This is a genomic window from Ramlibacter sp. bp-362, assembly GCF_054956735.1.
On sequence record NZ_JBUDXE010000012.1, the window covers coordinates 1 to 107,570 of the forward strand.

The 107,570-nt window shown below is 70.4% G+C and carries 111 protein-coding genes and 2 tRNA genes (1 of these 113 running past the window's edge); 51 read left to right on the forward strand and 62 right to left on the reverse strand.

Annotation, left to right across the window (positions count from 1 at the left end; translation table 11 throughout):
• Positions 1-154: 154 nt before the first annotated feature.
• The 5 genes from ACY0MJ_RS16680 to ACY0MJ_RS16700 all read right to left on the reverse strand — a co-directional run bounded on the left by ACY0MJ_RS16680 (position 155) and on the right by ACY0MJ_RS16700 (position 4,537).
• A complete protein-coding gene (locus ACY0MJ_RS16680) occupies positions 155-1,153 on the reverse strand; it encodes a tripartite tricarboxylate transporter substrate binding protein (RefSeq protein ID WP_462639659.1) in 999 nt (332 codons plus the stop codon).
• An 18-nt stretch (positions 1,154-1,171) separates the two neighbouring features.
• Complete coding sequence (locus ACY0MJ_RS16685) at positions 1,172-1,900, reverse strand: SDR family NAD(P)-dependent oxidoreductase (RefSeq protein ID WP_462639660.1); 729 nt, start codon at positions 1,898-1,900, stop codon at positions 1,172-1,174.
• 72 nt (positions 1,901-1,972) lie between these two features.
• The gene (pcaF, locus tag ACY0MJ_RS16690) at positions 1,973-3,178 is read right to left on the reverse strand and encodes a 3-oxoadipyl-CoA thiolase (protein WP_462639661.1); all 1,206 of its coding nucleotides are present in this window, start codon (positions 3,176-3,178) and stop codon (positions 1,973-1,975) included.
• Positions 3,179-3,194: 16 nt separating this feature from the next.
• Positions 3,195-3,836, reverse strand: coding sequence for a 3-oxoacid CoA-transferase subunit B (locus ACY0MJ_RS16695; protein WP_462639662.1), 642 nt, complete (start codon positions 3,834-3,836; stop codon positions 3,195-3,197).
• A complete protein-coding gene (locus ACY0MJ_RS16700) occupies positions 3,836-4,537 on the reverse strand; it encodes a 3-oxoacid CoA-transferase subunit A (RefSeq protein ID WP_462639663.1) in 702 nt (233 codons plus the stop codon). Before ACY0MJ_RS16700 ends, ACY0MJ_RS16695 begins: the two co-directional genes overlap by 1 nt.
• A gap of 71 nt (positions 4,538-4,608) precedes the next feature.
• Here ACY0MJ_RS16700 and ACY0MJ_RS16705 point away from each other — a divergent pair, with 71 nt between their 5' ends.
• Positions 4,609-5,412: an IclR family transcriptional regulator domain-containing protein gene (locus ACY0MJ_RS16705; RefSeq protein ID WP_462639664.1), complete on the forward strand. Its 804-nt coding sequence runs from the start codon at positions 4,609-4,611 to the stop codon at positions 5,410-5,412.
• Positions 5,413-5,460: 48 nt separating this feature from the next.
• On the opposite strand, the gene ACY0MJ_RS16710 is transcribed toward ACY0MJ_RS16705, so the two are convergent.
• From ACY0MJ_RS16710 to ACY0MJ_RS16720, 3 genes are read right to left on the reverse strand one after another with little or no spacing between them, the layout of a single operon-like run.
• Positions 5,461-7,017, reverse strand: coding sequence for an MFS transporter (locus ACY0MJ_RS16710; RefSeq protein ID WP_462639665.1), 1,557 nt, complete (start codon positions 7,015-7,017; stop codon positions 5,461-5,463).
• 57 nt (positions 7,018-7,074) lie between these two features.
• Positions 7,075-9,099, reverse strand: a complete 2,025-nt coding sequence (locus ACY0MJ_RS16715) for a TRAP transporter permease (RefSeq protein WP_462639666.1) — start codon at positions 9,097-9,099, stop codon at positions 7,075-7,077.
• Positions 9,100-9,106: 7 nt separating this feature from the next.
• A complete protein-coding gene (locus ACY0MJ_RS16720) occupies positions 9,107-10,066 on the reverse strand; it encodes a TAXI family TRAP transporter solute-binding subunit (RefSeq protein WP_462639667.1) in 960 nt (319 codons plus the stop codon).
• 143 nt (positions 10,067-10,209) lie between these two features.
• Between ACY0MJ_RS16720 and ACY0MJ_RS16725 the strand changes: the two genes are divergently transcribed.
• Positions 10,210-10,641 (forward strand): DUF1841 family protein, encoded by a 432-nt coding sequence (locus ACY0MJ_RS16725; RefSeq protein WP_462639668.1) that lies wholly within the window; start codon positions 10,210-10,212, stop codon positions 10,639-10,641.
• A gap of 30 nt (positions 10,642-10,671) precedes the next feature.
• On the opposite strand, the gene ACY0MJ_RS16730 is transcribed toward ACY0MJ_RS16725, so the two are convergent.
• Complete coding sequence (locus tag ACY0MJ_RS16730) at positions 10,672-11,361, reverse strand: c-type cytochrome (RefSeq protein WP_462639669.1); 690 nt, start codon at positions 11,359-11,361, stop codon at positions 10,672-10,674.
• 91 nt (positions 11,362-11,452) lie between these two features.
• On the opposite strand from ACY0MJ_RS16730, the gene ACY0MJ_RS16735 reads away from it, so the two are divergent.
• Genes ACY0MJ_RS16735 through ACY0MJ_RS16745 form a run of 3 tightly spaced genes read left to right on the forward strand, consistent with a single transcriptional unit; the run spans position 11,453 to position 14,099 of the window.
• The gene (locus ACY0MJ_RS16735) at positions 11,453-12,295 is read left to right on the forward strand and encodes an AAA family ATPase (RefSeq protein ID WP_462639670.1); all 843 of its coding nucleotides are present in this window, start codon (positions 11,453-11,455) and stop codon (positions 12,293-12,295) included.
• Between the two features lie 7 nt (positions 12,296-12,302).
• Positions 12,303-12,899, forward strand: coding sequence for a GNAT family N-acetyltransferase (locus ACY0MJ_RS16740; protein ID WP_462639671.1), 597 nt, complete (start codon positions 12,303-12,305; stop codon positions 12,897-12,899).
• Between the two features lie 9 nt (positions 12,900-12,908).
• Positions 12,909-14,099 (forward strand): vWA domain-containing protein, encoded by a 1,191-nt coding sequence (locus ACY0MJ_RS16745; RefSeq protein ID WP_462639672.1) that lies wholly within the window; start codon positions 12,909-12,911, stop codon positions 14,097-14,099.
• A 6-nt stretch (positions 14,100-14,105) separates the two neighbouring features.
• On the opposite strand, the gene ACY0MJ_RS16750 is transcribed toward ACY0MJ_RS16745, so the two are convergent.
• Both ACY0MJ_RS16750 and ACY0MJ_RS16755 read right to left on the reverse strand, forming a co-directional pair.
• Positions 14,106-14,180 (reverse strand) — tRNA-Arg (locus ACY0MJ_RS16750).
• Between the two features lie 35 nt (positions 14,181-14,215).
• Entirely contained in the window at positions 14,216-14,422 is a 207-nt protein-coding gene (locus ACY0MJ_RS16755; protein ID WP_462639673.1) for a hypothetical protein, read from the reverse strand.
• Positions 14,423-14,658: 236 nt separating this feature from the next.
• Between ACY0MJ_RS16755 and ACY0MJ_RS16760 the strand changes: the two genes are divergently transcribed.
• A complete protein-coding gene (locus ACY0MJ_RS16760) occupies positions 14,659-14,886 on the forward strand; it encodes a hypothetical protein (RefSeq protein WP_462639674.1) in 228 nt (75 codons plus the stop codon).
• A 37-nt stretch (positions 14,887-14,923) separates the two neighbouring features.
• Here the strand turns inward: ACY0MJ_RS16760 and ACY0MJ_RS16765 are convergent, their stop codons facing one another.
• Positions 14,924-16,528: an ABC transporter permease gene (locus ACY0MJ_RS16765; RefSeq protein WP_462639675.1), complete on the reverse strand. Its 1,605-nt coding sequence runs from the start codon at positions 16,526-16,528 to the stop codon at positions 14,924-14,926.
• A 72-nt stretch (positions 16,529-16,600) separates the two neighbouring features.
• Between ACY0MJ_RS16765 and ACY0MJ_RS16770 the strand changes: the two genes are divergently transcribed.
• The gene (locus ACY0MJ_RS16770) at positions 16,601-17,707 is read left to right on the forward strand and encodes an ABC transporter ATP-binding protein (RefSeq protein ID WP_462639676.1); all 1,107 of its coding nucleotides are present in this window, start codon (positions 16,601-16,603) and stop codon (positions 17,705-17,707) included.
• Positions 17,708-17,794: 87 nt separating this feature from the next.
• Here the strand turns inward: ACY0MJ_RS16770 and ACY0MJ_RS16775 are convergent, their stop codons facing one another.
• From ACY0MJ_RS16775 to ACY0MJ_RS16830, 12 genes are all read right to left on the reverse strand, one after another.
• A complete protein-coding gene (locus ACY0MJ_RS16775; protein ID WP_462639677.1) occupies positions 17,795-18,598 on the reverse strand; it encodes a lysophospholipid acyltransferase family protein in 804 nt (267 codons plus the stop codon).
• Positions 18,595-19,899: a dihydroorotase gene (locus tag ACY0MJ_RS16780; protein ID WP_462639678.1), complete on the reverse strand. Its 1,305-nt coding sequence runs from the start codon at positions 19,897-19,899 to the stop codon at positions 18,595-18,597. The genes ACY0MJ_RS16775 and ACY0MJ_RS16780 overlap by 4 nt, the downstream gene beginning before the upstream one ends.
• Entirely contained in the window at positions 19,896-20,867 is a 972-nt protein-coding gene (locus ACY0MJ_RS16785; protein ID WP_462639679.1) for an aspartate carbamoyltransferase catalytic subunit, read from the reverse strand. Before ACY0MJ_RS16785 ends, ACY0MJ_RS16780 begins: the two co-directional genes overlap by 4 nt.
• A gap of 2 nt (positions 20,868-20,869) precedes the next feature.
• The gene (pyrR, locus tag ACY0MJ_RS16790) at positions 20,870-21,394 is read right to left on the reverse strand and encodes a bifunctional pyr operon transcriptional regulator/uracil phosphoribosyltransferase PyrR (protein ID WP_462639680.1); all 525 of its coding nucleotides are present in this window, start codon (positions 21,392-21,394) and stop codon (positions 20,870-20,872) included.
• 159 nt (positions 21,395-21,553) lie between these two features.
• Positions 21,554-21,970, reverse strand: a complete 417-nt coding sequence (ruvX, locus tag ACY0MJ_RS16795; protein WP_462639681.1) for a Holliday junction resolvase RuvX — start codon at positions 21,968-21,970, stop codon at positions 21,554-21,556.
• Positions 21,967-22,566, reverse strand: a complete 600-nt coding sequence (locus tag ACY0MJ_RS16800) for a YqgE/AlgH family protein (protein ID WP_462639682.1) — start codon at positions 22,564-22,566, stop codon at positions 21,967-21,969. The genes ruvX and ACY0MJ_RS16800 overlap by 4 nt, the downstream gene beginning before the upstream one ends.
• Positions 22,567-22,596: 30 nt before the next feature.
• The gene (locus tag ACY0MJ_RS16805) at positions 22,597-28,590 is read right to left on the reverse strand and encodes an Hpt domain-containing protein (protein ID WP_462639683.1); all 5,994 of its coding nucleotides are present in this window, start codon (positions 28,588-28,590) and stop codon (positions 22,597-22,599) included.
• Between the two features lie 11 nt (positions 28,591-28,601).
• Positions 28,602-30,854, reverse strand: coding sequence for a methyl-accepting chemotaxis protein (locus ACY0MJ_RS16810; protein WP_462639684.1), 2,253 nt, complete (start codon positions 30,852-30,854; stop codon positions 28,602-28,604).
• A 19-nt stretch (positions 30,855-30,873) separates the two neighbouring features.
• Positions 30,874-31,404, reverse strand: coding sequence for a chemotaxis protein CheW (locus tag ACY0MJ_RS16815; RefSeq protein WP_462639685.1), 531 nt, complete (start codon positions 31,402-31,404; stop codon positions 30,874-30,876).
• A 22-nt stretch (positions 31,405-31,426) separates the two neighbouring features.
• Positions 31,427-31,792 (reverse strand): response regulator transcription factor, encoded by a 366-nt coding sequence (locus ACY0MJ_RS16820; RefSeq protein WP_462639686.1) that lies wholly within the window; start codon positions 31,790-31,792, stop codon positions 31,427-31,429.
• Between the two features lie 15 nt (positions 31,793-31,807).
• On the reverse strand, positions 31,808-32,188 hold the full coding sequence (locus ACY0MJ_RS16825) for a response regulator (RefSeq protein WP_462639687.1): 381 nt from the start codon (positions 32,186-32,188) through the stop codon (positions 31,808-31,810).
• Between the two features lie 78 nt (positions 32,189-32,266).
• The gene (locus tag ACY0MJ_RS16830) at positions 32,267-32,440 is read right to left on the reverse strand and encodes a rubredoxin (protein ID WP_168108841.1); all 174 of its coding nucleotides are present in this window, start codon (positions 32,438-32,440) and stop codon (positions 32,267-32,269) included.
• Between the two features lie 93 nt (positions 32,441-32,533).
• Here ACY0MJ_RS16830 and thiD point away from each other — a divergent pair, with 93 nt between their 5' ends.
• Positions 32,534-33,457, forward strand: coding sequence for a bifunctional hydroxymethylpyrimidine kinase/phosphomethylpyrimidine kinase (gene thiD / locus ACY0MJ_RS16835; protein ID WP_462639688.1), 924 nt, complete (start codon positions 32,534-32,536; stop codon positions 33,455-33,457).
• A complete protein-coding gene (gene hemL, locus ACY0MJ_RS16840) occupies positions 33,441-34,745 on the forward strand; it encodes a glutamate-1-semialdehyde 2,1-aminomutase (protein WP_462639689.1) in 1,305 nt (434 codons plus the stop codon). The genes thiD and hemL overlap by 17 nt, the downstream gene beginning before the upstream one ends.
• Before the next feature lie 117 nt (positions 34,746-34,862).
• On the opposite strand, the gene purH is transcribed toward hemL, so the two are convergent.
• From purH to dusB, 3 genes are read right to left on the reverse strand one after another with little or no spacing between them, the layout of a single operon-like run.
• The gene (gene purH / locus ACY0MJ_RS16845; RefSeq protein WP_462639690.1) at positions 34,863-36,434 is read right to left on the reverse strand and encodes a bifunctional phosphoribosylaminoimidazolecarboxamide formyltransferase/IMP cyclohydrolase; all 1,572 of its coding nucleotides are present in this window, start codon (positions 36,432-36,434) and stop codon (positions 34,863-34,865) included.
• Complete coding sequence (locus tag ACY0MJ_RS16850) at positions 36,431-36,667, reverse strand: Fis family transcriptional regulator (protein ID WP_462639691.1); 237 nt, start codon at positions 36,665-36,667, stop codon at positions 36,431-36,433. Before ACY0MJ_RS16850 ends, purH begins: the two co-directional genes overlap by 4 nt.
• Positions 36,664-37,704 carry a tRNA dihydrouridine synthase DusB gene (gene dusB / locus ACY0MJ_RS16855; RefSeq protein WP_462639692.1) on the reverse strand — a complete coding sequence of 347 codons (1,041 nt, stop codon included), beginning with the start codon at positions 37,702-37,704 and terminating at the stop codon, positions 36,664-36,666. The genes ACY0MJ_RS16850 and dusB overlap by 4 nt, the downstream gene beginning before the upstream one ends.
• A gap of 116 nt (positions 37,705-37,820) precedes the next feature.
• On the opposite strand from dusB, the gene ACY0MJ_RS16860 reads away from it, so the two are divergent.
• On the forward strand, positions 37,821-38,291 hold the full coding sequence (locus ACY0MJ_RS16860; protein ID WP_462639693.1) for a YqaA family protein: 471 nt from the start codon (positions 37,821-37,823) through the stop codon (positions 38,289-38,291).
• On the opposite strand, the gene ACY0MJ_RS16865 is transcribed toward ACY0MJ_RS16860, so the two are convergent.
• The 4 genes from ACY0MJ_RS16865 to ychF all read right to left on the reverse strand — a co-directional run bounded on the left by ACY0MJ_RS16865 (position 38,246) and on the right by ychF (position 40,964).
• A complete protein-coding gene (locus ACY0MJ_RS16865; RefSeq protein ID WP_462639694.1) occupies positions 38,246-38,431 on the reverse strand; it encodes a hypothetical protein in 186 nt (61 codons plus the stop codon). The genes ACY0MJ_RS16860 and ACY0MJ_RS16865 overlap by 46 nt on opposite strands.
• A gap of 22 nt (positions 38,432-38,453) precedes the next feature.
• Positions 38,454-38,948 (reverse strand): hypothetical protein, encoded by a 495-nt coding sequence (locus tag ACY0MJ_RS16870; protein WP_462639695.1) that lies wholly within the window; start codon positions 38,946-38,948, stop codon positions 38,454-38,456.
• A gap of 94 nt (positions 38,949-39,042) precedes the next feature.
• Complete coding sequence (locus tag ACY0MJ_RS16875) at positions 39,043-39,666, reverse strand: hypothetical protein (protein ID WP_462639696.1); 624 nt, start codon at positions 39,664-39,666, stop codon at positions 39,043-39,045.
• Between the two features lie 203 nt (positions 39,667-39,869).
• A complete protein-coding gene (gene ychF / locus ACY0MJ_RS16880) occupies positions 39,870-40,964 on the reverse strand; it encodes a redox-regulated ATPase YchF (RefSeq protein WP_462639697.1) in 1,095 nt (364 codons plus the stop codon).
• A 31-nt stretch (positions 40,965-40,995) separates the two neighbouring features.
• On the opposite strand from ychF, the gene ACY0MJ_RS16885 reads away from it, so the two are divergent.
• Positions 40,996-42,792 carry a 7TM diverse intracellular signaling domain-containing protein gene (locus ACY0MJ_RS16885; RefSeq protein WP_462639698.1) on the forward strand — a complete coding sequence of 599 codons (1,797 nt, stop codon included), beginning with the start codon at positions 40,996-40,998 and terminating at the stop codon, positions 42,790-42,792.
• Here ACY0MJ_RS16885 and ACY0MJ_RS16890 read toward each other — a convergent pair.
• Positions 42,789-43,652, reverse strand: a complete 864-nt coding sequence (locus ACY0MJ_RS16890) for an MOSC domain-containing protein (protein WP_462639699.1) — start codon at positions 43,650-43,652, stop codon at positions 42,789-42,791. The genes ACY0MJ_RS16885 and ACY0MJ_RS16890 overlap by 4 nt on opposite strands.
• Positions 43,653-43,688: 36 nt before the next feature.
• Between ACY0MJ_RS16890 and ACY0MJ_RS16895 the strand changes: the two genes are divergently transcribed.
• From ACY0MJ_RS16895 to ACY0MJ_RS16910, 4 genes are read left to right on the forward strand one after another with little or no spacing between them, the layout of a single operon-like run.
• Positions 43,689-44,816, forward strand: coding sequence for an FAD-dependent monooxygenase (locus tag ACY0MJ_RS16895; RefSeq protein ID WP_462639700.1), 1,128 nt, complete (start codon positions 43,689-43,691; stop codon positions 44,814-44,816).
• The gene (locus ACY0MJ_RS16900) at positions 44,813-45,604 is read left to right on the forward strand and encodes a DsbC family protein (RefSeq protein ID WP_462639701.1); all 792 of its coding nucleotides are present in this window, start codon (positions 44,813-44,815) and stop codon (positions 45,602-45,604) included. Before ACY0MJ_RS16895 ends, ACY0MJ_RS16900 begins: the two co-directional genes overlap by 4 nt.
• Positions 45,601-47,355, forward strand: a complete 1,755-nt coding sequence (locus ACY0MJ_RS16905) for a M61 family metallopeptidase (protein ID WP_462639702.1) — start codon at positions 45,601-45,603, stop codon at positions 47,353-47,355. Before ACY0MJ_RS16900 ends, ACY0MJ_RS16905 begins: the two co-directional genes overlap by 4 nt.
• Positions 47,340-48,506 (forward strand): DUF3108 domain-containing protein, encoded by a 1,167-nt coding sequence (locus ACY0MJ_RS16910; RefSeq protein WP_462639703.1) that lies wholly within the window; start codon positions 47,340-47,342, stop codon positions 48,504-48,506. Before ACY0MJ_RS16905 ends, ACY0MJ_RS16910 begins: the two co-directional genes overlap by 16 nt.
• Positions 48,507-48,643: 137 nt before the next feature.
• Here ACY0MJ_RS16910 and paaK read toward each other — a convergent pair whose 3' ends face one another.
• Genes paaK through ACY0MJ_RS16925 form a run of 3 tightly spaced genes read right to left on the reverse strand, consistent with a single transcriptional unit; the run spans position 48,644 to position 51,185 of the window.
• Positions 48,644-49,939, reverse strand: coding sequence for a phenylacetate--CoA ligase PaaK (gene paaK, locus ACY0MJ_RS16915; RefSeq protein WP_462639704.1), 1,296 nt, complete (start codon positions 49,937-49,939; stop codon positions 48,644-48,646).
• Positions 49,936-50,385, reverse strand: a complete 450-nt coding sequence (gene paaI, locus ACY0MJ_RS16920; RefSeq protein WP_462639705.1) for a hydroxyphenylacetyl-CoA thioesterase PaaI — start codon at positions 50,383-50,385, stop codon at positions 49,936-49,938. The genes paaK and paaI overlap by 4 nt, the downstream gene beginning before the upstream one ends.
• Positions 50,382-51,185: an enoyl-CoA hydratase-related protein gene (locus ACY0MJ_RS16925; protein ID WP_462639706.1), complete on the reverse strand. Its 804-nt coding sequence runs from the start codon at positions 51,183-51,185 to the stop codon at positions 50,382-50,384. The genes paaI and ACY0MJ_RS16925 overlap by 4 nt, the downstream gene beginning before the upstream one ends.
• Positions 51,186-51,283: 98 nt before the next feature.
• Between ACY0MJ_RS16925 and ACY0MJ_RS16930 the strand changes: the two genes are divergently transcribed.
• The 4 genes from ACY0MJ_RS16930 (at position 51,284) to miaB (ending at position 54,073) form a co-directional block, all read left to right on the forward strand.
• Complete coding sequence (locus ACY0MJ_RS16930) at positions 51,284-52,063, forward strand: enoyl-CoA hydratase (RefSeq protein ID WP_462639707.1); 780 nt, start codon at positions 51,284-51,286, stop codon at positions 52,061-52,063.
• Positions 52,064-52,172: 109 nt separating this feature from the next.
• A tRNA-Met gene (locus ACY0MJ_RS16935) sits at positions 52,173-52,249 on the forward strand.
• Positions 52,250-52,331: 82 nt separating this feature from the next.
• A complete protein-coding gene (locus tag ACY0MJ_RS16940) occupies positions 52,332-52,739 on the forward strand; it encodes a hypothetical protein (protein WP_462639708.1) in 408 nt (135 codons plus the stop codon).
• An 8-nt stretch (positions 52,740-52,747) separates the two neighbouring features.
• Positions 52,748-54,073, forward strand: coding sequence for a tRNA (N6-isopentenyl adenosine(37)-C2)-methylthiotransferase MiaB (gene miaB, locus ACY0MJ_RS16945; RefSeq protein WP_462639709.1), 1,326 nt, complete (start codon positions 52,748-52,750; stop codon positions 54,071-54,073).
• A gap of 13 nt (positions 54,074-54,086) precedes the next feature.
• Here the strand turns inward: miaB and ffh are convergent, their stop codons facing one another.
• Complete coding sequence (ffh, locus tag ACY0MJ_RS16950) at positions 54,087-55,451, reverse strand: signal recognition particle protein (protein WP_462639710.1); 1,365 nt, start codon at positions 55,449-55,451, stop codon at positions 54,087-54,089.
• A gap of 76 nt (positions 55,452-55,527) precedes the next feature.
• On the opposite strand from ffh, the gene ACY0MJ_RS16955 reads away from it, so the two are divergent.
• From ACY0MJ_RS16955 to ACY0MJ_RS16995, 9 genes are all read left to right on the forward strand, one after another.
• Positions 55,528-56,325: a cytochrome C assembly family protein gene (locus tag ACY0MJ_RS16955; protein WP_462639711.1), complete on the forward strand. Its 798-nt coding sequence runs from the start codon at positions 55,528-55,530 to the stop codon at positions 56,323-56,325.
• Positions 56,322-56,546 (forward strand): PP0621 family protein, encoded by a 225-nt coding sequence (locus ACY0MJ_RS16960; RefSeq protein WP_462639712.1) that lies wholly within the window; start codon positions 56,322-56,324, stop codon positions 56,544-56,546. The genes ACY0MJ_RS16955 and ACY0MJ_RS16960 overlap by 4 nt, the downstream gene beginning before the upstream one ends.
• 5 nt (positions 56,547-56,551) lie before the next feature.
• Positions 56,552-58,270: a two-component system sensor histidine kinase NtrB gene (locus ACY0MJ_RS16965; protein WP_462639713.1), complete on the forward strand. Its 1,719-nt coding sequence runs from the start codon at positions 56,552-56,554 to the stop codon at positions 58,268-58,270.
• On the forward strand, positions 58,270-59,727 hold the full coding sequence (locus ACY0MJ_RS16970; RefSeq protein ID WP_462639714.1) for a sigma-54-dependent transcriptional regulator: 1,458 nt from the start codon (positions 58,270-58,272) through the stop codon (positions 59,725-59,727). The genes ACY0MJ_RS16965 and ACY0MJ_RS16970 overlap by 1 nt, the downstream gene beginning before the upstream one ends.
• A complete protein-coding gene (gene ampD, locus ACY0MJ_RS16975; protein WP_462639715.1) occupies positions 59,702-60,295 on the forward strand; it encodes a 1,6-anhydro-N-acetylmuramyl-L-alanine amidase AmpD in 594 nt (197 codons plus the stop codon). The genes ACY0MJ_RS16970 and ampD overlap by 26 nt, the downstream gene beginning before the upstream one ends.
• Before the next feature lie 252 nt (positions 60,296-60,547).
• Entirely contained in the window at positions 60,548-63,469 is a 2,922-nt protein-coding gene (locus tag ACY0MJ_RS16980; RefSeq protein WP_462639716.1) for a ribonucleoside-diphosphate reductase subunit alpha, read from the forward strand.
• Between the two features lie 149 nt (positions 63,470-63,618).
• Complete coding sequence (locus ACY0MJ_RS16985) at positions 63,619-64,839, forward strand: ribonucleotide-diphosphate reductase subunit beta (protein ID WP_462639717.1); 1,221 nt, start codon at positions 63,619-63,621, stop codon at positions 64,837-64,839.
• Positions 64,840-65,027: 188 nt separating this feature from the next.
• The gene (locus ACY0MJ_RS16990; RefSeq protein ID WP_462639718.1) at positions 65,028-65,555 is read left to right on the forward strand and encodes a histone H1-like DNA-binding protein; all 528 of its coding nucleotides are present in this window, start codon (positions 65,028-65,030) and stop codon (positions 65,553-65,555) included.
• A 91-nt stretch (positions 65,556-65,646) separates the two neighbouring features.
• A complete protein-coding gene (locus ACY0MJ_RS16995; RefSeq protein WP_462639719.1) occupies positions 65,647-66,231 on the forward strand; it encodes an alpha-ketoglutarate-dependent dioxygenase AlkB in 585 nt (194 codons plus the stop codon).
• 95 nt (positions 66,232-66,326) lie between these two features.
• Here the strand turns inward: ACY0MJ_RS16995 and ACY0MJ_RS17000 are convergent, their stop codons facing one another.
• The 3 genes from ACY0MJ_RS17000 to ACY0MJ_RS17010 are packed head-to-tail and all read right to left on the reverse strand — an operon-like array spanning position 66,327 to position 68,829.
• A complete protein-coding gene (locus ACY0MJ_RS17000) occupies positions 66,327-66,977 on the reverse strand; it encodes a hypothetical protein (RefSeq protein WP_462639720.1) in 651 nt (216 codons plus the stop codon).
• Entirely contained in the window at positions 66,974-68,023 is a 1,050-nt protein-coding gene (locus ACY0MJ_RS17005; RefSeq protein ID WP_462639721.1) for an MlaD family protein, read from the reverse strand. The genes ACY0MJ_RS17000 and ACY0MJ_RS17005 overlap by 4 nt, the downstream gene beginning before the upstream one ends.
• 2 nt (positions 68,024-68,025) lie before the next feature.
• Entirely contained in the window at positions 68,026-68,829 is an 804-nt protein-coding gene (locus tag ACY0MJ_RS17010) for an MlaE family ABC transporter permease (protein ID WP_462639722.1), read from the reverse strand.
• Positions 68,830-68,916: 87 nt separating this feature from the next.
• On the opposite strand from ACY0MJ_RS17010, the gene gorA reads away from it, so the two are divergent.
• Together gorA and ACY0MJ_RS17020 are read left to right on the forward strand one after the other, a co-directional pair.
• On the forward strand, positions 68,917-70,287 hold the full coding sequence (gene gorA, locus ACY0MJ_RS17015) for a glutathione-disulfide reductase (RefSeq protein ID WP_462639723.1): 1,371 nt from the start codon (positions 68,917-68,919) through the stop codon (positions 70,285-70,287).
• A gap of 214 nt (positions 70,288-70,501) precedes the next feature.
• A complete protein-coding gene (locus ACY0MJ_RS17020; RefSeq protein WP_462639724.1) occupies positions 70,502-72,073 on the forward strand; it encodes a FecR family protein in 1,572 nt (523 codons plus the stop codon).
• Here ACY0MJ_RS17020 and ACY0MJ_RS17025 read toward each other — a convergent pair.
• On the reverse strand, positions 72,066-72,323 hold the full coding sequence (locus ACY0MJ_RS17025; RefSeq protein WP_462639725.1) for a hypothetical protein: 258 nt from the start codon (positions 72,321-72,323) through the stop codon (positions 72,066-72,068). The genes ACY0MJ_RS17020 and ACY0MJ_RS17025 overlap by 8 nt on opposite strands.
• 175 nt (positions 72,324-72,498) lie before the next feature.
• On the opposite strand from ACY0MJ_RS17025, the gene ACY0MJ_RS17030 reads away from it, so the two are divergent.
• Entirely contained in the window at positions 72,499-73,992 is a 1,494-nt protein-coding gene (locus ACY0MJ_RS17030) for an AMP nucleosidase (RefSeq protein WP_462639726.1), read from the forward strand.
• Positions 73,993-74,010: 18 nt separating this feature from the next.
• Here the strand turns inward: ACY0MJ_RS17030 and ACY0MJ_RS17035 are convergent, their stop codons facing one another.
• The 3 genes from ACY0MJ_RS17035 to asd all read right to left on the reverse strand — a co-directional run bounded on the left by ACY0MJ_RS17035 (position 74,011) and on the right by asd (position 76,525).
• Positions 74,011-75,147 carry a hypothetical protein gene (locus ACY0MJ_RS17035; protein WP_462639727.1) on the reverse strand — a complete coding sequence of 379 codons (1,137 nt, stop codon included), beginning with the start codon at positions 75,145-75,147 and terminating at the stop codon, positions 74,011-74,013.
• Positions 75,148-75,247: 100 nt separating this feature from the next.
• Complete coding sequence (locus ACY0MJ_RS17040; RefSeq protein WP_462639728.1) at positions 75,248-75,589, reverse strand: hypothetical protein; 342 nt, start codon at positions 75,587-75,589, stop codon at positions 75,248-75,250.
• Positions 75,590-75,661: 72 nt separating this feature from the next.
• Positions 75,662-76,525: an archaetidylserine decarboxylase gene (asd, locus tag ACY0MJ_RS17045; RefSeq protein ID WP_462639729.1), complete on the reverse strand. Its 864-nt coding sequence runs from the start codon at positions 76,523-76,525 to the stop codon at positions 75,662-75,664.
• An 88-nt stretch (positions 76,526-76,613) separates the two neighbouring features.
• Between asd and ACY0MJ_RS17050 the strand changes: the two genes are divergently transcribed.
• Both ACY0MJ_RS17050 and ACY0MJ_RS17055 read left to right on the forward strand, forming a co-directional pair.
• Entirely contained in the window at positions 76,614-77,540 is a 927-nt protein-coding gene (locus ACY0MJ_RS17050; RefSeq protein ID WP_462639730.1) for an ATP-binding cassette domain-containing protein, read from the forward strand.
• The gene (locus ACY0MJ_RS17055) at positions 77,537-78,340 is read left to right on the forward strand and encodes an ABC transporter permease (RefSeq protein ID WP_462639731.1); all 804 of its coding nucleotides are present in this window, start codon (positions 77,537-77,539) and stop codon (positions 78,338-78,340) included. Before ACY0MJ_RS17050 ends, ACY0MJ_RS17055 begins: the two co-directional genes overlap by 4 nt.
• Here ACY0MJ_RS17055 and ACY0MJ_RS17060 read toward each other — a convergent pair whose 3' ends face one another.
• The gene (locus tag ACY0MJ_RS17060; protein ID WP_462639732.1) at positions 78,341-79,984 is read right to left on the reverse strand and encodes a GMC family oxidoreductase; all 1,644 of its coding nucleotides are present in this window, start codon (positions 79,982-79,984) and stop codon (positions 78,341-78,343) included.
• A gap of 125 nt (positions 79,985-80,109) precedes the next feature.
• Between ACY0MJ_RS17060 and ACY0MJ_RS17065 the strand changes: the two genes are divergently transcribed.
• Together ACY0MJ_RS17065 and ACY0MJ_RS17070 are read left to right on the forward strand one after the other, a co-directional pair.
• Complete coding sequence (locus ACY0MJ_RS17065) at positions 80,110-80,529, forward strand: organic hydroperoxide resistance protein (RefSeq protein ID WP_462639733.1); 420 nt, start codon at positions 80,110-80,112, stop codon at positions 80,527-80,529.
• Positions 80,530-80,552: 23 nt separating this feature from the next.
• The gene (locus tag ACY0MJ_RS17070) at positions 80,553-81,560 is read left to right on the forward strand and encodes a serine/threonine protein kinase (protein ID WP_462639734.1); all 1,008 of its coding nucleotides are present in this window, start codon (positions 80,553-80,555) and stop codon (positions 81,558-81,560) included.
• On the opposite strand, the gene ACY0MJ_RS17075 is transcribed toward ACY0MJ_RS17070, so the two are convergent.
• Positions 81,557-82,432, reverse strand: a complete 876-nt coding sequence (locus ACY0MJ_RS17075) for a fumarylacetoacetate hydrolase family protein (RefSeq protein ID WP_462639735.1) — start codon at positions 82,430-82,432, stop codon at positions 81,557-81,559. The genes ACY0MJ_RS17070 and ACY0MJ_RS17075 overlap by 4 nt on opposite strands.
• Positions 82,433-82,506: 74 nt before the next feature.
• Here ACY0MJ_RS17075 and ACY0MJ_RS17080 point away from each other — a divergent pair, with 74 nt between their 5' ends.
• The 3 genes from ACY0MJ_RS17080 to ACY0MJ_RS17090 are packed head-to-tail and all read left to right on the forward strand — an operon-like array spanning position 82,507 to position 85,164.
• Entirely contained in the window at positions 82,507-83,469 is a 963-nt protein-coding gene (locus ACY0MJ_RS17080; RefSeq protein ID WP_462639736.1) for a tripartite tricarboxylate transporter substrate binding protein, read from the forward strand.
• 22 nt (positions 83,470-83,491) lie between these two features.
• Positions 83,492-84,472 (forward strand): tripartite tricarboxylate transporter substrate binding protein, encoded by a 981-nt coding sequence (locus ACY0MJ_RS17085; RefSeq protein ID WP_462639737.1) that lies wholly within the window; start codon positions 83,492-83,494, stop codon positions 84,470-84,472.
• Entirely contained in the window at positions 84,472-85,164 is a 693-nt protein-coding gene (locus ACY0MJ_RS17090) for a molybdate ABC transporter substrate-binding protein (protein ID WP_462639738.1), read from the forward strand. The genes ACY0MJ_RS17085 and ACY0MJ_RS17090 overlap by 1 nt, the downstream gene beginning before the upstream one ends.
• 3 nt (positions 85,165-85,167) lie before the next feature.
• Here ACY0MJ_RS17090 and htpG read toward each other — a convergent pair whose 3' ends face one another.
• Positions 85,168-87,078 (reverse strand): molecular chaperone HtpG, encoded by a 1,911-nt coding sequence (htpG, locus tag ACY0MJ_RS17095; RefSeq protein ID WP_462639739.1) that lies wholly within the window; start codon positions 87,076-87,078, stop codon positions 85,168-85,170.
• 149 nt (positions 87,079-87,227) lie between these two features.
• On the opposite strand from htpG, the gene ACY0MJ_RS17100 reads away from it, so the two are divergent.
• Positions 87,228-87,428 carry a hypothetical protein gene (locus ACY0MJ_RS17100; protein WP_462639740.1) on the forward strand — a complete coding sequence of 67 codons (201 nt, stop codon included), beginning with the start codon at positions 87,228-87,230 and terminating at the stop codon, positions 87,426-87,428.
• 17 nt (positions 87,429-87,445) lie between these two features.
• Here the strand turns inward: ACY0MJ_RS17100 and ACY0MJ_RS17105 are convergent, their stop codons facing one another.
• The 4 genes from ACY0MJ_RS17105 to ACY0MJ_RS17120 are packed head-to-tail and all read right to left on the reverse strand — an operon-like array spanning position 87,446 to position 90,712.
• Positions 87,446-88,261: an FTR1 family iron permease gene (locus ACY0MJ_RS17105; RefSeq protein WP_462639741.1), complete on the reverse strand. Its 816-nt coding sequence runs from the start codon at positions 88,259-88,261 to the stop codon at positions 87,446-87,448.
• A gap of 11 nt (positions 88,262-88,272) precedes the next feature.
• Complete coding sequence (locus tag ACY0MJ_RS17110; RefSeq protein ID WP_462639742.1) at positions 88,273-88,614, reverse strand: cupredoxin domain-containing protein; 342 nt, start codon at positions 88,612-88,614, stop codon at positions 88,273-88,275.
• Positions 88,615-88,667: 53 nt separating this feature from the next.
• Positions 88,668-90,029 (reverse strand): sensor histidine kinase, encoded by a 1,362-nt coding sequence (locus ACY0MJ_RS17115; RefSeq protein ID WP_462639743.1) that lies wholly within the window; start codon positions 90,027-90,029, stop codon positions 88,668-88,670.
• Positions 90,026-90,712 carry a response regulator transcription factor gene (locus tag ACY0MJ_RS17120; RefSeq protein WP_462639744.1) on the reverse strand — a complete coding sequence of 229 codons (687 nt, stop codon included), beginning with the start codon at positions 90,710-90,712 and terminating at the stop codon, positions 90,026-90,028. The genes ACY0MJ_RS17115 and ACY0MJ_RS17120 overlap by 4 nt, the downstream gene beginning before the upstream one ends.
• 355 nt (positions 90,713-91,067) lie before the next feature.
• Here ACY0MJ_RS17120 and ACY0MJ_RS17125 point away from each other — a divergent pair, with 355 nt between their 5' ends.
• The 5 genes from ACY0MJ_RS17125 (at position 91,068) to ACY0MJ_RS17145 (ending at position 95,779) form a co-directional block, all read left to right on the forward strand.
• Positions 91,068-91,538: a spore coat protein U domain-containing protein gene (locus ACY0MJ_RS17125; RefSeq protein ID WP_462639745.1), complete on the forward strand. Its 471-nt coding sequence runs from the start codon at positions 91,068-91,070 to the stop codon at positions 91,536-91,538.
• Positions 91,539-91,654: 116 nt separating this feature from the next.
• Positions 91,655-92,101, forward strand: a complete 447-nt coding sequence (locus tag ACY0MJ_RS17130) for a spore coat protein U domain-containing protein (protein WP_462639746.1) — start codon at positions 91,655-91,657, stop codon at positions 92,099-92,101.
• Positions 92,102-92,133: 32 nt separating this feature from the next.
• Positions 92,134-92,880 carry a fimbrial biogenesis chaperone gene (locus tag ACY0MJ_RS17135; protein ID WP_462639774.1) on the forward strand — a complete coding sequence of 249 codons (747 nt, stop codon included), beginning with the start codon at positions 92,134-92,136 and terminating at the stop codon, positions 92,878-92,880.
• Between the two features lie 174 nt (positions 92,881-93,054).
• Positions 93,055-95,307 (forward strand): fimbria/pilus outer membrane usher protein, encoded by a 2,253-nt coding sequence (locus ACY0MJ_RS17140; protein ID WP_462639747.1) that lies wholly within the window; start codon positions 93,055-93,057, stop codon positions 95,305-95,307.
• Positions 95,276-95,779 carry a Csu type fimbrial protein gene (locus ACY0MJ_RS17145; protein WP_462639748.1) on the forward strand — a complete coding sequence of 168 codons (504 nt, stop codon included), beginning with the start codon at positions 95,276-95,278 and terminating at the stop codon, positions 95,777-95,779. The genes ACY0MJ_RS17140 and ACY0MJ_RS17145 overlap by 32 nt, the downstream gene beginning before the upstream one ends.
• Before the next feature lie 15 nt (positions 95,780-95,794).
• Here the strand turns inward: ACY0MJ_RS17145 and ACY0MJ_RS17150 are convergent, their stop codons facing one another.
• The 6 genes from ACY0MJ_RS17150 to ACY0MJ_RS17175 all read right to left on the reverse strand — a co-directional run bounded on the left by ACY0MJ_RS17150 (position 95,795) and on the right by ACY0MJ_RS17175 (position 99,674).
• Positions 95,795-96,169, reverse strand: coding sequence for a DUF805 domain-containing protein (locus ACY0MJ_RS17150; protein WP_462639749.1), 375 nt, complete (start codon positions 96,167-96,169; stop codon positions 95,795-95,797).
• Between the two features lie 72 nt (positions 96,170-96,241).
• A complete protein-coding gene (locus ACY0MJ_RS17155) occupies positions 96,242-97,000 on the reverse strand; it encodes a sigma-70 family RNA polymerase sigma factor (protein WP_462639750.1) in 759 nt (252 codons plus the stop codon).
• 7 nt (positions 97,001-97,007) lie between these two features.
• The gene (locus ACY0MJ_RS17160; RefSeq protein ID WP_462639751.1) at positions 97,008-97,523 is read right to left on the reverse strand and encodes an FHIPEP family type III secretion protein; all 516 of its coding nucleotides are present in this window, start codon (positions 97,521-97,523) and stop codon (positions 97,008-97,010) included.
• The gene (locus tag ACY0MJ_RS17165) at positions 97,520-98,611 is read right to left on the reverse strand and encodes an EscU/YscU/HrcU family type III secretion system export apparatus switch protein (protein WP_462639752.1); all 1,092 of its coding nucleotides are present in this window, start codon (positions 98,609-98,611) and stop codon (positions 97,520-97,522) included. Before ACY0MJ_RS17165 ends, ACY0MJ_RS17160 begins: the two co-directional genes overlap by 4 nt.
• Entirely contained in the window at positions 98,611-99,402 is a 792-nt protein-coding gene (locus ACY0MJ_RS17170) for a flagellar biosynthetic protein FliR (protein ID WP_462639753.1), read from the reverse strand. The genes ACY0MJ_RS17165 and ACY0MJ_RS17170 overlap by 1 nt, the downstream gene beginning before the upstream one ends.
• A 5-nt stretch (positions 99,403-99,407) precedes the next feature.
• Entirely contained in the window at positions 99,408-99,674 is a 267-nt protein-coding gene (locus ACY0MJ_RS17175) for a flagellar biosynthetic protein FliQ (RefSeq protein WP_462639754.1), read from the reverse strand.
• A gap of 216 nt (positions 99,675-99,890) precedes the next feature.
• Here ACY0MJ_RS17175 and ACY0MJ_RS17180 point away from each other — a divergent pair, with 216 nt between their 5' ends.
• The 6 genes from ACY0MJ_RS17180 (at position 99,891) to ACY0MJ_RS17205 (ending at position 103,771) form a co-directional block, all read left to right on the forward strand.
• The gene (locus ACY0MJ_RS17180; RefSeq protein WP_462639755.1) at positions 99,891-100,394 is read left to right on the forward strand and encodes a hypothetical protein; all 504 of its coding nucleotides are present in this window, start codon (positions 99,891-99,893) and stop codon (positions 100,392-100,394) included.
• 91 nt (positions 100,395-100,485) lie between these two features.
• Entirely contained in the window at positions 100,486-101,019 is a 534-nt protein-coding gene (locus ACY0MJ_RS17185; protein ID WP_462639756.1) for a glycine zipper 2TM domain-containing protein, read from the forward strand.
• Positions 101,020-101,035: 16 nt separating this feature from the next.
• The gene (locus ACY0MJ_RS17190; RefSeq protein ID WP_462639757.1) at positions 101,036-101,275 is read left to right on the forward strand and encodes a PepSY domain-containing protein; all 240 of its coding nucleotides are present in this window, start codon (positions 101,036-101,038) and stop codon (positions 101,273-101,275) included.
• A 10-nt stretch (positions 101,276-101,285) separates the two neighbouring features.
• The gene (locus tag ACY0MJ_RS17195; protein WP_462639758.1) at positions 101,286-101,957 is read left to right on the forward strand and encodes a response regulator transcription factor; all 672 of its coding nucleotides are present in this window, start codon (positions 101,286-101,288) and stop codon (positions 101,955-101,957) included.
• Positions 101,954-103,288 carry an ATP-binding protein gene (locus ACY0MJ_RS17200; protein ID WP_462639759.1) on the forward strand — a complete coding sequence of 445 codons (1,335 nt, stop codon included), beginning with the start codon at positions 101,954-101,956 and terminating at the stop codon, positions 103,286-103,288. The genes ACY0MJ_RS17195 and ACY0MJ_RS17200 overlap by 4 nt, the downstream gene beginning before the upstream one ends.
• A gap of 171 nt (positions 103,289-103,459) precedes the next feature.
• On the forward strand, positions 103,460-103,771 hold the full coding sequence (locus ACY0MJ_RS17205; RefSeq protein WP_462639760.1) for a hypothetical protein: 312 nt from the start codon (positions 103,460-103,462) through the stop codon (positions 103,769-103,771).
• 59 nt (positions 103,772-103,830) lie between these two features.
• Here the strand turns inward: ACY0MJ_RS17205 and ACY0MJ_RS17210 are convergent, their stop codons facing one another.
• Positions 103,831-104,511, reverse strand: coding sequence for a glutathione S-transferase family protein (locus ACY0MJ_RS17210; protein WP_462639761.1), 681 nt, complete (start codon positions 104,509-104,511; stop codon positions 103,831-103,833).
• 63 nt (positions 104,512-104,574) lie between these two features.
• Here ACY0MJ_RS17210 and ACY0MJ_RS17215 point away from each other — a divergent pair, with 63 nt between their 5' ends.
• On the forward strand, positions 104,575-105,111 hold the full coding sequence (locus ACY0MJ_RS17215; protein WP_462639762.1) for a MarR family winged helix-turn-helix transcriptional regulator: 537 nt from the start codon (positions 104,575-104,577) through the stop codon (positions 105,109-105,111).
• A gap of 7 nt (positions 105,112-105,118) precedes the next feature.
• Here ACY0MJ_RS17215 and ACY0MJ_RS17220 read toward each other — a convergent pair whose 3' ends face one another.
• The 5 genes from ACY0MJ_RS17220 to ACY0MJ_RS17240 form a co-directional block, all read right to left on the reverse strand.
• Positions 105,119-105,613, reverse strand: coding sequence for a hypothetical protein (locus ACY0MJ_RS17220; RefSeq protein ID WP_462639763.1), 495 nt, complete (start codon positions 105,611-105,613; stop codon positions 105,119-105,121).
• A gap of 157 nt (positions 105,614-105,770) precedes the next feature.
• Positions 105,771-106,028, reverse strand: coding sequence for a DUF5985 family protein (locus tag ACY0MJ_RS17225; RefSeq protein ID WP_462639764.1), 258 nt, complete (start codon positions 106,026-106,028; stop codon positions 105,771-105,773).
• Positions 106,029-106,030: 2 nt separating this feature from the next.
• A complete protein-coding gene (locus ACY0MJ_RS17230) occupies positions 106,031-106,291 on the reverse strand; it encodes a DUF5985 family protein (RefSeq protein ID WP_462639765.1) in 261 nt (86 codons plus the stop codon).
• The gene (locus tag ACY0MJ_RS17235) at positions 106,291-106,677 is read right to left on the reverse strand and encodes a hypothetical protein (RefSeq protein ID WP_462639766.1); all 387 of its coding nucleotides are present in this window, start codon (positions 106,675-106,677) and stop codon (positions 106,291-106,293) included. The genes ACY0MJ_RS17230 and ACY0MJ_RS17235 overlap by 1 nt, the downstream gene beginning before the upstream one ends.
• A gap of 124 nt (positions 106,678-106,801) precedes the next feature.
• Positions 106,802-107,570, reverse strand: the 3' portion of a protein-coding gene (locus ACY0MJ_RS17240) for a DUF3014 domain-containing protein (RefSeq protein ID WP_462639767.1). It continues 152 nt past the right edge of the window; 769 of the gene's 921 nt are visible here — the last part of the coding sequence; its start codon lies beyond the right edge, outside the window; its stop codon occupies positions 106,802-106,804.

Sequence of the window (107,570 nt, forward strand, 5' to 3'; positions counted from 1 at the left end):
GACCCTGGGCTGGCGCTTCCCTGTGGACGTCCTTAACGAGAAAATCAATGGCGTTGCGTTGACCGGTTGAGACCACCGGGACCCAGGGCATCTGAAACTGCGCGCGCAGCGCGCAGCTCTGGGTCCCCGCCTGCGCGGGGATGACGGCGTGCGATCAGCCCGCCGTGGCGCCGGACTCCTTCACCACCTTGCCCCACTTCGCCGCTTCGGCGCGGATGAAGTCGGCGAAGGCTTCCGGCTTCTCGCTGTAGGCCTCGGCGCCCTGCTCCGCCAGCTTCTTCTTCACCTCGGGCTGCGCGAGCACCTTCACCAGCGCCGCGTTCAGGCGCGCGACCACGGGCGCGGGCGTGCCGGCCGGGGCGAACATGCCGAACCAGGAGGTCGCCTCGTAGCCGGGCACGCCGGCTTCGGCGATCGTCGGCACGTCCGGCAGCTCCGGCGAACGCTTGGCCGTGGTCACCGCCAGCGGGCGCAGGCGGCCGGCGCGCACGTGCTGGATCGCCGAGGGCATGTTGTCGAACATGATGTCGATCTGGCCGCCGAGCAGGTCGGTCACGGCCGGCGCGCTGCCCTTGTAGGGCACGTGCACCATGTCGACCTTCGCCAGCGCGTTGAACAGCTCGCCCGAGAGGTGGATCGAACTGCCGCTGCCGGACGAACCGAAGTTCACCTTGCCCGGATGCGCCTTCGCGTAGGCGATCAGTTCCTTCACCGTCTTGTACGGCTTGCCGGGGTTGGCCACCAGCAGGTTGGGCACCATGGCGACGCGCGTGAGCGGCGCGAAGTCCTTCACCGGGTCGAAGCCCAGGCGCTTGTACAGGCTCTGGTTGATCGCGTGCGTGCCCACGGTGCCCATGAACAGCGTGTAGCCGTCGGCCGGCGCCTTGGCCGCATAGGCCGCGCCGATGTTGCCGCCGGCGCCGGCGCGGTTGTCCACGATCACGGTCTGGCCCAGCTCGCCGTGCAGCGCCTGGCCGATCACGCGCGCGAGGATGTCCGTGGTGCCGCCGGCCGAGAAGGGCACGACGATGGTGATGGGGCGGGACGGGAAGGCGTCCGCGGCGGCGGCGCCGAGCGGGGCCACGGCCGCGGCAACGGCGAGGGCGAGCCCGCCCAGGGCGAAGCGGCGACGGGAAGCGTGCAGTTGTTTCATCAGAAGTACTCCTTGAGATCAGGTGGGAGCGAGTCCCAGGGTGGTGCCGCCGCAGACGTACAGCACCTGGCCGGTCACGAATCCGTTGTCCGGCGAGAGGAAGAACAGCGTCGCGCGCGCCACGTCCTCGGGCGTGCCCATGCGCTTGACGACGATGCTGTCCAGGATGCGCTGCGTGCGCGGCGCGCCTTCGGGGTTGCTGCGCCGGAACAGCTCGGTGGCGATCGGTCCCGGCGCCACCGCGTTCACGGTGATGCCGTCGCCGCCCAGTTCCATGGCGAGCGTGCGCGTCAGGCCGACGAGGCCGGCCTTGGCGGCGGAATAGGCGATGCGCTCGGTCTTGCCCAGCGCCGCCCGCGAAGCCATGTTGACGATGCGCCCGCGCCCGCAGGCGCGCAGCGAGGGCAGCATGGCCTGCGTCAGGAGCATGGACGCGCGCAGCGTCAGTGCCATGACGTAGTCGAGGTCGGCGACGGTTTGCGTGTCCACGGTGCCGGGGCGCGTGGCGCCGGCGTTGTTGACGAGGGCCGTGACGTTGAACGCACGGGCGATCTCCGCCGCGCGCTCGCGCGTGTCGGCCTCGCTCGTGAGGTCGGCCTGCAGCGAATGGAGGTTCGCGTGGGACCAGTCGGGCAGCTGGTGGTCGAGGTTGACGACCGTGCGGCCCTGTTCCAGCAGCATCTGCGCGATGGCGCGGCCAATGCCGCTGCTGGCCCCGGTGACCAGGGTGGCTTCCTGCTTGTTCATGGGGATGGGAAATCTGCTCCCTCTCCCGCTTGCGGGAGAGGGTTGGGGTGAGGGCTCAGGGGAGAGAAGAAATCAGACGCGCTCGAGGATCACCGCGATCCCCTGACCCACGCCGATGCACATCGTGCACAGCGCGTAGCGGCCGCCGCTCGCGTGCAGCTGGTTGACTGCCGTGGTCGCGAGCCGCGCGCCGGAGGCGCCGAGCGGGTGGCCCAGGGCGATCGCGCCGCCGTTGGGGTTCACGCGCGCGTCGTCGTCCGCGAGGCCCAGCATGCGCAGCACCGCGAGGCCCTGCGCCGCGAAGGCTTCGTTCAGCTCGATCACGTCGATCTGTTCCAGCTTCAGGCCGGTCAGCGCCAGCACCTTCTGCGTCGCCGGCGCCGGGCCGATGCCCATCACGCGCGGCGGCACGCCGGCCACGGCCATGCCGACCACGCGCGCGCGCGGCACGAGGCCGTTCTTCGCCGCCGTCGCCTCGTCGGCGAGCAGCAGCGCGCAGGAGCCGTCGTTGACGCCGCTGGCGTTGCCCGCCGTCACCGTGCCGTCCGGCTTGACCACGCCCTTGAGCTTCGCGAGCGCCTCCAGCGAGGTCTCGCGCGGATGTTCGTCCTTGCTGACGACGATCGCCTCGCCCTTCTTCTGCGGGATGGTCACCGGCGTGATCTCCGCCTCGAAGAAGCCGCGCTGCTGCGCCGCGACGGCCTTGAGCTGCGATGCGAGCGCCATGCGGTCCTGCGCGGCGCGCTCGATGCCGTGTTCGGCCGCGACGTTCTCCGCCGTCTCGGGCATCGAATCGACGCCGTACTGCTCCTTCATCAGCTTGTTGACGAAACGCCAGCCGATGGTGGTGTCGTACACCGCGTTCGCGCGCGAGAAGGCGCTTTCCGCCTTGGGCATCACGAAGGGCGCGCGGCTCATGCTCTCCACGCCGCCGGCGATGACCAGCGTGGCCTCGCCCGCCTTGATCGCACGGGCGGCGGTGCCCACGGCGTCGAGGCCCGAGCCGCACAGGCGGTTGATGGTGGCGCCGGGCACGTCCACCGGCAGGCCGGCCAGCAGCGAGGCCATGTGCGCCACGTTGCGGTTGTCCTCGCCGGCCTGGTTGGCGCAGCCGTACAGCACGTCGCTGACGGCCTGCCAGTCCACCTTGGGGTTGCGCGCCATCAGCGCCTTGATGGGGATGGCGCCCAGGTCGTCGGTGCGCACCGAGGACAGCGCGCCGCCGTAGCGGCCGAAGGGCGTGCGGATCGCGTCGCAGATGAAGGCTTGGCGGGTCATGTCGGTTTCTCCAGGTTCAGGCCGCGATCGGCAGGTTGACGAGGCGTTCCAGTTCCGCGCGGGTGAGCCCCTCGACGGCGTCGACGAGGCGCAGGCCCTGCGGCGTGCATTCGAGCGTGCAGAGGTCGGTGTAGATGCGCTTGACGCAGCCGATGCCGGTCAGCGGATAGGTGCAGCGCTCCACCACCTTGCTCTCGCCCTTCTTGGTCAGCAGGTCCATCATGACCCAGGTCTGCTTGGCGCCGATGGCGAGGTCCATCGCGCCGCCCACGGCCGGGATCGCGCCCGGCTCGCCGGTGCTCCAGTTGGCCAGGTCGCCGCGGGCGGAGACCTGGAAGGCGCCCAGCACGCAGATGTCCAGGTGGCCGCCGCGCATCATCGCGAAGGAGTCGGCGTGGTGGAAGTAGGCGCCGCCGGGCAGCAGCGTGACCGGCTGCTTGCCGGCGTTGATCAGGTCGTAGTCCTCGTCGCCGGCGGCCGGCGCGGGCCCCATGCCCAGGATGCCGTTCTCGCTTTGCAGGATCACCTCGCGGCCGGCCGGGATGTGGTTGGCCACGGCCGTGGGCATGCCGATGCCCAGGTTGACGTAGGCGCCGTCGTGGATGTCCTGCGCGACGCGGGCGGCGAGCTGGTCCTTGGTTCGCTTCTGGTACTGCATCACGCCACCTTCTTGAATCCCGCCGCCTGGGTCGCGACACGCGGAATCTTCACGATCTTGCTGACGTAGATCCCCGGGGTGACCACCGCTTCCGGGTCCAGTTCGCCGAGCTCCTTGATCTCGTACACCGAGGCCACCGTGTGCTTCGCCGCGGCGGCCATCACGGGGCCGAAGTTGCGCGCGGATTTGCGGTACACGAGGTTGCCCCAGCGGTCGCCCGCTTCGGCCTTGATCAGCGCCACGTCGCCGTGGATCGGGTATTCCAGCACGTACTGCCTGCCGCCGATCTCGCGGGTCTCCTTGCCCTTGGCGAGCTCGGTGCCGTAGGCCGTCGGGCAGAAGAACGCGCCGATGCCGGCGCCGGCGGCGCGCATGCGCTCGGCGAGGTTGCCCTGCGGCACCAGCTCCAGCTCCAGCTTGCCGCTGCGATAGAGCTCGTCGAAGACCCAGCTGTCCACCTGGCGCGGGAAGCTGCAGATGATCTTGCGCACGCGGCCGGCCTTCAGCAGCGCGGCCAGGCCGTGGTCCGCGTTGCCGGCGTTGTTGTTGACGACCGTGAGGTCCTTCGCGCCCTGGGCGATCAGGCCTTCGATCAGTTCGCCGGGGATGCCGGCGGTGCCGAAGCCGCCGATCAGGACGGTGGCTCCGTCCTGCACGCCGTACAGCGCCTCCGCGACGGAGGCGGCGATCTTGTTGATCATGAGGATTCCTTGCGGGAAGGGCGAACCGGGATGTTCGCTAATCGAACAAGTGTTCGTATAATGAATTCTACATGCCAAGCGCCCTTGCCCGCCATGCCCCCGCGGAAGACCCCCGGCCGGGGGATGCCTACGTGCAGTCCTTCGCCCGCGGGCTGGAGGTCATCCGCTCCTTCAGCGCGGGCGCGCCGCGCCAGACCCTGTCCGAAGTCGCCATGCGCACGGGGCTCACCCGCGCCGGCGCGCGCCGCATCCTGCTCACGCTGCAGACGCTGGGCTACGTGGAAAGCGACGGCCGCCTGTTCGCGCTGACGCCGCGCATCCTGGACCTGGGCTTCGCCTACCTGTCCTCCATGCCGATGTGGAACGTGGCCGAGCCGGTCATGGAGGCGCTGGTGGAGCAGGTGAAGGAGTCGTGCTCCGCCGGCGTGCTGGAGGGCACGGACATCGTCTACGTGCTGCGCGTGTCCACGCGCAAGATCATGCGCAACAGCCTCGGCGTGGGCTCGCGCCTGCCCGCCTACTGCACCTCGCTCGGACGCATGCTGCTGGCGGGGCTGCCCGACGACGAGGTCGTCGCGCTGCTGGAAGCGAGCCCGCTGGAAGCGCGCACGCGCAACACGCTGACCGGGGTGGATGCGCTGCTGGCGAAGGTGCAGCAGGCGCGCCGGCAAGGCTGGTGCATGGTGAACCAGGAGCTGGAGGAAGGCCTGCTGTCGATCGCGGCGCCGGTGGTGGACCGGGCCGGCAGGACGATCGCGGCGCTGAACATCAGCGGGCAGGTGAACCGCACCCCGCCGCGGCAGATGCAGGCGATGGCGCCGGCGCTGCGGGCGGCGGCGGCGGAGGTGTCGCGCCGGTTGGCGACGGGCCCGTAGGGTGGCGGTGAGCGCAGCGAACCCCACCGATCGTGCCGCGCGCCGAAGCTACGAGAGTTCGCGCTGGCGCGTCTCCACGCAGAAGCTCCCGATCAGGCCCAGGGCCGCCACCGTCGTTCCTGCGGTCACCGCGGCAGCAGCGCCCAGCGCCGGCACCAGCCCCAGCAGCGTGAGCCCCTGCGCCAGCGGCCCGCCGATCTTGGAGCAGGCGGCGATCCAGCCGACGGCGCGACCGCGGGTGGCGGCCGGATAGCTCTCGGCGGCGTAGGGCAGCAGCATGGCGAGGATGGCATTGCTGCCGATCACGAGCAGCGTCGTGCTCGCCAGCCAGGCCGGGCCGCCCCCGCCGCCGCGCTCCACCAACATCATGCCGGCGAGGCCCGCCGCGGCGAGCGCCAGCGCGCCGAGCAGCGCGCCCTTGCTGGTCCAGCGGCCATAGAGCCAGGCGGCGACGAGCACCGTGGGCAGGCTGAGGAAGGCGGACGCGGCGAGCAAGCCGCTGGACCACGCGAGGCTGTGCCCCAGCGACACCAGGTGCGCGGGCAGCCACAGCAGCACGCCGAACTGGATCAGCCCCGACGCGAGCCCGCCGATGCTGAGCGCACCCGTCATGGGCAGCACGGCGCGCGGCCGCGCCGCCGCCGCGGGCAGCGCGCGGGCTTCGGCCGCTTCGCGCAGCACGCTGCCGAAGCGCGCCAGCGTGGCGCGCGCGTCCGCGATGCGGCCGATGCGCAGCAGGAAACGCGGCGACTCGGGGATGAACGCACTGAGCGCGACGAGCAGCAGGCCCGTGGGCAGGTTCAGGAACCACATCGCGCGCCAGCTGAAGACCGGTTCGATCCAGGCCGCGGCCAGGCTGGCCACCAGGTAGCCGCCGGCGGAGCCGACGCCACCCACCAGCACCAGCACCCAGCCGCGCTGGCGCGCGGGCATGGTCTCGGCCAGCAGCGCGTACGTCACCGGCAGCATGCCGCCGGCGGCGGCGCCCATGAGGAAGCACATGCCGATGTTCCACGCCAGCGAGGGCATCGCGCCGCAGATCGAGGTGCCCACGAAGAAGACCGAGGACAGCAGGATGGAGGCACGGCGGCCGAACACGTCCGCCAGCACGCCCCACACGATGGAGCCCAGCACCGTTCCGCACAGCGCGGCGAAGGGCAGCCAGGCGACGGCCAGCGCGTCCAGCCCGTATTCGTCCCGCATGCCGGGCAGCACGAAGCCGAGGCTCGCCGGCTTCATCACGTCGATCACCAGCGCCGCCGTCAGCACCGTCATGAGCCGCCAGTGCGCGCGCCCCAGCGGCGCGTCCTCCGGCACGGCGACGTCGACCTCGCGGCCGCCCAGCACGTGCCGGGGCAGCAGGCCCCAGGCGGCGAGCGCCGCGCCCGCGAGGATGGCCGCCATGCCCCACAGCATGCCGGCGTCCATGGGCATCTCCACGAGGCGGAAGCCGTCGAAGCGCCCCATCCAGTACATGGGCAGGTGCAGCAGCACGCCGGCGGTGACGAGGATGCAGCCCGCGACGAAGGCGGCGAGGTGCCGGCGGTCCTTCAGGGCCGGCAGCGCGCCGCCGGCGGGCGGCGCATCGGGGGAAGCGGGGGACAAGGACGGGATCCGGGACGGCGAAGCCGCCATCTTGCCAGACGGATCCCGCCGCGGCCCCTACGCGGTCTGCGGTTGCGGCCGCAACAGTTGCACCGCCAACACACCCGCCACCAGCACCAGGCCGACGAGGTCGGCCATCCAGCTGGGATAGGCGAGCGCAAAGCCGGCGACGATCAGCAGCACGCGCTCGAGGCGGCTCGTGCGGCGCAGGGCCCAGCCCTGGAAGCCGGCGGCCAGCGCCGCGATGCCGACGGCCGCCGTCAGCGTGACCTCGCCGATCTGCCACCAGTTGGCCTGCGCCAGCGCCTTGGTCGAGCCCATGAGCAGCAGGCCGTAGCCGGCCGGGTCCAGCACGAACATGAAGGGCAGCAGGAAGGCCGGCACCGTGTACTTCCAGCACTGCAGCGTCGTTTTGTACGGATCGCCGCCCGTGATGGCCGCCGCCGCGAAGGGCGACAGCGCCGTCGGGGGCGACACCTCCGAGAGCACCGCGTAGTAGAAGATGAACATGTGGGCCGCGAACTCCGGCACGCCCAGCTTGATCAGCGCCGGCGCGGCGATCACCGCGCAGATGATGTACGAGGCCGTGACCGGCACCGCCAGGCCGATGATCCACACGACCAGCGAGGTGAAGATCGCGGTGAGCAGCAGCGAGCCGCCCGCGTAGTCGATCACGATGGAGCTGAACTTCAGGCCCAGCCCGGTGAGCGTGACGACGCCCACGATGATGCCGGCGCCGGCGCAGGTGGTGGCCACGTTCAGCACGCCGATGGAGCCGCCTTCCATGGCCTGCATGAAGGGCGAGCGCCAGAACTTGCGCAGGAAGCCGCCGCGGAAGCTGTCGTAGGTGATCAGCGCCGTGTCGCTGCGCATGAAGCTGGTGGCGAAGGAGACCACCGTCGCCCAGAACACCGACAGCACGGGCGAGAAGCCCCACAGCATGAAGAAGACGATGGAGACCAGCGACAGGAAGTGGAACCAGTAGCGGCGCGTCAGGTGCCAGACCGTGTCGACCTTCTCGAACACCGTCTCGTGCATGCCGTACTTGCGCGCGTCGATCTCGACCATCAGGAACAGCGCGAAGTAGAACAGGCAGGTGGGGATCACCGCCATCAGCAGCACGTCGAGGTAGGAGATCTTCAGGAACTCGGCGATCAGGAAGGCCGCGGCGCCCAGCACCGGCGGCGAGATGATCGCGCCCAGGCCGCCCGCGGCGAGCAGGCCGCCGGCGGCGTTCTTCTCGTAGCCGACCTTGGCCAGCATGGGGTACGCCACCGAGCCGAGCGTCACGGTCGTCGCGACGCCGGAGCCGGAAGGGCCGCCCAGCAGGAAGGACGCCAGCACCACGGTGCGGCCCGCGCCCGTGGGCTTGCCGCCCATCGCGGAGAAGGAGAAATCCAGGTAGAACTTGCCGGCGCCCGAATACTGCAGGAAGGCGCCGAAGATCGTGAACAGGATGATCAGCGAGGAGGAGACGTCGACGGCGCTGCCGAAGATGCCCTCCAGCGTCATGTACATCACGCCGACCAGCCGGCCGACCTCGTAGCCCTTGTGGGTCCACGGCGCGGGCAGCCACGGCCCGGCCATGGCATAGGCGAGGAAGGCGATGCAGATCGCCGGCATGATCCAGCCGGAGGTGCGGCGCATGCCCTCGAGCACCAGCACGATCAGCGCCACCCCGAAGAAGATGTCCCAGGGCAGCGGCGTCGTGTTGCGGTCCATCAGGTCGTCGCCGCCCTGGATCAGGTAGTACGCGACCGCGATCGCCATGAAGGCGGCGATCCAGTCCCACCACATCACGCGGTGGCGGAAGCGCGCCGCCACCGGGAACACGAGGAACACCAGGAAGAGCACGAAGGCCACGTGGATCGGCCGCAGCGTCTGCGTCGGCACGATCGCGTAGGCCGTGTACAGGTGGAAGGCCGACATGCCGACGGCCACGAGCGTGATGAACGCGCCCAGCCAGCCTTTCAGCTTGTTGGCCGCGCCCTCCTCCTGCTCGATGTACTCCTCGGCCTTCTGCAGCGCCGCCGCGTCGATGTCCGTGCTGAGCTGCGCCCGTCCTGCCTGGTGATCCGTCATGGGCGCGTCAGTTCAGCTTGATGCCGTGCTCGGCGAAGTACTTGACGGCGCCGGGATGCCACGGGATCGGGCTGGCGTCCTTCTTCTGGTTCTCGAGCTTGAAGTTCAGCGCTTCCTTGTGCACGGCGACGATGTCGGCCTTGTGGTCGAACACGGCCTTGACGATGTTGTAGGCCGTCTTCTCGTCCATGCTCTCGTTGGCGACCAGGATGTTCTGCACCGTGGCCTGGTGGTTGTCGGCCTCCATGCCCTTGTAGGTGCCCTTCGGGATCACGTCCTCGACGTACAGGTTGCCGTACTTCTTGTTCATGGCCGGCACCAGGTAGGCGTTGTCGATCATCTTGATCTTGTTGCCCGGGGTGTTGGCCAGGTCGGACACGGCGGCGGTGGGCAGGCCGCCCACCCAGAAGAAGGCGTCGATCTTGCCGTCCTTCATGGCATTGACGGACTCGGCGGCGCCCAGGCGCTCGCGGTCCATGTCCTTGTCCTTGTCCAGGCCGGCGGCTTCGATCAGGCGGAACGCCATGACTTCGGTCGCGCTGCCGGGCGAGCCGGTGGACACGCGCTTGCCCTTGAGGTCGGAGAACTTGTTGATGCCCTTGCCCTCCAGCGTCACCACGTGCATGCGGTTGGGGTACAGGATCATCAGCGTGCGCACCGGGACCTTGTGGCCCTTGAACTTGTCGACGCCCTTGAAGGCGTCCTGCGCGGCGTCGCTCATGCTGAAGGCGACGTAGGGCTTGCCCGTGCCGATCAGCTTGAGGTTGTCGACCGAGCCGCCGGTCACTTCGGCGGTGGCCTCCATGCCGGGCACGTACTTGGACAGCACGGCCGCGAGGCCGCCGCCCATGGGGTAGTAGACGCCGCCGGTGCCGCCGGTGGCGACGGAAATGTTCTGCGCCTGGGCCGCGAACACCAGCGCGAAGCTGGCGAGCAGGCCGAGGAACATGGCTCTGATGAACTTCATGGTTGTGTCTCCGGAAGAAGAAAGCACTCGGGCCGCGCGGGGTGCGCGGGGCCCGGCCATTCTGTCAGCGCGCCGCAGGTGCGTCTCTACAGGATTTCCAGCACTCCGCCGGGGCGGCCGGGTTGGCGTGCTAACCTGCCGCCATGTTCGATCCGTCGCAGGAAGACGTGCGCCGCTTCTTCTGCGGCGTGCATGCCAAGGCGCGCGCCGGCCAGGTGCTCGACGCGCTGGAGACGCTGGCCAGCCAATGGCTGAGGGAACACCCGGAGTACGACGCCGAGCTGGACGACGCCGAGGCCGCCGTCGCGCGCGTCTACGACGGTTCCGACGGCGCGACCAATCCCTTCCTGCACCTGTCCATGCACCTGTCGATCAGCGAGCAGTGCTCGATCGACCAGCCGCGCGGCATCCGCCAGGCGGTGGAACTGCTGGCCGCCCGGCGCAACTCGCTGCACGACGCGCACCACGAGGCCATGGAATGCCTCGGCCAGATGCTGTGGGAAAGCCAGCGCGCCGGCCGCCCGCCGGACGGGCAGGCGTACGTGGAGTGCGTCCAACGCCGCGCGACCAGCTGAAACGACAACGGCCCCGAAGGGCCGTTTGCGTCAGTTGCGATGGAACCTCGGCTCCGGCACCGTCTCCAGCTCGCTGTCCAGCGAGCCGACGTAGTTGGCCAGGGCCTTCAGTTCCGCATTGGAGAACTGCTTGGCGATCGCGCCCATCACGCCGTTGTTGCGGCCGACGGCCTGGTTGTTCTCGGTCTTGTACGACTTCAGCGCGACGAACAGGTAGTCGGCGTGCTGGCCGGCGATCTTCGGGTAGCTGGGATCGATCGGCTTGGAGAAGTTGGCGCCGTGGCAGGAGGCGCAGGCGGCCTTCTGCAGCAGCGCGCCGACCTGCGCGTCCGGTTCGCGGTTCGGCTTGTCGCCGATCGGCTTGCGGTCGTCCTGGCCCAGGTTGGCGTAGTAGTTGGCGATGTCGGAGATGTCCTGCTCGCTCAGGGACTCGGCGATGCTGCGCATCGTCGGGTGCTTGCGGCTGCCCGTCTTGTATTCGTTCAGTGCGGCCGCGATGTACTTCGCGTTCTGGCCCGCGATCTTCGGCACGTGGTAGACCTCGGGGAAGCTCGACTTGTAGCCCACGATGCCGTGGCAGCCGACGCACATCGCCGTCTTGGCCTGCAGCGACTTCGGGCTCGCCGGGGCCGCGGCCTGCGCGGGTGCGGCCTGCGCGTGGGCCAGTCCGGTCACGCAAGCGACAGAGAGGGCGAAAAGCGTGGTCAACAACTTGTTCATTTTGCGCGCACAATCTGACGAAGGTCAGTTTCTTTCGATCAACCTGCGATTATAGGCGGCCCTCCGGGGCGCCCCTGGATCACCCCCACCCATGAAGTTCCAAGGCTCCCAGAACTACGTCGCCACCCAGGACCTGATGCTCGCGGTGAACGCCGCCATCACGCTGAAGCGCCCGCTGCTGGTCAAGGGCGAACCGGGCACCGGCAAGACGATGCTCGCCGAGGAAGTGGCGCAGGCCCTGGGCATGCCGCTGCTGCAATGGCACGTGAAGTCCACGACCAAGGCGCAGCAGGGCCTGTACGAGTACGACGCGGTCAGCCGCCTGCGCGACTCGCAGCTGGGCGACCAGCGCGTGAAGGACATCCACAACTACATCGTCAAGGGCGTGCTGTGGCAGGCCTTCACCGCGCAGGAGCCGGTGGCGTTGCTGATCGACGAGATCGACAAGGCCGACATCGAATTCCCCAACGACCTGCTGCGCGAGCTGGACCGGATGGAGTTCTACGTGTACGAGACACGCGAGCTGGTGCGGGCGGTGCACCGGCCGCTGGTGTTCATCACGTCCAACAACGAGAAGGAGCTGCCCGACGCCTTCCTGCGCCGCTGCTTCTTCCACTACATCAGGTTCCCCGACGCCGACACGATGAAGCAGATCGTGGACGTGCACTTCCCCGGCCTCAAGAAGGAACTGCTCGCCTCCGCGCTCAAGACCTTCTACGACGTGCGCAACCTGCCCGGCCTGAAGAAGAAGCCCAGCACCTCCGAACTGCTGGACTGGCTCAAGCTGCTGGTGGCCGAGGACATCCCGGCCGAGGCGCTGCAAAGCAGGGACGACAAGGTCGCCGTGCCGCCGCTGGTGGGCGCGCTGCTGAAGAACGAGCAGGACGTGACCCTGTTCGAGAAGCTGGTGTTCATGCAGCGGCACAACCGCTGAAGAGGCCATGTGGAAGCCGCAGCCCGTCACCCTGTCTTCGGCTGCCGTGCGGCTGGAGCCGCTCACGCCCGACCACGCGACCGCACTGGAGGCCGCCGCGCGCGACGGCGAACTCTGGAACCTGCGCGTCACCTCCGTGCCGGCGCCGGGCGAGACCGCCGCCTACGTCGCCGCCGCGCTCCAGGGACTCGAGCAGGGCCACATGCTGCCCTTCGCGGTGGTGGACGCCGCCAGCGGCCGCGTCATCGGCAGCACCCGCTACCACGACATCGTGCCGGCGGTGGAGCGCCTGGAGATCGGCTACACGTGGTACGGCAAGTCCTGGCAGCGCACGCACGTCAACACCACCTGCAAGCTGCTGCTGATGCAGCACGCCTTCGAGGTGCTGGGCGCGCAGCTGGTGGGCTGGCGCACCGACAACTACAACTTCGCGAGCCAGCGCGCGATCGAGCGCCTGGGCGCGCGCAGGGACGGCGTGCTGCGCCACCACGCGCTGCGCCGCGACGGCACGGTGCGCGACACCGTCATGTACAGCCTGGCCGCCGGCGAATGGCCGGAGGTGAAGGCGCACCTGCAGTACCAGCTCGCGCGCCCGCGCGGGTGAGGAGGTGGCATGCTGATCGACTTCTTCTACACGCTGCGCAGCGCGAAGCTGCCGGTCTCGGTCAAGGAATACCTGACGCTCGTCGAGGCGCTCAAGGAAGGCGTGGTCGGGCCGCGAAGCGAGGGCGCGTACAGCATCGACGACTTCTACTACCTCGCCCGCACGGCCCTGGTGAAGGACGAGAAGCACTACGACAAGTTCGACCGCGCCTTCGCCGCGTACTTCAAGGGCGTGGAGCTGCTGGCCGACTTCAGCAAGGACATCCCGCTGGAGTGGCTCCGCAAGAACCTGGAGCTGGAGCTCTCGCCCGAGGAGAAGGCGAAGATCGAGAAGATGGGCTGGGACGAGCTCATGGAGACGCTGAAGAAGCGCTTCGAGGAGCAGAAGGAGCGCCACGAGGGCGGCAGCAAGATGATCGGCACCGGCGGCACCTCGCCCTTCGGCGCCTACGGCTTCAACCCGCAGGGCATCCGCATCGGCCAGGACAAGTCGCGCAACAGGAGCGCGGTGAAGGTGTGGGACCAGCGCGCGTACAAGGACTACGACGACACGCAGGAACTGGGCACGCGCAACATCAAGGTGGCGCTGCGGCGGCTGCGCAAGTTCGCGCGCGAGGGGGCCGAGGAGGAACTCGACCTCGAAGACACCATCCGCTCCACCGCCGCCAACGCGGGCTGGCTCGACATCAAGATGGTGCCGGAGCGGCACAACAACGTGAAGGTGCTGCTGCTGATGGACGTCGGCGGCACGATGGACGAGCACATCCACCGCGTCGAGGAGATGTTCTCCGCGGCGAAGGCGGAGTTCAAGCACCTGGAGTTCTACTACTTCCACAACTGCGTCTACGACTTCATGTGGAAGAACAACCGGCGGCGCTTCAGCGAGAAGTTCCCGACCTGGGACATCATCCGCAAGTACAACAAGGACTACAAGCTGGTGTTCGTCGGCGACGCGACGATGAGCCCCTACGAGATCCTGCAGCCGGGCGGCAGCGTCGAGTACAACAACGAGGAAGCCGGCGCCGAGTGGCTGCAGCGCCTGACGAACGCCTTCCCGAAGTTCGTGTGGATCAACCCCGAGCCCCAGGGCGTGTGGCAGTACCGCCAGAGCATCTCGGTGATCCAGCAGCTGATGAACCAGCGGATGTATCCGCTGACGATCAAGGGGCTGGAGGAGGCGATGCGGCTGCTGAGCAAATGAGGCCGCTGGTACCACCGACAGGAATCGAACCTGTATCTAGCGCTTAGGAGGCGCTCGTTCTATCCATTGAACTACGGCGGCGGGGGCCGCCATTGTAGGGCGGCGGCGCGGGGGCTTCAGAAGCGGCCGAGTTCCAGTGCCCGGACGGCGACGAAGCTGCAGACGCCCGCGAGGAAGAGCAGCCAGGGGCCCGGAAGCGCGAAGCGGGGAAACAGCAGCAGGACCGTCAGCCGATGCGACAGTTCGCAGTCGCGGCCTTCGCGCGTGCTGTCGTTCGGCCCGGCAGGGGCGGCGCGGCGGCGGGGCGGGAAGGGCGAATGCATGACTAGCTCGAATGCTGCTTTCTGTATCCAGAGTAGGCAAGGGAATTCCCGGGCTCTGTAGGTGGCGCGCTACACGCGTGGTGAGAGGGCGGACGAACGGGCTGCGGGCGTGAAGCTGCTGCGTCGCACCATTGCCAAGGGTTACAGCTTTGGCGTCCTGCCGACCTCGAACCGTCACGCGCCGCACCTAGGATAGGTGCAACCGGGTTCGCACCACGCGCACGGGAGCCGCCACGATGACCACCGCCGACTACCGCATCGAAAGCACGCAACCCATCGCCGGGCGCTTCTGGCCGGCCGCCGGCTCGATGGAGCTGGCCGTCAACGACCGGGCGCTGGCCGTCAGCATCGCGGCCAAGAGCTTTACCTCCGGCAGCGAGATCCGGGTCGTGCACGTGCCCACGGGCGAGGTGGTCTTCCGCAAGCCGCCGAAACGGTTGCTGGAACAGGCCGACGACCTTTGATCGCTGGGGTTCGGGCGCTTTGCGCCTCACCGCCAGCCTACTTGGAGCGCAGGGCGCGGCTCAGCAGCACCACGGGCACCAAGCCCACCAGCACCAGCGCCAGCGACGGCAGCGCCGCCTCGCCCAGCCGCTCGTCGCGCGCCAGCTGGTAGGCCACCACGGCCAGCGTGTCGCTGTCGAAGGGCCGCAGCACCAGCGTCGCCGGCAGTTCCTTCATCACGTCGACGAACACCAGCAGCGCCGCCGCGGCGGCCGAGCGCTTCAGCAGCGGCCAGTGCACGCGCGCCAGCAGCGCCGCGCCGCCCGTGCCCAGCATGCGCGCCGAATCGTCCAGGCTGCCGGGGATGCGCGCATAGCCGCTCTGCATGGATTGCAGCGCCACCGGGATGAAGCGCACCAGGTAGGCCCAGACGATGCCCAGCGCCGTGGCCGTCATCCAGTAGCCGATGCCGCTGCCCGGCCAGGCCTGCTGCATCCAGCCCACCGGCAACAGCAGCCCCACCACGAGCACGGCGCCCGGCACGGCGTAGCCCAGGCCCGCCAGCCGCATGACGCCGCGCGTCACCGGTCCCGGCGCGCGCCGCTGCCGGTAGGCCAGCAGCAGCGCGGCCCCCACGGCCAGGGCCGCGCTCATCGCGCCCAGGCGCAGGCTGTTGCCGGCCCATTGCAGGAAGCGGTCCCAGGGCAGCACCGACCAGTCCGCCGCCAGCGGCCGCAGCATGAAGGCCACCGGCAGCACGAAGCCGAGCAGGATCGGCGTCCCGCACACGCACCAGGCCGCCAGCCGGGCGCCACCCTGCAGCCGCACCGGCTGCGCCTCGGCGCCGCCGCGGGCGCGCCCGGCCGCGAAGCGCAGCCGCCGCTGCGCCCGCGTTTCCAGCCCCAGGAGCACGGCCACCGCCAGCAGCAGCAGCGTCGCGAGCTGCGCCGCCGCGACGCGGTTGTCCATCGCGAGCCAGGCCTTGTAGATGCCGGTGCTGAAGGTCTGGATGCCGAAGTAGCTGGCGACGCCGAAGTCGGCCAGCGTCTCCATCAGCGCCAGCGCGACGCCGGCCATGATCGCCGGCCGCGCCAGCGGCAGCGCGACACGGCGCACGCGGCTCGCCAGCGGCGAGCCCAGGAGCCGTGCGGCCTCCATCAGTTGCGCCGCCCTTTCGGCCAGCGCGGTGCGCACCAGCAGGTACACGTAGGGATAGAGCGCGAACACGAACACGAACACGGCGCCCGGCAGGCTGCGCACCTCCGGGAACACGCGCCCCTCCAGCCCGAAGGTGCCACGCATCCAGGTCTGCAGCGGCCCGCTGAATTGCAGGAAGTCGGTGTACGCATAGGCGACCACGTAGGCCGGGATGGCCATCGGCAGCAGCAGGGTCCACTCGAAGGTGCGCCGGCCGGGAAAGTCGAACAGGGTGACGGCGGCGGCGCAGGCCGTGCCCACCACGGCGGCGCCGATGGCGACCGCCGCGCACAGCAGCACGCTCGTGAGCGTGTAGTCGGGCAGCACCGTCGCGCCCATCTCGCGCAGGATCTGGCCGCTGGCCGCGTTCCACGACAGCCAGGAGCCGAAGATGGCCAGCACCGGCAGCACGAGCAGGCCGGCGAGCAGCAGCAGGGGGAGGTCCTTCAACCGGCGCAGGAACATGGGCGGGGCGCCGGGGCGCCGCTCTTGGGGTGGATCAACTGAATGAGAATTGTATGCATTTAGAATCTGCTCATGCACATCGAGCTGCGCCAGCTGAGCGTCCGCTATCCCGCACCGCCCCGCGCGGCCGTCGACGGCGTGAGCCTGGGGCTGCGCGCCGGCGAGATCGGCGTGCTGATCGGGCCTTCGGGCTGCGGCAAGACCACGCTCCTGCGCGCCGTCGCCGGCCTGGAGCCCGCGTGCGGCGGCGAGATCCTGGTCTCGGGCCAGCCGGTGGCCGGCCCCGGCCTGCACGTGCCGGCCGAACGCCGCCGCATCGGCATGGTGTTCCAGGACTACGCGCTGTTCCCGCACCTGGACGTGGGCCGCAACGTCGCCTTCGGGCTGGACCGCGGCATGGCGCGTGCCGAACGGCGCGCGCGCGTCGCGGAAGTGCTGGCGCTGGTGGGCCTGGGCGGCAGCGAGCAGCGCATGCCGCACGAACTCTCCGGCGGCCAGCAGCAGCGCGTGGCGCTCGCCCGCGCGCTGGCGCCGCGGCCGCAGGTGCTGCTGCTGGACGAACCCTTCTCCAACCTCGACGTGGACCTGCGCGAGCGGCTGGCGCACGAGGTCCGCGGCATCCTCAAGGCGGCGCAGGCCACTGCCCTGTTCGTCACGCACGACCAGCTGGAGGCCTTCGCCACCGGTGACGTGATCGGCGTGATGCACGAGGGCCGGCTGCACCAGTGGGACGACGCGTACACGCTGTACCACCGCCCGGCCACGCGCTTCGTCGCGGACTTCATCGGCCATGGCGTGTTCACGCCGGCGACGCTCAAGCGCGTGGGCAACCAGGTGGTGGTGCACACGGCCCTGGGCGCGCTGACCGACGGGGCCGAGTGCCCGCTGCCGGACGCCTTCTCCTGGGGCCAGTGCGAGGTGCTGCTGCGCGCCGACGACATCGTGCACGACGACGAGGCGCCGGTGAAGGCGCAGATCCTGCGCAAGGCCTTCCGCGGCTCGGAGTTCCTCTACACGCTGCAGCTGGCCACGGGCGAGACGCTGCTCGCCCACGTGCCCAGCCACCACGACCACCGCATCGGCGAATGGATCGGCATCCGCGCCCAGGTGGACCACGTGGTCACCTTCCAGCGCGAAGCCGGCGCCGCGGCGCCGCCGATGGCTTCGTTCCACGTGTGAATGCCGAATGCGGGCAGCCGGACGCAAAGGTCGCAAAGGATACGCAAAGGTCGCAAAAGAACAGCCAATGAAGGATGAAGGAGTCCTTCAACTTTCCTCTGTCTTTTTTGCGTCCTCTGCGTACCCTTTGCGTCCTCTGCGTCCGGAAGTTTGTTCTCCATCACGCAGCGCATCCACGGCGATTCGCAAGTCGTCCGCCCACGCGCGGCGGTCGCGTCCGTTCGCTTGCTGCGGTTCGCCGAAGCGCACGCGCGCGATGAAGGGCGGGCCCGCCAGCGTGCGCCAGAGGGACGACAGCAGCGTGTCGTCGCCCAGGTAGAGCGGGCCGGGGCTGTCCTCGCCGCTCGCCTGGTCGACGAAGCGCAGCGCCACCGGCTGCACCGGGGCGTTCGCCGAGATCGCCGCCTGGACCAGGTTGGCGTGGAAGGGCAGCAGCGCCTGGCCGTCGCCCGTGGTGCCCTCGGGGAACACGGCGACGATCTCGCCGGCCTTGAGGCTCTCGGCCATGTGGTGCACCACGCGCATCGCGTCGCGCCGCTTCTCGCGTTCGATGTAGAGCGTGCCGCCGCCGGTGGCGAGCGTGCCGATCAGCGGCCAGTGCTTCACGTCGGACTTGGAGACGAAGCGGCAGTGGCGCGCCGCATGCAGCACCAGGATGTCCAGCCAGGAGAGGTGGTTGGCCACCAGCAGCACCGGGCCCTGCGCCGGCGGCCGGCCTTCCACCTGCAGCGGGACGCCCAGGACCGCGAGCATGCGCACCGCCCAGGCCTGCACCGTCGCCTCGCGCCGCTGCTGCGGCCAGCGCGGGAACAGCAGCGTGATGGTCAGCCAGCCGGCGAGCGCATGGAGCAGCGCGCGCAGCAGCCGCCAGGACGCGCGCAGCGCCTTCACGCCGCCGGCCGCGCCTCGTACGCGACCTGGCCGCCGACGATCGTGCAGCGGACCTGGCCGGGCAGCTCGTGCCCGGCGAAGGGCGTGTTGCGGCCCTGGCTGCGCAGCGCTTCGGGCTTCACGACCCAGGCCGCCTGCGGATCGAAGATGCAGACGTCGGCCACGCCGCCATCGAGCAGCTGGCCGGCGCTCGCCTGCAGCGTACCCAGCGCGGGGCCCAGCACGCGGGCCGGCTCGCAGGTCAGAACGGCCAGCGCGCGCACGAGGCCGACGCCGCTTTCCTGCCCCCACTTGAGGGCCAGGCCCAGCAGCAGCTCCAGGCCGGTCGCGCCGGGCTCGGCTTCGGCGAACGGCAGCGTCTTGGCGTCCTCGTCCACCGGCGTGTGGTCGGAGACCAGCGCGTCGATGGTGCCGTCGGCGAGGCCCTCGCGCAACGCGTCGCGGTCGCGCTGCTGGCGCAGCGGCGGCGACAGGCGCATGCGGCTGTCGAAGTAGCCGATGTCCACGTCGGTGAGGTGCAGCGAGTTGATGCTCACGTCGCAGCTCACCTTCAGGCCTTCGGCCTTCGCCTGCCGCACCAGCGCCACGCCGGCGGCGCTGCTGATGCGGCACAGGTGCACGCGGGCGCCGGTGGCGCGCATCAGCTCGAAGATGGTGTGCAGCGCGATCGTCTCGGCGGCGACCGGGATGCCCGACAGGCCCAGGCGCGTGGCGAGCGGGCCGCTGGCGGCGACGCCGGTGCCCAGGTGGATCTCCTGCGGGCGCAGCCACACGGCGTAGCCGTAGGTGGCCGCATATTGCAGCGCGCGCTGCAGCACCTGCGTGTTGGCGATCGGCACCTCGGCCTGGCTGAAGCCGACGCAGCCCGACTCGGTGAGCTCCGCCATCTCCGTCAGCACCTCGCCGGCCAGCCCGCGCGTGAGCGCGCCGAGCGGGAACACGCGCGCCTGGTGCAGCTTCTCGGCGCGGAACTTGAGCATGTCGACGAGGCCGGGCTCGTCGAGCACCGGGTCGGTGTCGGGCGGGCACACGAGGCTCGTCACGCCGCCGGCGACGGCCGCGGCCATCTCGCTTTCCAGCATGCCTTCGTGCTCGTGCCCCGGCTCGCGCAGCCGCGCCGCCAGGTCCACCAGGCCCGGCGCGACGATGCAGCCGGACGCGTCGATCACGCGGTTGGGCGTGAAGCCCTCGGGCGCCTGGCCCACGCCGATCACGCGGCCGGCAGCCAGCGCGACGTCGCAGATCGCGTCGAAATTGCGGGCCGGGTCGATCACCCTGCCCTTGCGCACCAGGATCTTCATGCGGCCTCCCGCGTGTTGCCGGCCACGATGCCCATCACGGCCATGCGCACCGCGATGCCGAAGGTCACCTGCGGCAGGATCACGCTCTGGCGGCCGTCGACCACCTCCGAGTCGATCTCCACGCCGCGGTTGATCGGCCCCGGGTGCATCACGATCGCGTCGGGCTTGGCCAGCGCCAGCCGCTCGGGCGTGAGGCCCCAGCGCTTGAAGTACTCCTGCGAGGACGGCAGCAGCGCGCCGCTCATGCGCTCGTTCTGCAGCCGCAGCATGATCACGACGTCGCAGCCGCGGATGCCCTCCTCCAGCGTGTGGAACACGCGCACGCCCATGGGCGCCATGTCGCCGGGCACCAGGGTCTTGGGGCCGACCACGCGGACCTCGGCGCAGCCCAGCGTGGTGAGCGCGTGGATGTCGGAGCGCGCCACGCGCGAATGCAGCACGTCGCCGACGATCGCCACCGTGAGGTTGGAGAAGTCCTTCTTGTAGTGGCGGATCGTGTACATGTCCAGCAGCCCCTGCGTGGGGTGCGAGTGGCGTCCGTCGCCGGCGTTCACCACGTGCACGTGCGGCGCGACGTGCTGCGCGATCAGGTAGGGCGCGCCCGACTCGCTGTGCCGCACGACGAAGATGTCGGCCGCCATCGCGGAGAGGTTGGCGATGGTGTCGAGCAGCGACTCGCCCTTGGCCGTGGAGGAGCGCGCGATGTCCAGGTTGATCACGTCGGCCGACAGGCGCGTCGCCGCGATCTCGAAGGTGGTGCGGGTGCGTGTGCTGTTCTCGAAGAACAGGTTGAAGACGCTCTTGCCGCGCAGCAGCGGCACCTTCTTGACCTCGCGGTCGCTCACGCTGACGAAGTTGGAGGCGGTGTCGAGGATCTGCACGAGGATCTCGCGCGGCAGCCCCTCGATGGAGAGCAGGTGGATCAGCTCCCCGTTCCGGTTCAATTGCGGGTTCGTTCTGTAGAGCATATTCAGTGCGCGCGCTCGACCTGGAAGCTGAAGCGGCCGTCCTCGCCGCGCGCCAGCGACAGCGACTCGTCGGGCGGCAGCGTGACGCGCGCGGCGGCGTAGTCGGCCTGCACCGGCAGCTCGCGGCCGCCGCGGTCCACGAGCACCGCGAGGCTCACCGAGGCCGGACGGCCGTAGTCGAACAGTTCGTTCAGCACGGCGCGGATGGTGCGGCCCGTGTAGAGCACGTCGTCCAGCAGCACCACATGGGCGCCGTTGACGTCGAAGTCCAGCCGCGTCTGCGCGGTGGCCGCCAGGCCGCGGCTCGCGTAGTCGTCGCGGTGCATGGCCGACGAGATCACGCCGGCCTCGCCGGCGAGGCCCAGGTCCTTCTGCAGGCGTTCGGCCAGCCAGGCGCCGCCGGAGGTCACGCCGACGAGGCGGCCGTCGCTGCCGCGCAGGCCCTGCACGCCGCGCAGCAGCTCGCGGTACAGCGCCTCGGCGTCGAGGAAGAGCGCGCCGGGGTTTCGCGTTTGGTCCGTTGCCATGCTCAATCCAGCAGGAGAACGCAGAGGACGCAAAGGTCACGCAGAGGACGCAGAGAAAACCATGCTGTTGCTTTCATTCTTCAATGACTCCTTTTGCGTCCTCTGCGAAACCTCTGCGCCCTCTGCGTTCTGGCGTCGTTCGGGTGTCCGTCCATTCCCTCAAGGCAGGCTCCTCAGGAATTGTTCCAGGATGACGCAGGCGGCGCCCGCGTCGGCGTCGCGCGCGCCGGAGGCCAGGGCTTCGGTGGTGCTGTAGCGCTCGTCCACCTCGTACACCGGCTTGCCGCAGCGGGCGCGCAGCTGCCGCGCGAACTTCCGCGCGCGGGCCGTATTCTCGTGGCTGGCGCCGTCGGGATGGAAGGGCACGCCCACCACCAGCGCGTCGGGCTGCCACTCCTGGACGCGCGCGGCCGCCTGTGCCAGTCGCTGGTCGGTGGCGTCCGCGCGGATGGTCGGCTGCGCGGTCGCGGTGCGCAGCATGCGGTTGCCCACGGCGACGCCGGTGCGCCTGTGGCCGAAATCGAAAGCGAGGAAGGTCTGGTACTGCGCGGGCACGTCTGGCACTTGCGTGCTCATGCGTGCCCCGCTCCCGGCGAGAGCATCCAGGACTGCAGGCCCAGCAGGCCCAGGGCCTTCTCGTAGCGCTCCTCGATCGGCGTGTCGAAGATCACGCTGGTGTCGGCGCTCACGGTGAGCCAGCTGTTCTCGGCCAGCTCGGATTCCAGCTGGCCCTCGCCCCAGGCAGAGTAGCCCAGCGTGACCAGCAGCCTGCGCGGGCCAGCGCCGGTGGCGATGGCTTCGAGCACGTCCTTGGAGGTGGTCATCTCCAGGCCGCCGGGGATGGTCATGGTGGAGGCATAGACCGACTCGTTCTCGTCCGCGCCCTCGGCGTGCACCGCCTCGTGCAGCACGAAGCCGCGCTCGGTCTGCACCGGGCCGCCCTGCAGCACCGGCGTGCGCGCGAGCTCGTCGCGGCCCAGCGGCAGGTCCACCTTCTCGAAGAGGTTGCGCAGGTTGATGTCGGTCGGCTTGTTGATCACCAGCCCGAGCGCGCCGCGGGGGCTGTGCTCGCACAGGTAGACAACCGAGCGCGCGAACGACGCGTCCTGGAGGCCGGGCATGGCGATCAGGAAGTGATGCGTCAGGTTGATGGAGTCGGCTTCGGTCGCCATGGGGCGATTTTAAGCCGCTCCACCCAGCCGTCAGGCGCTCACCGCCTGCGTGCAGTAGTGCTTCACCAGGCTGAGCAGCTCCTCTTCCGAGTAGGGCTTGCCCAGGTAGTGGTTGACCCCGAGTTCCTTGGCGTGCTCGCGGTGCTTCTCGGCGATGCGCGAGGTGATCATCACGATCGGCAGGTGGGCCAGGCGGGCGTCGCCGCGGATGTTGCGCGCCAGGTCGAAGCCGTCCATGCGCGGCATCTCGATGTCCGACAGCACCACCGAGGGCAGTTCCTCCGCCAGCCGCTCCAGCGCCTGCAGGCCGTCGGCGGCGAGCGCCACGCGGTAGCCTTCGCGCACCAGCAGGCGCTGCGTCACGCGCCGCACGGTGATGGAGTCGTCCACCACCAGCACCAGCGGGACGGCGGGCGCGGACGGCGCCGCGGCCACCGGGGCCGCGGGCTGGCTCGCCTGTTCCAGCACCTCGGGCTGCGCGGCGTCGCTGCTCATCTGGCGGGCCTGCTCGCCGTACACCTGCGCCAGCGCCACCGGGTTGTAGATCAGGACCACGGCGCCCGAGGCCAGCACGGTCATGCCGGCCAGGCCGGGCAGGCGCGCCAGCTGCGGGCCGAGGTTCTTCACCACCACTTCCTGGTTGCCCAGGACTTCGTCGACGTGCACCGCCACGCGCTGCGCGGCGGAGCGGAAGATGACCACGGGCAGCGTCTTGCCTTGCGGCTCGGCGCTGCGGCGCGAGGCCTGCAGCAGCGCGCCGGACCAGAAGAAGGGCAGCGACTCGCCGCCGAACTCGAAGTTGCCCGTGTTGTAGGCGGACTGCACTTCCTTCTGGCTGGCGCGGCGCACCAGTTCCACGAGGTTGGCGGGCACGCCGATGGAGAACTTGCCCGAGCGCACCATCACCACCTGCGTCACCGCGGTGGTGAGCGGCAGCACCAGCTTGAAGCTGGTCCCGCGGCCCGGCTGCGTGGTGGTCTCGATGCGGCCGCCGAGCGCGTTCACCTCGGCGCGGACGACGTCCATGCCGATGCCGCGTCCCGCGAGTTCCGTCACCTGCTGCGCCGTGGAGAACCCGGGCAGGAAGATCAGGTTGCAGGCGTCGGCGTCGGAGATCGCCTGGTCGGGCGCGATCAGGCCGTTCTCGATGGCCTTCTGCCGGATGCGGGCGATGTTCAGGCCGGCGCCGTCGTCCTGGAATTCCACCGAGACGTCGTTGCCTTCCTGGCGCACCTGGATCGCGATGCTGCCGGTGGCTTCCTTGCCGGCCGCGGCGCGCGCTTCCGGCGCCTCGATGCCATGCGCCACGCAGTTGCGCAGCAGGTGCTCGAAGGCGGGCGTCATGCGGTCCAGCACGCCGCGGTCCATCTCGATCGAGCCGCCCACGATGTCCAGCTTGACCTGCTTGGCGCTTTCCTTGGCGGCCAGGCGCACCACGCGGTACAGGCGGTCGGAGATGCCCTCGAACTCCACCATGCGGGTGCGCAGCAGGTCGCGCTGCAGCTCGCGCGTCTGGCGCGCCTGCGCGATCAGGTCGTCCTCGGTCGCTTCCACCACGCGGTGGATGCTCCGCTGCACCGTGGCGACGTCGTTCACCGATTCGGCCATCAGGCGGGTGAGTTCCTGCACGCGCGTGAAGCGGTCGAACTCCAGCGGGTCGAAGCCGGCGGCGCTGTCCTTGGCCTGCGCCATGCGGGACTGCATCTGCGACTCGGCCTGCACCTCGATCTCGCGCAGCTGCGTGCGCAGGCGGTCCAGGTTGCCCGTGAGGTCGCCGAGCGAGCCGCGCAGCTGCTTCAGCTCGGACTCCAGGCGCGAACGGGTGATCATCACCTCGCCGGCCTGCGTGACCAGGCGGTCCAGCAGCTGCGAGCGCACGCGCACGGCCTGGTTGGCGGCCTGGCGCGCCGGCGTGACGGCCGTGGCGGCCGGCATCGCGATGGCGGTGCGCAGCGGGGCGGGCGAGGCCGGGGCCGGTGCGGGGACGTGGACCGAAGGCGCGGCCGGTTGCGGCGCGGGCGCGGCGGGTTGCGGCGTGGCGGGCTGGGCAGGGGCGCCCTGGGTCCCCGCCTGCGCGGGGATGACGGGTGCGACGCCCTGGGTCGCCGCCTGCGCGGGGATGGCGGCGGGGGGCGGATCGGCCGGCGCGAAGCCGCCGGTGGCGCGCAACGTGTCGAAGCGCGCCTGCATGGTGTCGAAGCGCTGCAGCAGCGCGTCGATGTCGGCGGCGGCGATGTTCTCGCTGCCCAGGTATTCGACCTCGGACTCGAGCCGGTGCGCCAGCTCGCCCAGCTGCAGGGCGCCGGCCAGGCGGGCGCTGCCCTTGAGCGTGTGCAGCGCGCGCAGCACCTGGTCGCGCGGCTCGCGCTGTTCCGGCCGCTGCGCCCACTGGCGCAGGGCGCTGCCCAGCTGCGGCATCAGTTCGGCGCCCTCTTCCTCGAAGATCGGGAACAGGTCGGGGTCGATCGCGTCGGCGACGTCGATCTCCTCCTCGCTGTCCACGCGCACCAGCGGCGCGCGTGGGGCGGCCGGCTGCTGCAGGCCGGCGGGCTGGGCGATCGGGCCGTGCGCCACGGGGCGCGGCGGCGTCGCGGGCCTGGCCGGCACGGGATCCGGCGCGGTGAAGTCGAGGTCACCGAAGCCCGAGAGCGGCAGTTCGCTTTCCGGGGTCTCGGTGCGCGGCTCGCCTTCGGCGTCCTTCAGCGCGTGCAGTTCGTCGAGCAGGCGGGCGTCGGCCTCCTTCAGGAAACCGGCGGCGAACTGGTGCAGCAGGCGGCGCACTTCCTCGGCCGCCTCGGTGAAGCAGCGGGCGTGGTCGGCGGTGCCGCAGGCGAGCGTCTGGGTGTGCTGGAGCGCGCCCTCGAGGGCGCGGGCGATGTCGGAGAGGGCCAGGAAGCCGACGGTCGCCGAGCTGCCGGCCAGCGCGTGGGCCCAGCCCACGGTGGAATCCGGCACGCGCTGGTTCATCTCCAGCGTCCATTCGCTGATCTCGGTGGCGAGCCGCCGGGACCATTCGTCCGCCTCGTTGAGATAGACGTTGTACAGCGGGATGCCGATGCGCAGCGTCCCGATCACCTTGACCTGCTCGTCGCGCGGCTGCTGCGCGTCGCCGGCGTCCAGGCCGAAATCGTCCAGCGGCGACATCGGCACTTCGGCGGCATGCGCGCTCGCCGGCGCGGCGGGCGCGGGGCCCGCGACGGCGGACAGGCTGGAGAAATCGATGCCGGCGATCTCGCCGGGCAGGTCGGGCTCCGCCTCGGCGGCCGGCGCGGGCGCCGGCGCGTCGAGGTCCAGGCGCGGCAGGATGGCCGTCGAGACCAGCTCCGGCAGTTCCTCCTCGGGCGCCGCGCTCTGGGCGGGAGCGGCCAGGGGCGGCAGCGTGGCGTCCTTGGGCAGGATCGCCGTGGCGCCGAACTGCGCGAATTCCGGCGGCAGTTCGTCGGCGCTCAGTTCCGCCACTTCGGTGCCGCCGGCTTCGGGCGCTTCGGAGACCTCGGGCAGCGCGGGCGCATCGAGCTCCAGCGTGAAGTCCGCGTCCGGCAGGACCGGCGCGGCTTCGGGTTCGGCCGGCGCCTCGAGCGTGATCTCCTCGGCGGGTGCCGCCTCGGCCTCGCCGTCCAGCGCCATCAGCGCGGACACGATCTCGGCGTCCTGCGCCGGGGCCGCCGCCGCGGGCAGCGCGATCCCGACCAGGCGCGACTCGGTGCGCATGGCGTCGGCCGCGGTGCGGAAGGGCGCGGCGCTCCAGGCGCCTTCGTCATCCGCCGCGATGTCGGCTATCCAGCGGCCGAAGCCCTGCAGGGCCTCGGTGGACAGGGCGCGCAGTTCGTCGCTCGCCGGCTTCTGGTCCGCGAGCCAGGTGTTGAGCACCTGCTCCAGCGACCAGGCGGCCTCGCCGAACTCGTTGAGGCCCACCATGCGCGAGCTGCCCTTCAACGTGTGGAAGGCGCGACGCAGCGTGGTGAGCTCCGCGATGTTCTTCGGCTCCTCGGCGAGCACCTGCAGGGCGGCAAGGCCGTTGGTGACGACCTCGCGGGCTTCCTCCAGGAAGATCTGCCGCAGTTCCTCGTCGCCTTCGTCGTCCTCGGCGGCAGCAGGAGCCGGTGCGGGTGCCGCGGCGGCCGGGGCCGGGGCCGGGGCAGCGGCCGGAGCGGCAGCGGCCGGCGCGAAGTCCAGCGGCGGCAGCTCCATCGCGGGCGCGGCGGCGGCGGGCTGGGCGACCGCGGGGGCGGAAGCCGGCGCCTCGGGCGCGGCCTGCGCCTCCTCGGCGGCGCGGCCCATCAGCGGCCGCAGTTCGCCGTTGGCGTCGTCCCACACGAACAGCTTCTTCGCCAGCGCCGGCTGGTAGTTCAGCATGTCGATCAGGAAGCCGAGCGCGCCGAGGTTGATGCCCAGCTTGTCGAAGGTGCCGGCGGCGCGCGCCTTCTCCTCCTCGACCTCCGTCACGATGATGTTCTCGACCGTGTCGCGCATGCGCAGCACGGCCTGCGCGGCCTGGTCCAGGCCCAGCACGGAGAGCACGCCGCGCATCTGCGCCAGGAAGGCGGGCGCGTCGCGCAGCGGATTCTTGTCGGCGGGATTGCGGAAGAACTGGTCCAGCAGCTTTTCCAGCTCGCCCATGGTGCCGCGCAGTTCGCCCACGACGCTGCCCATGGTCTGCTTGTCGCTGACGCGCCGGTACAGGTCCTCGACCCAGTGCTCCAGCGGCTCGGGCTGGCCGCCCTGCACCACCTTCTTCAGGCGCTCGGCCAGGCGCGCGGTGCGCTCGGCCAGCTGCTGGTCGTTCGGGTCCAGGTCCTGGAAGGCGGCTTCCAGGTACAGCACCGCGGTGGCGACTTCCATCGCCAGTTCCGCGCTCGGCGCGCGGTTGGCGCGCACGACACCGTCGATAGCGCCGCCCAGGGCCTGCGCGAGCGGCGCGGCGGCCGGATAGAGCTTCACCAGCGTGTCGCACACGCCGTGGAACTGGTCGCTCACCCCCTTGACCTTGTGCGCCTCGCCGCCCGACAGCGCCGACCAGGTTTCCTTGGCGGCGGCGATGCGCTTGCGCAGCTGGTTCAGCAGCACCGGGTCGAAGCGGCCGAAGGGGCTGCTCGCGTAGTCGGCGGGCGCGGATTTCGCGAGACCGTAGGCGTCGCGCACGGCGGCGAGCGCCGGCGCTTGCGCGCCCTGCGGGGGCACGGCCTGCGCGCAGAAGAACACGAGGTCCTGCGCCAGGCGATCGGAGATGCTCGCGTCGCCCTTGGCGAGCGACGCGTACTGCAGCAGCACGCGCGAGGCGGCGCGCTTCACGTAGACGTCGGGCGGCAGCAGGCCCAGGGCGATCGCCTCGCAGTAGCCGGCGGCGATCTTCCAGAAGATCTTCGGGTGGCGGCCTTCCTGGCCGGCGGCCAGGCCCAGGCAGATGGCGGCGAGCTCCTGGCCCGCGGCGGGATCGGCCGACTTGACGATGCGCAGCACCGCCTGGTCCATGCGGGCGCGCACGGCGGCGTCGGGCGCCAGCGAGGCCGGTGCGGCCGGGCCGGCGACGTCGTTCCAGCGCCAGTCCATGCCCCACAGGTCCGCGGGGTGCACGCGGTCGGCGCCGCAGAGGTCCTGCACGTCCTTGTACTGCAGGAACAGCGACAGCGGGGACACGGCCTTGCCGCCCAGCATGGCCTCGAGGTATTCGGTCAGCGCGTAGCCCGCGCGCTCCACCTTGGCGGCGGCCGCCTCGGTGCACAGCTCGGGACGCTCGATGAACTTCTGCGCCGCGGCCTCCATGCTGCGCAGCATGTGGGCGGGCGCGCCCAGGCCCACCATCTCCAGCGCGCCGACGGCCTGGTGCATGTGCTGGCGCGCGATGCGCAGCTGCCCGGCGTCGACGGAGGCCATGTCCTGGCCGCGCGCCTGGGCGGCGTCGCGCACGAAGCGGCGCAGCGCCGACGAGGCGGACTCCAGCGACTTGCGCAGTTCCTCCAGGACCCAGGCCAACGGCCCGAGGTCGTTCGTCGCGAGGTCGGGTTCTTGGGCGGCTGCTTGCATGGCCTTGGGGCTTACGCGATCTTGAAGCGCGACACCGACTGGCGCAATTCCTCGGCCATCCGCGTCAGCTCGCGCACCTGTTGCGCGGTGGAGCGGGTGCCTTCACCCGTCTGCTCCGTCACCGCGAAGATGTGCTGGATGTTGCCCGCCACCACGTTGGCCGATTCGGCTTCGCGCGACGCGGACATCGAGATCTGCTCGATCAGCTCGGCGAGGCGGCGCGACACCTGGTCGATCTCGGTCAGCGCGGTGCCCGCGTTGTCGGACAGCTTGGCCCCTTCCACCACGCCCTGCGTCGAGCGCTCCATGGCGGCCACGGCGTCCTGCGTGTCGGTCTGGATGGCCTTCACCAGGGCCGAGATCTGGCGCGTGGCGTCGGCGGAGCGTTCGGCCAGGCGCTGCACTTCTTCCGCCACCACCGAGAAGCCGCGGCCGGCTTCACCGGCGGACGCGGCCTGGATGGCGGCGTTCAGGGCCAGCACGTTCGTCTGTTCGGTGATGTCGGAAATCAGCTCGGTGATTTCGCCGATCTCCTGCGAGGACTCGCCCAGGCGCTTGATCCGCTTGGAGGTTTCCTGGATCTGGTCGCGGATGGCGTTCATGCCGCCGATGGCGTTCTGCACGGCCTGCAGGCCCGACTCGGCGGCCTTCAGCGATTGCCGGGCCACCTGGGCCGACTCCTGCGCCTGGCCGGACACCTGGTTGATGCGCGCGGCCATGTCCAGCACCGACTGGCCGGTCTCGCGGATCTCGCGCAGCTGCTCGGTGGAAGCGGCCAGCAGCTCGGTGGAGGTCGATTCCACCTGCGCCGTCGTCTGCGCCACCTTGGTGGCCGTGTTCTGCACGGCGCCCACCAGCTGGCGCAGCTCCTCCACCGTGTAGTTCACGGAGTCGGCGATGGCGCCGGTGATGTCCTCGGTCACGGTGGCTTCCTGCGTCAGGTCGCCCTCGGCGACCGACTGCAGTTCGTTCATCAGGCGAAGAATGGCGGCCTGGTTGGCGTCGTTGACGCGCTTGGCTTCCTGCTCCTGGCGCTCGGCTTCCAGGCGCATGGATTCGGCGCGTTCCTGGCGGCCGCGGCTGTCCTGCAGCTGCACGTAGGCGAGCCCGATGGCGCAGCCGATGGCGAACAGCGAGGACAGGGCCAGCGCCAGCAGCGCGCCGGCGCCGAGGCCCGTCTGCGCCGACAGCTTGCCCTGCAGGTCCTCCAGCGCGCGGCGCAGCGGCTCGGAGTCCGCGATGATCGAGGACTGCGCCTCGCGCGCGGACACCAGGCCCTGCAGGTTGCCCAGGATGGCGCCTGCCTGCTGGCGGGTCTGCTCGTACAGCTTCAGCAGCGCGTCGAGGCTCTCGCGCGTCTGCGGGTCCTTGGACGCGCCCAGGCGCAGTTCCTGGCTGCCGTCCATCAGGCCCTGCGCGATCTCCTTGAAGGAGTTCAGGTCCTTGCCCAGCAGGAACACGGCTTCCGGCGACACGCCTTCCATGGTCAGGAATTCGTTGGCCGACTTGCCGATCCGCTGCGTCAGCATCACCAGCTGGCCGGCGGCGGAGATCTCGGCCGGCGGGGCGTTCTGCTGCAGCTTGAGCGAGGACACCGTCTCGGCGATCTCCAGCAGGTCGGAGGACTGGCGGTTGATCGTGCGCAGCGCGGTGCCCACCTGCGTCAGGATCTTCTGCTGCGCGAGCACGGTGGCGGCGTTCTTCTCGGCGCGCTGCATCAGGGGGGTGATCTTCTGCAGGTCGGCCTGCAGTTCGGCGCTGACGGGCGTCAGGCGCAGGTTCTCGTCGCCGGCCTGCAGGCCGCGCACGGTCTGCGCCAGCACCTGGGCCGACTCCTTCACGTCCGGGAAGGCCTGCGGGCTGCCGATCAGCGCCTGCGACACCGACTTGGCCAGGCGCTGCGACTGCATCAGCGAGTTGCCGGTGCCGGCCACCTGCTGGGCCACCTTGTCGGCGGTGTTCACCGCGTAGAAGGCCACGCCGCCCAGCACCACCAGCGAGAAGGCCAGCAGCGTGAACAGCGTGCGCTGGTGCGTGGTGGTGGTGCGCCGGCCCAGCAGCGGGACGGAGATCAGCTCGGCCTGGTCGACTTCCTCGGCGATCGAATCGTCGTCGATCGTCGTGTCGTTCTGCGTGCTGCCGGCCTCGATGGTGGCGGTGCTCGGGTCGGGGGCGCCGAGGCTCAGTTCCTGCGTGACGGACGGATCGGCCTCGTCGGAGGGCTTCTTGCCGAACAGGTTCTTCAGGGAGAAAGAGGCGGACATGGTGGTGCCTTCGGGAGGTCTAAGCGCTGATGCTCAGGAATTGCGGTTGTTGCGACAGGGCCTGCAGGTTGATCTCCTGCCAGTACGCGCCGCTGGCATCGGTGTAGCCGCTGCCGAAGTAGCCGGGCGAACCCTCGGGCGCGTCGTTCGAGGAAACGAAGGCATCCGTGTTGCGCAAGCCGGCCAGACGGTCGATCAGCAAGGCGCAGTTGACTTCCAGCAGCGCGTTGAGCGCCACCAGCCGCGACTCGGCGCGGCCCGCGTCGGAGCGCTGGGCCGGCGCCTGGCCGCTCACGTAGCTGGCGAGGTCGACGACGCCGTAGAGGCCGCCGCGCAGGTTGGCCACGCCCAGGAACCAGCCCTGGGTGTACGGGACGGCCTGGGGCGCGGTGTACGGGAAGATCTCGCCGGACTGGGCGAGGGGGAAGAGGTACTTGCCGCCGGCGGCTTCGACGGCGAGCCAGCCCGCCTGCACGCCCTCGGTGCGGGCGGCCTGCAGCCGGCTGGCCAGCCGGCTTTGCAGCTCGCGGAGGGCTTCACGGTTGGCCATGGGAACGTGGGGTGCCCCTCGCTCAGCCCAGGGCCTTGATCTTGGCCATGAGTTCGGCGGCGTCGACCGGCTTGGTGATGTAGTCGCGCGCGCCCTGGCGCATGCCCCACACGCGGTCGGTTTCCTGGTTCTTGCTGGTGCACATGATGATGGGCACGTCGGCGTACTGCGGGTCGCGGCTGATCGCGCGCGTCAGCTGGAAGCCGTTCTGCCCGGGCATCACGACGTCCATCAGGATCAGGTCCGGCTTCTCCTCGCCGAGGCGGCGGAAGGCATCCTCGGCGCTTTCGGCCGTCTTCACGGAGAACCCGTGCTTCTGCAGCAGGTCCGTCATGAACATCAGCTCGGTCTTGGAATCGTCCACCACGAGCACTTTGCGGATGGCCACTTCACTCTCTCCTTCTTATTTCGCGTTGCCGAACTGCTGCACGGTCTGCAGCAGCTGGTCCTTGGTAAAGGGTTTGGTCAGGTAGTCCTGCGAGCCGACCATGCGGCCGCGGGCCTTGTCGAACACGCCGTCCTTGGAGGACAGCATGACGACGGGGACGGACGAGAACTTGGCGTTGCGCTTGATGATGGCGCAGGTCTGGTAGCCGTCCAGCCGCGGCATCAGGATGTCGCAGAAGATCAGGTGGGGCTCGTAGTCGTTGACCTTGGAGAGGGCGTCGAAGCCATCCTCGGCCAGCATCACCTCGTGGCCGCCCTGCTTCAGGAAGATCTCCGCACTGCGCCGGATGGTGTTGCTGTCATCGATCACCAACACCTTCAATCCAGTGGTGCTCACTTGACGCTGCTCCTCATCTTTTACTGCTCAAGGTGCGGCATCCCCTCAAGATGTCCCAACGCCGCGGTCTCGTTCTTCTTAGATCTGGACCATCTCGAAGTCTTCCTTGCGCGCCCCGCATTCGGGGCAGGTCCAGTTCATCGGCACCTGCTCCCACGGCGTTCCGGGGGCGATGCCATGGTCTGGTGCACCGGCGGCTTCGTCATAGATCCACCCGCATATCAGACACATCCAGGTCTTGGTATCGGTCACAGCTTAAAGGCCCTTCGCTTAGAATGCAACGATTGTATCTAGGCCCTTTGCCTACGCTCTGCGCAGCGGCGACGCCGGGAAGATCACGGGCCCATGACTAATTCCACACCTATCGAAACCAAGCCCTCCGAGCCCGAAAGCGAGGACCAGGGGCCGGCCTGCGTGATGGTGTTCAACGCGAGCGACCCGAGCGGCGCCGGCGGCCTGGCCGCCGACGTGACCGCGATCGCATCGGTGGGCGCGCACGCGCTGCCGGTGGTGACCGGCGCCTACGTGCGCGACACCGGCGAGGTGTTCGACCATTTCGCCTTCGACGAGGACGCGGTCGCCGAGCAGGCGCGCACCATCCTCGAGGACGTGCCGGTGCAGGTCATCAAGGTCGGATTCGTCGGCAGCCCCGAGACGCTTTCCACGATCGCCGAGATCGCCGCGGACTACCCGGACGTGCCCGTCGTCGCGTACATGCCGGCCCTGTCCTGGTGGGACGAAGGCCCGACGGACCTGTACGAGGATGCCTTCCGCGAGCTGATGCTGCCGCAGACCACCGTGTTGGTAGGAAACCACAGCACGCTGTGGCGCTGGCTGTTGCCCGAGTGGAACAGCGAGCGCAGCCCCACGGCCCGCGACCTCGCCAAGGCCGCCTCGGAGATGGGCGTGCCCTACACGCTGGTGACCGGCGTGCCGCTGCCGGACCAGTTCGTGGAGAACGTGCTGGCCACCCCGCAGACGGTGCTGGCCAGCGAGAAGTTCGAGCGCTTCGACGCGGTGTTCTCCGGCGCCGGCGACACGCTCTCGGCGGCGCTGGCCGCGCTGGTGGCGGGCGGGGCCGACCTCGCCGCCGCCGCCGGCGAGGCCCTCGCCTATCTCGACCGCTGCCTCGACGGCGGCTTCCGGCCCGGCATGGGCAACGTGGTCCCCGACCGCCTGTTCTGGGCGCAGCCGGAAGGCGCGGAAGGCGAGGACGACGCCGACGCGCCGACCGGCTTCGACCTTCCCGCGCATGACACAAAGCACTGACCGCAACCAGCAACTCTTCGAGCGCGCCCGCGCGCTGATCCCCGGCGGCGTGAACTCGCCGGTGCGCGCCTTCCGCGCCGTGGGCGGCACGCCGCGCTTCGTGCAGCGCGCCCAGGGCGCGTACTTCTGGGACGCCAACGGCGAACGCTGCATCGACTACATCGGCTCCTGGGGCCCGATGATCCTGGGCCACGGCCACCCGCGCGTGCTGGACGCCGTGCAGCGCGCCGCGCAGGAAGGCTTCTCCTTCGGCGCGCCGACCGAGCGCGAGATCGAGCTGGCCGAGGCCATCGCGAGCCACCTGCCCTCGGTGGAGATGGTGCGGCTGGTCAGTTCCGGCACCGAGGCGGCGATGAGCGCGATCCGGCTGGCGCGCGGCGCCACCGGCCGCAACCGCATCATCAAGTTCGAGGGCTGCTACCACGGCCACGCGGACGCGCTGCTGGTGAAGGCGGGCTCCGGCCTCGCCACCTTCGGCCATCCCACCAGCGCCGGCGTGCCGGCCGAGGTGGTGCAGCACACGCTGGTCCTGGAATACAACAACATCGCGCAGCTGGAGGAAGCCTTCGCCACGCACGGCGGCGACCTCGCCTGCGTGATCATCGAGGCGATCGCCGGCAACATGAACTTCGTACGGGCCAGCCTGCCCTTCATGCAGCGCTGCCGCGAGCTGTGCACGCAGCACGGCGCGCTGCTGGTGTTCGACGAGGTGATGACGGGCTTCCGCGTCGCGCTGGGCGGCGCGCAGGCCGTGTACGCACGGGAGCTCCCCGGCTTCGCGCCCGACATGACGGTGCTGGGCAAGGTGATCGGCGGCGGCATGCCGCTGGCGGCCTTCGGCGGGCCGCGCGCGCTGATGGAGCAGCTCGCGCCGCTGGGGCCCGTGTACCAGGCCGGCACGCTGTCGGGCAACCCGGTGGCCACGGCCTGCGGGCTGGCGACGCTGCAGGAGATCGCGAAGCCCGGCTTCTACGAGGCGCTGGCGCGCAAGACGCGCACCCTGGTCGACGGCCTGGCGGCCGCGGCCGCGGAAAGCGGCGTGCCCTTCGCGGCGGACTGCGAGGGCGGCATGTTCGGCTTCTTCCTGCTGCCGCAGCTGCCGCAGAACTACTCGCAGGTCATGCAGAGCGACGCGGCGCGCTTCGGCAAGCTGTTCCACGGCCTGCTCGATCGCGGCGTGTACATCGCGCCGGCGCTGTACGAGGCCGGCTTCGTGAGCGCCGCGCACTCGGACGAGGACATCGCGCGGACGGTGGAGGCGGCAAGGCAGGCATTCCGCGCCCTGTAGTCGGAAGCTGCGAGGCGCATCGGCAATTCAACGCAGAGGGCGCAGAGCTGCGTAACCTCTGCGCCCTCTGCGTCGAAAATGCGTGGAGAGTCACCACGCATCCGGGCCGAGCAGGACTCAGTGCCGGAAGTGCCGCACCCCTGAGAACACCATCGCCACGCCGCGCTCGTCCGCGGCGGCGATCACTTCGCCGTCGCGCATCGAGCCGCCGGGCTGGATGACGCAGGTGGCGCCCGCGTCCACGACAACGTCGAGGCCGTCGCGGAACGGGAAGAAGGCATCGCTTGCCACCGCCGTCCCGGCGAGCGACAGCTTCGCGTGCTGCGCCTTGATGCTGGCGATGCGGGCCGAGTCCAGGCGGCTCATCTGGCCGGCGCCCACGCCCATGGTCATGCCGTCCTTGCAGAAGACGATGGCGTTGGACTTGACGTACTTCGCCACCTTCCACGCGAACAGCAGGTCCTGCAGCTGCTGCTGCGTCGGCTGCTTCTTCGTGACGACCTTCAGCTCGGACAGCGACAGCTCGCGGTTGTCGGCCGTCTGCATCAGCAGGCCCGATCCCACGCGCTTCACGTCCATGAAGTTCTGGCCCTTGTCCCAGGGCCGCTCGCCGCCCGGCGGCAGAGCGATCTTCAGCAGGCGCACGTTGGCCTTGCCGGCGAACGCCTGCAGCGCCTCGGGCGCGAAGTCGGGCGCCATCAGCACCTCGACGAACTGTCTGGCCACCGCCTGCGCCGCGGCGCCGTCGAGCGGGCGGTTGAACGCGATGATGCCGCCGAAGGCGGAGGTGGGGTCGGTCTGGAAGGCCTTGGAATAGGCCTCCAGCGGATCCTTCCCGAGCGCGACGCCGCAGGGATTGGCGTGCTTCACGATCACGCAGGCCGGCGTCTCGAAGCTCTTGACGCATTCCCAGGCCGCATCGGCGTCGGCGATGTTGTTGTACGAGAGCTCCTTGCCCTGCAGCTGCTGCGCCATCACGAGCGAGCCGGGCGCCGGATGCAGGTCGCGGTAGAACGCGGCCTGCTGGTGCGGGTTCTCGCCGTAGCGCAGGTCCTGCAGCTTGACGAAGCGGCCGTTGGACTGCGCCGGGAACATGGAACGCTGGCCATCCTCCTGCAGCGAGGACAGGTAGTCGCTGATCGCCGCGTCGTAGTTGCTCACGCGGTTGAACGCCGCCACGGAAAGCGCGAATTTCGTCTTCTGCGACACCTGGCCCGAGGCCTTCAGTTCGTCGACCACGGGCCGGTACTGCGACGCGTCGGTCAGCACCGCCACGTCCTTCCAGTTCTTGGCGCCGCTGCGGACCATCGCCGGGCCGCCGATGTCGATGTTCTCGATCGCGTCTTCCAGCGTGCAGCCGGGCTTCGCCACCGTCTGCTCGAAGGGATAGAGGTTCACCACCAGGATGTCGATGGCGGAGATGCCGTGGCGCTGCAGCGCGGCGACGTGCTCCGGCAGGTCCCGCCGGCCCAGCAGGCCGCCGTGGATCTTCGGATGCAGCGTCTTCACGCGGCCGTCGAGCATCTCGGGGAAGCCGGTGACCTCGGCCACCTCGGTGACCGGCAGGCCGGAATCGGCCAGCAGCTTCGCGGTGCCGCCGGTGGAGATCAGGCGCACGCCCAGGGCGTGCAGGTCCCGCGCGAGGTCGACGATGCCGGCCTTGTCGGAAACGGAGAGGAGCGCGTTCATTTCAGCAGCTTGTGTTCGATCAATTTCTTGCGCAGCGTGTTGCGGTTCAGCCCCAGCCATTCCGCCGCGCGCGACTGGTTGTTGTCGGCCTTGGCCATCACCACTTCCAGCAGCGGCTTTTCCACGACCTTCACCAGCATCTCGTACATCCCGTCGGGCTCGGTTCCGCGCAGGTCGCGGAAGTAGCCCTCGAGGCTGGCACGGACGCACTCCTCGATGTTCTTCTTGCTCATGTCTCGTTCTCTGCGAGTTCCTCCGCGCGCAGCGCCGCCGGCTCCGGCATGCGGTCCGTGCGGGACGCGAGCGCGTCGAAGAAACGGTGGACGGCGGCCACCTGGCCCGCGCTGTCCTCGATCGCGTTCATCTGCGCGCGGAACGCCTCCCCCTCCGGAAGCGATCGCACGTACCAGCCGATGTGCTTGCGCGCGCTGCGCACGCCGGTGAATTCGCCGTACAGCGCGTAGTGGTCCTCCAGGTGCGCCAGCAGCGCGCGCCGCACTTCCGCCACCAGCGGCGGCGCGAGCCGCGTGCCGGTGGCGAGGAAGTGCGCGATCTCGCGGAAGATCCAGGGCCGGCCCTGGGCCGCGCGCCCGACCATCACGGCATCCGCGCCCGTCGCGGCGAGCACGGCGCGCGCCTTCTCCGGCGAATCGACGTCGCCGTTGGCGACCACCGGGATGCGCACCGCCGCCTTCACCGCGGCGATCGTCTCGTATTCGGCCTCGCCCTTGTAGCCCTGCTCGCGCGTGCGGCCGTGCACCGTCAGCATCGCGATGCCGATCGCCTCGAACGCGCGCGCCAGCACCACGGCGTTGCGGTGCGCCGCCGACCAGCCGGTGCGCATCTTGAGCGTGACGGGCACGCCGTGCGGAGCGCAGGCGGCCACCACGGCCTCGGCGATGGCGACGGCCAGCGGCTCGTCCTGCATCAGCGCCGAGCCGGCCCACTTGTTGCACACCTTCTTGGCCGGGCAGCCCATGTTGATGTCGATGATCTGCGCGCCGCGATCGATGTTGTAGGCAGCCGCCTCGGCCATCATCTGCGCGTCGGTGCCGGCGATCTGCACGGCCACGGGGCCGGGCTCGCCTTCGTGGTTGGCGCGGCGCGAGGTCTTGAGGCTGTTCCACAGGTCCTTGCGCGAGGTCACCATCTCGCTGACCGCGTAGCCGGCGCCGAAGGCGCGGCACAGCTGCCGGAACGGGCGGTCGGTCACGCCCGCCATCGGCGCCACGAAGACGGTGTTCGCGAGCTGGTAGGGACCGATGTGCATGGAAGGAAGGGACGCGGGGCTGCCGAAAAAAGAGGCACGATTGTAGGCCCGGGGCGTTTCAGCGACTGAAACCGGATGGGGGAGGCGCATGCTGCACTGCCGTAACATGCGCGCGCATGCAAGCCTGGCTGGATCCGCTGTTCGCGCTGCTGGCGCTGCCGCAGTACGGGCTGAGCACCCTGTTCGCGGCCGCCTTCGTCTCGGCGACGCTGCTCCCGGTGGGCTCCGAACCGGCGCTGTTCGGCCTGCTGAAGCTCAACCCCGACCTGTTCTGGAGCGCCGTGCTGGTGGCCACCGCCGGCAACACGCTCGGCGGCATGTTCGACTGGTGGCTGGGCTACGGCGCGCACCAGGTGGCGGACAAGTACCGCCATTCGAAGCACCACCTGAAGGCGCTGGACGTGCTGGAGCGCCTCGGCCCGAAGGCCTGCCTGCTGGCCTGGCTGCCCATCGTGGGCGACCCGCTGTGCGCCGTCGCCGGCTGGCTGCGCCTGCCTTTCTGGCCCTGCGCCGGCTACATGCTGGTGGGCAAGTTCCTGCGCTACCTCGTGATGACGTCCGCGCTGCTGTGGGCGTTCCCGCACTGAGCGGCGTCGTCGGCCTCGATGCCGCTCGCGCTCATCGCCACGGCGGCGGACATGGCGATCAGCGCGCCGTACAGCAGCAGCTCGTAGAACTGCAGCGCGCGCCGGCGCAGGCGAAGGAAGAAGCGCTGGGGGTCGGTCATGGCGGGCTCCGGGGATCGGGTGTCACACCGCCGAGGCGTCACCCGTCACGGCGCGACGGAACTCCTCGTCATTCACCAAGGCCGCAACCAGGTTGCGGTAGAGGAGTTCATACCGGTAGACGGCCATCGGAACAGCGTCGAATCCGTTGAATTCTGCTTGCCAGGTCGCCCGGGCGCGCAGTTCCTTGTCATAGACGCCCTTGCCCGATCGCGTGACAACGAACCGGGCCGCGAGCACCGCCTGCGCCGTGCCGCTCGGCACCTGGATCTCGCTTTCGGTCAGCTGCGCCGCGACGCGGATGGCCGAAGCAGGATCGAGCGCGCCCGCTGCCCGAAGATCTGCCGTGAGCGCCTCCTTCAGGTACGAAGCGAAGGAGTTCCCGTACGGCGAGTAGAAGCTGTTGGTGCGGATGCTGATTCTCTGGTCCAGCGAGGCGCTCCGATCGGGAGCCAGGCTGAAGGTGCCCAGCGCCAGAGCTGGCAGACGGGCGGCCCGGATCCTGGAGACGTTCTCCATGCTGGGCCCCGGCGCGCCCAGCGGCACCGAAGCGCATCCGCCCAGGGCGACCAGGGCAGCGGCTGCAAGCACTCGCCTGCGCCGCAGCAGGCGCTCACTTGAAGGCGGCGTCATGGGACAGGTCGCTCAGGGTGACCGACATCACCTGGCGCACCATCGTGCGGACCGCGTCCTGGATGTTGGACGCCTTGTATGCGTTCTCGGGTGCGCCGTGGGCGCCGACCGTCGTGTGAATCGCGTGCCGGGCGCTCTTGACCACGGGCCTGGTCTGCCCCGGAGGCAGGTAGCTGACGGTGCAGACATAGCCATCCGTCACCTGCTGGCCCGCGACGCCCAGCGTGAGCCCGGCGAGGAAGCCCCTTGCCGCGGCGTCATCCGTCAGCGGGACATTGTTCAGGGTGACGCTCAGGACTCCCGCGTCCGGCGCAGGCGTATCGCGGACCTGGGAGAACAGGCCGGCGGACCGGATGCTGTCCTCGATCATCGGCCTGGTCTCCGCCGTGGCGCGCGCGTTCGGCACGCCCTTGGTCTGGAACTCCGCGATCAACTGGACAGGCCTGGGTCGCTCCGGATGCGTGAACCGGGCCGCCGGCACCTCCTTGATGGTGCCGTCCACATAGTGCGTCGCGCACCCGGAAACGAACAGCGCACCCAGCAGCGGCACTGCCATCAGGCAAGCCCTCAACGCCCGCGGCGCGTGGAAGCGGATTTCCAGCATGTCTTGTCCTCCTCGTTGCGTGCTCTGCCATGCAGGACACGTGCGCATCATCTGGGGCAGCCGCGCTGCTGGCCAGTGACAGAGCACACAGGAACGGGGGCAAGTTTCGCGGCAGCGCAAGCCTCGCGCGGAAGCAGTCTGCAGCGAAGAAAGGGGCCCGCGCGACGAACCCCCTGCCGGGGTTCGCTGCGCTCACCACCAGCCTACACGTTGAACAGGAAGTTCATCACGTCGCCATCCTTCACGACGTAATCCTTGCCTTCGCTGCGCATCTTGCCCGCGTCCTTGGCGCCCTGCTCGCCCTGGAAGGCCACGAAATCGTCGAAGGCGATGGTCTGGGCGCGGATGAAGCCGCGTTCGAAGTCGGTGTGGATCACCCCGGCCGCCTGCGGGGCGGTGGCGCCGATGGGGACCGTCCAGGCGCGCACTTCCTTCACGCCGGCGGTGAAGTAGGTCTGCAGCCCCAGCAGCGTGAAGGCCGCGCGGATCAGGCGGTTGAGGCCCGGCTCGTCCTGGCCGATCTCGGCGAGGAACATCTTCCTGTCCTCGTCGCCCATGTCGGCGATCTCGGATTCGATCTTGGCGCAGATGGCCACCACCGGCGCGTTCTGCGTCGCCGCATAGGCGCGCAGCCGGTCCAGGTGCGGGTTGTCCTCGAAACCGCCCTCGTCCACGTTGCCCACGAACATCGCCGGCTTGGCGGTGATCAGGAACAGGGGCCTGAGCAGCGCCTTTTCCTCGTCAGTCAACTGCAAGGTCCGCACCGGACGGCCTTCGTCCAGCGCCGCCTGGACCCTGGGCAGCAGCTGCACCATGCGGGCCGCTTCCTTGTCGTTGCCCGACTTGGCGGCCTTCGCGTAGCGCGCCAGCGTCTTCTCCACCGTGCCCAGGTCCGCGAGGCACAGCTCGGTCTGGATCACCTCGATGTCGGACACCGGGTCCACGCGCCCGGCCACGTGCACGACGTTCGCGTCCTCGAAGCAGCGCACCACGTTCACGACGGCGTCGGTCTCGCGGATGTGCGCCAGGAACTGGTTGCCCAGGCCTTCGCCCTTGCTGGCCCCGGCCACGAGGCCCGCGATGTCGACAAACTCGACAATGGCTGGCACGATGCGTTCGGGCTTGACGATCGCCGCCAGCTGGTCCAGCCGGGGATCGGGCAGTTCCACGACGCCGACGTTCGGCTCGATGGTGCAGAAAGGATAGTTCTCGGCGGCGATGCCCGCCTTGGTCAGGGCGTTGAACAAGGTGGATTTGCCGACGTTCGGCAGGCCCACGATCCCGCACTTCAAACTCATGTCACGGCCCGTTAGCGAAACCCGAAAGTGTATGCCATGGTCCGCGGCCCGGCTGCTGGCGGGCCTGCTGCTCGCCTGCTGGGCCTTCGCCGCCACGGCGCAGGAAATGCCGGCCACGGTCCTGCGCGACGCGGTGGGCGTGATGGACGCCCAGCCGCTCGCGCGCCTGTGGGTGGACCCGCGCGGCGACGCGACGCTGGCCGAGGTCACGCGCAGGCCGGAGAGCGATTTCCAGCCCGTCGCTCCCGGCACGCTGCACCGCCTGCATCGCGACGGCGCGCTGTGGCTGCACCTGCGGCTGCAGCGCGGTCCCTACGAACGCCAGGACTGGCTGCTGAAGCTGCCCATGCCGGTGCTGGACCACGTGACGGTGCACCAGCGCGTCGGCGGCCAGTGGCGCGCCGAGGCGGCCGGCGACACCCTGGCCGTGGCGCGGTGGCCGGAGCGCGGCCGCTATCCCTTCTTCCGCCTCGACCTGCCGCCCGGCGAGCCGCGCGACATCTACGTGCGCATCCAGCACGCCACGCCGGCCGACATCCCGCTGCAGCTCGCCACGACGGCGCGGCACACCGAGCAGCTGCAGCGCGAATACCTGCTGCTGGGCGCGGCCTTCGGCGCGCTGCTGCTGCTGATCGTGGGCTGCCTGGCGAAGAGCTGGGCCTACCGCGACGCGGGCTTCGCCTGGTACGCCGGCTACGCCGCGCTGACCACGCTGGCCGTCGCCTCCTATACCGGCGTCGCCGGGCAGCTGCTGTGGCCGCGCTTCGGGCTGCTGCAGGACGCGCCCACGTCCATGCTCGCCTGCGCCGCCGTCGGCGTCGCCCTGCTGTTCGTGCGCATCACGCTGGCGCTGCGGCGCCGCCTGCCCCGGCTCGACCGGCTGATCCAGGTCCTGGGGCTGGGCGGCGTGGTGCTCGCGCTGGTGCCTGCCTTCACGCCCAAGTCCGTGCACCTGCCGCTGATGGGCGGCTACCTGTGCCTCGCCAGCGCCATCGCGCTGCTGGCGTCGGCCGCGGCCTGGTGGCGCGGTGACACGGTAGGCCGCTGGGTGTTCGCGGCGCAGTTCCCCCTGGTGGCCACGCTGCTGCACACGGTGTTCCGGCAGCTGGGCTGGGCCGACCTGCCGATCGCCTCGCCCTACCTGATCATCCTGGGGCTCGCGTTCGAGGTGCCGCTGCTGCTGGTGGCCCTGTTCATCCGCTCGCGCGACCGGCACAGCGCCGAGGTGCGCGAGCAGGCCCTGACCACGCACGACGCGCTCACCGGCCTGCTGGCGCCGCACCTGTTCCACGACCGGCTGCGACAGGTGGTGGCGCGCTTCCGCCGGCACGACGAGAACGCGGCGGTGATGTACATCGACCTGGTGAACCACGGCCCGATCCGCGAGCACTTCGGCAGCGCCGCGGCCGAACAGAGCCTGCTGCGCAGCGTGATCAAGCTGCGCCGCCTGCTGCGCGACGTGGACACCGTCGCCCGCATCGGCGAGGCGCGCTTCGGCGTCATCCTCGAAGGCGCGGCTTCGCGCGCCTCGGTCACCGAACGGGCCACGCGCCTGATCGCCGCCGGCCTCATGCCCCTGCCGGGCCTCAAGCCGGACGTGACGCTGCAGTTCCACGTGGCCGCGCTCCTGCTGAGCGACCGGCCCATGGAGGCCGAGGAAGTGCAGGCTGCGCTCGCGGCGCAGCTGGAACGCATGTCGCCGCGCACGCGGCGGCCGATCCGCTTCATCCAGCCCGAACAGCCCGTCACCTCGGAGCCGGGCGACTCCTCGATGTTCGTGCCCGACGGCGGCGCGGCGGCCGACCCGGAGCTGGCCGCGACGCCTTAATCGAAGCGGAAGTTGCCCGTCGCGTCCTGCCCCACGCGCAGGGTGCAGTCGATGCCCGCGACGATGATCGCGTTCATCGCGAAGGTGATGGCGCCGCCGACGCGCGGGTCCTTGCGGTAGCCCTGCAGCGTGTCCGTGACCACCGGGTCCACCGCCGCCGTGGCAGGGTCGATGTTGGGCATGGGGCAGCGCCCGCAGGGTTTCACGGGGCGCAGCTGCACCTCGCCTTCGCCGGTGGCGATGGTCAGCAGGTCCAGCCGGTCCTCGTCGTGCGCCTCCACGCCTTCCAGCACGATGTTGGGCCGGAAGCGCTCGATGCCCACGGCCGCGTGGCCGCCCGCCGCGAGCTTCGCGTTCAGCAGGTCCAGCGAGGCGGTGCTGGCCACCAGCAGCGGATAGCCGTCGCTGAACTGGTTCAGGGCCTCGGCCTCGCCCGTCCACTTGCGGCTGGACAGGCGCCGGTGCTCGGGGTCGAAGCGCACCAGCCGCAGCGGCCGGCCCAGGAAATCGGTGAACCACTGGGCCGCGATGTCGCCCATGTCGAAGGCCGGCACCTCGTCGTCCCACACGCGCACCCGCACCGGTTCCTCGACGGTGTCGACCTGCAGGTGCAGCGCGAGCATGCCGGGGGCGCGCAGCACCACCTCGGTCAGCTTCAGCTGCGGGCGGATGAGCGCCATGCGGGGCAGCTCCCGCTGGGTCACGAAGTTGCCTTCGGGGTCCACCACCATCCAGGCGCGGTCGAGGTCCAGGCCGGTTTCGGTCAGGAGGGCCTCGCGCAGTTCCACGCCGGCGCAGGACTTGACCGGATAGACGAAGAGGCGGGCGAGACGGGCGGTCACGTCGGGACTTTGGCTCATGGGCGTGGATTGTGCCCGCCTCCTACAATCCCGCTCATGGCCGCACCTTACGACGTTTGTATCCGCGGCGCGGGCATCGTGGGCCGGACGCTGGCCCTGCTGCTCGCGCGCGACCGCCTGCGCGTCGGCCTGGTGGAAGGCCCGCCGGCCGCCTCGCACGCGGACGTGCGCGCCTACGCCCTCAACAGCGCCTCGCGCGACCTGCTGCAGGCCGTGCGCGCCTGGCCGGACGAGGCGCACGCCACGCCGGTGACGGCGATGGACGTGCACGGCGACGAAGGCGGCCGCGTGCAGTTTTCCGCGCAGGCCGAGGGCGTGCCGGCGCTGGCCTGGATCGTCGACGTGCAGCCCCTGCTGGCGCGCCTGGCCGAAGCGGCCCGCTTCCAGCCGCAGATCGAGCTGCTGGAGGCCCCCGCGCCCGCGGCGCTGACCGTCGTCTGCGAAGGCCGCGCCAGCGCGACCCGCGACGAATTCGGCGTGCAGTTCCACGTGAACACGTATCCCCAGCGCGCCATCGCCGCGCGGCTGGACTGCGAGCAGGCCCATGGCGGCGTGGCCCGCCAGTGGTTCGACGACGGCAACGTGCTGGGCCTGCTGCCCCTGGGCGGCCCGGCCGGGAACTCGGTGGCGCTGGTGTGGTCCGTCCGGGAGCTCCGGGTGGACGAGCTGCTGGCCATCGCGCCGGAGGAATTCGAGGCGCGCCTCGCCGCCGCGTGCGGCGGCGCGCTGGGCCGCATGACGCTCACCAGCGAGCGCATGGCCTGGCCGCTGCAGCGCGCGCAGGCGGACCGCTGGTGCGGGCCGGGCTGGGCGCTGGCGGGCGATGCGGCGCACAACGTCCATCCGCTGGCCGGCCAGGGGCTCAACCTGGGGCTGGCCGACGCGCGGACGCTCGCGCAGGTGCTGCACGAGCGCGAGTACTGGCGGCCGCTGGGCGACGAGAAGCTGCTGCGCCGCTACGAGCGCGCGCGCAAGGCGGACGTGCTGGCGATGGCCTGGACCACGGACGGCCTGCAGCAGCTGTTCGCGCAGCCGGCCGAACCCTGGGCGCGCCTGCGCAACTGGGGCATGCGCGGCTTCGACCGCAGCGGGCCGATCAAGCGCTGGGTGGTGCGCCAGGCGATGGGCAGTGCAAGGAACCTGATGAGAACGGGAAGAACATGAAAGCGAACGCGAAGCGAACCGGGCTGGCCGCAGCCCTGCTGGCCCTGGCCCTCGGGGCCGCGGCCCTGGCGGCCATCGCGGCCGACAACAAGGCCCCGACGGTGGCGAATGCCGCCAACCTGGTGCCGCCGGCGGTGGAGAGCGCGCTGCGCAGGAACCTGCCGGAGCGCCTGCCCAACTTCCCGGCCATCGACGAGGTGAGCCGCACGCCCATGCCGGGCGTGTACGAGGTGCGCATCGGCACGGACCTGTTCTACACGGACGCCGAGGGCAACTACATCATCAACGGCGAGATGATGGACACGCGGGCGCGCCGCAACCTCACCGAGGACCGCATGGACAAGCTGCTGGCGATCGACTTCAGCCAGCTGCCGGTGAAGGACGCCTTCACCATCGTGCGCGGCAACGGCAAGCGCAAGCTGGCCGTGTTCGAGGACCCGAACTGCGGCTACTGCAAGCGCTTCGAGCGCGACCTGCAGAAGATCGACAACGTCACGGTCTACATGTTCCTGTACCCGATCCTCGGGCCGGACTCGGTCGAGAAGTCGCGCGCCGTCTGGTGCGCGAAGGACAAGGGCAAGGCCTGGCAGGACTGGATGGTGCGCGGCGAGCCGCTGCCCAAGGCGGACCCGGGCTGCGACGTGACCGTCCTGGCGCGCAACACCGAGTTCGGCCGCAGGCACAAGATCACCGGCACGCCGACGCTGATCTTCGCCGACGGCTCGCGCGTGCCGGGCGCCATCGCCACGGCCGACATCGAGAAGCTGCTGGCGGCCGGCGGCAAGTGACGGTCCCGCGCCCGGCCGGCCCGCACTACCGGGTCGAGGCGGCCGACCCGGCCGCCCATCTGTTCCATGTGACGCTCACGGTGCCGCAGCCGCAGGCGGGCCAGCGCGTGTCGCTGCCCGCCTGGATCCCCGGCAGCTACCTGCTGCGCGAGTTCTCTCGCCACCTGCAGAAGCTGGGCGCGCGCCAGGACGGCAGGCCGCTGGCCGTGCAGCAGGTGGACAAGGCGACGTGGCAGGTGGACTGCATGCCTTCCAGTCCGCTGGTGCTCACCTACGAGGTCTATGCCTTCGACAACTCGGTGCGCACCGCCTGGCTCGATGCGCAGCGCGGCTTCTTCAACGGCACCAGCCTGTGCCTGCGCGTGCACGGCCTGGCGCAGGAGCCGCACGAGCTGGAGATCGTCGCGCCCCGCGCCTTCCCGCACTGGGAGCTGGCCACCGGCCTGGAGCCGCTGAAGACCGGCAAGCGCGGCTTCGGCAGCTACCTCGCCGCCGACTACGACGAACTGGTCGACTGCCCCGTGGAGATGGGCGCCTTCTGGAGCGCCGAATTCCGCGCCTGCGGCGTGCCGCACCGGCTGGTGGTGGCGGGCGCCACCGAGTCCTTCGACCGCGAGCGACTGGTGGCCGACACGCAGAAGATCTGCGAGACGCAGATCCGCTTCTGGCACGAGCGCAAGCGGCCGCCGTTCAGGAACTACCTGTTCCTGCTGAACGCGGTGGACGACGGCTACGGCGGCCTGGAGCACCGCAACTCCACGGCGCTGATCGCCTCGCGGCGCGACCTGCCGCGCATCGGCGACCCGCGCCTGGGCGAGAACTACGTGACGCTGCTGGGGCTGATCAGCCACGAGTACTTCCACACCTGGAACGTCAAGCGCCTGCGGCCGGCGGAGTTCGCGCACTACGACTACAAGCAGGAGAACTACAGCCAGCTGCTCTGGTTCTTCGAGGGCTTCACCAGCTACTACGACGACCTGCTGCTGCGCCGCTCGGGCCTCATCGACGACGCCACCTACCTGAAGCTGCTCACCAAGACCTGCAACCAGGTGCTGCAGACGCCGGGGCGCGAGGTGCAGTCGGTGGCGCAGGCGAGCTTCGACGCCTGGGTGAAGTACTACCGGCAGGACGAGAACACGGCCAACGCCACCGTCAGCTACTACACCAAGGGCGCGCTGGTGGCCCTGTGCTTCGACCTGCTGCTGCGCCACGAAGGCCAGACGAACCTCGACGAGGTCATGCGGACGCTGTGGCAGCGCTGCAAGGCCGGGCCGATGGCGGAGGCCGACTTCAGCGCGGTGCTGAAGGAACTGGCCGGCCGCTCCTTCGGGCGCGAGCTGGCCGCGTGGGTGCACGGCACCCGCGAGCTGCCGCTGAAGGAGCTGCTGGAGCAGCACGGCATCTCCGTGATGGAGGAGCCGGCGCAGCTGCAGCAGCGCCTGGGCGTGCGCGTCACCGAGACGCCGGGCGGCGGCGTGGTGCTGAAGAACGTGCTGCGCGGCGGCGCCGCCGAACAGGCCGGCATCGCGGCCAATGACGAATGGGTGGGCGTGGAAGTCGCGGGCGAGGCCTGGCGCCTGGGCAAGCTCGACGACCTGCTCCTGTACGCGGGCACCCACCGCAAGCTGACGGCGATCGTCGCCCGCGACCGGCGGCTGCTGCGCCTGGAACTCACCCTCCCCGCCGCCGTCACCACCTGGCGGCTGGTCCTGCGCGACGCCGCGAGGGCCCAGGCGTGGCTCGCGGCCTGAGGACGCGCACGCGGCTGGCGCTGCTCGCGCTCGCGGTGGTGCTGGCGCACCTGCTGGGCCTGGAGTGGTTCGCGCGCCAGGCCGATGCGATCTCCGGGCTCACGCTGATGGTGCCGCCCATGTACACGCGGCTGCTGAAGCCCGCGCCGGCCCCCCCGGTGGTGGCCAGCGTCTCCACGGCGCCGCCCGTGCCGCGTTCGCGCGTCGCGCCCCGGCCGAAGCCGCCCGCCTCGTCGGCCGAGGAACTGCGGCGCAAGAAGGAAGCGGAGGAAGCCGCGCGGCGGGAGCGCGAGGAAGCGGCGCAGCGGGAGCGGGAAGCGGCGGAACGGGAAGCGGCCGAACGGGAACGCGAGGCGGCGCAACGCGAAGCCGCGGCGCAGCGCGAACGCGAGGAGGCCGCACAGCGCGAGGCCGAAGCGGAACGCGAGGCGCGCGCGGCGGAGGCGGCGGCGCAGGCCGCGTCCGCGCCGGCGGCGGCGGCGAGCGAAGCGACGGCTGAAGCGCCCGCCCTCGACGACTGGCCCACCGACACCCGCCTGACCTATGCGCTGAGCGGCAGCTTCCGCGGCCCGCTGTTCGGCGATGCGCGCGTGCAGTGGCAGCGCGAGGGCGACCGCTACCAGGTGCGGCTGGACATCCGCATCCAGGTGTTCGGCACGCAGGTGCTCACCAGCCAGGGCGAGGTCACGCCCGAGGGCCTGGTGCCGCGCGAATACGAGGAGTTGCGCCCGGGCAAGCGCCGCACCACGCACATCGGCGACCAGGTCGTCACGCTCGGCAACGGCAAGACGGTGCCGCGCCCGCCGGGCGTGCAGGACACCGCCAGCCAGTTCGTGGAACTGACGCACCGCTTCGCCACGGGCAAGGAAGTGCTGGAGGTCGGCCGCACCGTGACCGTGTGGCTGGCGCGGCCCGGCGGCGTGGACCGCTGGGTCTACGACATCGTGGAGCGCGAGGTGCTGAACACGCCGACGCTGGGCCCCGTGGAGGCCTTCCACCTGAAGCCGCGCCCGATCCCGCACGCGCGCGGCAACATCCTGGCGGAGATGTGGTTCGCGCCGAACCTGCTGTACCTGCCGGTGCGCATCAAGGTGACGATGGGCGACGAGGCCTGGCTGGACCTGCTGGTGGACCACATCGAGCAGAGATAGCCTTCCCGTCACCCCCGCGGAGGCGGGGGCCCAGGGCGTCGGGGACTGCGCGCGCAGCGCGCAGCTGAATGCGGGAGCCCTGGGTCCCCGCCTGCGCGGGGATGACGGGGGAGGGAGGGCGCGGGGATGACGGAAAGCTAGAGCTTCCGCTGGTCCACCACCCGCTTCGCCTTCCCCATGCTGCGCTCGATGCCGCCCGCCGGGCGCAGCTCGATGCGCGCGCTGGTGCCCACGTAGACCTTGATGTCGTGCGCCAGCCGCTCACCCGCGGCCTGCACCTCGCCGTGGTCGTGGGGCAGGCCGGGGCCGGCCTCGACGGCCACCGTCAGCGCGTCCAGCGGCCCCTCGCGCGTGAGGATGCACTGGTAGTGCGGCGCCAGCACGGACTGGCGCAGGATCAGCTCCTCGATCTGCGTCGGGAAGACGTTGACGCCGCGCACGATCATCATGTCGTCGCTGCGGCCCGTGATCTTCTCCATGCGGCGCATCGTGCGCGCGGTGCCGGGCAGCAGGCGGGTGAGGTCGCGCGTGCGGTAGCGCACGATGGGCAGCGCCTCCTTGGTGAGGCTGGTGAACACCAGCTCGCCCAGTTCGCCCTCCGCCACCGGCTCGCCCGTCTCGGGATCGATCACCTCGGGATAGAAGTGGTCCTCCCAGATCGTCGGGCCGTCCTTGGTCTCGATGCACTCGTTGGCCACGCCCGGCCCCATCACTTCCGACAGGCCGTAGATGTCGACCGCGTCCATGCCCAGGCGCTGCTCGATCTTCGCGCGCATGTCGTTGGTCCAGGGCTCGGCGCCGAAGATGCCCAGGCGCAGGCTGGATTCGCGCGGGTCCAGACCCTGCCGCTCGAACTCGTCGGCGATCGCCAGCATGTAGCTGGGCGTGACCATGATGATGTCGGGCCGGAAATCGTGGATCAGCTGCACCTGGCGCTCGGTCTGGCCGCCGCCGAAGGGCACGACCGTGAGCCCCAGCTTCTCGGCGCCGTAGTGCGCGCCCAGGCCGCCGGTGAACAGGCCGTAGCCGTAGCTCACGTGCACCATCTCGCCGGGCCGCGCGCCCGAGGCGCGGATGCTGCGCGCCATCACGGTCGACCAGGTCTCGATGTCGTTCTTCGTGTAACCCACGACGGTCGGCTTGCCGGTGGTGCCGCTCGAGGCGTGGATGCGCACGCACTGCTCGCGCGGCACGGCGAACATGCCGAAGGGATAGCCCTCGCGCAGGTCCGCCTTGGTGGTGAAGGGGAACTTCGCCAGGTCGGCCAGGCTGCGGCAGTCCTCCGGATGCACGCCGGCGACGTCGAACTTGCGCCTGTAGGCGGGCGAGTTCGCATAGGCGTGGTGCAGCGTCGCCTTCAGGCGCTTCAGCTGCAGGGCGCGCAGTTCGTCGACGCTCGCCTTCTCGATGGGTTCCAGCGGGAATTGCTTCATGTCTCGTCCTCCGGGATCACCGTGCCCTGGATGCTGGCGCTCTTGCCGCGGAACACCGCGATGACCTCGCCGCGCTGGTTGGTGACCTTCATGTCGTAGATGCCGTGCCGGCCCTGCAGCACCTGCTCGACGCCCTCGCAGGTGAGCACGTCGTCGAGCCGCGCGGGCTTGAGGAATTCGATGCTGCAGCCGGCCGCCACGGTGACCTTGTTGTGGCTGTTGCAGGCGAAGGCGAAGGTGGAGTCCGCCAGCGTGAAGATCAGTCCGCCGTGGCAGATCTGGTGGCCGTTGAGCATGGGCGCGCGCACCTTCATGCGCATGACGGCGCGCCCGGGCTCGCAGGCGACCAGTTCCATCTGCATGAAGTCCTTGGACGCGGCGTCCACGGCGAACATCGCCTCGCCCACGCGGGCGGCCAGGGCGGCGGGGGAAAGCTTGCTGCTCATTCGCCTGTGAACTGCGCCGGGCGCTTCTCGCGGAAGGCCATCACGCCCTCGATGTAGTCGTGGGTCTTGCCGAGCGCCGACTGCGTGTCGCGTTCCAGCTGCAGCTGCGCCTCGAGCTCGTTGGTCGCGGCGGCGCGCAGCAGCCTGCGGGTCTGCACCAGCGCGGTCGTGGGCAGCACGGCCAGCCGTTCGGCCAGCTGCATCGCCACGGCCACGCAGTCCTGCCCCTCGGGCGCGACGTCCCAGATCATTCCCCATTCCTTGGCCTGTTGCGCGCCCAGCTTGTCGCCCAGCATCGCGCAGCCCATGGCGCGGGCCAGCCCCAGCTTCTTCACCAGGAACCAGCTGCCGCCGGCGTCGGGCACGAGGCCGATGCGGCTGAAGGCCTGGATGAACGAGGCACTGGAAGCGGCGACGGCGAGGTCGCAGGCCATCGCGAAGGAGGCGCCCGCGCCCGCCGCGACGCCGTTGACGGCCGCGATCGTGGGCACGCGCAACGCCATCAGCTTGCGCACGCTGGGGTTGAAGGCCTGCTCGATCACTGGGCCGGGGTCCGCGCGCTGCACGAGGTCGGGTCCGGGCTCGAAGTCGAATTCGGCGAGGTCGGCGCCGGCGCAGAAGCCGCGGCCCGCGCCGGTGATGACGGCGGCGCGCACGGCCTTGTCGCCGTCGATGCGGTCCAGCACCGCCCACAGGTCGCGGTGCATCTGCCGCGTGAAGCTGTTGAGGGACTGCGGCCGGTTCAGCGTCACGAGGGCGACGCTTCCGCGCAGTTCGCACAGGACGTTGGCTTCGCTCATGGGGTCTCCTTCGCCGCCGAATCTAGCACCGGGGGCGGTGCGGTCCGCAGCATGGTTTCCCTTGGTTATAGTTGCCCCGAACCCCAGGAGAGACCGGCATGGCCTACGAATTCATCAACGTGCGCACCGAAGCAGGCAAGGTGGGCGTCATCACGCTGAACCGCCCCAAGCAGCTCAACGCCCTGAACAACGAGCTGATGGACGAGCTCGGCCAGGCCATGAAGGCCTTCGACGGCGATGACGCGATCGGCTGCATGGTGCTCACCGGCAGCGAGAAGGCCTTCGCCGCCGGCGCCGACATCGGGGCGATGGCGACCTACCAGTTCGCCGACGTCTACAAGACCGACTACATCACGCGCAACTGGGAGACGATCCGCTCGATCCGCAAGCCGGTGATCGCCGCCGTGAGCGGCTTCGCCCTGGGCGGCGGCTGCGAGCTGGCCATGATGTGCGACTTCATCATCGCCGCCGACAACGCGAAGTTCGGCCAGCCCGAGATCAAGCTGGGCATCATTCCGGGCGCCGGCGGCACGCAGCGCCTGCCGCGGGCGGTGGGCAAGGCCAAGGCCATGGACCTGGCGCTCACGGGCCGCATGATGGACGCCACCGAAGCGGAGCGCGCGGGCCTGGTGAGCCGCATCGTGCCGCTGGACAAGCTGATGGAGGAGGCCCTGGGCGCCGCCCTGCAGATCTGCGACTACTCGCAGCTGGCGGTGCTGGCGGCCAAGGAGTCGGTCAACCGCTCCTTCGAGAGCGGCCTGGCCGACGGCGTGATGTTCGAGCGGCGCCTGTTCCACGCCCTCTTCGCCACCGAGGACCAGAAGGAAGGCATGGCGGCCTTCGTGGAGAAGCGCAAGGCGCAGTTCAAGCACCGCTGAGCTTCCCGGTCGCCGGCCCCCGTAGGGTGGCGGCGGCGCGCCGCCGGCAGGTGAGCGAAGCGAACCCCACCGACCCCCCCGAACCTTTGGCTATAATCGCGGGCTCACAGGCGCTTTAGCTCAGTTGGTTAGAGCGACGGAATCATAATCCGCAGGTCCGGGGTTCGAGTCCCTGAAGCGCCACCAGATTACAACGCTCCGCGTTGACAAGCAGAGGCACTGTCCACCACAGTGCCTTTGTCGTTTTCACAGCCTCTGGATCTACACCATGAACCGCTGGACCCGCCTCTTCCTTGCCGGCGTCGCCCTCGCCGCCACCGCCGCATTCGGCCAGGCCGTGATGCGCGATGCGCCCAGGGACGTCAAGCCCGCCATCATCGCCGTCAGCGCCACGCCGCCGATCATCACGGTGGACGGCAAGCCCGATCGCCTGTCGCCCGGCGCGCGCGTGCGCGACCGCAACAACATGCTGGTGCTGTCCGGCGCGCTGGCCGGCAAGACGCTCTACACCGTCTACAAGCGCGACAGCGCCGGGCTGGTGCACGAGGTCTGGTTGCTGAACCAGGAGGAATACACCAAGGTCGGCGGCGTCACCACCGGCGACCCGAACGGCTACAAGCGCTTCAACGAGCTGCTGGACATGATCTGGCAGACCCGCTGGCTGCTGCTGAAGTGAGCGCCCCCATGAAGAAGGTGTACATCAAGACCTTCGGCTGCCAGATGAACGAGTACGACTCGGACAAGATGGCGGACGTCATGCACGCGGCCGAAGGCTACGAGCCCACGCAGGACCCGGAGCAGGCCGACCTGATCCTGTTCAACACCTGCTCGGTGCGCGAGAAGGCGCAGGAGAAGGTGTTCTCCGACCTCGGCCGCGTGAAGCACCTGAAGAAGAAGGGCGTGCTGATCGGCGTGGGCGGCTGCGTCGCCAGCCAGGAAGGCGCGGCCATCATCGAGCGCGCGCCCTACGTGGACGTGGTGTTCGGCCCGCAGACGCTGCACCGCCTGCCGGAACTGCTGCACGCGCGCGAGCGCCAGCAGCGCCCGCAGGTGGACATCAGCTTCCCCGAGATCGAGAAGTTCGACCACCTGCCGCCCGCGCGGGTCGACGGCGCTTCGGCCTTCGTCTCCATCATGGAAGGCTGCTCCAAGTACTGCAGCTACTGCGTGGTGCCCTACACCCGCGGCGAGGAAGTCTCGCGGCCCTTCGAGGACGTGCTGACCGAGATCGCCGGCCTGGCCGACCAGGGCGTGAAGGAAGTGACGCTGCTCGGGCAGAACGTCAACGCCTACCGCGGCGCCATGGCCGGCACGAGCGAGATCGCCGACTTCGCCCTGCTGATCGAGTACGTGGCGGAGATCCCCGGCATCCAGCGCATCCGCTACACGACCAGCCACCCGAACGAGTTCACGCAGCGCCTGGTGGACGTCTACGGCAAGGTGCCGCAGCTGGTGAGCCACCTGCACCTGCCGGTGCAGCACGGCAGCGACCGCATCCTGATGGCGATGAAGCGCAACTACACCGCCATGGAGTACAAGAGCACGATCCGCAAGCTCCGGGCCGTGCGGCCGCAGCTCTCGCTGTCCTCCGACTTCATCGTCGGCTTCCCCGGCGAGACCGAACAGGATTTCGCGAAGCTGATGAAGCTGGTGGAGGACGTCGGTTACGACGCCAGCTTCTCCTTCATCTTCAGCCCGCGCCCCGGCACGCCGGCGGCCAACCTGCACGACGACACGCCGCACGCCGTGAAGCTCGAGCGCCTGCAGCACCTGCAGGCCGTGCTGGAGGAGAACGTGCAGCGCATCAGCGCGAGCCGCGTCGGCACCGTGCAGCGCATCCTCGTCGAAGGGCCTTCCCGCAAGGACCCGAACGAGCTGATGGGCCGCACCGAGTGCAACCGCATCGTCAACTTCGCCGGCGACAAGCGCCTGGTGGGCGAGATGGTGGACGTGACGATCACCGAGGCGCTGCCGCATTCGCTGCGCGGCGAGGTCGCCGTCGCGGCCTGAGGGCGGCCTCGGGCTAGAAAGGAAGCTTGGGCATGCCCTTGCCGCCGCCCATGCGCTTCATCATCTTCATCAGCCCGCCGCCCTTCATCTTCTTCATCATGGCCTGCATCTGCTCGAACTCGTTGAGCAGGCGGTTGACCTCCTGGACCTGGACGCCGGCGCCGGCGGCGATGCGGCGCTTGCGGGTGGCCTTGATGATCTCGGGCTTGCGGCGCTCGGCCGGCGTCATGCTGCAGATGATGCCTTCCTTGCGCCGCACGTCGCGCTCGGCCTTCTCCATGTCGACCTGGCCGGCCTTGGCCTGCACCTGCGCCGGCATCTTGTCCATCAGCGTGGAGAGGCCGCCCATCTGCTTCATCTGCTGGATCTGCGCCAGGAAGTCGTTCAGGTCGAAGCCCTCGCCGCTCTTGACCTTGGCGGCGAGCTTCTGCGCCGCCTCCATGTCCACGCCGGCCTGCACCTGTTCGACCAGGGCCACGATGTCGCCCATGCCCAGGATGCGGCCCGCGTGGCGCTCCGCGTCGAACACCTCCAGGCCGTCGATCTTCTCGCTGACGCCGGCGAACTTGATGGGCGCGCCCGTCACCTGGCGCACCGACAGCGCCGCGCCGCCGCGCGAGTCGCCGTCCAGCTTGGTCAGCACGATGCCGGTGAGCGGCAGCGCCTCCTTGAAGGCCTTGGCCGTGTTGACCGCGTCCTGGCCCTGCATGGCGTCCACCACGAACAGCGTCTCCACCGGGTGGACGGCCGCGTGCAGTTCCTTGATCTCGCGCATCATCGCCTCGTCGATCGCGAGGCGGCCGGCCGTGTCGACCAGCAGCACGTCGAAGTACTGCTTGCGCGCGAAGTCCACCGCGGCCCGCGCGATGTCCACCGGCTTCTGGTCCGGCGTGCTGGGGAACCACTCGGCGCCGGCCTGCTTCGTCACCGTCTTCAGCTGCTCGATGGCGGCCGGGCGGTAGACGTCGCCCGAGACCGTCAGCACCTTCTTCTTGCGCTTCTCGATCAGGTGCTTGGCGAGCTTGGCCGTCGTGGTCGTCTTGCCGGCGCCCTGCAGGCCGGCCATCAGGATCACCGCCGGCGGCTGCGCCGCCAGGTTGATGTCGCTGACGCCCGCGCCCATGGTGGCCACCAGCTCGCGGTGGACGATGCCCACCAGCGCCTGCCCCGGGTTGAGCGAGCCCACGACCTCCTGGCCCAGCGCCTTCTCCTTCACGCGGGCGACGAAGTCGCGCACCACCGGCAGCGCGACGTCGGCCTCCAGCAGCGCCATGCGGACCTCGCGGAGCATCTCCTGCACGTTGTCTTCGGTGATGCGGGCCTGGCCGCGCATCTGCTTCACGAGCCGGGAGAGTTTGTCGGAGAGGGCGGAGGCCATGGAAGGGAGTGGGGGTTGCGCCACAGGCGGGCGGGGCGCGAAGGGCGCGGGAAAGCCGGGGGGCTAAACTTCTCCCATGATTTTATCCAGTGCGTCCCCCGCGGGTGTGGCGCTGAGCCTGGCCGCGGCGGCCGCCTATGCGGTCCCCGCCGCGGGGGCGTCGCGGCTGAGCGAAGCGGCCGCGCGCCGGGCCCTGCTCGCGGCCTGGCTGCTGCATGCGGCGTCACTGGTCTGGAGCCTGTTCGGGCACCCGCCGCGCTTCGGCTTCGCGCCGGCGCTGTCGGTCACTGCCTGGCTGGTGCTGACGGTCTACGCCGTGGAGCGGCAGATGTTCCCGCAGCTGCAGGCGCGCTGGGCCCTGTTCGGCCTGGGCGCGGCGGCGGTGCTGCTGGCCCTGGTGTTCCCGGGCGCACCGCTGCACGTGAGCGCGTCGCCCTGGCTGTCGCTGCACTGGGCGCTCGGGGTGGCCGCCTACGGCCTGTTCGCCGCGGCGGCCGTGCACGCCTGGCTGCTGCAGCGCGTGGAGCGCAGCATCCGCGAAGGCGCGGAGCCGCAGGCCGGCCTGCCGCTGCTCACGCTGGAGCGGCTGACCTTCCGCTTCGCCGGCGCCGGCTTCGTGCTGCTCACGGGCACGCTGGTGGCGGGCATCTTCTTTTCCGAGGTGCTGTACGGGCGCGCCTGGCGCTGGGACCACAAGTCGGTGTTCTCGGTGCTGTCGTGGATCGTCTTCGCCGCGCTGCTGCTGGGACGCGCGCGCTTCGGGCTGCGCGGCCGCCGCGCCGTCAACGTGATCTACATCGGCTCCGTGCTGCTGCTGCTGGCCTACGTGGGCTCGCGCTTCGTGCTGGAAGTGGTGCTGGGACGCACGCCATGAAATACCTCGTGCTCCTGGCGGTCCTGGTGATCGCCTACCTCGTGTGGCGCAACGGGCGCATCCGGGAGCGCCAGTCCACGCACCGCCCGCCCCTGGCCGCGCCGCAGGAGATGGTGAGCTGCACCGCCTGCGGCGTGCACCTGCCCCGGCCCGACGCCGTGCGCGGCGCCGACGGCCGCTACTACTGCTGCAACGAGCACCGGCTGCGCGCCGGCCGCTGAAGACCATGGCCGCCCCCCTGCCGCCTTCCACCTGGGGCCACTCCACGTGGACCTGGGAGGCGCCGGCCCTGCCGGTGCTGCCCGAGGCGCGGCCCTTCCACCGGCTGTGGGTCGGCTTCATGATGGCCCGCATCGGCATCGCCCTCGTGCTGCTGCTGGTGCTGGGCATGCTGATGGTCTCGGAGACCGCGCCGCTCGACTACTGGCAGCTGGCCCTGTGCGTCGCCTACCTGGCCGCGGCCGTGGCGGTGCGCGTGTTCACGCGGCCGTCGGCGCCCGGCCGCAGCTTCGACCCGCAATGGGTCTTCAGCATCGGCATCGACCTGCTCGCCTTCTCCACGCTGCAGTTCCTGCAGGCGGCGGGGCTCAACTACTCGCCCCTGTTCGCCCTGCCGGTGCTGACCGCCTCGGTGCTCGGCTCCAGCCTGCTGGCCCTGGGCACCGCGGCCGGCGTGACGCTGCTGCTGCTGGCCGACGGCTGGGTGATGTCGCTGGAGGCGGCGGAGCACACCTCGCGCCTGGTGCAGGCCGGCCTGGCGGGCGGCGGCTACTTCGTCGTGGCGCTGCTGGCGAACCAGCTGGCGGTGCGGCTCGCGCGCGAGGAACTGGCGGCGCGGCGCAGCCTCTCCGCGGCGCGCACGCAGGCGCACGTCAACGAACTGGTGATCGACACGCTCAGCGAGGGGCTGCTGGTGGTCGGCGCCGACTGGCGCATCCACGCGGCCAACCCCGCGGCGCGCACGCTGCTGGGCTGGCAGGCGCGCGAGGCGCCCGCGTCGCTCGCGCTGCTGTCGCGCCCGGCCTGGAAGCCGCTGGCGGCGCTGGCGCAGCGCACCTTCGACAGCGGCGACGAGCAGTCCGCCGAGCTCGCGCTGCAGCTCGCACCGGGCGAACGCCTGCACCTGCGCGTGCGCACCCGGCTCACGCCGCCGCAGGACCCGTACGCCGACGCGCTGTGCGTCATGTTCCTGCAGGACCTGCGCGAGGCCGAGGCGCGGCTGCGCACCGAGAAGCTGGCCGCGATGGGCCGCATGTCGGCCGCCGTGGCGCACGAGATCCGCAATCCCCTCGCCGCCATCGCGCAGGCGAACGGCCTGCTGGCGGAGGAACTCTCCGACCCGGGCCACCAGCAGCTCGCGGCGCTGGTGGGCAAGAACACGCAGCGGCTGTCGCAGATCGTCGAGGAGATCCTCAACCTCGCCCGCGTGCAGGCGCCCAGCACCGACTGGCTGGAGCTGGACCAGGTGGTGCAGGTGCTGGTCGCCGAATGGGAGCGCAACGCCCGCGCCGGCGAGCGCCTGCAGGTGCGCACGGCCTCCAGCCCCGCCTGGGCCGCCTTCGATGGCGAGCACCTGCGGCGCGTGCTGGTGAACCTGCTGGACAACGCGCTGCGCCATGCGTCGGCGCGGCCGGGTTCGATCATCGTGGCGACCGACCTCAACCTGTCGCAGGCGCGGCTGCACGTCTGGAGCGACGGCGCCCCGCTGGACCCCGGCGTGCAGCGCCACCTGTTCGAGCCCTTCTTCTCCTCCGAGAGCCGCTCCAGCGGCCTGGGCCTGTACATCTGCCGCGAACTGTGCGACCGCCACGGCGCCCTGATCACCTACGCGCGCGGCCCGGCACCCGACGGCAGCGGCCGCGAGGGCAACAGCTTCGGCGTGACATTCCGCACGCGCACGAGCGAGATGCCGGACGCGGCACCCTTTGCCACAATACGCGCCTGATGCCCCAAGCCGCGTCCCCTGCCCACATCCTGGTCGTCGACGACGAGCCGGACCTGCGCACCCTCTACGAGCTGACGCTGCTGCGCGAGGGCTACCGCGTCGACGCCGCCGGCACCATGGGCGAGGCCCTGCAGATGCTGGAGGAGCGCCGCTTCGACGCCGTGATCACCGACATGCGCCTGCCCGACGGCCTGGGGCTCGACCTGCTGCAGCGCATGACGGCGCAGCAGCGGCCCGAGCGCTGCGTCGTGATGACGGCCTACGGCTCCGCCGAGAACGCGGTGGAGGCGCTGAAGGCCGGCGCCTTCGACTACCTCACCAAGCCGGTGGACCTGAAGCAGTTCCGCAGCGTGGTCGCCTCCGCCCTGCAGGAAGGCGGCGAGCGCCGCACGGCGGGAAGCCCGCGTGCGCCGGCCGCCAGCGGCCTGCCGTCCGGCGAGGCTGCGCTGCAGCGGCTCGTGGGCGACTCCGCCCCCATGCGCACGGTGAAGGAACGCATCGCCAAGGTCGCCCGCAGCATGGCCCCGGTGCTCGTGCGCGGCGAATCGGGCACGGGCAAGGAACTGGTCGCGCGCGCGATCCACGCCTGCAGCCACCGCGCCAGCGGCCCCTTCGTGGCCGTGAACTGCAGCGCGATCCCCGAGGCGCTGCTGGAGGCCGAGTTCTTCGGCGCCAGGAAGGGCTCGTACACCGGCGCGAGCGCCGACCGCGAAGGCTATTTCCAGGCGGCGCGCGACGGCACGCTGTTCCTCGACGAGATCGGCGACCTCCCGCTGCCCATGCAGTCCAAGCTGCTGCGCGCGATCCAGGAGCGGCAGGTGCGCCCGCTGGGCTCCACGCAGGAAGACGCGGTGGACGTGCGCATCGTCAGCGCGACGCACAAGGACCTGGCCGCCGACGTGCAGGCCGGCCGCTTCCGCCAGGACCTGTTCTACCGCCTGAACGTGATCGAGATCCTGGTGCCGCCGCTGCGCGAGCGGCGCGAGGACCTGCCGGCCCTGTGCGAGGCGGTGCTCGCGCGCATCGCGCAGGAGACGGGCATCGCCCCGCCACGCCTCACGCCGGAGCTGCTGGAGCAGCTGCGCGCGCATCCGCTGCCCGGCAACGTGCGCGAGCTGGAGAACCTGCTGCACCGCGCGCTCGCGCTCAGCGAGGGCTCGCAGCTGCAGGTGGACTTCGCGCCCTCCGCGGCGCTGCCCCTGCCGTCCGGCGAAGCGGCTGCCGCGGCGCCGGACGCCGCGGCCGCGCCGGCGGTGCCGAACGACCTGCAGGCCTACCTGGACCAGCAGGAGCGCGAGATCCTGGTGAAGACCCTGCGCGAGACCAACTTCAACCGCACGGCGGCGGCGCAGCGCCTGGGCCTGAGCCTGCGGCAGATCCGCTACCGCATCGCCCGCCTGGGCATCGCCACGCCCGGCAGCGAGGAGGCCGATGACCCGCAAGGCCGCAGCGCCTGACGCGCGCGACCCGCTCTGGCAGGCGGGTTGGTACCGCTTCGCGCACCGCGTGGACTCGCCCAACTTCGGCCCGCGGCCGCCCGGCGCCTGCATCGACCTGGTGGTGGTGCACTCGATCAGCCTGCCGCCCGGCGTGTACGGCGGCGACGAGGTGCAACGCCTGTTCACCAACACGCTGGACTGGGACGCGCATCCCTACTTCCAGCAGATCCGCGGCATGCAGGTGTCGGCGCACTTCTTCATCCGCCGCGACGGCGCGCTCCTGCAGTTCGTGAGCTGCGACGCACGCGCGTGGCACGCCGGCAACTCGCAGTATCGCGGCCGCGCGAACTGCAACGACGACTCGGTGGGCATCGAGCTGGAAGGCCTCGAGGGCGAAACATTCGAGCCGGCGCAGTACGAGGCGCTCGCCGCCGTCTGCGCCGCGATCGCGCAGCACTACCCGATCCGCCACGTCGCGGGCCACGAGCACATCGCCCCCGCGCGCAAGCAGGACCCCGGTCCGGGCTTCGACTGGGCGCTGCTGCAACGCGAACTCGGTTGGCCGCGGGAGTGGTTCCCCGCATGAGGCGCCGGCAGTTGCCGCGCCACAACGCAACCGTCGCGAAGCAGTTCACGCATTGATCGCGCGCGTTGCGCGTTTTCCGCGCATCACAGGCGCTCCACAAGCTTGTCCACAGGTGGTGCACCACCTTGCTCCGTGTAACCACTACATCTAGTGGCTTGCAATGCCCGTGGGCCCTATCTATAGTGCTTTGCAGCTGGCGGGGCGATTACACTCGGTCCCCTCCGGAAGAACACACGCAGCAGAGGAAGAAGCATGCAACCTGCCCTGAGCACTCCCACCGTTCCCGCCTCCGGCGCCCTCGGCGCCACGAGCGCGGCGCCGTCCGCGCTCGCCGCCGCGGCGCCGCTGGCGCACTACCAGATCATCCGCCGCAACGGCGCGGTGGTCCCGTTCGAGCCGAACAAGATCGCGATCGCGATGATGAAGGCCTTCCTGGCGGTGCACGGCACCCAGGGCGCCGCTTCGGCCAGCGTGCGCGAAACGGTGGACCAGCTCACGCAGCAGGTGGTGCGCGCCCTGGTGCGCTCGCGTCCCGGCGGCGGCACCTTCCACATCGAGGACGTGCAGGACGCCGTCGAACTGGGGCTGATGCGCAGCGGCCAGCACGACGTCGCCCGCGCCTACGTGCTGTACCGCGAGCGCCGCTCCCAGGAGCGCGCCAAGCAGGCGCAGCAGGAAGCCCCCGCCGCGCCGCAGCTGCACGTCCTGGACCGCGGCCAGCGCGTGCCGCTGGACACGGGCGCGCTGCAGGCGCTGATCGTCGACGCCTGCTCGGGCCTGGGCGCGGACGTCCGGCCGGAGCCGATCGTGGCCGAGACCCAGCGCAACCTGTACGACGGCGTGCCGCTGGACGAGGTCTACAAGGCCTCGATCCTGGCCGCCCGCACCCTGATCGAGAAGGAGCCGGACTACACCTTCGTCACGGCCCGCCTGCTGCTGCACACGATCTTCAAGGAAGTCCTGGGCCAGGAAGTGCCGCAGGCCGAGCGCGCCGCGGCCTACGCCGACAGCTTCCCCCTCTTCATCAAGAAGGGTGTGGACAACGAGCTGCTGGACGAGAAGCTGCTGCAGTACGACCTGAAGCGCCTGGGCGCGGCCCTGAAGGCCGAGCGCGACCTGAAGTTCGACTACCTGGGCCTGCAGACCCTGTACGACCGCTACTTCCTGCATGTGCGCAAGACGCGCATCGAGCTGCCGCAGGCCTTCTTCATGCGCGTGGCCATGGGCCTGGCGCTGAACGAGATCGACCGCGAAGCCCGCGCCATCGAGTTCTACGAGGTGCTGTCCAGCTTCGACTTCATGTCGTCCACGCCGACGCTGTTCAACAGCGGCTCCCTGCGCTCGCAGCTGTCCTCCTGCTACCTGACCACGGTGCCGGACGACCTGGACGGCATCTACGAGTCCATCAAGGAGAACGCGCTGCTGTCCAAGTTCGCGGGCGGCCTGGGCAACGACTGGACGCGCGTGCGCGCGCTGGGCTCGCACATCAAGGGCACCAACGGCGAGTCGCAGGGCGTCGTGCCCTTCCTGAAGGTGGTGAACGACACGGCCGTGGCCGTCAACCAGGGGGGCAAGCGCAAGGGCGCCGTCTGCGCCTACCTGGAGTCCTGGCACCTGGATGTCGAGGAGTTCCTGGAGCTGCGCAAGAACACCGGCGACGACCGCCGCCGCACGCACGACATGAACACGGCCAACTGGATCCCCGACCTGTTCATGCGCCGCGTGATGGAAAAGGGCGAGTGGACCCTGTTCTCGCCCTCCTCCGTGCCCGACCTGCACGACAAGTTCGGCGCCGAGTTCGAGAAGGCCTACCTGGCCTATGAAGAGAAGGCGAAGCGCGGCGAGATCAAGCCCAGCAAGACGATCCCGGCGAACGACCTGTGGCGCAAGATGCTCTCGATGCTGTTCGAGACCGGCCACCCCTGGATCACCTTCAAGGACGCCTGCAACGTGCGCTCGCCCCAGCAGCACGTGGGCGTGGTGCACTCGTCCAACCTTTGCACCGAGATCACGCTGAACACCTCCGACACCGAGACGGCCGTCTGCAACCTGGGCTCCGTGAACCTGCTGCAGCACCTGAAGGACGGGAAGATCGACCAGGAGAAGCTCAAGCGGACCATCTCCACCGCCATGCGGATGCTCGACAACGTGATCGACATCAACTACTACGCGGTCAAGAAGGCCCGGGACTCCAACATGCGCCACCGCCCGGTGGGCCTGGGCGTGATGGGCTTCCAGGACGCGCTGTACGAGCTGCGCATCCCCTACGCCAGCAAGGAGGCGATCCAGTTCGCCGACGAGTCCATGGAGGCCGTCTGCTACCACGCCTACTGGGCCTCGACCGAGCTGGCCCGCGAGCGCGGCCGCTACTCCAGCTACAAGGGCTCGCTGTGGGACCAGGGCATCCTGCCGCTGGATACGCTGGAGCTGCTGGCGAAGCAGCGCGGCGACGGCTACGTGGACGTCGACCGGTCCGCCACGCTGGACTGGGACGCGCTGCGCAGGAAGATCGCCGCCGACGGCATGCGCAACAGCAACTGCGTCGCGATCGCCCCGACGGCCACCATCTCCAACATCATCGGCGTGGACGCCTCGATCGAGCCCTGCTTCGGCAACCTCTCGGTCAAGTCCAACCTGTCCGGCGAGTTCACGGTGATCAACCACTACCTGGTGCGCGACCTCAAGCGCCTGGGCCTGTGGGACGACGTGATGGTGATGGACCTCAAGCACTTCGACGGGTCGCTGCGCCCGATCGACCGCGTGCCGCAGGAGGTGAAGGCCCTGTACGCGACCGCCTTCGAGGTCGAGCCGGTGTGGCTGGTGGAAGCCGCCGCCCGCCGCCAGAAGTGGATCGACCAGGCGCAGTCGCTCAACATCTACATGGCGGGCGCCTCCGGCAAGAAGCTGGACGAGACCTACAAGCTCGCCTGGCTGCGCGGCCTGAAGACCACCTACTACCTGCGCACCACCAGCGCGACGCAGGCCGAGAAGAGCACGGTGCAGTCCGGCCGGCTCAATGCGGTGAGCAACGGCAGCGGCAACAGCGGCCACGGCGCGAGCAGCGCGATGGAAGCCGCCGCCGCCGCGGCGCGCGCGCAGCTCGATGCGGCGACGCCCGCGACCGACATCAAGTTCTGCGGCGTCGACGACCCGACTTGCGAGGCGTGCCAGTAAGCGGCGCGCATCGCACGAACGAAATGAAGCGGGTATCGGCGTTCTCCGACAGAACGCCGATGCAATCAAGCAACAAAATGCGACCCGGATGTGAACGGACACTTTGAGTTCCACATCCGCGCTCACATAATCCGAGCACTGGAAAACCTATGTTGACCTGGGACGACGAAGTCACGCCCACACCGTCAAAGCCCGTGGCGAGCGGTTCGCTTCCGAACCGCGAGGCGGCGCATGCACCGCTCGCGCAGCCCGTCGCCGTTCCGCAGCCCGCGCTGCGCACGCTCGACGACGGCGCGATCGCGCCGATCGCCCCCATCGTCACCCAGCAGCCCGCCGCGCAGTCCACCAGCAAGCGCCGCGTCGCCGCCGCCGACAAGCGCATCATCAACGGCCAGACCGACGTCAACCAGCTCGTCCCCTTCAAGTACAAGTGGGCCTGGGAGAAGTACCTGGCGACCTGCGCCAACCACTGGATGCCGCAGGAAATCAACATGAACCGCGACATCGCCCTGTGGAAGGACCCGAACGGGTTGTCCGAGGACGAGCGCCGGATCATCAAGCGCAACCTCGGCTTCTTCGTCACGGCCGACTCGCTGGCCGCCAACAACATCACCCTGGGCACCTACCGCCACATCACGGCGCCCGAGTGCCGCCAGTTCCTGCTGCGCCAGGCCTTCGAGGAGGCCATCCACACCCACGCATACCAGTACATCGTGGAGTCGCTGGGCCTGGACGAGTCCGAGATCTTCAACGCCTACCACGAGGTGGGCTCGATCCGCGACAAGGACGAATTCCTGATCCCGTTCATCGACGCGATCATGGACCCCAACTTCCGCACCGGCACGCCGGAAGCCGACCAGAAGCTGCTCAAGAGCCTGATCGTCTTCGCCTGCCTGATGGAAGGCCTGTTCTTCTATGTCGGCTTCACCCAGATCCTGGCGCTGGGCCGGCAGAACAAGATGACCGGCGCTGCCGAGCAGTACCAGTACATCCTGCGCGACGAGTCGATGCACTGCAACTTCGGCATCGACCTCATCAACCAGATCAAGCTCGAGAACCCGCACCTGTGGACCGCCGAATTCAAGGCGGAGATCAAGGGCCTGTTCCTCAAAGCCGTCGAACTCGAGTACCGCTACGCCGAGGACACCATGCCCCGCGGCGTGCTGGGACTCAACGCCTCCATGTTCAAGGGCTACCTGCGCTACATCGCCAACCGGCGCGCCACGCAGATCGGCCTGGAAGCGCTTTTCCCCAACGAGGAAAACCCCTTCCCCTGGATGAGCGAGATGATTGACCTGAAGAAAGAGCGCAATTTCTTCGAGACCCGCGTGATCGAATACCAGACGGGTGGAGCTCTTTCCTGGGATTGAACGGCAACTGCGAGTGGGTTTGGATAAGCGCCCGTACGCGCACGGCACGAAGAGGCCGGCGCGTGGCGGGCGATGGTGTTCGTGGGGCTGGGCTGCGCGCCCAACCGCACGGATCGCTTCGCGTCACCAACAACGCGCGGAGTGTTCTTTGGTTGATGTTTTGGTCAACTTGAACAGGAGATAGTGACATGGCAACTGCGAAGAAATCGGCCGCGAAGAAGGCTCCGGCCCGCAAGTCGGCTGCGAAGAAGGCGACCGCGAAGAAGACGACGGCGAAGCGCCCGGCCGCCAAGAAGGCTGCCGCCAAGCGCCCGGCCGCGAAGAAGACCGCGGCGAAGCGCCCGGCCGCCAAGAAGGCTGCCGCGAAGCGTCCGGCCGCGAAGAAGGCTGCGGCGAAGCGCCCGGCGGCGAAGAAGGCCGCCGCGAAGCGCCCGGCCGCGAAGAAGTCCGCGGCGAAGAAGACCACGGCCCGCAAGTCGGCTGCGAAGAAGACCACCGCCCGCAAGGCGACGGCCAAGAAGAGCACCGCCAAGAAGGCCGCGAAGAAGTCCTCCGGCGGCGCGAAGAAGGCTGCGAAAGCGCCGGCTGCGCGAAAGGCTGCGAAGAAGGCCCCGGCTTCCCGCCCGGCTGCTTCCTCCGCTCCCGCGGCTCCTGCGGCCCAGACCACGCTGAACCCGCAGGCCGCCTGGCCGTTTCCGACGGCTGCGAAGCCCTGAGGCTGGACGGGGAGGACGCGACGCGTTTTCCCCGTCTTCCTCCTGAACGCCACGGCATCCCCGTGGCGTTCTTCTTTTCCTTCCCTCCTCCATGCAGACCGACCTCTTCGGCGCCCCGCCTCCCGCGCTTCCGCCCGGCATGCGCTACGAGGAGGCCTTCCTCACGCCCGGGGAAGAGGCGCATTACCTGCGCATCGTCGAGGCGCTGCCCCTCGCGCCCATGCAATACCAGCAGTACACCGCGCTGCGCCGCGTGGTCAGCTACGGCGGCCGGTACGACTTCGGCGCGCAGCGGCTGGAGCAGGCCGAGCCGCTGCCCGACTGGCTGCGGCCGCTGTGCGAGCGCGCGGGCGCGTGGGCCGGCATCGCGCCGGAGCGCTTCACGCAGGCGCTGGTCGCGGAATACCGGCCCGGCACGCCGCTCGGCTGGCACCGCGACGTGCCGGACTTCGAGGACGTCGTCGGGATCTCGCTGCTCAACGAAACCGCGCTGCGCTTCCGGCCCTGGCCCCACGAGACGGGCGCGAAGACGAAATCGCTGAAGGTGGTGGTGGCGCCGCGCTCGATCTACCTGCTGCGCGGGCCGGCGCGCTGGGCCTGGCAGCACAGCGTGCCGGCGGCGAAGTTGTTGCGGTATTCGATCACCTTGCGGACGCCGTCGGATCGGAGGCGGTGAGGTGCTTGCTGGGGTTCGCTGCGCTCACCGCCAGCCTACGGGATCCGTCGCGGTGGTCTTCGTAGGCTGGCGGTGAGCGCAGCGAACCCCAGCAATCAGCGCTCTTCCGCCGCCAACTCCATCCTCCGCCGCAGCCGCGCAGCCTCTTCCACCGCCCCCGCCTTCTCCGCCCACATCGCCTGCGCCCCCAGCCACGCGAGCACCGCCCGCCGCCAGCCCTGCCCCGACGCCGTGTCGGTGGCTTCCTTCAGCACCTCCGGGTCGGCCTTCTCCATGCGCAGCAGCACGGCCGCGGCGATCACGCGCGAGAGCGGGTCCTTGATGCCTTTCAGCGCGCCGGCGCCGCCCTTGCCCTCGGCGATGCCGCGGTAGTCGTCCGGCAGCGCCTTCGCCTGCTCCGGCACGGCGCGGCCTGCGAGGAAGTCGGCGTACGCGCGCTCCTTGTCCGACGCGTCGCGGCGCAGCGGCTCGAAGCCCGTGCAGGGCGCGAAGTCGAGGCTCGCCACCTGCACGGCGCAACGCGTCAGCTCCGCGCGCGCCACCAGCCCCGGGTGCGCCGTGCTGCTCACGGCGGTGCGGAAGCGCTCGAACTCCGCGGCGGCCACGCGGTCGCGCCCCTGCAGGTACGCGCGCTCGAAGCGGTCCTGCGCCGAATCGGCGTCCAGCAGCCAGTCCGGCTGGCGCGGCTTGCTGCCGCAGGCGGCGAGCGCCAGGGCCAGGACGACGAGGGGCAGCAGCTTGCTCACGGCAGTTCGATCTTGCGTTCTTTCGCGAAGGGCCACTTGCGATTGAGGTCGTTGATCAGGTCCTCGATCTTGCGCAGGTTGGCCTCCACGTCGGCGCGCAGGCTGCCCAGGTCCTCCGTCGCCTTGTTGACGTTGCCGGCGATGCCCTGCGCCTCCTTCAGCACGGAGTCGACGCGCTGCAGGCTGCCGCGGGCGTCGCCCAGCAGGCCGCGCAGCTCGCGCATGCTGGCCTGCGCGTCGTCGGCGATGCCCTGCTGGCCGAACACGCGCGTGTCCGCGTGCTGCACCAGGCGCTCGCCGTTGGCGGCCAGGCGCTGGATCTGCGCCATCGCCGCGTTGGCGCGCTCCACGGCGGCGACCAGCTTGCGCGCGTCCGCCTCGTTGCCGAAGATCGCGTGCAGCGCGCCCTGCCGGCTCTGCAGCTTCTCGGTGAAGACCTGCAGGTTGGCCATGGCCCGGTTCAGTTCCGAGTTCTGCGCCGTGATCTCGTTGAGGTTGTCCAGCACGTCCTTCGCCGCGCCGATCACCCGGCCGATCTCCTCGTTGAAGTCGCCGCGCAGCACCGGGCGCTCGGCGCCGTCGGGCAGCGGCGGGTCGCTCAGCACGCCGCTGTAGGCGCGCAGCTGCGCCGAGCCGAACAGGGGCTTGACCAGCGTGAATACGCTGGAGGTGCGCAGCCACTTCGCGTCCTTCTCGATCACGTCGATCTCGATGCGCACGTTGCCGCGCTCCCCCAGCGACACCTTCTTGACGGTGCCGATCGGGAATCCCGAGAAGGTGAGGTCCATTCCGGCCACGACGCCCTCCGCGTTGTCGGCCACCAGCACCAGCTGCTGCTTGGGGTCGAAGAAGCCGCGGGCGCGCAGCAGGAACAGGGCCGAGGCGACGATCAGCGCCACGGTGAAGGCCAGCAGAAGCGTGGCCTTCAGCTCCAGATGGCGCACCGGCACGTTCTTGGCCGCCGGCTCCGACTTCTGCACCGGGGTTTCCGGCTGCGGCGGCGAGGTGGGGGACGGCGGCGGGGTGTGCTTGGAGGGGCCGGCCATGGTCAGATGTAGTTCCCCACCAGCGACAGCGCTTCCAGGATCAGCAGCACGCCGAACATGCGCACCAGGCCCTGCAGCGCTGCGCTCTCGCGCGAGCCGTCGTCCTCGATGTTGTTCAGGCCCGAGGCCATGGGGATGATGGACACGGCGATCGCGAAGAAGAAGGTCTTCATGGCGAAGATGAAGGTGAACATCGGGTCGAAGACGCGGCCCGCCATGTGCGTGTAGGCGTCGACGCCGGCCGTGGTGAAGCCGTAAACGGCCAGGTAGGCCAGCACGCCCGCGACCACGCAGCTGAGGGCCGCCAGCGTGATGCAGGAGAACACGCCGGCCAGCAGCCTCGGCAGCACCTCCACCGCGATCGGGTCCAGCCGGCGCCGGTGCAGGGTGCGGAAGTGGCCGATGCGGCGCATCTCCACCAGCGCCGCGCCGCTGGGGATCGTGCAGCGCAGGGCGACGAACAGGGCGGCCGTCAGCGGGATCAGTTCCACCACCAGCACCCGCACCACCATCTCCAGCGCGTACTGGGACAGGCCGTAGTTGGACGAGGTCACGATCACGATGCGCGTGATGATCAGCGTGAACAGCGCGATCAGCACCGTGAACCAGCCGAGAATGGGGGCCGTGTCGACGTAGACGTGCCGCGCCAGGTTGTGGCGGGTCTCGGGCCCGTAGCTGCGCGGCGAGAGCGCCCGCACCACCATCACCGACCCGAAGAAGGTGATGCGCGCCCACGCCGCGGCCCAGCGCACCGGCGCGAGGCTGGTGTGGCGGACCGTGCGGTACCACGTCGACAGGTGGGTCATGAAGCGCGATGGTAACGGCGCGGCTGGGCCAGGCTCGTAAGGCGAGGCCTACAGTCGAGCCTGCCCGGCCGGAAGGAAAGGAACGAGATGGCGGATGATTTCGATTGCGACCTGTTCGTCGTGGGCGGCGGCAGCGGCGGCGTGCGCGCCGCGCGCATGGCCGCGCAGCGCGGCGCCCGCGTGCTGCTCGCGGAAGCGGCGGCGCTGGGCGGCACCTGCGTGAACGTCGGCTGCATCCCCAAGAAGCTGTACAGCTACGCCGCGGCCTTCGCCGACGAATTCAGCGACGCCGCCGGGTTCGGCTGGGACCTGCCCGCGCCTTCTTTCGATTGGCAACGCCTGAAACGCAATCGCGCGCAGGAGATCGCGCGCCTCAATGGCGTCTACGAGCAGCTGCTGCGCAGTGCCGGCGTCCAGGTGCTGCGGGGCTGGGCGACCCTCTGCGATGCGCACACGGTGCAGGTGCAGGTGGCGGGCGAGAAGCAGCGCTGGCGCGCCCGCCACATCCTGCTGGCCGCCGGCGGCACGCCTTCGGTGCCGCACTTCCCAGGGCGGGAGCACGTGCTCACGTCGGACCAGATGTTCGACCTCGACCCCTTCCCGCGCCGGCTGGTGGTGGTGGGCGGCGGCTACATCGCCTGCGAGTTCGCCTCGATCTTCCGGGGTTTGGGTGCCGAGGTCACGCAGCTGTACCGGGGCGAGCAGGTGCTGCGCGGCTTCGACGACGACGTGCGGGCCTTCATCGCCGGCGAGATGCGCAAGCACGGCGTGGACCTGCGCGTCCGCAGCGACGTCGCGTCCGTCGCGCGCACGGGCGGCGGACTCGCCGTCACGCTGGCCAGCGGCGAGGTGCTCGCGGCCGACAGCGTGCTGTACGCGACCGGGCGGGTGCCCAACATCGCGGGCCTGGGCCTGGAGGCCGTGGGCCTGCATCAGTCACCGCACGGCGCGGTGATCGTGGACGACCGCTTCGCCACCTCGGTACCCTCGATCCACGCGATCGGTGACCTCACGGCCCGCCTGCAGCTGACGCCGGTGGCGCTGGCCGAGGCCATGGTGCTGGTGGACCACCTGTTCGGCAGCGGGCAGCGGTCCATGAGCTACGAGCTGGTGCCGACCGCCGTGTTCACGCATCCGGCGATCGGGACCGTGGGACTCACGGAGCAGCAGGCGCGCGAGCGGCATGGCGCCGTCCGCATCTTCCGCTCGGAGTTCAAGGCGCTGAAGCACACGCTCAGCGGCAATGCCGAGCGGACGCTGATGAAGCTCGTGGTGGACGCCGCCACCGACCGGGTGGTCGGCCTGCACATGGTGGGGGCGGAAGCCGGCGAAATCGTCCAGGGCTTCGCGGTCGCGATGAAGGCCGGCGCCACCAAGGCCCAGTTCGACGCCACGATCGGCATCCACCCGACCGCGGCGGAGGAATTCGTGACGATGCGGGAGCCGGTCGGCACCTGAAGCGCCCGGCGCAGCGCGACGGCCGCGTGACAACTTCACGCAGGTCGCATCCGGGTCGGACATCTCCTACAGGCTTTACACGGCCTTTGCGCGCACTCTGCGGTGGGCGGGCGTTCAATACCGCATGGACGCACTGCAGAGAAAAGCCGGCGGGCGGGGCTGCCGCCGGTTCAGCCATGGCCTGGCAGCCCTTGCACTCGCATGGAGCGGTGGCGTGGCGCTCGCGCAGGATGTGGTGTCCGTCCCGGCCGCGCACCTGGCCCATGCCGAAGGCACGGTCGCGTACGCGCCGCAGGGCGAAAAGGAATGGCAGGACGTGCAGCCGCGCCGGCTGCTCAAGCGCGGCGACCGGCTCTGGACCGACCGCGGCTCGCGCGCCGAAGTGCAGGCCGGCGGCCACGCGCTGCGCATCAACGGCGAGACGCAGCTGATCCTGGAGAACGTGGGCGACGCGGCGACGCAATTGAGCCTGACCCAGGGCAGCATCGTCGCCACGGTGACCGGCCTGAACCCCGGCGACAGTTTCGAGGTGGGCACGCCCAACCTCGCGTTCCGCGCGCGGCAGCCGGGCGACTACCGCATCGACGTGGACCGCAGGAAGGGCCTCACGCGCATCGTGGTGCACGCGGGCACGGCGGTCGTGTTCGGGGAGAAGGGCGAGGCGCTCGAAGTGCGCAGCGGCCAGCGCCTCACTTTCAAGGAACGCGACCTCACGCGCGTGCAGCAGCCGGCCTTCGCCGTCACCGACGATTTCGATCGCTGGGCCACGGCGCGCCGGCGCGGCGAACCCACGGTGAGCATGCCCGCGCTCGCGCGGTCCGAGGTCCAGCCGCCGCCGCACACCGGGCGCGTGAGCAGCGGCCCCGACATCATCATCGCCGGCCCCGCTTCCGCCCTGCCCGGTGCGAAGCCCGCCGCCGCGGCGCCGGCCGCGGCCAAGGCGCAGGCGATCCCGAACGTGGTGCTGACGCCGTCCGCGCGGGCCGCGGCGCCGCTGCGCGTGGCCGCGCCCGTCGCACCGGCGCAGCCGCAGGCCGACGCGGAGGCACAAGCGAAGGCGAAGGCCGAAGCGCAGGCCCTGACCGAAGCGGCGAAGGCGAAGGCCGAAGCCCAGGCCCGGGCGAAGGCGGAGGCGCAGGCCCGTGCAAAGGCCGACGCGGTCGCCCGCGCGAAGGCGCAGGAGGAAGCGCGCGCGAAGGCGCAGGCGGCGCGGGCGCGCGAGCAGCAGGAGCAGAAGCGCGTCGCGCAGCAGCGGGCCGAGGAGCGCCGGCGCGCGGTGGCGGCCAAGCGCGAGGAGCAGCGCCGCGAGGCGCAGGCGAAGCGCGAGCAGGAGCAGAAGCGTGTCGCCGCCGCGAAGCGCGCCGAGGAGGAACGGCGCCAGGCGCAGGCCCGCCGCGCGGCGGAGGAGAAGCGCCTCGCCGCCGCCCGCAAGGCCGAAGAGGCCAGACGCATTGCGGAGGCCCGCAAGCAGCGGCTCGCGCGGCTGCAGGAACAGGCGCGCCACGAGGAGCAGGCGGCGCAGGCGCGGCGCGAGCAGCAGGCGCGCCGGGCCGAGGAAGAAAGGCGGGAAGCCCAGGCGCGCCGCGAGGACCTGGCGCGCCGGGAAGAACAGGCCCGGCGCGAGGAGCAGGCGCGCCGCGAGGAGGACTACCGGCGCCGGATGCTGGCGGAACAGGCGCGGCGCGAACAGGAGCGCCGCGACCAGGAAGTGTGGCTGCGCCAGCAGCAGCCGCCGCAGCCCGCGCGTCCCGCGCCGATGGGCGTGCCCTTCCGCCGGGTCAGTTGACGCGCCGCGTGTAGGTGCGGGTCACCGCCGCCGGCTTGTCTTCCTCCGGCGGCAGGTAGATCGTGGTGCGGTCGATCTTGGCGTCGAACGCGGCGATCTCGGCGCTCGCGCAGCGGATCACGGCGCGGTCGAGGGGGTGGCACTGGCGCTGGCTCAGTTTGGTGAGTTGCTCGGAACGGTCGATGTGGGCACGGACCTCGGCGGGGTCGACCATCAGGGCAAAGGGATTGGGGGCCAACGCTGTCGTCATTTTCTTGGACTCCTGGATGTGTGCGTGCGCTCGAGGCGACGTTGTTCTGGATGACGCAGACTGTCGTTGGACCCTGCAGGAAGCAAGGTCAGCCGAGTGCGTTACACCTTGTAGGACGGTGGCGCACCGCCAGCCGGGTTTGAGGCGCGTGGAAGGGCAGTTGCACAATAGGCACATGCCCTTCATGCCGCCCTTCATCGCTCCCACCTTCCACCACGACGCCGACAGCGCGCTGGCGCAGGTGCGCGCGATCTACTCGCAGCAGATCAACCACCTGCGCGAGGCGATGCAGCGCTTCGTCGCGGGCGAGTCGCTGCCCGGGCGCGTGCGCGGCTGCTACCCCTACGTGCGCATCCACACCGACAGCGTCGTGCCGCAGGCGGCGCTGGAGAATTCGGGGCTGTCGTACGGCTTCGTCGCGAGCGCGGGCCGCTACGAGACCACGCTCACGCGGCCCGACCTGTACGCGAGCTACTACCTCCAGCAATTCCGGCTGCTCCTGCAGAACCACGGCGTGCCGCTGGAGGTGGGCACGAGCAACGAGCCGATGCCGGTGCACTTCTCCTTCGCGGAGCACGACCACATCGAGGGCAACCTGCCGCCCTCGCGCCGCATGCTGATGCGCGACCTGTTCGACCTGCCGGACCTCGGCACGATGGACGACGGCATCGCCAACGGCACGCTGCGCTTCGAGAACGCGCACGCGCACCCGCTGTCGCTGTTCACCGCCTCACGCGTCGACTACTCGCTGCACCGCCTGCGCCACTACACCGGCAGCACGCCCGACTGGTTCCAGAACTTCGTGCTGTTCACCAACTACCAGTTCTACATCGACGAGTTCGTGAAGCTGGGACACGAGGAGATGAACCGCCCGGACAGCGAGTACATCGCCTTCGTCGAACCGGGCAACGTGGTGACGCGCCGCGTCGGCCTGCCGCGCGAGCCGATGGACAGCCTGGGCGCGCCGCCGCCGCGCCTGCCGCAGATGCCCGCCTACCACCTGATCCGGCCCGGCCATGGCGGCATCACCATGGTCAACATCGGTGTCGGTCCCTCCAACGCCAAGAACATCACAGACCACGTGGCGGTGCTGCGGCCGCACGCCTGGATGATGCTCGGCCATTGCGCCGGCCTGCGCAACAGCCAGCAGCTGGGCGACTACGTGCTGGCGCACGGCTACGTGCGCGAGGACCACGTGCTGGACGAGGAACTGCCCCTGTGGATCCCGATCCCGGCGCTGGCGGAGATCCAGGTGGCGCTGGAGCAGGCGGTGGCCGACGTGACGGCCTGCAAGGGGGCGGACCTCAAGCGCATCATGCGCACCGGCACGGTGGCGAGCACGGACAACCGCAACTGGGAGCTGCTGCCGGGCAACGAGCCGCAGCGGCGCTTCTCGCAAAGCCGCGCGGTCGCGCTCGACATGGAAAGCGCCACCATCGCCGCCAACGGCTTCCGCTTCCGGGTGCCCTACGGCACGCTGCTGTGCGTGAGCGACAAACCCCTGCACGGCGAGATCAAGCTGCCGGGCATGGCCAATCATTTCTACCGCGAGCGCGTGGACCAGCACCTGCGCATCGGCATGCGCGCGATCGAGATCCTGCGCTCGCAGGGCCCGCAGCGGCTGCACAGCCGCAAGCTGCGCAGCTTCGACGAGGTGGCGTTCCAGTAGGCCGGACGCCGCGCGGCCCTAGCGGGCCATGCGCACGAGTTCGGCGGTCTCGTCGATGTCGAAATAGCCGATGCCTGAATTGTTCGATGCGCGCGCCCGGGCCTCGAAGCGCACGACGCGCTGCAGCTCCGGGGAGAGCCATGCCGTCGCGCTGTACGGCGCGCGCGAGGTCATCATGCCGTTGCGGTTCTCGATCCAGCCGCGCAGGGCGATGCGCACGACCCGCAGTTCGGCGCCATCGACCTTCAGCGTCTGTTCGCCTTCCGTCATCGCGTCCAGCTCGTAGGCCATGGTGGATGCCGGAACGATGCTGCGGTAGCGCATCGCCCACATGCCGGAGGGCACCCGGCCGCCCGGCATCCAGCCGTTCGGCGGCGTGACCTGGTCGAGTTCACCGACCAGCGCGGTGCTCAGGCGCACCGGCTCGCCCGTCAGCCGCTCCACGTGCGTCCCGTCGTTGAAGCTCACCTGCGTGGCGTCTACGCTGTCGGCCCGCAAGGTGACGGTTTCGACCCTCCCGCTGCCCCGGTCGGTGACGCGGTATTCGAACCGGTCCCCCGCGGCGACGCCGCGCCTGAGGACCGAGGCGATGGTGATGGCCGTCGGGGGCGGCGTGGGCGTCGCGGCGGGCGCCTGCGCGGCGGCGGGCGCCGGAGCCGCGGTGGCCGCGGGCGCGGCAGCGGCGGTGACGCTCGCCGGCGCCCCGGCCGCCAGCATCACGATGCCCTCCCGCTCGTTGCGCCGGTCGAACACCGCATGCTGGCCGAACACCAGCTGCACCCAGCCCGGATAGGTGTATGCCGAACCGCTGGTATGGTCGATCAGGGCGCCGATGCCGCCGCCGATGATGATGTTGCCGGCCAGCCCGGCGTTCGCGCGCGAGACAAGCTGCGCCGTCGCCTTGGGGAGGCCATCGCTGGTGCAAACGATCGCAAGGTCCTGGCTCGAGCGCCGCACCAGGGTGGACGCGCCCGACTTCGCGATGGTCGTGCCGTGGTCGTTCGACAGCGTGCAATCGGCTCCGTCCACCTGGCGACCGGCGTCGGTCACGGTGTCGATCCGGAGCATGTGGGTCGTGCCCTGCGTGACCGATGCGCACCCGGCGCACAGCAGGGCAGCCAGGCCCAGGGCCAAGGCTGCAAGGCGTTTGGTCATGATCTCCTCCCCTCTGGAGGAGCCCAATCTAGCGGAGTGCCCGGCAGCGCTCCATGCCGGAAAGCGTCCTTGTGAAGGATCTCACCGCGAACTGTCGCGTTCAGGCCTTCGGCGCCGTCCCGGAAGCGTCCATCCGCGCCCGGCGCCGCCGCGCCGGGCCCTTGAAGGGCACCGCCCGGCCGAGCAGCAGCAGCACCACGACGCCGGCCGCCATGCCGATCGCCACCGCGTAGCCCGCGGCGACGTAGTACTCCGCGAACTCGTGGCTGAGCAGGACCAGCGCGCTCAGCGCCGACACCGACATGGCGACGGCGGCCATGAAGAAGGCCAGGACATCGCCGAGCACGACCTTGCGGCCGCAGTGGGCGCAGGCCGAGATGTCGTGGAAGAACAGCTTGCGGACGTCGAGCATCCGGCTGCAGTGCGGGCAGCGGTAGTTCATCGCGGCTTCCTCCGGGGAAGAAGCGGAAAGCTACTCCTCACGCGCCGCGCGCGCAATCACCCGCAGGTGCGATCACAGGGCGCCTTCGGTCTCGTACACCGTGCCCATCGCCTCGCCCAGCCGGACCGGCTTCGTCGGCGCCCAGTCCGGCGTGAACGTGAGCACGTTCTTCGGGAACAGCAGGATCACGGTCGAGCCGAGCAGGAAGCGGCCCATCTCCGCGCCCTTGGACAGCACGATGTCCTGGCCTTCGTAGCGCCACTCGCGCGGCTCGCGCGTGCGCGGCGGGTTCACCACCCCGTGCCACACGGTCGCCATGCTGCCGACGATGGTGGCGCCCACCAGCACCATCACCATGGGGCCGTGCGCGCATTCGAATTCGCACACCACCCGCTCGTTGCGCGCGAACAGGCTGGGCACGTGGCGCGCCGTCAGCGGGTTGACCGAGAACAGGTCGCCGGGGATGTAGATCATCCGCTTCAGCCGCCCCTCGCAGGGCATGTGGATGCGGTGGTAGTCCTTGGGCGCGAGGTACAGCGTCGCGAAGTGGCCGTGCTCGAAGCGGTGCGCCAGTTCCTGGTCGCCGCCCACCAGCGCCCGCGTCGAATAGCTGTGGCCCTTGGCCTGGAACAGCTGGTCGTGCTCGATGGGGCCGAACTGGCTGATCGCGGCGTCCACGGGGCAGATGAAGGGCGCGGCCGCGATCGTGCGAGCGCCGGGCCGCAGCGGCCGCGTGAAGAAGTCGTTGAAGGTCGCGTAGCTCTCGATGCGCGGGTCGGCCGCCTCGCCCATGTCCACGTGGTAGTGCGCGACGAACTTGCGGATCACCCACTGCGTGATGCCGCCCAGGCGCATGCCGGCCAGCCGCCCCGCCAGCACGGTCAGCAGCTTCTTGGGCAGGAGGTACTGCTGCGTGATGGGGAGCGGTGGGAACAAGTCGGGACCTTCGTGGCAAAACGAAAATTCTACGGTGCGGGCCGATCGCGCGGCGGCGCCGGCCGCCCTGCGCCACAATAGCGCGCCCATGACCGAGCCGCTCCTCGACGTCCGCGACCTGAGCAAGCGCTACGGCAACGCGACCGTCGTCGATGCGCTCTCCTTCCGCATCGCGCCGGGCGAGTGCCTGGGCGTGATCGGCCCCAACGGCGCCGGCAAGACCACCACCATCCGCATGTGCCTGGGCCTCACCGCGCCGGACGCGGGCGAGATCCACGCGCTGGGCCTGCGCATGCCGCGCGACGCGCTGGCGATCAAGGCGCAGCTGGGCGTGGTGAGCCAGTTCGACTCGCTCGACCCCGACTTCAGCTGCGCCGAGAACCTGCAGGTCTACGGCCGCTACTTCGGGCTGCCGGAACGGCGCATCCGCGAGCGCATCCCGCAGCTGCTGGAATTCGCGGCGCTGACGCACAAGGCCGATGCGCGCCCGGTGGAGCTCTCCGGCGGCATGCGGCGGCGCCTGTCGCTCGCGCGCGCCCTGGTCAACGATCCGCGCCTGCTGATGCTGGACGAACCCACCACCGGGCTGGACCCGCAGGCGCGCCACCTGATGTGGGAGCGCTTGCAGGTGCTGCTGCAGCAGGGCAAGTCCATCCTGCTCACGACGCACTTCATGGACGAGGCCGAGCGCCTGTGCGACCGGCTGCTGGTGATGGACCACGGCCGACGCATCGCCGAGGGCCGGCCGCGCGACCTGATCGCCGAGCACCTGGAGTCCGACGTGGTGGAGGCGTACGGCGACGGAGCGATCCCGCTGTCGCAATCGCCGCTGAAGGACCTGGCGAGCCGCACGGAGGTGAGCGGCGACACGGTCTTCTTCTACACGCAGGACGCGCGGCCGCTGCTGGAGGCGCTGGGGCGCGGGCATCCGCGCCTGCGCACGCTGCACCGGCCGTCCAACCTGGAAGACCTGTTCCTGAAACTCACGGGGCGGCAGATCCGCGAGGACGCATGACATCCACGACCCACCACTGGCGGCCGCCTTCGCTCTCTCTGCGCTGGTGGCCGGTGTTCCGGCGCAACCTGCTCGTGTGGCGCAAGCTGGCGGTACCGAGCCTGATCGGCAACATCGCCGAGCCGCTGATCTGGCTCGTGGCCTTCGGCTACGGCATGGGCGCGCTGGTCGGCCACGTGCGTTTCGAGGGCACCGAAGTGCCCTACCTGCTGTTCCTCGCCAGCGGCTCCGTCTGCATGAGCGCCATGAACGCGGCGAGCTTCGAGGCGCTGTACTCCGCCTTCTCGCGCATGCACGTGCAGAAGACCTGGGACGGCATCATGAACGCGCCGGTGGGCCTGGACGACATCGTGCTGGCCGAGATGCTGTGGGCCGCGTACAAGGCGATCTCCGCCGCCACGGCCATCCTGGTGGTGATCCTGGCGCTGGGCATCTCGTACAGCCCCAAGCTGCTGGCGGCCTGGGCGGTGCTGCTGGCCGCCGGCATCACCTTCGCCTGCATCGCGCTGATCTTCAACGCGCTGGCCCAGGGCTACGACTTCTTCACCTACTACTTCACGCTGTTCCTCACGCCCATGATGTTCCTCTCGGGCGTGTTCTTCCCGCGCGAGCAGCTGCCCGCGGCCGTGCTGGCGGTGTCCGACTGGCTGCCGCTCACGGCCGCCGTGGAACTGGTGCGGCCGATGTTCCTGGACCGCTGGCCGGCCCAGCCTCTGCGGCACCTGCTGGTGCTGGCGGCCTATGCGGTGGTGGCGTTCTGGGCGGCGCTGGCGCTGACGCGGCGGCGGTTCGCGGGATAGTCAGGCAGGTACGGCTTCGATTCCAGAGGTCCGCGGCGCGTGCGCCGCTGCCTTGATCATGTCCGCCGCCTTCTCGCCGATCATGATCACGGGCGCGTTGGTGTTGCCGCCGACGACGCTGGGCATGATGGACGCGTCCACCACCCGCAGCGCGTCGATGCCGCGCACGCGCAGCTGCGCGTCCACCACGTCCAGCGGGCCGTTGCCCATGCGGCAGCTGCCCACCGGGTGGTAGATGGTGTCGGCGTGATCGCGGATGAAGGCCTCGATGGCCGCGTCGTCGCGCGCGGCGGCGGAGTCCGGCAGCTCGCGGCCGCCGTGGCCGGCCAGTGCCGGCTGCGCCAGGATCTCGCGCATGAGCCGGAAGCCGCGCACCAGCCGGCGGACGTCGTCGGGATCGGCCAGGAAGTTCGGGTCGATGCGCGGCGGCGCCAGCGGGTCCGCGCTGGCGAGCGTCACGCTGCCGCGGCTCTTCGGCCGCAGCAGGCAGACGTGGCAGGAGTAGCCGTGGCCGAACACCGTCCTGCGGCCGTGGTCCAGCAGCTTGCCGATCACGAAATGCAGCTGCAGGTCCGGGATGGGCTCCTCGGGCGCGCTGCGGATGAAGCCCCCGGCTTCCGCGAAATTGGTGGTGAGCAGGCCGCTGCGCTGGCGCCGCCATTCGAGGACGCCCTTCACCACGTTCGCGATGCCCCTGGCGGACAGGCCGAACAGGTCGCTCAGGTGCGGCGCGTCGACCACCTGCACCACGTCCACGTGGTCGTGGAAGTTGCGGCCGACGCCGGGCAGGTCGTGCACGACGGCGATCCCGTGCTCGCGCAGGTGCGCGGCGGGGCCGATGCCCGAGAGCATCAGCAATTGCGGCGACAGCAGCGCGCCGGCGCTCAGGATCACCTCGCGGCGCGCGCGCAGCTCCTGCTCCGCCCCGCCCTGGCGCCAGGCCACGCCGACGGCGCGCCGGCCTTCCAGCAGCACGCGCGTGGCCTGCGCGCCCGTGATCACCTGCAGGTTGGGCCGCTGGCGGTTGGGCGCGAGATAGGCCTTGGCGGCGCTGAAGCGCTCGCCCGCCTTGTGCGTCACCTGGTACAGGCCCACGCCTTCCTGCTCCGGCCCGTTGAAGTCGCGGTTTTCCGGATAGCCGGCCTGCTTCGCCGCCTCCACGAACACGGGCCCGAAGCGGTGCGGGCTGCGCAGGTCCATCACGTTCAGCGGACCGCCCGTGCCGTGGAAGGCGTCGGCGCCGCGCTCGTTGTGCTCGGCCTTGCGGAAGTACGGGAGCACCTCGTCCCAGCTCCAGCCGGGATTGCCCTGCGCCGCCCAGGCGTCGTAGTCGCTGCGGTGGCCGCGCGCGTAGATCATGGCGTTGACCGAGCTCGAGCCGCCCAGCACCTTGCCGCGCGGCTGGTAGCCGCGCCGGCCGTTCAGGCCCGGCTGCGGCACGGTCTGGAACGCCCAGTTGACCTGTCCGTTCTTCGCCAGCACGGCCAGCCCCGCGGGGCAGTGGATGAGCACGCTCGTGTCCGGCGGGCCGGCTTCCAGCAAGGCCACCTGCACGGACGGGTCCTCGCTCAGGCGTGCGGCCAGCACGCAGCCGGCGGAGCCACCGCCCACGATCAGGTAGTCCACGGATGCCGTCGTGCTCATGTCGTCTCCTCTGGAAGGGTCGTCCGGCGAGGGGCTCGCCCTCGCGGCGAAGTCCGGCTCTAATGGCCTGTCCGCGCGAACCGGCGCAAGCCTACACCCCCTCCCCCGCAGAAGAAAGGAATCCCATGTCCACGCCCCTCGACAAGGTGCTCTACACCGCGAAGACCCACGCCGTCGGCGGCCGCGAAGGAACGGGCCGCTCCGACGACGGCCGCATCGAAGTGAAGCTGTCCTCGCCCGGCGGTTCCGGCACCGGCACCAACCCCGAGCAGCTGTTCGGCGTCGGCTACTCGGCCTGCTTCCTCGGCGCGATGAAGGCCGTGGCCCCCAAGCTCCAGGTGAGCGTGCCGGCCGAGACGGCCATCGACGCCGAGGTGGACCTGGGCCCGACGTCGAACGGCTACGGCATCGCCGTGCGCATGAAGGTCACGGTGCCCGGCATGGACCGCGCGACGGCGGAGCGGCTGGTGGCCGAGGCGCACAAGGTCTGCCCCTACTCGAACGCGACGCGCAACAACATAGCCGTGCAGCTCACCGTCGCCTGAGCCGCGGCGGCGACAATGCCGCCATGAACCCCGAAGCGCGGCACCCGTACGAAAGCCTCACGCCCGACGTCGTGCTGGATGCGCTCGCCGCCGCGGGCCTGTACGGCGACGGCCGCCTGCTGGCCCTGAGCTCCTACGAGAACCGCGTCTACCAGGTGCACCTGGAGGATCCCCACGAGGGCGCGGCGGTCGTCGTCGCCAAGTTCTACCGGCCCGGCCGCTGGAGCGAGACGCAGATCCTGGAGGAGCACGCCTTCGCCGCGGAACTGCAGGCCGCCGAAGTGCCGGTCGTGGCGCCGCTCGCGCCGCAAGGCCGCACGCTGCACCGCCACGGCGGCTTCCTCTTCAGCGTGTCGCCGCGCCGCGGCGGCCGCATGCCCGAGCTGGACGACGGCGAGGTGCTGGAGTGGATCGGCCGCTACCTCGCGCGCCTGCACACGGTGGGCGTGCGCTCCGCCTTCGCGCACCGGCCGGCGATCGACGTCGCCTCCTTCGGCGAGGAGCCGCGCGACTGGCTGCTGGCGCACGACGCCATCCCGCTGGACGTCCAGGGCGACTGGGCGCGCGCCTGCGAGCAGGCGCTGGCGCAGATCCGCGCGGCCTTCGACGCGGCGGAGGCGGCCGGCGTGCGTTCGCTGCGCCTGCACGGCGACTGCCACCCCGGCAACATCCTGTGGACGCCGGGCGGCGGTCCGCACTTCGTGGACCTCGACGACGCGCGCACCGGGCCGGCGGTGCAGGACCTGTGGATGCTGGTGTCGGGCGAGCGGGCGCAACGCCAGCGGCAGCTCGGGATGCTGCTCGATGGCTACGAGCAGCTGCGCGACTTCGACCGGGCCGAACTGGCGCTGGTCGAGCCGCTGCGCACGCTGCGCCTCGTCCACTACAGCGCCTGGCTGGCGCGCCGCTGGGACGACCCGGCCTTCCCCATCGCCTTTCCCTGGTTCGGCACGCCCGACTACTGGCGCGGCCAGGTGCAGATGCTCGAAGAGCAGATGGAGGCGATGGAGGAACCGCCTCTGGTCGCCTAGCGCAGCGGGTTCTCGAGCACGCCGATGCCGCCGATCTCGATGCGCACGACGTCGCCGGACTTCAGGTACTTCGGCGGCTTGTAGCCGATGCCCACGCCGGCCGGCGTGCCGGTGGCGATCAGGTCGCCGGGGTACAGCGTGATGCCGGCGGAGATGCACTCGATCAGCGTCGGGATGTCGAAGATGAAATCCTTGGTGTTGGCGTCCTGGCGCAGCTCGCCATTCACCCAGCACTTCACGTCGGTGGCCTGGCCGTCCATCTCGTCGGCGCTCACGAGCCAGGGACCCATGGGGCAGAAGGTGTCGAAGGACTTGCCGAGCAGCCACTGCGAATGCCGGCCCTGCCAGTCGCGCGCCGTCATGTCGTTGATGATCGTGTAGCCCCAGACGTGCTTCATGGCATCGGCCTTCCTGATGCCCTTGCCGCCCTGGCCGATCACGACGGTCAGCTCGGCCTCGTAGTCGAGCGCCGTCGACACCTCGGCCGGGAACAGGATGCTGTCGCCGGGCCCGATCACGGACTCGGGCACCTTGGAGAAGATAATCGGGTGCGCGGGAACGTCGCCGCCCGACTTGGCGCTGGAGTCGAAGCCGCTGCCGGCGAACTCCTTGGCGTGGGCGTGGTAGTTCTTGCCCACGCAGAAGATGTTGCGGCGCGGGCGCGGGACGGGCGCGACCAGCTGCAGCTGCTGCAGCGCGAGGGCCGGCCCGGTGGGCGGCAGCGCGCGGCCGGCGGCCTGCGCCTCCACGATCGGCAGGGCGCCCAGCGCGGCCTCGGCCGCGGAGAGCTGGAAGGGTTCGACCTGGCGGCCGTCGGCGGAAACGCGGCCGACGCCGGGCTGGCCCTGGTAGCGGTAAGCAACGATCTTCATCGGGAAAACTCTCTTTCGCGCGCCGGATGGCGCTTCGTAGCATGCTAACAAAACAACCCTCAGGAGAATCCCGAATGTTCCGCCGATTCCTCGTGGCCGCGGGCCTTGTTGCCGCGGCCGGCCTTGCTGCCGCGCAGGCCTTCCCCACCAAGCCCGTCACCATCGTCGTGCCCTTCCCGCCGGGCGGCCTGGCCGATACGGTCGCGCGTCCCGTGGCCGAAGCGATGAGCCGCAACCTCGGCCAGCCGGTCGTGATCGAGAACAAGGGCGGCGCGGGCGGCGGCATCGGCATGGCGTACGCGGCCAAGGCGCCGGCCGACGGCTACACGATCCTCATGGCGCTGTCCTCGTACAGCGTGCTGCCGGAAGCCGACACCATCCTCGGCCGCCAGCAGATGTACTCGTACGACGCGCTGCGGCCGCTGGCCCGCTTCACCGCCGACCCGACCGTGCTGGCCGTGCGGGCCGACGCGCCCTGGAAGACGGTGAAGGACTTCGTCGAGGACGCCCGCAAGCGCCCGGGCGCGATCAACTTCGGCTCGTCGGGCAACTACGGGACGATGCACGTGCCCATGGAGATCCTCAAGCAGGTGGCGAACGTGCGCATGACGCACATCCCTTACACCGGCGCCGGCCCGGCCGTGGTCGCGCTGCTCGGCGGCCAGGTGGATGCGCTCGCCACCGGTCCCGCCACCGTGCTGCAGCACGTGAAGGCCGGCAAGATCCGCGTGCTGGCCCACTGGGGCACCACCAGGCTCGAGACCATGCCCGACGTGCCCTCGCTCAAGCAGTCCGGCTACGACGCCGAGTACGCGCAGTGGTCCGGCCTGTTCGTGCCGGCCGGCACGCCCGAGCCGGTGGTGCAGCGCCTGCGCGCCGCCGCCCGCGCCGCGGCCAACGATCCCAAGGTCAAGCAGGTCATCCTGGCCGCCGGCAGCCCCGTGCTGTACCAGGACACGCCCGAGTTCACGAAGTACGTGCAGAACGACGTGCACCGCATGGCGGACGTCGTGAAGAAGATCGGCAAGGTCCAGTAACCCAACGCCCCCGGAGGCTCCCATGAAGCGCCACCAGTTCGTCCGTCTCGCTGCCGCCCTCGCCTGCGCGGGCGGCCTGCTGCACGCCCTGCCCGCCGCCGCGCAGGCGTATCCCAGCCATCCCGTGAAGATCGTCGTGCCCTTCGCGGTGGGCGGGCCGGCCGACCTGTTCGCGCGCTACCTGGCTCAGCGCCTGCCGGAGGTGCTGGGCGGCTCCTTCATCGTCGAGAACAAGCCGGGCGCCGGCGCCGTGATCGGCACCGACGTCGTGGCGAAGTCGCCGCCCGACGGCTACACGCTGCTGCTGATGTCGAACACGCACACGGTGAACGAGACGCTGGTGGCCAACAAGCCCTATGAGCTCGAACGCGACTTCGTCGCGGTCGCGCCGATCAACTCGTCCGACCTCGTGCTGGTCGCCAATCCCAAGGTGGGCGTGGCCAACGTGCACGACGTGCTCAAGCTCGCCAAGGAAAAGCCCGGCAAGCTCAACTACGCCTCCTCGGGCACGGGCACGCCATACCACATGGCCGGCGAGCTGTTCAAGAGCCTGTCGGACAGCAAGATCGTCCACATCCCGTACAAGGGCAGTTCCGGCGCGCGCACCGACGTGCTGGGCGGCCAGGTGGACATGATGTTCGACGCCATCACCACGCAGGCGGAGAACATCAAGGCCGGCAAGGTGAAGGCCATCGCCACCACCGGCAAGAAGCGTTCCTCCGTGCTGCCCGACGTGCCGACGGTGGACGAGTCGGGCGTGCCCGGCTACGAGGCGACGATCTGGCTGGGGCTGCTCGCACCCAAGGGCACCCCCGCGGCGATCGTCAACCGCCTGAACGAAGGCGTCAGCAAGATCGTGAGCCAGCCCGAGGTGCAGCAGCAGTGGGCCAGGCAGGGCGCGATGGCGATGGTCATGAGCCCGCAGGAGTTCGACCGCTACGTGAAGGGCGACATCCAGAAGTGGGCCAAGGTGATCAAGTCCGCCCACATCAAGGCGGACTGATGGCGCGCACGCTGCATCTCCTGAGCGGCGGCGCCGCGCAAGGCCTGGTCACGCGCCTGCAGGCCGCGTTCGAGGCGCGGCACGACTGCCGCATCCAGGCGAGCTTCGGCGCCGTCGGCCTGATGAAGGAAAAGCTGATCGCGGGCGATCCCTGCGACCTGCTGGTCCTGAGCCAGAAGCTGATCGACGAACTCGTCGCCGAAGGCCGCGCGGACGCGGCGTCGATGCGGCCGGTGGGCCAGGTGCAGACCGGGCTGGCGCTGAAGGCGGGCCGCGGTCCGGTGCAGGTGCGCAGCGAGCAGGAACTGCGCACGCTGCTGCAGGACGCCGGCGCGATCTACTTCCCCGATCCGGCCAAGGCCACGGCGGGCATCCACTTCATCAAGGTGCTGCGCGCGCTGGGCCTGGCGGACCGCCCCGAGCTGCGCACCTTCCCGAACGGCGCCACCGCGATGGCGGCGCTGGCGCAGGCGCCGGAGGCCGATGCCGTGGGCTGCACGCAGGTCACCGAGATCCTGATCACGCCCGGCGTGCAGTTGAGCGGCGTGCTGCCGCCCCCGCACGAACTGAGCACCACCTACACGGCCGCGGTGGCCAGCGGCGGCGACGCGCCGGACCTCGCCCGCGCGCTGATCGAGACGCTCACCGCGGCCGACGCGGCGCAGGCGCGCCGCGAGTGCGGCTTCGCCTGATCCTCACGACAACAACGCGTTCACCCGCTTCACGTACCCGGCCGGATCTTCCGGCATCCCGCCCTCGGCCAGCAGCGCCTGGTCGAACAGGATCAGCGCCAGGTCGTGGAAGTTCGGCGAGCCATCGAGCTTCTGCACCAGCGGGTGCGCCGGGTTCACCTCCAGCACCGGCTTGGTGTCCGGCGCCTTCTGGCCCGCCTGCTTGAGCAGGCGCGCCAGCTGCAGGCTCATGCCGCCCTCGGTCACCACCAGGCAGGCCGGCGAATCCACGAGGCGGCTGGTCACGCGCACGTCCTCGGCCTTGTCCTTGAGCGCTTCCTTGAGCTTCGCCAGCACCGGCTTGAAGGACTCGGCCGCTTCCTCCGCGGCCTTCTTCTCCGCCTCGTCCTGCAGCTTGCCCAGGTCCACGGCGCCCTTGGCCACCGACTGCAGCGGCGTGCCGTCGAACTCGTTCAGGAAGGACAGCGCCCACTCGTCCACGCGGTCCGTCATGTAGAGCACCTCGATGCCCTTTTTGCGGAAGATCTCCAGCTGCGGGCTGTGCGCCGCGGCCGCCTGCGTGTCGGCGGTGATGTAGTAGATGGCCTCCTGGCCTTCCTTCATCCGCGCCTTGTAGTCGGCCAGGGACACGCTCGCGGTGTCGCTGGACGTGGAGGCAAAGCGCAGGAGCTTCGCGAGGCGCTCGCGGTTGCCGAAGTCCTCGCCCAGGCCTTCCTTCAGGACGGCGCCGAACTCGGCGTAGAACTTCGCGAACTTGCCCTTGTCCTCCTCGCTCGCGCCTTCTTCCTTCTCGGCCTTCGCGAGGTCTTCCAGCATGGCCAGCACGCGCCGGGTGTTGCCCTCCCGGATCGCCTTCACGTCGCGGCTTTCCTGCAGCAGCTCGCGGCTGACGTTCAGCGGCAGGTCGGCGGAGTCGATCACGCCCTTCACGAAGCGCAGGTACGCGGGCAGCAGCGCCTCGGCCTCGTCCATGATGAACACGCGCTTGACGTACAGCTTGACGCCGGCGGCCTTCTCGCGGTTCCACAGGTCGAAGGGCGCGCGCGCGGGGATGTACAGCAGCTGCGTGTACTCGGTGCCGCCCTCCACGCGGTTGTGCGTCCAGGCGAGCGGGTCCTCGTAGTCGTGGCTGATCGCCTTGTAGAACTCCTTGTACTGCTCCGGCGTGATGTCCTTCTTCGCCCGCGACCACAGCGCGGTGGCCTGGTTGACGGTCTCCCATTCGTCGGTGAGCACGTGCTCGCCGCCTTTGCCTTCCTCGCCTTCCTTCCATTCCTCCTTGCGCATGAGGATGGGCAGCGAGATGTGGTCGGAGTACTTGCCGATGATGGATTTGAGCTTCCAGGTGGAGAGGTAGTCCAGCGCGTCCTCGCGCAGGTGCAGCGTCACGCTGGTGCCGCGCTGCGCGCGCGTGATCTGCTCGACCTCGAAGTCGCCGGCGCCGGCGCTCACCCAGCGCACGCCCTGCTCCGCCGGCAGGCCGGCGCGGCGCGACTCCACGGTGATGCGGTCGGCGACGATGAAGCCGGAATAGAAACCGACGCCGAACTGGCCGATGAGCTGCGCGTCGGCCTTCTGGTCGCCCGAAAGGCGGTTCATGAACTCGCGCGTGCCGCTCTTGGCGATGGTGCCCAGGTTGGCGATCGCCTCCTCCTGCGACAGGCCGATGCCGTTGTCGGCGACGGTGAGCGTGCGCGCTTCCTTGTCGAAGGAGACGCGCACTTCCAGGTTGGGCTGGTCCTCGTAGAGAGAGGCGTCGTGCAGCGCCTCGAAGCGCAGCTTGTCGCAGGCGTCGGAGGCGTTGGAGATCAGCTCGCGGAGGAAGATCTCCTTGTTGGAATAGAGCGAGTGGGTGACGAGGTGCAGCAGCTGCGCCACCTCGGCCTGGAAGGAGAGGGTCTGTTTCTGGGTCATGGTGTTGTGCGGATGCAGCGCTCCCGACCTAGGGGCGCGCGTGAACATTTCAAGGCGGACGATGCTACTGCACCCTTGCGTGAACTATTCGACGTTTCCTGCATCGCGCCCGTATACGCGGCTGCAACGCATGGTTACAGTGCCACTCCATGAGGATCGAGCTGCCTGCCACGCCCTGGGCCGACACGGTGAACCGCGCCGACGACGACGCGCACACGCTCACCGTGGCCGCCGCGCACGCGCAGCCCGCCACCGAGTGGCTGGGTGGCTTCTGGGCCATCGAACCCGCGCTGACGCTGCACGTCGCGGTGCCGGCGGACGATCCGGTCACCGTGACCATCACCCTCTGACCGGCCCGGACGGGCCGTCAGCGCACGCGCGCCGAAGGCCGCAGCATGCGCGTGCCGACGTAGATCAGCACCAGCACCAGCACGTAGCCGGCGAGCTGCGCGGCCGAAGGCCGTGCGTCGTAGCCCACCAGCGCATGCAGGAAGGTGCCGAGCGCCGAGTCGGGTGACAGCGCCGCGCTCGTGTCCCACACGGGTGCAGTCCAGTGCTCGATGAAGCCGGCCTGCGCCAGCGACTTCACCAGCTGGCTCGCGATGGAACCGGCCAGGACAGCGATCAGCGCGTTCGTGGCGGTGAACACGTGGCGCACCGGCAGGCGCGTCAGCCCGCCGTAGACCACCGCGCCGACGGCGACGCCGAGCGCCACCCCGATCGCCAGCGAGAGCACCACTTCAGCCGGCTGCACGGCGGAGCCGGTCAGCGCGCCGCCGACGAAGAGGACGGTCTCGGATCCTTCGCGCAGCACGGCGAGCGCCACGGCGATCGTCAGGGCCCAGGGCGTGCGTTGCCCCAGCTGCACCGAGGAGCCGAGCTGGCGCGCCTGCAGCGCCAGCTCGCGCGAATGCGTGCTCACCCAGATGCAGTGCCACAGCAGCATGGCCAGCGCGAGCGACAGGATGCCGATGTTGACGATGTCCTGGCCCAGGCCGTCGACCCATTCGCTCACGTGCTGCGCGGCGAAGGCGAGCGCGAGGGCTCCCAGCACCCCGGCGCCGACCCCGCCGGCGAGCCAGCGGGTGCGCCCTGGCAGGCCACGCGTCGCCGCTGCGACGATGCCGACGAAGAGCGCCGCTTCCAGCGACTCGCGGAAGACGATCAGCGCCGTGGCGAACATGCGAGCGCCGCCTACTCGGCGACGACGGCGCCCTGGGCCGTCTTCTCGTGGTATTCGCCGAAGAACTCGTAGCGGCCCGGCTTCAGCGGTCCGACGAAGATGGTGCCCCTGGCGCCGCCGGGGATCACCTTCTCGCGGTTCATGCTGTGGCTTTCGAACTCCTCGGGCGTGCCGTCCTGGTTGTGGACCACCAGCTTCACGCGCTTGCCGGCGGGCACCTTCAGCTCGGCCGGTTCGAACTTGTGGTCCTTGATGGTGAGCGCGAACTCGGGCGTGTCGGCCGCGTGCGCCATGGGGAGGGCGAGGGCCGCGAAGGCGAACGCGAGGGAGGGGAGGAGGCGGCTGGAGCGCATGAGGCGTCCTTTCGACGGGAGGGCGCCATCTTAATGCGAATCAATCTCATTCGTCAACGCGAAGGAGCGGCTCCCTCGATGCGGGCGACCAGGCCGCTGCGGTCCTGCCGGTTGCGCAGCGTGAGCAGCAGCCCCGCGCGCTGCGCCGCGGCCTGCGCGATCGCCAGGCCGAGGCCGCTGCCACTCACGCCGTTTCCCGGGACGCGGAAGAAGCGGTCGAACACGCGCGGCAGCAGTTCCTGCGGGATGCCGGGGCCCGTGTCCACCACTTCGACGGCCACCTGGCCCGACTCGTGCAACAGGCGCACGTCGACCACCCCGCCCTCGGGCGTGTAGCGCAGCGCGTTCTCGATCAGGTTGTCGAGCAGGCTGCGCAGGTCGCCGGCCGCGCAATGGAGCGTGATCGGCCCGCCCGCCTGCTCCGGCCCGACCAGGCCGAGGTCGATGTTGCGCTGGTCGGCCAGGCCGATCAGCGTGTTCATGCTTTCGCGCAGTTGCGCCTGCAGGTCGACGATCGCCGGCCCGTCGGCGCCCGCGGCCTCCTGCCGCGACAGGCGCAGCAGCTGGTCCACCAGGCGCTGCGCCCGCCGCACCCCGGCCTCCAGGTGGGCGAAGCGCTCTTCCGCCGCGGGGCAGTTCATGTCGTTGCGCATGTTCTCCACCTGCAGGCCGATCGCCGCGATCGGCGTACGCAGCTCGTGCGCGGCGTCCTGCACGAAGCGCCGCTGCGTCGCGAAGGCATCGCGCAGCCGCCGCAGCAGGCTGTTGAAGGAGGAGACGAGGGGCTTCAGCTCCTGCGGCACGTTGCCCAGGGGCAGTTCGGCGATGTGGTGCTCGTCCTGCTGCGCCGCTTCGCGGCCGATGTCCTGCAGCGCGCGCGACATCGCCCGCGCAACGCCCCACAGCACGAACATCGCCAGCGGCAGAAGCAGCAGGAAGGGCGCGACCGCCGCGCCCGCGCGCTCGGCCGCCAGCTTGGCGCGGAAGTGCGCGCTCTGCAGCACCTGCACGCTGTGCCCGCCGGGCTGGGCCGCGGGCTGCGTGTAGACGCGCCAGCGGCTGCCGTCCTGCGCGACGTCGTGGAAACCGGTGCCGGCCTGCAGCGGCACGCGCACGTCGGGCCACGAGGTGGCCTGCAGCGCGCCCTGCGGCCCGAAGTCCTGCACGACGTAGGCGCCCCACTTGTGCACGCGGTCGGCGCTCTGCGGGGCGGGCTGCACCATCTCGTTGTGCGCGAGCGCGTCGGCCAGCTGCTGCATCTGGTCGTCCAGGAAGGTGCCGACCATGTTGCCGTACGACCAGTAGGTGACCGCCGCCGAGGCGCCGCCCACCAGCACGAACACGGGGACCAGCCACAGCATGAGCGCCCGCCGCAGCGAGCACATCGGGCCTCGGGGGAACACCTGCCATTTCATGGCGCGCTCCCGGGCGCGGCGGCCCCACCGCCGGAGACGCGCCAGCCGAGGCCGCGCACGTTGCGGATCGCATCGGGCCCGAGCTTGCGGCGCATGCCGTGGATCAGGACATCCACCGCGTTGCTGCTCACCTCCTCGCCCCAGCCGTAGATGCGGTTTTCCAGCTGCTCGCGCGAGAGGATCGCGCCAGGGCGCTCCAGCAACGCGTGCAGCAAGGAGAACTCCCGCGCCGACAGCTGCGCGCGCTCGCCCTGCACCAGCACCTCGCGGGTCGTGAGATCCAGTTGCACGGTGGTGTTGCCGATGACGGAATGCGCGCTGCCGTCGCGCCGGCGGATGATCGCGCGCATGCGTGCCAGCAGCTCGCGCAGCTGGTAGGGCTTCACGAGGTAGTCGTCGGCGCCGAGATCCAGGCCCGCGACGCGGTCGTCGAGGCCGTCGCGCGCGGTGAGCACCAGCACCGGCGTGGCGTCGCCGCGGCTGCGCGCGTGGCGCAGCACTTCGACGCCGTCGCGCTTGGGCAGGCCCAGGTCCAGCAGCACGCACGCGTAGTCGCCGTCGGCCCAGGCGCTCTGCGCCAGCAGGCCGTCGCGGACCCAGTCCACGGACCAGCCCTGCGCCGCGAGCGCCTCGCGCAGGCTGTGGCCGATCATGTCGTCGTCTTCGACCAGCAGGACCCGCATTCAGGGCTCCTGCCGCGAAGATGGCACCCGTTCCATAGGCGTTCTCCCTTCCGGAACGCGAAGCGTAATGCGGCCGTCTTAGGGCAGCATGAGCGGGGCCGCCGGCGGCCTTTGGTGGCGGATTCGCAACCTAGGGTTAACCCGCTCGTCCACCCGGACGAGCCGCTCGTCGGCCGTCCGGGCGTTAACGGTGCGTTACGCGTGACAAACGTTGTGGTTTGCGCCGGATGTCGCACTAAGTCGTTGATTTGGCTAAGAGAAGCTGTTGCAACGGGTTACGAATGGCCCTACAGTTCATCCATCGCCTTAGGCATTTCGCCTAAGCACACCTAGGACGAATCGTTAGGAGAACGCCATGAGCAAGAAAGCTGTTCGCATCGCCATCGCCGCCGCTGTTGCGACGGTCTTTTCCACTGCCGCGCTGGCCGACTCCATGAACATGGAAGTCAAGGCCAGCGTGACCGGGACCTGCAAGATGGCCGAAGCCCCGGCTCTGGACTTTGGTCCCCTGGACCCGGTGCTGGCTCCCGCCGCCACCGGCTCGACTGCCATCAAGTATCTGTGCACCAAGGGCAAGGCGCCGAGCAAGCTGAGCATCGACGCCGATGAGGACGGCACCTACCTTGGCAACATGGTTCACGCCACGGTGACCGCCGACAAGATCCCGTTCAAGCTCACCTGGAGCACCACCCTGCCCGCCGGCGCGGGCATGGCCCCCGGCCAGGAAGTCTCGGTGGCGGTGACCGGCGATATCGACGCCCTCGTCTACCAGAACCTGAGCGCAGGCAACTACTCCGTGACCCTCCCGGTCGTTCTGACGCCCTGATCCCGGCCGTGCGCTGACCTTTCGGGCGCCGCACTCCGGCGCCCGATCAATTTCTGACCATGCAGTTTCCTCTTCGATCGCGCGTTGGGCAGCTGGGATGCGGTTCCATGCTCGCCTTGGCTGCGTGTGCCCCGCTTCCGGTCGCCGCGGCCCCTACCGGCCTCGGCGTCGTGGCCGTGATCGTCTCGAAGAGCAACTGCAAGTTCAACTCGGGCAACCTGATCCTGCAGTTCTCCCCGATTGACCCCGCGTCGACTTCCGACGCCACGGCGACCGTGGACGGCAGCATCACGTGCAATGGCGGTCAGTCCAGCACCGTCACCCTGGCGTTCACGGTCGGCACCGGCAAGTACTCCACTGGCCCTGGCGTCCGCAGGATGCAGCACACCACGGTCACGACCGAGTACCTGCCCTACAGCCTCGCGATCACGCCGGCGTCGGCCACCATCTCGAAGAACAGCACGCTCTCGTTCACGGTGAAAGGCACCATCCGGCCATTCGAGTTCCAGAATGCGACGGCGGGTGACTACCTGGACCTGGTCACGATCTCCGTCGCGCCTTGACCTTTCCCGCTCGGGGACCCACAGTGGCGGCCATGCGCATTCCGATGTTCCCGCGGCGCGCGGCCGCCAATCTGTGGCTCGCGTTCATCGCCGCCCTTCCGCTCTCCGCGCTGCCCGCCAGCTTTTCCGTTTCCCCCATTCGCGCCCACTTGAAGCCGGGCGTGCTGAGCGAGACGATCACCGTCACCAACGACTCCACCGCGCGCCTGCGGGTGGCGGTCAAGCTCGTGGCCTGGACACAGGACGCCGCCGGCAAGGACATCTACACCGACAGCAGCGACCTTGTGTATTTCCCGCGCCAGTTGGAGTTGGAGCCGGGCACCAAGCGCCTGATCCGGATCGGGACGAAGGCGCCGGCCACGGGCACGGAACGCGCCTATCGCCTGTTCATCGAGGAAGTGCCCTCGGCCAAGCCCGGCGCGCCTACCGCCGTCAGCTTCTATTTCCGCTTCGGCGTGCCGGTGTTCGTGACGCCGGGCAACGCCAGTCCGCAGCCCGAAGTCGGCCAGCCGGCGCTCGAGGCCGGCAAGCTCTCGGTGGTGGTGCGCAACCCGGGCACGCAGCATTTCCGCACCGCTCGCGTCAGCTTCTCCGACAATGCCGGGTGGACGGGCTACGTCAACGGCTGGTACTCTCTGCCGGGCACCGCGCGGACCTACGGGCTCGAGGTGCCGCGCGAGGTCTGCCAGAAGGCGAAGAGCTTCTCGGTCACCGTCGAAGGCGAGGACAGCAGCAAGATCGAACGCACGCTCGCCGCGGACGCGGCGCGCTGCGCCTGATGCCGGGATGCCTCCGGTGAGCATTGTGCCGTGCGCCTGCCGGGATTGATGGCGGCGCATGCGCGTTCCGCGGCCTTCCTGATTGCCGTTCTGGGCGGACTCGCCGGCCCGCTGACACCGGCTCGGGCGCAGGCGCCCGCGGCCGGCGCGGCGGCCCCCCAGTTTGGCGAGGAGATGATCGTCACGGTCCGCAGCAACGGGGTGAACCGCGGCGAATTCACCCTGCTGCGCACGCCCGACGGCGATTTCTGGCTGCCCGCGCAGGACCTCCCCCGCCTCAAGGTGAACTCCACCGAAGCGGCGCGACGGAGCGCCGCCGGAATGGACTACTACTCGCTGCGCGCACTCTCCGCACGGGAGCTCGTCTTCGACGAGGCCAGCCTCTCGGTGTCGCTTTCGTTTCCGTCCAGCGAGCTGGAGGTGACGCGCATCGATCTGTCGGGCCGGCCCGCTCCGGCGCCGATCACCACGCCGGCGCCCAGCAGCATCCTGAACTACCGCGCCTCCGTGCGCCAGTCAGACACGGGGCCGCTGCAGCTCCGCCTGGCTGGCGAGCTGAACGTGCGCATCGGCGAAATGCTGCTGCGGCAGGAGGCCAAGGTGGAGACCGGCCGCCCGGTACCGGCATTCGCGCGCGGGACGACCCAACTGGTCTGGGACGACCGCTTGGGCGGCCGGCGGGTGGTGGCCGGCGATCAGCTTACGGCCGGTGGTCCCCTCGGCACGACCTTTCCAGCCGCCGGCATCTCGCTCACGCGCCTGTTCGCAATCACGCCGGACGTGATGCGCCAGCCGACGGCCTCTTTCCAGGTCGCCGCACCCACGCCGTCGCAGGTGGAAGTGGCCGTGGACGGGAATACGCTGTACCGCACGACGGTGGCACCCGGCCCCGTCTCGCTCGACAACCTGTATTACTACAACGGCGTACGCGACGTGCGCGTGACCGTGATCGACGCCACCGGCCGGCGCCAGGTCTACGAGCAGCCCTTCCTGTTCACCGACAGCGTGCTGGCCAAGGGTCTGCACGAATACAGCTATTTCTTCGGGCGGCGCGCGGAACTGGGTGCCGACGACCGTTGGCATTACCGCGAGTCCGCGTGGCAGGGCTTCCACCGCTACGGCGTGAGCGACCGGGTCACCGTGGAGGCCGGCGGCGAAGGCAGCCCCGACTTCGCCAGCGGAGGCGCCGGCCTCACCTTGCGCAGCGACACGCTGGGGCTGCTCTCCGTGGGCAGGCTGGGCAGCGTCGACCACGACACCGAGCGGCATGCGCAGGGCTGGTCGGCGCGCTACGCCTACATCGCGCCGCAGATGACATTGTTCGCGTCGCGCCGCAAGCTGGAGCGGGGATTCCGCACCTTCGCCCTGGGCGGCGGTGGGATCGGTCTGCTGGACGAAACGCGCCTGGGCGGCTCGACGCGCCTGTCGGACCAGGCCAACCTGTCGCTCGACTACGCGCGTGTGCACGAGACCATCGGAACGCGCCAGAACTACGCGGTGCGCGTGTCGTCCAGCCTCGGCCGGCAGGCAACGCTGTTCGCCGAGTACACACGCAGCCGCACCGACACCAACACGGACTGGGCCTTCAACGTCTACCTGCGGCTGGAGCTCGCGCACCAGCGCTGGGTGGGCGGCACTTTCCGCAGTGGTCCGGAGTACCGCGCCGTCGAGGCGGAGACGGGCCAGCAGCTGCCGCAGGGCGAGGGGATGGGCTACCGCGCAGGCACTTTGCTGGCCCGCAACCACGGCGTGGCCAGCGATTTCACCTACGGCTCCGCCACATGGAACCTGAAGCCGGTGACCGTGGACCTGAACGCCAGCGCGCAGACGCAGGGCGGCAACGCGCACTATGCCGAAGCGGGCGTTTCGGGCGCGGTGGTGGCGCTGGACGGCTACGTCGGCGCAACCCGCCCCGTCTCCGACGGGTTCGCGCTGGCGCGCCTGGGCGTGCCCCAAGCGGGCGTGGATATCCTGCTGAACAGCCAGGTGCAAGGCCAGACAGACACCCACGGCAACCTGCTGATCCCGAACGTGGGCGCCTTCGGCCGCCAGACCGTGACGCTCGACGACCGGCAGCTGTCGATGGAATACAGCATCGCGCGCAAGCGCGTCACCATCGCGCCCGCCTACAAGAGCGGCACGCTTGTGAACTTCGGGGGGCGCAAGCTGAGCGCCGTGAGCGGACAGGCCTGGCTGGTGCGGGGCGAGGCGCGCACGGCGCTCGCCACCCGGGCCTGGGAGATGACGGGTCCGGCACGCCTGCCGATCGAGACGGCGCGTTCGGGCGAGTTCTACCTGGAGGACGCGCCGCCCGGCCGCTACACGGGCAGCGTGCAGGTCGACGGCAGGAGTTATTCTTGCGTGATGGACATTCCCAGCTTCGCGGAGGCGGTGCATGAACTGCAGGACGGCCTGGTCTGCCGCTAGGGCGCTGGCGCTCGCCGGCATCGCCCTCGCCTGCACGCCGGGCGCGCAGGCCGCGATCAGCTGCGGATTCGTGAGCTCCAGCAGTACGGCCTTCGGCGTGTACGACGTCACCAGCAGCGCGCCAACGGACACGGTTGCCCTGATCCTGGTGCGCTGCGAAAGCGACTCCGGCGGCAACCCCAACATCAATCTCACCTTGGGTATCGGACCGGGGGCGGGTGGTTCGGTCAACAACAGGCGGATGCAGCTGGCCGGCGGCACCGACCTCCTGTACTACGGGTTGTTCCGCGATGCGGGCCGCTCCGCCGTATGGGGCTACACGCCGGGCGTGGACGCGATGACCCAGCTGGCCAAGGTCCAGAACAGCCGGACGGTGGACGTCACCTTCACCGTCTACGGGCGGATCCGCGCCCGCCAGGACGTGACGCCCGGCGAGTACGTCGACAGCGTGCAGGTCACGCTGTCGCCCTGACGCCGGGCAGCGCGTTCAAACCGTCCCGGGAGGCATCTCGGCAGGCACGTCCGCCGCGGCGGGGCCTTCGCCGTATTCGTTGGGGCCGGCGCTCGGCTGCACCAGCCAGTAGATCATGATCGCCCAGCCGATCAGGGGAATGAGCCAGATCAGCTGGAACCAGCCGCTCTTGCCGATGTCGTGCAGCCGGCGCGAACCCACGGCCAGCGAGGGCAGCAGCAGCGCCAGGTTCACCAGCGCGCCAAGCAGCTCCAGGCGCAGCAGGTTGAACACGACGGCCACCAGGAAGCAGGCCAGCGCGAACCACCAGAACTCCGGACGGCTGGCGCGCCCGTTGAAATCGGCGTACTTGTCGCGCACGCAGCGGATGACGGATTGCTTGAAATCCATGGGGTCCCTCCTCGTTATGGGCGCCCGCCATGATACGGAGGGGAGGCCGGAACGCAAGCGCGGCCTGCGCCGCTAGAAAGCCGCTTCCCAGTCGGCGTGCTCGCGCATCAGCACGCGCAGGCGCTGCAGCGCCTGCTTGTGGATCTGCGAGATCCGCCCCTTGGTGAGCTGCAGCGTCGCGGCGATCTCGTCGAAGGGGATCTCCTGCAGGTAATGGCTGCGCAGCACGGTGCGGTCCTGCGGCGGCAAGGCGTCCAGGGCGTGCAGCAATCGATGCCGCAGTTGGCGCATCGCCACACTCCGGTAGAAGGGCGCGGCAGCCGCCGGCTCGGGGCCCTCCACCATGCCCGTGCCCTCCAGCATCCAGCACAGGGCCAGGCCGATGCCGACCTCGGAGACGAAGCGCAGCAGCTGCTCGGCGCCTTGCGGCGCCTCCTCGCCGCCCGGCGCGCCCAGCGCCTGGATGTCCTGCATGCGTTCGCGGCGCAGGCGCTGGCGCGCCGCGATCTGCTGCTGCTTCTCCGTGAGCCGCTCCAGGCCGTTGAGGATGGACCCGTGCATGCGCCGCGCCGCGAAGGTCCGGAACTGCACGCCGCGCGCCGGGTCGTAGCGGTCCAGCGCCTCGAGCAGGCCCAGCGAGGCGTACTGCAGGTAGTCGCCGAACTCGATCTCGTCGTGGAAGCGCTTGCCGTAGTAGCTGGCCGCGACGACCTTGGCATAGGGCATGTGCAGCGCGAGCAGCTGCGCGCGCGCCTCTTCGTCGCCGCCCTCGCGCAGGCGGCCCCACAGCGCGGCTTCGTCCACGGCGGCGGGGGCGGCGGCCAGGTCCATGGCACGGTCAGTGGAAGGAACCGACCAGCGCCTGCAGCACCAGGCTCCAGCCGTCCACGAGCACGAACATCAATACTTTCAGCGGCAGCGCCACGGTCGTCGGCGGCATCATCATCATGCCCAGCGCCATGAGCACGCTGGAGACCACGAGATCGATCAGCAGGAACGGCAGGAACACGATGAGGCCCACGACGTAATTTCCCGCCACGACGTAGGAGCCGATGGCGGCGATCACGCGCCCCGCATCGCCTTCGGCGAGGATCAGGCGGGTGGCCGCGACGTTCAGCGACAGGCGGAACAGCGTGGCGAGCAGCAAGAGCGAAGGGAAGGTCGAGAACTCCACCGGCCGCGCCATGTAGAACGTGAGCAGCAGCAGCAGGAAGGCGAAGCTGAAGTTCGCCAGGATCAGGAAGTCCAGCAGCGGCCGCGGCACGGGCACGAACAGCACGAGCAGCACGCCCAGCACGGCGAGCACCATCGCGACGTCGCTGTTGCGGCCCAGGAGGGCCTTGAGCGCCTTCATGCCGCGGCTCCCGCGGCCGCCGCGGCGCGCTGACGCCGGATCGCCAGCACCCAGACGATGATGCGCGCCACCTCCGCGTGGAATTCGGCCGGCAGGGTGGCGTCGATCGCCGCGGCGCGGAACAGGCGGCGCGCCAGCGGCGGGTTCTGCACGACGACGATGCGGTGGCGGGCGGCGAGCTCCCGCATCGCCGCGGCCAGCTGCCCGGCGCCCTTGGCGACGACGCGCGGCGCTTCCATCTCGCCGTGCACGTAGCGCAGGGCCACGGCGTAGTGCGTCGGGTTCGTCAGAACGACGTCGGCATGGCGCGTGTTGCGCAGGGCCTGGCTGCGCTTCAGCAGTTCGCGCCGCAGCTCGCGCAGCCGCCCCCGGATGCGCGGGTCGCCTTCGCGGTGGCGGTATTCGTCCTTCAGCTCGCGCCGGCTCATGCGCATCTTGCGGCCGAACTCCGCCCGCGTGTACAGCAGGTCGGCGGCGGCCACCAGCGCGAGCGCGGCGCCCATCTTCCAGCCCAGCCCCGCGAGGTCCGCCAGGAGCGTGTGCAGGAAGGCGCCCGGCGCCATCGCCGACAGCACGTGGAATTGCGGCAGCAGCGCCAGCAGCGAGGCGATGCCCGCCGCCGCCAGCACCAGCAGCTTGGCGCAGGCGCGGGCGATCTCGAACAGCGTGCGGCGCGAGAACACGCGCTGGAACCCGGTCGCGGGATTCACCCGCTGGAAGTCCATCTGCAGGGGCGTGAAGGAGAACACCATGCCGGTCTGCGCCACGGACGCGAGGGCGCCCGTGAGCGGCAGCGCCAGCAGCAAGGGCAGCAGCACGCCGGCCGCCGCGGTTGCGAGGTCCGCGGCCAGCGGCGACAGCGCGGCGCCCGCCGCATCGAGGCGCCCGGCCTGCGCCAGCGCCGCGCGCGCGAGGCGCAGCAGCGCGATGGTGGTCTCGCCGCCTTGCCAGGCCAGGCAGGCCACGCCCGCCAGGAACACGGCGCAGGCCACCGCATCGACGCTGCGGGCCGTCTGCCCGCGCTCGCGCGCCTTCTGCAGCTTGAAGGGCGTGGCCTGTTCGCTGCGGTCGATATCCTGCTCGGCCATCAGCGCAGTCCCCCCGACTGGAACCACGCGGCCCAGGCGTCGACGATGCCGGCATACAGCCGCCGCGCGGGTGCGGCGAAGCCGCCGGCCCACACCGACAGCGCCAGCAGGACGGCGAGGATCTTCACCGGGATGCCCAGCACCAGCATGTTCATCTGCGGCAGGTTGCGCGACACCACGCCGAGCACGAACTCCACGAGCAGCAGGGCCAGCACGATGGGCGCGGCCAGCGCGAAGCCGAGGGTGAAGAGCCCGGCCGCCTGGCGCGCCACGGGTTCGGCCGCCGCGCCCTGCGGCCAGCCGGCGCCGATCGGGAAGCGCTCGACGCTGTAAGCGATGCCGCGCAGCAGGGCATGGTGGCCGTCGACCACGAAGAAGAACACCGCCGCGAGCAGGCCGAACACGGCGGACAGGATGGGCACCCGGGCGCGCGTGAGCGGATCGAAGACCTGCGCGATGCCGTAGCCCGCCTGCACGTCGACGAGGCGCCCGGCCAGGGCGAAGCCGCCGAAGGCCATCAGGATGCCGAGGCCCAGCGTCGCACCGACGGCCGCTTCGCGCAGCACCGCCGCGAGCAGGGCCGTGCGATCCGGCACCTGCACCGCCGACGCGCCGCCGAAGGGCAGCGCCACGACGCAGGCCAGCGCGACCACCACCAGCACCCGCACCGGCAGCGGCATCGCCACCGCGTACAGCACGGGCGTGAGCAGCAGGATCGCGGCGATGCGCACCGTGAGAAGCATCACCGTCGTGATCCAGGCGGCGCCGAGCAGGCTGACGATCTCCTGCATGGCGCTCAGAACATCGAGGGGATCTGCGTCCACAGGCCGGCCGCGAAGCGGCACAGCGTGCGCAGCATCCAGGGGCCGGCCGCCACCACGGCGATGCCGGCGGCCAGCAATTTCGGCACGAAAGTGATCGACATTTCCTGCACCTGCGTCACCGCCTGCAGGATGCTCAGGACCAGACCCACCACCATCGTCACGCCCAGCACCGGCAGGCACAGGAGCAGGCCGGTCCAGAACAGGTCGGCGGTCATCTTCAGGGCGAGGTCGCTGTGCAATTCGTTCTCCGCGTCGGGCAGGGAAGCGAATGTGCGCGCCGGCGGCGCGACTGTTTAGTGCGGCAAGTCACAGCCATCGGCCCTATTCGGCCCTCCTTCGATTGGAGGTGCGCGCGCTGGCGCCGGGGCCCGGAGAAATCTGCGTTTCATTCAGGGGGCGTTCATGCACGCGGTCGCAAACTCCCTTCCACACCAACCCACTCCATGAGGTGAAACATGCAATCCCGTACCGCTCTCCGCACCAGGATCGCCGCCGCCACCGCGCTGCTCCTTCCCCTGTCCGCCCTGCTCGTGGCGCAACCCGCCGCCGCCGCGCCCCAGCAGCACCGCGGCAACCAGCAGGTGCGCGACCGCCAGGCGCCGCGCATCCTGCAGGTCACGCCCTCGCAGAGCCAGCGCGTGAGCGATCGCGGCCGCACCGAGATCACGGCGCGCTACAACGACCAGGGCAGCGGCGTCGCACCGCGCTCCGTCACGCTGCGTGTCGACGGCCGCGACGTGACCCGGAAGGCCCGGGTGGACTACGACGACATCCGCTACGCCGACAACCTGCGTCCGGGCCGCCACGTCGCCGTGCTGACCGTGCGCGACCGCGCCGGCAACACCAGCCAGCGCTCGTGGAGCTTCGACGTCGTGGACGTCCAGCGCCAGGCGAACGCCTGGGGCAACTGGGGCTTCGACCTGACGCACATCGGCCGCGCCGCCGACCGCCGTTGGTAAATCCACGAAGCTGAACGGACCTTCACATCCGTTCAGCGTCCGTTCACACACCCGCGCCTAAGCTCACCATCACAACGAACAGGAGCCCGAAATGAAACGTGTCGCCCTTCTCGCCCTCGCCGTCACCGGCGCCTTCGCCGCGCAAGCCCAGCCGCAGGGCCCGAGCTTCGTGGACCGCGCCCGCGTGCAGGAGGTGCAGCCCCAGTACGAATCGGTGCAGGTGCCGCGCCAGGAATGCAGCAGCCAGTGGGTGCAGGACGCGCCCACCGCCACCGGCGGCGGCTACGGCGGCGCCATCATCGGCGGTGTCGCCGGCGGCCTGCTGGGCAACCAGGTCGGCAAGGGCCACGGCCGCGAAGCCGCCACGGCGGCCGGCGCGGTGATCGGTGCCCTGGCCGGCGACCGCATCGCCAACAACCAGCCCCAATACGTGCAGGCGCCCCCGCGCGAGGTGCGCAGCTGCCGCACGGTGTACGACGTGCAGCAGCGCGTGAACGGCTACCGCGTGACCTACGAGTACCAGGGCCAGCACTACACGACCGTGCTGCGCAACGACCCCGGCCGGACGCTGCCGGTGCGCGTGTCCGTCACGCCGCTGGACGAGCGCGAGTACCATCGCCGCTGAACCCGGAACCCCTGACGTGAACACCACCCGCACCCTGCTCTGCGCCGCCCTGCTCGCCACCGCCGGCCTGCCCGCGTGGGCCGCGGCCAGCCGCGACGACGCGGCGGCCGTCGCCCAGCGCGAGAGCGGCGGGCGCGTCCTGGCGGTGGAGAAGGCCGAGTCCAACGGCCGCGCCGTCTGGCGCGTCAAGGTGGTCACCGCGCGCGGCGAGGTCCGCGTGGTGCTGGTGGACGTGGCGACGGGCCGAGCGCACTAGCCGCCCGCCCATGCGACTGCTGCTGATCGAGGACGACGCCGCGCTGCGGCTGCCGCTCGCCCGCCAGCTGGAGGCCGAGGGCTACCGCGTCGACCAGGCGAAGGACGGCGAGGAGGGCCTCTTCCTGGCCCAGGAATATCCCTTCGACCTCGCCATCGTGGACCTGGGCCTGCCCAAGCTCAACGGCCTGACCATCGTGCAGCGGCTGCGCGCCGCCGGCAGCACCATGCCGCTGCTGATCCTCACGGCGCGCGGCAGCTGGCAGGACAAGGTGAGCGGCCTGGAGGCCGGCGCCGACGACTACGTCGTCAAGCCCTTCGAATACCCCGAGCTCGCCGCGCGCGTGAAGGCGCTGCTGCGCCGCTCGCTGAAGGCCGCGAGCGACGCGCTCACGCTGGGCCCGCTCGTGATCGACTTCTCCGCGCAGGCCGTGCGGCTGGACGGCGAGCCGCTGGAACTCACGGCCTACGAATACCGCCTGCTCGAATACCTGGTGCGCGAACGCGCCCGCGTGGTCACCAAGCAGGAGCTGTCGGACTATCTCTACCCGCACGGCGAGGACCGCGACAGCAACGTGCTGGAGGTGCTGATCGGCCGCCTGCGCCGCAAGCTCGACCCGCGCGGCGAGCTGGCGCCGATCGAGACGGTGCGCGGCCGGGGCTACCGCTTCACGCTGGGATGAAGCCCGGCTACTCGATCCGGGCCCGCCTGCTGCTCGGCGCCGCGCTGGTGCTGGTGGCCTTCATGGCGGGCGCCGGGCTGGCGGTGCAGCGGGCCCACGCCGACAGCGTGCGCGCCGTGCACTTCGGCCGCCTGCAGGGCACGATCTACCTGCTGCTCGCGCGCGCCGAGCTGGACGACACGGGCGCGCTGGTGATGCCGCCCGGCTTCTCCGAGCCGCGGCTGTCGCTGCCGCAGTCGGGGCTCTATGCCAGCATCTACAACGCGAAGCGCGACGAGCAGTGGCGCTCGCCCTCCGCGCTGGGCGCCGACCCGCCGTTGCGCAGGAGCGGCGTCGCCACCGGACAGTGGCTCAACGAAACCGTGGAAGGCGGCGGCCACGGCTTCCTGCGCGTGAGCTACGGCGTGCACTGGGCGGCGGGACGCAGCGAGGCGCCGCTGGTGCTGTCGGTGGCGGAGGACGGCGCCGAGTTCGACCGCGAGATCGACGCGTTCGCGCGCACGCTCTGGGCCTGGCTGGGCGGCGCCGGCGTGCTGCTGCTGATCGCGCAGATCCTGCTGCTGCAGTGGGGGCTGCGGCCGCTCGCCCGCGTGGCGGCGGAGATCCGCCGGATCGAGGGCGGCGAGCAGGCGCGCATCGAGGGCCGCTACCCGAACGAGATCGCGCCGCTCACCGACAACCTGAACACGCTGATCCAGCAGGAACGCGTGCGCCAGGGCCGCTACAAGGAGGCGCTGAGCTTCCTCGCGCACAGCCTGAAGACGCCGCTGGCCGTCCTGCGCAACGCGCTGGCCGAGCCGGCGCGGCTGCCCGCGGCCGTGCAGGAGCAGGTCGCGCGCATGGACGACATCGTGCAGCACCAGCTCGGTCGCGCGGCGGCCGGCGGCGCCACGCGCTTCGCGCCGCCCGTGCTGCTGGCGCCGGTGCTCGACCGCGTGCGCGACGCGCTGGCCAAGGTGCATGCCGACAAGGGCCTCGCGTTCACCACGGAGTGCCCGCCGGACCTCGCGTGGCGCATCGAGGAGGGCGACCTGTTCGAGATCCTGGGCAACGTGATGGACAACGCGTCCAAGTGGGCGCGCAGCCGCGTGCGCGCCCGGGCCTTGCGCGAAGACGGCCGGCTGGTGCTGGAAGTGGAAGACGACGGCGCCGGCTTCAGCGACACGGCATCGGTGCTGCAGATCCACGTGCGCGGCGATGAGCGCGTGCCGGGCCACGGCGTCGGCCTCGCGGTGGTGAACGACCTCGTCGCGAGCCACCATGGCGAGCTGGAGCTCGGGCGCGGGTCGCTGGGCGGCGCGCAGGTGCGCATCGTGCTGCCGGCGCCCTGAATCCGGTGCGAGGCGCGCCGCGATCGCCCGCTGCCCCCGCCATCAGGATGGAGGCCGGCGGCGCCCGCGGTTCCCCCTCTTGACTCCCGTGCGCCGCCCCCGAGAATGCGCGCAGGGAGCAGGCAAGCCGAGGCGCGGCCACAGGCGCGTGCCATCCGGCGGAGGACGCAGATGTTCAAGTGGTTCAGGAACCGCGGCGCCAAGCCCGCGGTGAAGAAGGCGAGCTCCCGCCCGGCAGGCCCCCGCCCGCCGGTCACGCAGCCCATGGATCCGGGACATTCCATTCCTTCGCACCTGCCCGAGGTGGTGGGCGAAGGCAACACCCAGGCCGACTGGAGCGCCTGGGAAGACTCCATGGCGGCGCTCGACAGCCAGCTGCCGGACCTCGTGCCCTCCGCCCGCGTCCAGGTGCGCGACACCCGCCCGAGCCAGCTGGACGACATCGACCCCTTCTCCAGCGTCCGCAAGAAGCGCGACGTCTGACCGCCTTGCTCCCTCTCCCGCTCGCGGGAGAGGGCCGGGGTGAGGGCAGCGGCGCGGCGCTACACCAGTGGCTGCAGGAACCGCCCCGGAATCCGGTCGTAGAACGGATAGTTGGAGAAGAACGGCTGCGCCTCGGCCCACGCGCGCCGCACCGAGGCACGCGCCACCAAACGCTCGAAGTAGGCGGCCAGCCCGGCGCATTCCGGGGGAAAGGGACACAGCGTCGCCGCATAGAACAGCGCCGGCGCCGCCGCGCAGTCGGCCATGCTGAAGCCGGACCCCGCCAGCCATTCGCGCCCCGCGAGCTGGCGCTCCAGCATCGCGTAGGCCATGCGCAGCGTGGCCAGCGAGGCCTCCACCGCCAGGGGATCGCGCTGCGCCGCCGGCCGCAGCTCGTTGGCCACGATGGCCATCATCGGCGCCATCACGTACTGGTCGCAGAGGCGGTCCCACAGGCGCACCTCCAGCCGCGCCTGTGCCTCGCGCGGCAGCAGCGGCTGCGCGCCCGCATGGTGCTGCTGCAGGAACTCGATCATGATGCTCGTCTCGGGCACGACGCGGCCGTCCGCCACCAGCAGCGGGATCTTGCCGGTGGGCCACAGCGCCAGGAAGGCGGCGCGTTCCTGCGGGTTGCCCAGGTCGACGTGCCGCGGCTCGAAGTCCACGCCCAGCTCGTAGCAGGCGATCCTGACCTTCTGGCAGTAGGACGACAGGGGATGGTGGTGCAGCACGTAGCGCATGGCCGCAAGCTAACGCTTCGCCGCGGCCCCGGCAAGCACCACGTGGCGCCCGAAGCCGCGGCCATGAAATATCATCGGCCGCACGCCATGGGCACCTCCAGGACTCCACGCAAGAAACCGCCCGCCGGCGCCGGCCCCGATCCCGCGGCGCGCGTCCTGCGCCGCTTCCGCATCGTCTTCAACGCGGTCAAGGGGCATTTCCGCTCCGTCGAACGCAAGGCGGGCATCTCCGGCGCGCAGGTCTGGGCGCTGAGCGTGGTGCGGGCGCATCCCGGCATCGGTGTCAGCGAGCTCGCCCGCGCCATGGACGTGCACCAGTCCACGGCCAGCAACCTGCTGCGCACGCTGACCGACGCCGGCCTGGTGGCCTCGGCGCGCGCCGGCACCGACCGGCGCGCCGTGCAGCTGCGGCTCACGCCGGAAGGCCAGAAGATCCTGAAGAAGGCGCCCGGCCCGTTCACGGGCGTGCTGCCCGACGCGCTGCAGCGCCTCGATGCGGCCACGCTCGCGCGGCTCGACCGGGACCTGATGGTCCTGATCGAGGCGCTGGGGAGCAAGGAGCGCGGCGCGCACACGCCGCTGGGGTCCGGGGACTCCTGAGGGCGTGCTACGCCCGGAAGCGGCGCAGGAACACGCAGACCGCGGCGGCGAAGGCGCCGAACAGCGCGTGGTCGACGATGGTCGCGAGCCGCACCGAGTCCTCGAACCAGGGGAAGGCGACCGGCGCGATGATGTGGAAGTCCACGGCGAACAGCGCGACGCCCGTGGCCGCGCCGATCGCGAGCGCCACGGGCGGGCTGCGCCGCCACACCAGCGCCGCGACCAGGCGCCCGAACACCATCGCCAGCGCGAAGTGGATGATCATCGCCATGCCGAACACGGTGAAATCGAGTTCCGCCGGCGGCGGCGCCGCGTCGGGTCCCATCAGGATGGCGGCGATGCGCTGCAGCGGCTCGGCGGCGCCGCCGGTGTGCGCCAGCGCGGTGAGCGACACCTGCGCCGCCAGGTAGACCGCGCCCGCGGCCACGCCCGCCAGCACGCCGGCGACCGGCTCCGGCACGGCATCCGCCCGCACGGCCGCGTTCGACGGAACTGCATTCATGGCGTCTCCAAAAAAAAAGCCCCGCCAGGCGGGGCGAGCAGTCATGCAAGGTTCTGAAGGACAGCACTCCCGGGCCGGGCGTGCGCATCCAGTATATGCATTTGTCCAAATACATGCACGCGAACGGGTCGGTGAAAACCCTCGGCGCGCGCGCCGCTCAGCGGCGCCCGCGGTTCTTCTGCCAGATGGCGGCCAGGATCAGCCCGTAGGCCACCAGGCGGATGAGATAGAACAGCGGCTCCTGCTCGCTCGCGTGCGGCACCAGCGCGAGCGCCACGCGGTTGCCGGCCTCGAGCCAGAACGAGCCGGCGAAGTAGAGGAAGAAGCGGTCGCGCGTCTGGTGCCAGAAGCGGAAGAAGAACAGGCCGGCGAACAGCGAGGCCGCGGCGATCGCGCCCATCAGGAGCTGCTCCATGGCTACTCCTCCTCCCACACCAGGCCGAACAGCAGCAGCAGCACCGCGGCGAGCGCGGCGACCAGCCGCCACAGGTACAGGTCCACGGACACGGGGAAGATCACCTTGTCGATCACCAGCAGGACGTTGTTGCCGGTCAGCAGCAGGAAGCACAGCGCGCTCCAGAACAGCAGGCGCGAGCCGGTGCCGACGTAGCTGCGCCACAGCAGCACGAGGCAGGTGAAGCTGGTGAGTGCGCAGAGCGAGTAGATCAGGGCAGCCATCAGTTGCCGTCCTTCTTCCAGCGGAACGCGTCCGCGAACTGGTGCGCGCGCTTGTCGATGCGGGAGTGGATCAGGTCGGTCACGCCGACGAGGTCCTGCGAGTAGGTCTGCGCGAGCGCGTCGATCACCGCCAGCAGCTCCGCGTTCACGGGCGCGTAGACGAAGGTGCCGTCCTCCAGCCGCGAGGCGATGCCGGCCTGCTGCATCGCCTGCAGCAGCTCCAGCGCCTGCGCCTCGCTCACGTAAAGACGGCCGGCGACGCGGAAGGAGTCCCACGGGCGGGCCGACTCGGCCCGCAGCAGCAGCAGGGCCTCGAGGTAGGGCACCGAGGGAATGCTGGTCAGGATGAAACGGCGGACCTCGTCCGGGACCGTTGTCTTGCTCATGCCTTGGTCGGGTTCATCTGGTTTCGGTGGACACGGAGTGCCATGGGCGCAATGTACAGGCGTGCCGCCCTTTCAGGTTGCGCTGCGGCCGCCGGGCGGTCGGCACATCCCTCGGCGGCGGCGTCTAGCGGGCGGGCGGCGCGGCGGCGCCCTGCACCAGCTGCGCGCGCAGCTGCGCGAGCTTGGCCTTCAGGTGCTGCGCGTGGACCGGGCCCATGCGCAGCAGGATCTTCTGCCCCGCGCTCAGCGACTGCAGCTGCGGGTCGGCGAACTCGTAGTGCAGCCAGGGCTCGCGCAGGGGCACGGGCCCCTTCACTTCCGGCAGCGCCAGCCGCACGGGCGGCGGCGGCTCGGGCGTCGCGAGCAGCAGGTCGATCACCTGCACGAGGCGGTCGTTGAAGTAGCGGTCGCCGAAGCCGAGGTCGCGGTAGGCCTGCTGGAAGTGCGGGTAGAGCTGGCGGTAGAGGGCGACCGCGGCGCCGGCGTCGATCGCGTCCACGAAGGCCACGAAAGGCGCGTAGCGCGCGGCGTTCTCGGCCACCAGCACGGCGCCGTCCGCGCCCTGCCCGGCCGTGAAGCGGCCCGAGGTCGGGAGCACCGGCCAGGCGGCGGGCGGCGCGTGCTCGCGGCCCAGGTTGTCCACGGTCGCGACGAAGCGGCGCGGGAAATCGTCGAGCAGCAGGAAGGCCGCGGCCCCACCCTGGCCCACGAGGCCGGTGATCGCACCGCGCACGCCCTGCGGCGGCACGGCCGCCGCGCTGGCGGCCGGCAAGGGGTACTTGATCGTGGGCTCCACCACCTCGACGGGCGCGGGTGCGTCCGGCACGGGCCCCATCGGCTGCTGCACGACCGGCTGGGGCGCGGGCGCGGACGCCTGCCCGCTCCACCAGTAC

What these genes read in the sequence shown, in the direction of transcription:
- ACY0MJ_RS17040 (WP_462639728.1), bottom strand. Translation starts at nt 75,589, where the DNA reads ATGAACTACCGCTGCCCGCACTGCAGCCGGATGCTCGACGTCCGCAAG.
- ACY0MJ_RS16780 (WP_462639678.1), bottom strand. Translation starts at nt 19,899, where the DNA reads ATGAAGATCCTGGTGCGCAAGGGCAGGGTGATCGACCCGGCCCGCAAT.
- ACY0MJ_RS17225 (WP_462639764.1), bottom strand. Translation starts at nt 106,028, where the DNA reads ATGGAGCAGCTCCTGATGGGCGCGATCGCCGCGGCCTCGCTGTTCGCC.
- paaK (WP_462639704.1), bottom strand. Translation starts at nt 49,939, where the DNA reads ATGAAGCAATTCCCGCTGGAACCCATCGAGAAGGCGAGCGTCGACGAA.
- ACY0MJ_RS17120 (WP_462639744.1), bottom strand. Translation starts at nt 90,712, where the DNA reads ATGCGGGTCCTGCTGGTCGAAGACGACGACATGATCGGCCACAGCCTG.
- ACY0MJ_RS17195 (WP_462639758.1), top strand. Translation starts at nt 101,286, where the DNA reads ATGCGACTGCTGCTGATCGAGGACGACGCCGCGCTGCGGCTGCCGCTC.
- ACY0MJ_RS16990 (WP_462639718.1), top strand. Translation starts at nt 65,028, where the DNA reads ATGGCAACTGCGAAGAAATCGGCCGCGAAGAAGGCTCCGGCCCGCAAG.
- ACY0MJ_RS16680 (WP_462639659.1), bottom strand. Translation starts at nt 1,153, where the DNA reads ATGAAACAACTGCACGCTTCCCGTCGCCGCTTCGCCCTGGGCGGGCTC.
- ACY0MJ_RS17115 (WP_462639743.1), bottom strand. Translation starts at nt 90,029, where the DNA reads ATGAAATGGCAGGTGTTCCCCCGAGGCCCGATGTGCTCGCTGCGGCGG.
- ACY0MJ_RS16745 (WP_462639672.1), top strand. Translation starts at nt 12,909, where the DNA reads ATGCTGATCGACTTCTTCTACACGCTGCGCAGCGCGAAGCTGCCGGTC.
- ACY0MJ_RS17170 (WP_462639753.1), bottom strand. Translation starts at nt 99,402, where the DNA reads ATGCAGGAGATCGTCAGCCTGCTCGGCGCCGCCTGGATCACGACGGTG.
- ACY0MJ_RS17055 (WP_462639731.1), top strand. Translation starts at nt 77,537, where the DNA reads ATGACATCCACGACCCACCACTGGCGGCCGCCTTCGCTCTCTCTGCGC.
- ACY0MJ_RS17065 (WP_462639733.1), top strand. Translation starts at nt 80,110, where the DNA reads ATGTCCACGCCCCTCGACAAGGTGCTCTACACCGCGAAGACCCACGCC.
- ACY0MJ_RS17230 (WP_462639765.1), bottom strand. Translation starts at nt 106,291, where the DNA reads ATGGCTGCCCTGATCTACTCGCTCTGCGCACTCACCAGCTTCACCTGC.
- ACY0MJ_RS16995 (WP_462639719.1), top strand. Translation starts at nt 65,647, where the DNA reads ATGCAGACCGACCTCTTCGGCGCCCCGCCTCCCGCGCTTCCGCCCGGC.
- ACY0MJ_RS17050 (WP_462639730.1), top strand. Translation starts at nt 76,614, where the DNA reads ATGACCGAGCCGCTCCTCGACGTCCGCGACCTGAGCAAGCGCTACGGC.
- ACY0MJ_RS17035 (WP_462639727.1), bottom strand. Translation starts at nt 75,147, where the DNA reads ATGACCAAACGCCTTGCAGCCTTGGCCCTGGGCCTGGCTGCCCTGCTG.
- ACY0MJ_RS16805 (WP_462639683.1), bottom strand. Translation starts at nt 28,590, where the DNA reads ATGCAAGCAGCCGCCCAAGAACCCGACCTCGCGACGAACGACCTCGGG.
- purH (WP_462639690.1), bottom strand. Translation starts at nt 36,434, where the DNA reads ATGAACGCGCTCCTCTCCGTTTCCGACAAGGCCGGCATCGTCGACCTC.
- ACY0MJ_RS16885 (WP_462639698.1), top strand. Translation starts at nt 40,996, where the DNA reads ATGCCATGGTCCGCGGCCCGGCTGCTGGCGGGCCTGCTGCTCGCCTGC.
- ACY0MJ_RS17030 (WP_462639726.1), top strand. Translation starts at nt 72,499, where the DNA reads ATGCCCTTCATGCCGCCCTTCATCGCTCCCACCTTCCACCACGACGCC.
- ACY0MJ_RS16705 (WP_462639664.1), top strand. Translation starts at nt 4,609, where the DNA reads ATGCCAAGCGCCCTTGCCCGCCATGCCCCCGCGGAAGACCCCCGGCCG.
- ffh (WP_462639710.1), bottom strand. Translation starts at nt 55,451, where the DNA reads ATGGCCTCCGCCCTCTCCGACAAACTCTCCCGGCTCGTGAAGCAGATG.
- ACY0MJ_RS17005 (WP_462639721.1), bottom strand. Translation starts at nt 68,023, where the DNA reads ATGGCCGGCCCCTCCAAGCACACCCCGCCGCCGTCCCCCACCTCGCCG.
- ACY0MJ_RS17080 (WP_462639736.1), top strand. Translation starts at nt 82,507, where the DNA reads ATGTTCCGCCGATTCCTCGTGGCCGCGGGCCTTGTTGCCGCGGCCGGC.
- ACY0MJ_RS17090 (WP_462639738.1), top strand. Translation starts at nt 84,472, where the DNA reads ATGGCGCGCACGCTGCATCTCCTGAGCGGCGGCGCCGCGCAAGGCCTG.
- thiD (WP_462639688.1), top strand. Translation starts at nt 32,534, where the DNA reads ATGACTAATTCCACACCTATCGAAACCAAGCCCTCCGAGCCCGAAAGC.
- ACY0MJ_RS16755 (WP_462639673.1), bottom strand. Translation starts at nt 14,422, where the DNA reads ATGCATTCGCCCTTCCCGCCCCGCCGCCGCGCCGCCCCTGCCGGGCCG.
- ACY0MJ_RS16955 (WP_462639711.1), top strand. Translation starts at nt 55,528, where the DNA reads ATGATTTTATCCAGTGCGTCCCCCGCGGGTGTGGCGCTGAGCCTGGCC.
- paaI (WP_462639705.1), bottom strand. Translation starts at nt 50,385, where the DNA reads ATGAGCAGCAAGCTTTCCCCCGCCGCCCTGGCCGCCCGCGTGGGCGAG.
- ACY0MJ_RS17165 (WP_462639752.1), bottom strand. Translation starts at nt 98,611, where the DNA reads ATGGCCGAGCAGGATATCGACCGCAGCGAACAGGCCACGCCCTTCAAG.
- ACY0MJ_RS17145 (WP_462639748.1), top strand. Translation starts at nt 95,276, where the DNA reads ATGAACTGCAGGACGGCCTGGTCTGCCGCTAGGGCGCTGGCGCTCGCC.
- ACY0MJ_RS17200 (WP_462639759.1), top strand. Translation starts at nt 101,954, where the DNA reads ATGAAGCCCGGCTACTCGATCCGGGCCCGCCTGCTGCTCGGCGCCGCG.
- ACY0MJ_RS17150 (WP_462639749.1), bottom strand. Translation starts at nt 96,169, where the DNA reads ATGGATTTCAAGCAATCCGTCATCCGCTGCGTGCGCGACAAGTACGCC.
- ACY0MJ_RS17075 (WP_462639735.1), bottom strand. Translation starts at nt 82,432, where the DNA reads ATGAAGATCGTTGCTTACCGCTACCAGGGCCAGCCCGGCGTCGGCCGC.
- ACY0MJ_RS17140 (WP_462639747.1), top strand. Translation starts at nt 93,055, where the DNA reads ATGATCGTCACGGTCCGCAGCAACGGGGTGAACCGCGGCGAATTCACC.
- ACY0MJ_RS17010 (WP_462639722.1), bottom strand. Translation starts at nt 68,829, where the DNA reads ATGACCCACCTGTCGACGTGGTACCGCACGGTCCGCCACACCAGCCTC.
- htpG (WP_462639739.1), bottom strand. Translation starts at nt 87,078, where the DNA reads ATGACCCAGAAACAGACCCTCTCCTTCCAGGCCGAGGTGGCGCAGCTG.
- ACY0MJ_RS16730 (WP_462639669.1), bottom strand. Translation starts at nt 11,361, where the DNA reads ATGAACAAGTTGTTGACCACGCTTTTCGCCCTCTCTGTCGCTTGCGTG.
- ACY0MJ_RS16865 (WP_462639694.1), bottom strand. Translation starts at nt 38,431, where the DNA reads ATGACCGACCCCCAGCGCTTCTTCCTTCGCCTGCGCCGGCGCGCGCTG.
- ACY0MJ_RS16740 (WP_462639671.1), top strand. Translation starts at nt 12,303, where the DNA reads ATGTGGAAGCCGCAGCCCGTCACCCTGTCTTCGGCTGCCGTGCGGCTG.
- ACY0MJ_RS17135 (WP_462639774.1), top strand. Translation starts at nt 92,134, where the DNA reads ATGCGCATTCCGATGTTCCCGCGGCGCGCGGCCGCCAATCTGTGGCTC.
- ACY0MJ_RS16810 (WP_462639684.1), bottom strand. Translation starts at nt 30,854, where the DNA reads ATGTCCGCCTCTTTCTCCCTGAAGAACCTGTTCGGCAAGAAGCCCTCC.
- ruvX (WP_462639681.1), bottom strand. Translation starts at nt 21,970, where the DNA reads ATGAGCACGCAAGTGCCAGACGTGCCCGCGCAGTACCAGACCTTCCTC.
- ACY0MJ_RS17100 (WP_462639740.1), top strand. Translation starts at nt 87,228, where the DNA reads ATGAGGATCGAGCTGCCTGCCACGCCCTGGGCCGACACGGTGAACCGC.
- ACY0MJ_RS17215 (WP_462639762.1), top strand. Translation starts at nt 104,575, where the DNA reads ATGAAATATCATCGGCCGCACGCCATGGGCACCTCCAGGACTCCACGC.
- ACY0MJ_RS16725 (WP_462639668.1), top strand. Translation starts at nt 10,210, where the DNA reads ATGTTCGATCCGTCGCAGGAAGACGTGCGCCGCTTCTTCTGCGGCGTG.
- ACY0MJ_RS16715 (WP_462639666.1), bottom strand. Translation starts at nt 9,099, where the DNA reads ATGACGGATCACCAGGCAGGACGGGCGCAGCTCAGCACGGACATCGAC.
- ACY0MJ_RS16875 (WP_462639696.1), bottom strand. Translation starts at nt 39,666, where the DNA reads ATGCTGGAAATCCGCTTCCACGCGCCGCGGGCGTTGAGGGCTTGCCTG.
- ACY0MJ_RS16720 (WP_462639667.1), bottom strand. Translation starts at nt 10,066, where the DNA reads ATGAAGTTCATCAGAGCCATGTTCCTCGGCCTGCTCGCCAGCTTCGCG.
- ACY0MJ_RS17220 (WP_462639763.1), bottom strand. Translation starts at nt 105,613, where the DNA reads ATGAATGCAGTTCCGTCGAACGCGGCCGTGCGGGCGGATGCCGTGCCG.
- ACY0MJ_RS17085 (WP_462639737.1), top strand. Translation starts at nt 83,492, where the DNA reads ATGAAGCGCCACCAGTTCGTCCGTCTCGCTGCCGCCCTCGCCTGCGCG.
- ACY0MJ_RS17180 (WP_462639755.1), top strand. Translation starts at nt 99,891, where the DNA reads ATGCAATCCCGTACCGCTCTCCGCACCAGGATCGCCGCCGCCACCGCG.
- ACY0MJ_RS16965 (WP_462639713.1), top strand. Translation starts at nt 56,552, where the DNA reads ATGGCCGCCCCCCTGCCGCCTTCCACCTGGGGCCACTCCACGTGGACC.
- ychF (WP_462639697.1), bottom strand. Translation starts at nt 40,964, where the DNA reads ATGAGTTTGAAGTGCGGGATCGTGGGCCTGCCGAACGTCGGCAAATCC.
- ACY0MJ_RS16870 (WP_462639695.1), bottom strand. Translation starts at nt 38,948, where the DNA reads ATGGAGAACGTCTCCAGGATCCGGGCCGCCCGTCTGCCAGCTCTGGCG.
- ACY0MJ_RS16890 (WP_462639699.1), bottom strand. Translation starts at nt 43,652, where the DNA reads ATGAGCCAAAGTCCCGACGTGACCGCCCGTCTCGCCCGCCTCTTCGTC.
- ACY0MJ_RS17070 (WP_462639734.1), top strand. Translation starts at nt 80,553, where the DNA reads ATGAACCCCGAAGCGCGGCACCCGTACGAAAGCCTCACGCCCGACGTC.
- ACY0MJ_RS16970 (WP_462639714.1), top strand. Translation starts at nt 58,270, where the DNA reads ATGCCCCAAGCCGCGTCCCCTGCCCACATCCTGGTCGTCGACGACGAG.
- ACY0MJ_RS17105 (WP_462639741.1), bottom strand. Translation starts at nt 88,261, where the DNA reads ATGTTCGCCACGGCGCTGATCGTCTTCCGCGAGTCGCTGGAAGCGGCG.
- ACY0MJ_RS17025 (WP_462639725.1), bottom strand. Translation starts at nt 72,323, where the DNA reads ATGACGACAGCGTTGGCCCCCAATCCCTTTGCCCTGATGGTCGACCCC.
- ACY0MJ_RS16735 (WP_462639670.1), top strand. Translation starts at nt 11,453, where the DNA reads ATGAAGTTCCAAGGCTCCCAGAACTACGTCGCCACCCAGGACCTGATG.
- ACY0MJ_RS17185 (WP_462639756.1), top strand. Translation starts at nt 100,486, where the DNA reads ATGAAACGTGTCGCCCTTCTCGCCCTCGCCGTCACCGGCGCCTTCGCC.
- ACY0MJ_RS16925 (WP_462639706.1), bottom strand. Translation starts at nt 51,185, where the DNA reads ATGAGCGAAGCCAACGTCCTGTGCGAACTGCGCGGAAGCGTCGCCCTC.
- hemL (WP_462639689.1), top strand. Translation starts at nt 33,441, where the DNA reads ATGACACAAAGCACTGACCGCAACCAGCAACTCTTCGAGCGCGCCCGC.
- ACY0MJ_RS16785 (WP_462639679.1), bottom strand. Translation starts at nt 20,867, where the DNA reads ATGCTCTACAGAACGAACCCGCAATTGAACCGGAACGGGGAGCTGATC.
- ACY0MJ_RS16700 (WP_462639663.1), bottom strand. Translation starts at nt 4,537, where the DNA reads ATGATCAACAAGATCGCCGCCTCCGTCGCGGAGGCGCTGTACGGCGTG.
- ACY0MJ_RS16760 (WP_462639674.1), top strand. Translation starts at nt 14,659, where the DNA reads ATGACCACCGCCGACTACCGCATCGAAAGCACGCAACCCATCGCCGGG.
- ACY0MJ_RS16815 (WP_462639685.1), bottom strand. Translation starts at nt 31,404, where the DNA reads ATGGCCAACCGTGAAGCCCTCCGCGAGCTGCAAAGCCGGCTGGCCAGC.
- pcaF (WP_462639661.1), bottom strand. Translation starts at nt 3,178, where the DNA reads ATGACCCGCCAAGCCTTCATCTGCGACGCGATCCGCACGCCCTTCGGC.
- ACY0MJ_RS17060 (WP_462639732.1), bottom strand. Translation starts at nt 79,984, where the DNA reads ATGAGCACGACGGCATCCGTGGACTACCTGATCGTGGGCGGTGGCTCC.
- ACY0MJ_RS17155 (WP_462639750.1), bottom strand. Translation starts at nt 97,000, where the DNA reads ATGGACCTGGCCGCCGCCCCCGCCGCCGTGGACGAAGCCGCGCTGTGG.
- ACY0MJ_RS17235 (WP_462639766.1), bottom strand. Translation starts at nt 106,677, where the DNA reads ATGAGCAAGACAACGGTCCCGGACGAGGTCCGCCGTTTCATCCTGACC.
- ACY0MJ_RS16940 (WP_462639708.1), top strand. Translation starts at nt 52,332, where the DNA reads ATGAACCGCTGGACCCGCCTCTTCCTTGCCGGCGTCGCCCTCGCCGCC.
- ampD (WP_462639715.1), top strand. Translation starts at nt 59,702, where the DNA reads ATGACCCGCAAGGCCGCAGCGCCTGACGCGCGCGACCCGCTCTGGCAG.
- ACY0MJ_RS16895 (WP_462639700.1), top strand. Translation starts at nt 43,689, where the DNA reads ATGGCCGCACCTTACGACGTTTGTATCCGCGGCGCGGGCATCGTGGGC.
- ACY0MJ_RS16695 (WP_462639662.1), bottom strand. Translation starts at nt 3,836, where the DNA reads ATGCAGTACCAGAAGCGAACCAAGGACCAGCTCGCCGCCCGCGTCGCG.
- dusB (WP_462639692.1), bottom strand. Translation starts at nt 37,704, where the DNA reads ATGCACATCGGTCCCTACCAGCTCGCGAACACCGTCTTCGTGGCGCCG.
- ACY0MJ_RS16980 (WP_462639716.1), top strand. Translation starts at nt 60,548, where the DNA reads ATGCAACCTGCCCTGAGCACTCCCACCGTTCCCGCCTCCGGCGCCCTC.
- ACY0MJ_RS16900 (WP_462639701.1), top strand. Translation starts at nt 44,813, where the DNA reads ATGAAAGCGAACGCGAAGCGAACCGGGCTGGCCGCAGCCCTGCTGGCC.
- gorA (WP_462639723.1), top strand. Translation starts at nt 68,917, where the DNA reads ATGGCGGATGATTTCGATTGCGACCTGTTCGTCGTGGGCGGCGGCAGC.
- ACY0MJ_RS16800 (WP_462639682.1), bottom strand. Translation starts at nt 22,566, where the DNA reads ATGGCGACCGAAGCCGACTCCATCAACCTGACGCATCACTTCCTGATC.
- ACY0MJ_RS16765 (WP_462639675.1), bottom strand. Translation starts at nt 16,528, where the DNA reads ATGTTCCTGCGCCGGTTGAAGGACCTCCCCCTGCTGCTGCTCGCCGGC.
- ACY0MJ_RS17205 (WP_462639760.1), top strand. Translation starts at nt 103,460, where the DNA reads ATGTTCAAGTGGTTCAGGAACCGCGGCGCCAAGCCCGCGGTGAAGAAG.
- ACY0MJ_RS17210 (WP_462639761.1), bottom strand. Translation starts at nt 104,511, where the DNA reads ATGCGCTACGTGCTGCACCACCATCCCCTGTCGTCCTACTGCCAGAAG.
- pyrR (WP_462639680.1), bottom strand. Translation starts at nt 21,394, where the DNA reads ATGGCAACGGACCAAACGCGAAACCCCGGCGCGCTCTTCCTCGACGCC.
- miaB (WP_462639709.1), top strand. Translation starts at nt 52,748, where the DNA reads ATGAAGAAGGTGTACATCAAGACCTTCGGCTGCCAGATGAACGAGTAC.
- ACY0MJ_RS17110 (WP_462639742.1), bottom strand. Translation starts at nt 88,614, where the DNA reads ATGCGCTCCAGCCGCCTCCTCCCCTCCCTCGCGTTCGCCTTCGCGGCC.
- ACY0MJ_RS16985 (WP_462639717.1), top strand. Translation starts at nt 63,619, where the DNA reads ATGTTGACCTGGGACGACGAAGTCACGCCCACACCGTCAAAGCCCGTG.
- ACY0MJ_RS16860 (WP_462639693.1), top strand. Translation starts at nt 37,821, where the DNA reads ATGCAAGCCTGGCTGGATCCGCTGTTCGCGCTGCTGGCGCTGCCGCAG.
- ACY0MJ_RS16685 (WP_462639660.1), bottom strand. Translation starts at nt 1,900, where the DNA reads ATGAACAAGCAGGAAGCCACCCTGGTCACCGGGGCCAGCAGCGGCATT.
- ACY0MJ_RS16850 (WP_462639691.1), bottom strand. Translation starts at nt 36,667, where the DNA reads ATGAGCAAGAAGAACATCGAGGAGTGCGTCCGTGCCAGCCTCGAGGGC.
- ACY0MJ_RS16960 (WP_462639712.1), top strand. Translation starts at nt 56,322, where the DNA reads ATGAAATACCTCGTGCTCCTGGCGGTCCTGGTGATCGCCTACCTCGTG.
- ACY0MJ_RS16770 (WP_462639676.1), top strand. Translation starts at nt 16,601, where the DNA reads ATGCACATCGAGCTGCGCCAGCTGAGCGTCCGCTATCCCGCACCGCCC.
- ACY0MJ_RS17125 (WP_462639745.1), top strand. Translation starts at nt 91,068, where the DNA reads ATGAGCAAGAAAGCTGTTCGCATCGCCATCGCCGCCGCTGTTGCGACG.
- ACY0MJ_RS17160 (WP_462639751.1), bottom strand. Translation starts at nt 97,523, where the DNA reads ATGAAGGCGCTCAAGGCCCTCCTGGGCCGCAACAGCGACGTCGCGATG.
- ACY0MJ_RS16930 (WP_462639707.1), top strand. Translation starts at nt 51,284, where the DNA reads ATGGCCTACGAATTCATCAACGTGCGCACCGAAGCAGGCAAGGTGGGC.